The 115,343-nt window shown below is 61.3% G+C and carries 91 protein-coding genes, 2 tRNA genes and 4 pseudogenes (1 of these 97 running past the window's edge); 50 read left to right on the top strand and 47 right to left on the bottom strand.

Annotated elements, in window-relative coordinates; genetic code table 11:
- Nucleotides 1–135, top strand: partial view of a hypothetical protein gene (locus X730_RS156915; protein WP_023669318.1) — the 3' portion only. 108 nt of this gene lie to the left of the window's left edge; the window shows 135 of its 243 coding nt (coding positions 109–243); its start codon lies beyond the left edge, outside the window; its stop codon occupies nucleotides 133–135.
- A gap of 276 nt (nucleotides 136–411) precedes the next feature.
- Nucleotides 412–939, top strand: a complete 528-nt coding sequence (locus X730_RS156920; protein ID WP_023825873.1) for a response regulator — start codon at nucleotides 412–414, stop codon at nucleotides 937–939.
- 30 nt (nucleotides 940–969) lie between these two features.
- On the opposite strand, the gene X730_RS156925 is transcribed toward X730_RS156920, so the two are convergent.
- Nucleotides 970–1,671, bottom strand: coding sequence for an HAD family hydrolase (locus X730_RS156925; RefSeq protein ID WP_031196692.1), 702 nt, complete (start codon nucleotides 1,669–1,671; stop codon nucleotides 970–972).
- Between the two features lie 86 nt (nucleotides 1,672–1,757).
- Here X730_RS156925 and X730_RS156930 point away from each other — a divergent pair, with 86 nt between their 5' ends.
- The 5 genes from X730_RS156930 (at nucleotide 1,758) to X730_RS156945 (ending at nucleotide 7,611) form a co-directional block, all read left to right on the top strand.
- The gene (locus X730_RS156930; RefSeq protein ID WP_155922418.1) at nucleotides 1,758–2,573 is read left to right on the top strand and encodes a class I SAM-dependent methyltransferase; all 816 of its coding nucleotides are present in this window, start codon (nucleotides 1,758–1,760) and stop codon (nucleotides 2,571–2,573) included.
- A 2-nt stretch (nucleotides 2,574–2,575) separates the two neighbouring features.
- Nucleotides 2,576–3,544, top strand: a complete 969-nt coding sequence (locus tag X730_RS1000000165215) for an ATP-grasp fold amidoligase family protein (protein ID WP_050588078.1) — start codon at nucleotides 2,576–2,578, stop codon at nucleotides 3,542–3,544.
- A gap of 102 nt (nucleotides 3,545–3,646) precedes the next feature.
- Nucleotides 3,647–5,083 carry a glutamine synthetase family protein gene (locus X730_RS156935; RefSeq protein WP_023669313.1) on the top strand — a complete coding sequence of 479 codons (1,437 nt, stop codon included), beginning with the start codon at nucleotides 3,647–3,649 and terminating at the stop codon, nucleotides 5,081–5,083.
- A 120-nt stretch (nucleotides 5,084–5,203) separates the two neighbouring features.
- Nucleotides 5,204–6,490 (top strand): FAD-binding oxidoreductase, encoded by a 1,287-nt coding sequence (locus X730_RS156940; protein WP_023701812.1) that lies wholly within the window; start codon nucleotides 5,204–5,206, stop codon nucleotides 6,488–6,490.
- A gap of 275 nt (nucleotides 6,491–6,765) precedes the next feature.
- Nucleotides 6,766–7,611: an SH3 domain-containing protein gene (locus X730_RS156945; protein ID WP_023697306.1), complete on the top strand. Its 846-nt coding sequence runs from the start codon at nucleotides 6,766–6,768 to the stop codon at nucleotides 7,609–7,611.
- A gap of 22 nt (nucleotides 7,612–7,633) precedes the next feature.
- On the opposite strand, the gene X730_RS156950 is transcribed toward X730_RS156945, so the two are convergent.
- The 3 genes from X730_RS156950 to X730_RS156960 all read right to left on the bottom strand — a co-directional run bounded on the left by X730_RS156950 (nucleotide 7,634) and on the right by X730_RS156960 (nucleotide 11,237).
- Entirely contained in the window at nucleotides 7,634–8,929 is a 1,296-nt protein-coding gene (locus X730_RS156950) for a Mur ligase family protein (RefSeq protein ID WP_023701813.1), read from the bottom strand.
- 85 nt (nucleotides 8,930–9,014) lie between these two features.
- Entirely contained in the window at nucleotides 9,015–10,310 is a 1,296-nt protein-coding gene (locus X730_RS156955) for a Mur ligase family protein (RefSeq protein WP_023825872.1), read from the bottom strand.
- 180 nt (nucleotides 10,311–10,490) lie between these two features.
- Complete coding sequence (locus X730_RS156960; RefSeq protein ID WP_027049416.1) at nucleotides 10,491–11,237, bottom strand: SDR family oxidoreductase; 747 nt, start codon at nucleotides 11,235–11,237, stop codon at nucleotides 10,491–10,493.
- Between the two features lie 322 nt (nucleotides 11,238–11,559).
- On the opposite strand from X730_RS156960, the gene zwf reads away from it, so the two are divergent.
- The 3 genes from zwf (at nucleotide 11,560) to edd (ending at nucleotide 15,615) form a co-directional block, all read left to right on the top strand.
- Nucleotides 11,560–13,029 (top strand): glucose-6-phosphate dehydrogenase, encoded by a 1,470-nt coding sequence (gene zwf, locus X730_RS156965; RefSeq protein WP_023681884.1) that lies wholly within the window; start codon nucleotides 11,560–11,562, stop codon nucleotides 13,027–13,029.
- Nucleotides 13,011–13,727: a 6-phosphogluconolactonase gene (gene pgl, locus X730_RS156970; RefSeq protein WP_023697310.1), complete on the top strand. Its 717-nt coding sequence runs from the start codon at nucleotides 13,011–13,013 to the stop codon at nucleotides 13,725–13,727. The genes zwf and pgl overlap by 19 nt, the downstream gene beginning before the upstream one ends.
- A gap of 64 nt (nucleotides 13,728–13,791) precedes the next feature.
- A complete protein-coding gene (gene edd / locus X730_RS156975; protein ID WP_023711782.1) occupies nucleotides 13,792–15,615 on the top strand; it encodes a phosphogluconate dehydratase in 1,824 nt (607 codons plus the stop codon).
- Nucleotides 15,616–15,690: 75 nt separating this feature from the next.
- On the opposite strand, the gene X730_RS156980 is transcribed toward edd, so the two are convergent.
- The 4 genes from X730_RS156980 to X730_RS156995 form a co-directional block, all read right to left on the bottom strand.
- Nucleotides 15,691–17,349, bottom strand: a complete 1,659-nt coding sequence (locus X730_RS156980) for a VWA domain-containing protein (protein WP_023711783.1) — start codon at nucleotides 17,347–17,349, stop codon at nucleotides 15,691–15,693.
- 149 nt (nucleotides 17,350–17,498) lie between these two features.
- Nucleotides 17,499–18,491 (bottom strand): GlxA family transcriptional regulator, encoded by a 993-nt coding sequence (locus X730_RS156985; RefSeq protein ID WP_032905230.1) that lies wholly within the window; start codon nucleotides 18,489–18,491, stop codon nucleotides 17,499–17,501.
- 17 nt (nucleotides 18,492–18,508) lie between these two features.
- On the bottom strand, nucleotides 18,509–19,408 hold the full coding sequence (gene folD / locus X730_RS156990) for a bifunctional methylenetetrahydrofolate dehydrogenase/methenyltetrahydrofolate cyclohydrolase FolD (protein ID WP_023669302.1): 900 nt from the start codon (nucleotides 19,406–19,408) through the stop codon (nucleotides 18,509–18,511).
- A 355-nt stretch (nucleotides 19,409–19,763) separates the two neighbouring features.
- Nucleotides 19,764–22,052, bottom strand: coding sequence for a GumC family protein (locus X730_RS156995; protein ID WP_023692390.1), 2,289 nt, complete (start codon nucleotides 22,050–22,052; stop codon nucleotides 19,764–19,766).
- A 198-nt stretch (nucleotides 22,053–22,250) separates the two neighbouring features.
- On the opposite strand from X730_RS156995, the gene X730_RS157000 reads away from it, so the two are divergent.
- The gene (locus tag X730_RS157000; protein WP_023669300.1) at nucleotides 22,251–23,546 is read left to right on the top strand and encodes a lipopolysaccharide biosynthesis protein; all 1,296 of its coding nucleotides are present in this window, start codon (nucleotides 22,251–22,253) and stop codon (nucleotides 23,544–23,546) included.
- On the opposite strand, the gene X730_RS157005 is transcribed toward X730_RS157000, so the two are convergent.
- Genes X730_RS157005 through X730_RS157015 form a run of 3 tightly spaced genes read right to left on the bottom strand, consistent with a single transcriptional unit; the run spans nucleotide 23,543 to nucleotide 26,426 of the window.
- The gene (locus X730_RS157005) at nucleotides 23,543–24,466 is read right to left on the bottom strand and encodes a DUF6492 family protein (RefSeq protein ID WP_023825871.1); all 924 of its coding nucleotides are present in this window, start codon (nucleotides 24,464–24,466) and stop codon (nucleotides 23,543–23,545) included. The two genes, X730_RS157000 and X730_RS157005, sit on opposite strands and share 4 nt — an antisense overlap.
- Nucleotides 24,463–25,257 carry a WecB/TagA/CpsF family glycosyltransferase gene (locus tag X730_RS157010; protein ID WP_023715617.1) on the bottom strand — a complete coding sequence of 265 codons (795 nt, stop codon included), beginning with the start codon at nucleotides 25,255–25,257 and terminating at the stop codon, nucleotides 24,463–24,465. The genes X730_RS157005 and X730_RS157010 overlap by 4 nt, the downstream gene beginning before the upstream one ends.
- Entirely contained in the window at nucleotides 25,254–26,426 is a 1,173-nt protein-coding gene (locus tag X730_RS157015; RefSeq protein ID WP_023825870.1) for a glycosyltransferase family 4 protein, read from the bottom strand. The genes X730_RS157010 and X730_RS157015 overlap by 4 nt, the downstream gene beginning before the upstream one ends.
- 172 nt (nucleotides 26,427–26,598) lie before the next feature.
- Between X730_RS157015 and X730_RS157020 the strand changes: the two genes are divergently transcribed.
- The 3 genes from X730_RS157020 (at nucleotide 26,599) to proC (ending at nucleotide 29,788) form a co-directional block, all read left to right on the top strand.
- Nucleotides 26,599–27,597, top strand: coding sequence for a glycosyltransferase (locus X730_RS157020; RefSeq protein ID WP_023692395.1), 999 nt, complete (start codon nucleotides 26,599–26,601; stop codon nucleotides 27,595–27,597).
- Entirely contained in the window at nucleotides 27,566–28,885 is a 1,320-nt protein-coding gene (locus X730_RS157025) for an O-antigen ligase (protein WP_023825869.1), read from the top strand. The genes X730_RS157020 and X730_RS157025 overlap by 32 nt, the downstream gene beginning before the upstream one ends.
- A gap of 87 nt (nucleotides 28,886–28,972) precedes the next feature.
- The gene (gene proC / locus X730_RS157030; protein WP_023669294.1) at nucleotides 28,973–29,788 is read left to right on the top strand and encodes a pyrroline-5-carboxylate reductase; all 816 of its coding nucleotides are present in this window, start codon (nucleotides 28,973–28,975) and stop codon (nucleotides 29,786–29,788) included.
- Nucleotides 29,789–29,855: 67 nt separating this feature from the next.
- Here the strand turns inward: proC and X730_RS157035 are convergent, their stop codons facing one another.
- The 7 genes from X730_RS157035 to X730_RS157055 all read right to left on the bottom strand — a co-directional run bounded on the left by X730_RS157035 (nucleotide 29,856) and on the right by X730_RS157055 (nucleotide 39,096).
- A complete protein-coding gene (locus X730_RS157035) occupies nucleotides 29,856–30,755 on the bottom strand; it encodes an MBL fold metallo-hydrolase (protein WP_023825868.1) in 900 nt (299 codons plus the stop codon).
- Between the two features lie 483 nt (nucleotides 30,756–31,238).
- The gene (locus tag X730_RS1000000168525; RefSeq protein WP_245261319.1) at nucleotides 31,239–31,418 is read right to left on the bottom strand and encodes a type II toxin-antitoxin system VapC family toxin; all 180 of its coding nucleotides are present in this window, start codon (nucleotides 31,416–31,418) and stop codon (nucleotides 31,239–31,241) included.
- Complete coding sequence (locus tag X730_RS157040; RefSeq protein ID WP_023825867.1) at nucleotides 31,418–31,660, bottom strand: type II toxin-antitoxin system VapB family antitoxin; 243 nt, start codon at nucleotides 31,658–31,660, stop codon at nucleotides 31,418–31,420. The genes X730_RS1000000168525 and X730_RS157040 overlap by 1 nt, the downstream gene beginning before the upstream one ends.
- An 80-nt stretch (nucleotides 31,661–31,740) precedes the next feature.
- Nucleotides 31,741–33,054 (bottom strand): NAD(P)H-dependent oxidoreductase, encoded by a 1,314-nt coding sequence (locus tag X730_RS157045; RefSeq protein WP_023825866.1) that lies wholly within the window; start codon nucleotides 33,052–33,054, stop codon nucleotides 31,741–31,743.
- Between the two features lie 152 nt (nucleotides 33,055–33,206).
- On the bottom strand, nucleotides 33,207–34,601 hold the full coding sequence (locus tag X730_RS157050) for a multicopper oxidase family protein (protein WP_023825865.1): 1,395 nt from the start codon (nucleotides 34,599–34,601) through the stop codon (nucleotides 33,207–33,209).
- 182 nt (nucleotides 34,602–34,783) lie between these two features.
- A complete protein-coding gene (locus tag X730_RS1000000165210) occupies nucleotides 34,784–38,620 on the bottom strand; it encodes a caspase family protein (RefSeq protein WP_196814805.1) in 3,837 nt (1,278 codons plus the stop codon).
- A gap of 401 nt (nucleotides 38,621–39,021) precedes the next feature.
- Nucleotides 39,022–39,096, bottom strand: a tRNA-Thr gene (locus X730_RS157055).
- Nucleotides 39,097–39,246: 150 nt separating this feature from the next.
- Between X730_RS157055 and X730_RS157060 the strand changes: the two genes are divergently transcribed.
- The 11 genes from X730_RS157060 (at nucleotide 39,247) to X730_RS157115 (ending at nucleotide 47,029) form a co-directional block, all read left to right on the top strand.
- On the top strand, nucleotides 39,247–39,441 hold the full coding sequence (locus X730_RS157060; protein WP_023669287.1) for a hypothetical protein: 195 nt from the start codon (nucleotides 39,247–39,249) through the stop codon (nucleotides 39,439–39,441).
- A 142-nt stretch (nucleotides 39,442–39,583) separates the two neighbouring features.
- On the top strand, nucleotides 39,584–40,876 hold the full coding sequence (murA, locus tag X730_RS157065) for a UDP-N-acetylglucosamine 1-carboxyvinyltransferase (protein ID WP_023697319.1): 1,293 nt from the start codon (nucleotides 39,584–39,586) through the stop codon (nucleotides 40,874–40,876).
- A 167-nt stretch (nucleotides 40,877–41,043) separates the two neighbouring features.
- Complete coding sequence (locus X730_RS157070; protein WP_023692404.1) at nucleotides 41,044–41,478, top strand: DUF2948 family protein; 435 nt, start codon at nucleotides 41,044–41,046, stop codon at nucleotides 41,476–41,478.
- A 134-nt stretch (nucleotides 41,479–41,612) separates the two neighbouring features.
- Nucleotides 41,613–42,905 (top strand): histidinol dehydrogenase, encoded by a 1,293-nt coding sequence (hisD, locus tag X730_RS157075; protein ID WP_023825863.1) that lies wholly within the window; start codon nucleotides 41,613–41,615, stop codon nucleotides 42,903–42,905.
- Nucleotides 42,906–42,911: 6 nt separating this feature from the next.
- Nucleotides 42,912–43,397 (top strand): UPF0262 family protein, encoded by a 486-nt coding sequence (locus X730_RS157080; RefSeq protein ID WP_023669283.1) that lies wholly within the window; start codon nucleotides 42,912–42,914, stop codon nucleotides 43,395–43,397.
- Nucleotides 43,385–43,849, top strand: coding sequence for a low molecular weight phosphatase family protein (locus tag X730_RS157085; RefSeq protein WP_081725519.1), 465 nt, complete (start codon nucleotides 43,385–43,387; stop codon nucleotides 43,847–43,849). Before X730_RS157080 ends, X730_RS157085 begins: the two co-directional genes overlap by 13 nt.
- A gap of 185 nt (nucleotides 43,850–44,034) precedes the next feature.
- The gene (gene infA, locus X730_RS157090) at nucleotides 44,035–44,253 is read left to right on the top strand and encodes a translation initiation factor IF-1 (RefSeq protein ID WP_006200926.1); all 219 of its coding nucleotides are present in this window, start codon (nucleotides 44,035–44,037) and stop codon (nucleotides 44,251–44,253) included.
- Between the two features lie 19 nt (nucleotides 44,254–44,272).
- Nucleotides 44,273–44,899: a Maf-like protein gene (locus X730_RS157095; protein WP_023681911.1), complete on the top strand. Its 627-nt coding sequence runs from the start codon at nucleotides 44,273–44,275 to the stop codon at nucleotides 44,897–44,899.
- Nucleotides 44,896–45,087 (top strand): DNA gyrase inhibitor YacG, encoded by a 192-nt coding sequence (gene yacG, locus X730_RS157100; RefSeq protein WP_023669280.1) that lies wholly within the window; start codon nucleotides 44,896–44,898, stop codon nucleotides 45,085–45,087. The genes X730_RS157095 and yacG overlap by 4 nt, the downstream gene beginning before the upstream one ends.
- A gap of 214 nt (nucleotides 45,088–45,301) precedes the next feature.
- Nucleotides 45,302–45,377: transfer RNA gene (locus X730_RS157105), tRNA-Phe, on the top strand.
- 341 nt (nucleotides 45,378–45,718) lie between these two features.
- The gene (locus X730_RS157115; protein WP_023825862.1) at nucleotides 45,719–47,029 is read left to right on the top strand and encodes an integrase arm-type DNA-binding domain-containing protein; all 1,311 of its coding nucleotides are present in this window, start codon (nucleotides 45,719–45,721) and stop codon (nucleotides 47,027–47,029) included.
- 394 nt (nucleotides 47,030–47,423) lie between these two features.
- On the opposite strand, the gene X730_RS157120 is transcribed toward X730_RS157115, so the two are convergent.
- The 3 genes from X730_RS157120 to X730_RS157130 form a co-directional block, all read right to left on the bottom strand.
- Nucleotides 47,424–49,031 (bottom strand): heparin lyase I family protein, encoded by a 1,608-nt coding sequence (locus X730_RS157120; RefSeq protein WP_031202526.1) that lies wholly within the window; start codon nucleotides 49,029–49,031, stop codon nucleotides 47,424–47,426.
- A gap of 257 nt (nucleotides 49,032–49,288) precedes the next feature.
- On the bottom strand, nucleotides 49,289–50,071 hold the full coding sequence (locus X730_RS157125; RefSeq protein WP_023692409.1) for a hypothetical protein: 783 nt from the start codon (nucleotides 50,069–50,071) through the stop codon (nucleotides 49,289–49,291).
- A 13-nt stretch (nucleotides 50,072–50,084) separates the two neighbouring features.
- Nucleotides 50,085–52,034: an adenylate/guanylate cyclase domain-containing protein gene (locus X730_RS157130; protein ID WP_023825861.1), complete on the bottom strand. Its 1,950-nt coding sequence runs from the start codon at nucleotides 52,032–52,034 to the stop codon at nucleotides 50,085–50,087.
- Between the two features lie 224 nt (nucleotides 52,035–52,258).
- Between X730_RS157130 and X730_RS1000000165205 the strand changes: the two genes are divergently transcribed.
- Nucleotides 52,259–53,929, top strand: coding sequence for a caspase domain-containing protein (locus X730_RS1000000165205; RefSeq protein WP_023692411.1), 1,671 nt, complete (start codon nucleotides 52,259–52,261; stop codon nucleotides 53,927–53,929).
- A gap of 634 nt (nucleotides 53,930–54,563) precedes the next feature.
- On the opposite strand, the gene X730_RS157140 is transcribed toward X730_RS1000000165205, so the two are convergent.
- A complete protein-coding gene (locus X730_RS157140; RefSeq protein WP_023825859.1) occupies nucleotides 54,564–56,195 on the bottom strand; it encodes a tetratricopeptide repeat protein in 1,632 nt (543 codons plus the stop codon).
- Nucleotides 56,196–56,866: 671 nt separating this feature from the next.
- Nucleotides 56,867–57,577 (bottom strand): annotated as a pseudogene (locus X730_RS157145) (helix-turn-helix domain-containing protein); the annotation flags it as partial.
- A 432-nt stretch (nucleotides 57,578–58,009) separates the two neighbouring features.
- Here X730_RS157145 and X730_RS157150 point away from each other — a divergent pair.
- Genes X730_RS157150 through X730_RS157165 form a run of 4 tightly spaced genes read left to right on the top strand, consistent with a single transcriptional unit; the run spans nucleotide 58,010 to nucleotide 61,737 of the window.
- Nucleotides 58,010–58,573, top strand: a complete 564-nt coding sequence (locus tag X730_RS157150; RefSeq protein WP_023825858.1) for a hypothetical protein — start codon at nucleotides 58,010–58,012, stop codon at nucleotides 58,571–58,573.
- A 21-nt stretch (nucleotides 58,574–58,594) separates the two neighbouring features.
- On the top strand, nucleotides 58,595–59,062 hold the full coding sequence (locus tag X730_RS157155; protein WP_023692415.1) for a hypothetical protein: 468 nt from the start codon (nucleotides 58,595–58,597) through the stop codon (nucleotides 59,060–59,062).
- Nucleotides 59,063–59,065: 3 nt separating this feature from the next.
- The gene (locus X730_RS157160; RefSeq protein ID WP_023711799.1) at nucleotides 59,066–60,682 is read left to right on the top strand and encodes a GMC family oxidoreductase; all 1,617 of its coding nucleotides are present in this window, start codon (nucleotides 59,066–59,068) and stop codon (nucleotides 60,680–60,682) included.
- Nucleotides 60,682–61,737 (top strand): ferritin-like protein, encoded by a 1,056-nt coding sequence (locus tag X730_RS157165; protein ID WP_031196685.1) that lies wholly within the window; start codon nucleotides 60,682–60,684, stop codon nucleotides 61,735–61,737. Before X730_RS157160 ends, X730_RS157165 begins: the two co-directional genes overlap by 1 nt.
- A gap of 142 nt (nucleotides 61,738–61,879) precedes the next feature.
- Here X730_RS157165 and X730_RS157170 read toward each other — a convergent pair whose 3' ends face one another.
- The 3 genes from X730_RS157170 to X730_RS1000000168100 form a co-directional block, all read right to left on the bottom strand.
- On the bottom strand, nucleotides 61,880–63,517 hold the full coding sequence (locus tag X730_RS157170; RefSeq protein ID WP_023825857.1) for an amidohydrolase family protein: 1,638 nt from the start codon (nucleotides 63,515–63,517) through the stop codon (nucleotides 61,880–61,882).
- Between the two features lie 18 nt (nucleotides 63,518–63,535).
- Nucleotides 63,536–64,315, bottom strand: coding sequence for a uracil-DNA glycosylase family protein (locus tag X730_RS1000000165200; RefSeq protein ID WP_196813806.1), 780 nt, complete (start codon nucleotides 64,313–64,315; stop codon nucleotides 63,536–63,538).
- A gap of 471 nt (nucleotides 64,316–64,786) precedes the next feature.
- Nucleotides 64,787–65,200 carry a hypothetical protein gene (locus X730_RS1000000168100; protein ID WP_196814804.1) on the bottom strand — a complete coding sequence of 138 codons (414 nt, stop codon included), beginning with the start codon at nucleotides 65,198–65,200 and terminating at the stop codon, nucleotides 64,787–64,789.
- On the opposite strand from X730_RS1000000168100, the gene X730_RS157175 reads away from it, so the two are divergent.
- Entirely contained in the window at nucleotides 65,201–66,577 is a 1,377-nt protein-coding gene (locus tag X730_RS157175; RefSeq protein WP_196814803.1) for a tyrosinase family protein, read from the top strand.
- Between the two features lie 32 nt (nucleotides 66,578–66,609).
- Here the strand turns inward: X730_RS157175 and X730_RS1000000169195 are convergent.
- Nucleotides 66,610–66,967: pseudogene (locus X730_RS1000000169195) on the bottom strand (hypothetical protein); the annotation flags it as partial.
- A 702-nt stretch (nucleotides 66,968–67,669) separates the two neighbouring features.
- Between X730_RS1000000169195 and X730_RS157185 the strand changes: the two are divergent.
- Nucleotides 67,670–67,858: a hypothetical protein gene (locus tag X730_RS157185; RefSeq protein WP_023692422.1), complete on the top strand. Its 189-nt coding sequence runs from the start codon at nucleotides 67,670–67,672 to the stop codon at nucleotides 67,856–67,858.
- Nucleotides 67,859–67,991: 133 nt separating this feature from the next.
- Nucleotides 67,992–68,237 carry a DUF982 domain-containing protein gene (locus X730_RS01000000164235; RefSeq protein WP_050588076.1) on the top strand — a complete coding sequence of 82 codons (246 nt, stop codon included), beginning with the start codon at nucleotides 67,992–67,994 and terminating at the stop codon, nucleotides 68,235–68,237.
- Nucleotides 68,238–68,788: 551 nt separating this feature from the next.
- Here X730_RS01000000164235 and X730_RS1000000165895 read toward each other — a convergent pair.
- Entirely contained in the window at nucleotides 68,789–69,235 is a 447-nt protein-coding gene (locus X730_RS1000000165895) for a helix-turn-helix domain-containing protein (RefSeq protein WP_081730871.1), read from the bottom strand.
- A 152-nt stretch (nucleotides 69,236–69,387) separates the two neighbouring features.
- Here X730_RS1000000165895 and X730_RS157195 point away from each other — a divergent pair, with 152 nt between their 5' ends.
- Nucleotides 69,388–69,666, top strand: coding sequence for a DUF1127 domain-containing protein (locus X730_RS157195; RefSeq protein WP_023825855.1), 279 nt, complete (start codon nucleotides 69,388–69,390; stop codon nucleotides 69,664–69,666).
- 676 nt (nucleotides 69,667–70,342) lie between these two features.
- On the top strand, nucleotides 70,343–71,233 hold the full coding sequence (locus X730_RS157200; protein WP_023692425.1) for a LysR substrate-binding domain-containing protein: 891 nt from the start codon (nucleotides 70,343–70,345) through the stop codon (nucleotides 71,231–71,233).
- A 129-nt stretch (nucleotides 71,234–71,362) separates the two neighbouring features.
- Here X730_RS157200 and X730_RS0133350 read toward each other — a convergent pair whose 3' ends face one another.
- A complete protein-coding gene (locus tag X730_RS0133350; protein WP_023829574.1) occupies nucleotides 71,363–71,875 on the bottom strand; it encodes a hypothetical protein in 513 nt (170 codons plus the stop codon).
- 214 nt (nucleotides 71,876–72,089) lie between these two features.
- On the opposite strand from X730_RS0133350, the pseudogene X730_RS1000000165890 reads away from it, so the two are divergent.
- Nucleotides 72,090–73,232: pseudogene (locus X730_RS1000000165890) on the top strand (IS30 family transposase).
- A gap of 62 nt (nucleotides 73,233–73,294) precedes the next feature.
- Here the strand turns inward: X730_RS1000000165890 and X730_RS01000000164230 are convergent.
- Nucleotides 73,295–73,925: pseudogene (locus tag X730_RS01000000164230) on the bottom strand (tyrosine-type recombinase/integrase).
- A gap of 736 nt (nucleotides 73,926–74,661) precedes the next feature.
- Between X730_RS01000000164230 and X730_RS157210 the strand changes: the two are divergent.
- Nucleotides 74,662–75,408 carry a hypothetical protein gene (locus X730_RS157210; protein WP_023692428.1) on the top strand — a complete coding sequence of 249 codons (747 nt, stop codon included), beginning with the start codon at nucleotides 74,662–74,664 and terminating at the stop codon, nucleotides 75,406–75,408.
- Between the two features lie 157 nt (nucleotides 75,409–75,565).
- On the opposite strand, the gene X730_RS157215 is transcribed toward X730_RS157210, so the two are convergent.
- Entirely contained in the window at nucleotides 75,566–76,363 is a 798-nt protein-coding gene (locus tag X730_RS157215) for a PAN domain-containing protein (RefSeq protein ID WP_023692429.1), read from the bottom strand.
- 496 nt (nucleotides 76,364–76,859) lie between these two features.
- Here X730_RS157215 and X730_RS1000000165195 point away from each other — a divergent pair, with 496 nt between their 5' ends.
- The 8 genes from X730_RS1000000165195 (at nucleotide 76,860) to X730_RS0133325 (ending at nucleotide 89,502) form a co-directional block, all read left to right on the top strand.
- Nucleotides 76,860–78,488: a serine protease gene (locus X730_RS1000000165195; protein WP_245261318.1), complete on the top strand. Its 1,629-nt coding sequence runs from the start codon at nucleotides 76,860–76,862 to the stop codon at nucleotides 78,486–78,488.
- Nucleotides 78,485–79,747: a hypothetical protein gene (locus X730_RS157220; protein ID WP_023692432.1), complete on the top strand. Its 1,263-nt coding sequence runs from the start codon at nucleotides 78,485–78,487 to the stop codon at nucleotides 79,745–79,747. The genes X730_RS1000000165195 and X730_RS157220 overlap by 4 nt, the downstream gene beginning before the upstream one ends.
- Before the next feature lie 37 nt (nucleotides 79,748–79,784).
- Entirely contained in the window at nucleotides 79,785–82,910 is a 3,126-nt protein-coding gene (locus tag X730_RS157225; RefSeq protein WP_023829579.1) for a virulence factor SrfB, read from the top strand.
- A complete protein-coding gene (locus X730_RS157230) occupies nucleotides 82,907–85,627 on the top strand; it encodes a virulence factor SrfC family protein (protein ID WP_245261317.1) in 2,721 nt (906 codons plus the stop codon). Before X730_RS157225 ends, X730_RS157230 begins: the two co-directional genes overlap by 4 nt.
- A complete protein-coding gene (locus X730_RS157235; protein WP_023692435.1) occupies nucleotides 85,624–86,577 on the top strand; it encodes a hypothetical protein in 954 nt (317 codons plus the stop codon). Before X730_RS157230 ends, X730_RS157235 begins: the two co-directional genes overlap by 4 nt.
- A 61-nt stretch (nucleotides 86,578–86,638) precedes the next feature.
- Nucleotides 86,639–87,382, top strand: coding sequence for a PAN domain-containing protein (locus tag X730_RS157240; RefSeq protein ID WP_023692436.1), 744 nt, complete (start codon nucleotides 86,639–86,641; stop codon nucleotides 87,380–87,382).
- Nucleotides 87,379–88,311, top strand: coding sequence for a PAN domain-containing protein (locus tag X730_RS1000000165885; protein ID WP_245261316.1), 933 nt, complete (start codon nucleotides 87,379–87,381; stop codon nucleotides 88,309–88,311). Before X730_RS157240 ends, X730_RS1000000165885 begins: the two co-directional genes overlap by 4 nt.
- 3 nt (nucleotides 88,312–88,314) lie before the next feature.
- Nucleotides 88,315–89,502, top strand: a complete 1,188-nt coding sequence (locus X730_RS0133325; RefSeq protein WP_023692438.1) for a glycoside hydrolase family 3 protein — start codon at nucleotides 88,315–88,317, stop codon at nucleotides 89,500–89,502.
- Nucleotides 89,503–91,485: 1,983 nt separating this feature from the next.
- Here the strand turns inward: X730_RS0133325 and X730_RS157245 are convergent.
- The 4 genes from X730_RS157245 to X730_RS157265 all read right to left on the bottom strand — a co-directional run bounded on the left by X730_RS157245 (nucleotide 91,486) and on the right by X730_RS157265 (nucleotide 99,324).
- Nucleotides 91,486–93,000 carry a hypothetical protein gene (locus tag X730_RS157245; RefSeq protein ID WP_023825854.1) on the bottom strand — a complete coding sequence of 505 codons (1,515 nt, stop codon included), beginning with the start codon at nucleotides 92,998–93,000 and terminating at the stop codon, nucleotides 91,486–91,488.
- Nucleotides 92,997–97,928, bottom strand: coding sequence for an AAA domain-containing protein (locus X730_RS157250; protein WP_023692441.1), 4,932 nt, complete (start codon nucleotides 97,926–97,928; stop codon nucleotides 92,997–92,999). The genes X730_RS157245 and X730_RS157250 overlap by 4 nt, the downstream gene beginning before the upstream one ends.
- A 296-nt stretch (nucleotides 97,929–98,224) precedes the next feature.
- Nucleotides 98,225–98,812, bottom strand: coding sequence for a hypothetical protein (locus X730_RS157255; protein ID WP_023692442.1), 588 nt, complete (start codon nucleotides 98,810–98,812; stop codon nucleotides 98,225–98,227).
- Between the two features lie 296 nt (nucleotides 98,813–99,108).
- The gene (locus X730_RS157265; RefSeq protein ID WP_023692444.1) at nucleotides 99,109–99,324 is read right to left on the bottom strand and encodes a hypothetical protein; all 216 of its coding nucleotides are present in this window, start codon (nucleotides 99,322–99,324) and stop codon (nucleotides 99,109–99,111) included.
- Nucleotides 99,325–99,446: 122 nt separating this feature from the next.
- Here X730_RS157265 and X730_RS157270 point away from each other — a divergent pair, with 122 nt between their 5' ends.
- The 5 genes from X730_RS157270 (at nucleotide 99,447) to X730_RS1000000165865 (ending at nucleotide 102,397) form a co-directional block, all read left to right on the top strand.
- Nucleotides 99,447–100,214, top strand: a complete 768-nt coding sequence (locus tag X730_RS157270) for a hypothetical protein (protein WP_023825853.1) — start codon at nucleotides 99,447–99,449, stop codon at nucleotides 100,212–100,214.
- Nucleotides 100,215–100,607: 393 nt separating this feature from the next.
- A complete protein-coding gene (locus X730_RS157275) occupies nucleotides 100,608–101,003 on the top strand; it encodes an avidin/streptavidin family protein (RefSeq protein ID WP_023692446.1) in 396 nt (131 codons plus the stop codon).
- Nucleotides 101,004–101,306: 303 nt separating this feature from the next.
- Nucleotides 101,307–101,522 (top strand): hypothetical protein, encoded by a 216-nt coding sequence (locus tag X730_RS157280; RefSeq protein WP_023692447.1) that lies wholly within the window; start codon nucleotides 101,307–101,309, stop codon nucleotides 101,520–101,522.
- 370 nt (nucleotides 101,523–101,892) lie between these two features.
- A complete protein-coding gene (locus X730_RS157285; protein ID WP_155922416.1) occupies nucleotides 101,893–102,198 on the top strand; it encodes a hypothetical protein in 306 nt (101 codons plus the stop codon).
- 115 nt (nucleotides 102,199–102,313) lie between these two features.
- Entirely contained in the window at nucleotides 102,314–102,397 is an 84-nt protein-coding gene (locus X730_RS1000000165865) for a MucR family transcriptional regulator (RefSeq protein ID WP_081731033.1), read from the top strand.
- A 170-nt stretch (nucleotides 102,398–102,567) separates the two neighbouring features.
- Here the strand turns inward: X730_RS1000000165865 and X730_RS157290 are convergent, their stop codons facing one another.
- From X730_RS157290 to X730_RS157345, 12 genes are all read right to left on the bottom strand, one after another.
- Nucleotides 102,568–102,846 (bottom strand): DUF2274 domain-containing protein, encoded by a 279-nt coding sequence (locus tag X730_RS157290; RefSeq protein ID WP_023692449.1) that lies wholly within the window; start codon nucleotides 102,844–102,846, stop codon nucleotides 102,568–102,570.
- A 13-nt stretch (nucleotides 102,847–102,859) separates the two neighbouring features.
- A complete protein-coding gene (locus X730_RS157295; RefSeq protein WP_023692450.1) occupies nucleotides 102,860–104,077 on the bottom strand; it encodes a TrbI/VirB10 family protein in 1,218 nt (405 codons plus the stop codon).
- Between the two features lie 10 nt (nucleotides 104,078–104,087).
- Complete coding sequence (gene trbG / locus X730_RS157300; RefSeq protein ID WP_031196679.1) at nucleotides 104,088–105,116, bottom strand: P-type conjugative transfer protein TrbG; 1,029 nt, start codon at nucleotides 105,114–105,116, stop codon at nucleotides 104,088–104,090.
- Nucleotides 105,106–105,837, bottom strand: a complete 732-nt coding sequence (gene trbF, locus X730_RS157305) for a conjugal transfer protein TrbF (protein ID WP_023724108.1) — start codon at nucleotides 105,835–105,837, stop codon at nucleotides 105,106–105,108. Before trbF ends, trbG begins: the two co-directional genes overlap by 11 nt.
- Nucleotides 105,838–107,160, bottom strand: a complete 1,323-nt coding sequence (gene trbL / locus X730_RS157310; RefSeq protein WP_023724109.1) for a P-type conjugative transfer protein TrbL — start codon at nucleotides 107,158–107,160, stop codon at nucleotides 105,838–105,840. It abuts the gene before it with no gap.
- A gap of 36 nt (nucleotides 107,161–107,196) precedes the next feature.
- Entirely contained in the window at nucleotides 107,197–107,922 is a 726-nt protein-coding gene (gene trbJ, locus X730_RS157315) for a P-type conjugative transfer protein TrbJ (protein WP_023825851.1), read from the bottom strand.
- On the bottom strand, nucleotides 107,919–110,369 hold the full coding sequence (trbE, locus tag X730_RS157320) for a conjugal transfer protein TrbE (RefSeq protein ID WP_023724110.1): 2,451 nt from the start codon (nucleotides 110,367–110,369) through the stop codon (nucleotides 107,919–107,921). The genes trbJ and trbE overlap by 4 nt, the downstream gene beginning before the upstream one ends.
- Nucleotides 110,363–110,635 (bottom strand): VirB3 family type IV secretion system protein, encoded by a 273-nt coding sequence (locus X730_RS157325; protein WP_023689361.1) that lies wholly within the window; start codon nucleotides 110,633–110,635, stop codon nucleotides 110,363–110,365. The genes trbE and X730_RS157325 overlap by 7 nt, the downstream gene beginning before the upstream one ends.
- Nucleotides 110,635–110,943 carry a TrbC/VirB2 family protein gene (locus X730_RS157330; RefSeq protein ID WP_023669260.1) on the bottom strand — a complete coding sequence of 103 codons (309 nt, stop codon included), beginning with the start codon at nucleotides 110,941–110,943 and terminating at the stop codon, nucleotides 110,635–110,637. Before X730_RS157330 ends, X730_RS157325 begins: the two co-directional genes overlap by 1 nt.
- A gap of 11 nt (nucleotides 110,944–110,954) precedes the next feature.
- Complete coding sequence (gene trbB, locus X730_RS157335; RefSeq protein WP_023669259.1) at nucleotides 110,955–111,923, bottom strand: P-type conjugative transfer ATPase TrbB; 969 nt, start codon at nucleotides 111,921–111,923, stop codon at nucleotides 110,955–110,957.
- Nucleotides 111,920–112,333: a CopG family transcriptional regulator gene (locus tag X730_RS157340; RefSeq protein ID WP_023724111.1), complete on the bottom strand. Its 414-nt coding sequence runs from the start codon at nucleotides 112,331–112,333 to the stop codon at nucleotides 111,920–111,922. The genes trbB and X730_RS157340 overlap by 4 nt, the downstream gene beginning before the upstream one ends.
- A 117-nt stretch (nucleotides 112,334–112,450) precedes the next feature.
- A complete protein-coding gene (locus X730_RS157345; RefSeq protein ID WP_023825850.1) occupies nucleotides 112,451–114,481 on the bottom strand; it encodes a conjugal transfer protein TraG in 2,031 nt (676 codons plus the stop codon).
- Nucleotides 114,482–115,343: the final 862 nt, after the last annotated feature.

Raw genomic sequence — 115,343 nt, 5'->3', positions numbered from 1 at the left:
AATCAATCGGTGATGAAGGCAGTCGAGGCCGGCGTCTCGGTGGAACTGGTGCGCTCGGCCCGGCATCATGGCGGCGACGGCAATTGGGGCGACCTGCTGATCCCGGTGATCGTCACGCAGAAGAGTCACGGCTGATCTTCCCTTACGGAAGCTTTGTGCTTGTGGAACCTATGGGCCCCGCCGCTCACTGGCCGATTTCAACGTCACCCGCGAGTTTTCAGCGCGGGTGACTTTCGCTTTTGAGCGTGAACTTAACTACAGTTCGAAAACAGAACTTGTCTCCGGGGTTTAATATTTCCGGCTATATTTCGCAGGTCCGTCATTTCAGCTTGACATGGCGGGCGATCTCACGCCAATTGGCTCTCGGATTTCAACCCTGCATTGAAGCAGCGCCGAGTGCCCGCCCCGCCCATGTGCCCTGTGAACCGCGAGACCGACACCGCCAAACATCTGAATTCGTCAAGCAGGGACGCGAACTCCGAGATATCAACGGATTTCTCCCACGTGCTGGTCGTTGGAAAATCGCCGATCAACCGGGTGGTGGTGTCGAAGATCGTCGAGAAGTCCGGACTGAAGCCGATCTCCGAGTCGCCCGAGATGGCGGCCAAGACATTGCGAACCCTCATTCCGGGCGCCGTCGTTCNGATCTCCGAGTCGCCCGAGATGGCGGCCAAGACATTGCGAACCCTCATTCCGGGCGCCGTCGTTCTCGATGGCGGCCCCGACAACGAGGACTGCCGCGCGCTGATGGCGGCCATCGACGCCTTGCGGCGGACATCTGGGCGGTCGCTCCCCAAGGTGATCCTGCTTTCAACCAAGACCGGCACGCCCGACAGCCTGGGTCTGTCGAGCGTGGTCGATGTGGTGGTAACCAAGCCGATCACCACCGAAAGGCTGCAGCCGGTGGTCGACCGGCTGATCAGTCTCGGGCGCGGCTGATCGCAATCCGCCCGAACGCGTGTGGGGCGGTCAGCCTTCCTTGCCGATGCTCTCGATCAAAGCCGGCAGTTCGCCAAGATCGACAAGCTGACGAAAACGCGGTGCCTCGACCGGCGGCTCGACGTGTTCGAGCACCCAGGTCAGCTCGTGCGGCACATACACACCCCAGCTGCCGGCCTCGATGGCCGGCACCACGTCCGACTTGAGCGAATTGCCGACCATCATGCTGGTCTGCGGGCTGCCGTGACGGCCAAAGATCCTGGCATAGGTGGCGGCGCTCTTGTCGCTGACGATCTCGACGGCATCGAACAGGTCGCCAAGGCCGGACGCCGCCAGCTTGCGCTCCTGGTCGAACAGATCGCCCTTGGTGATCAGCACCAGATGGTAGGCGCCGGCGAGCTTTTCGACTGTCTCGCGCGCATGCGGCAGCGCCTCGACAGGATGGCCGAGCATGTCGCGGCCGGCGGCAAGGATTTCGGCGATCGTCGAGGCCGGCACACGGCCCTCGGTCACTTCTATCGCCGTTTCGATCATCGACAAGGTAAAGCCCTTGATGCCGAAGCCGTAGACGGCAAGGTTGCGCTTCTCGGCCTCCAGCAGCCGTGCCGAAATGTGCTCGGCCTCGCCATGGTCGGCGAGCAGGGTTGCAAAATGCTTCTCGGTCAGGCGGAAGAACTGTTCGTTCTGCCATAGGGTATCGTCGGCGTCGAAGCCGATAGTGGTCAGGGGCATGGTCGACTGTCCCGTTCAAGTGAAGGCAATGATGTAGACGTTGTCGCCGCACACTGCTAGCTACGGCAAGGGAATGGTGGGAAGCAATGCCGGAATTGGGCGCCTGGAAGCGTGAACTGGAGCAAATTGTGGGCTCCTTGCCAGGGCGTACTCCGACTGAACTCATAAATGCCATCCGAGATCTTGGCATCGCCATGGGACACGATACCGGCGAGGCGTTGCTTGAAACCTACCCGGAGATCCTTTCGTACCGACCGGCGCTGACCGCCGCATTCGGCAAGATGGTGCAGGAGCAAGATACCGCCGAGATCAGGCACATGCTGGATCAGGATCTGAGCGGTCCGGCATCCTTCGGGCAGATCGCAGCGGGAAAAACAAGCATCGGCGTGCTGTCATCCAGGGATGCGTATAATCGCCTGAACGAAGTCTTCGATCAGGTCGATTTCGGCAGCTGCTGCCGCGCTGTCATGGTCGGCTGCGGAGGGCGTCCGTTTACGATGTTCCGCATACACGACCAGACTGTCGTCCCCGAAATCATCGGTCTCGATATTGTGCCTGAAGCGGTCGAAACGGCAAACAGGCTTGCGGCCAAGCTCGGCTATGTGCGGATGCGGGCCGAGCTTTGCGACGGCCGCGACTATGACTATGGCGAGGCGCAGGTCGTTTACGTCGCCAGCATGGTATCGCCCAAGGCAGCGGTGGTTTCTCGCATAGCCGATACCGCGCCTCAAGGTGTGCAGATCGTCTTGTGGGAGCCGGTCTCGCTTGGCAGGCTGTGGGCGGAAAGCGTAGAAAGAACGCTTGATCCCCGGCTTGCGGTTACCGGCCGCACGAGCATCCATCGAAATATGACGCGGGACGTGTTCGTTGCACGCGGGAGTGTTCCCAGGCCAGCAAGCTGATCATGCCAGGGCTGCGGATGAGCGACCGCGTGCTGCTTACCCTGGTACAGGCATGGTGCCTTGTCCGCCATCCGATGATTTGCGCCCGCACCTTCAATCATAGCGGCGTGCTGCCCGATCCGGCAAGGCCCGCTTCCTATGCAGACAAGTTCCTGTGGCGCAAGATTTTCGACCACAATCCCTTCTTCACCACGGCTTGCGACAAGCTCGCCTCGAAAGCCTACGCTCTGTCCACCTGTCCAGAACTCAAGACCGCTGCGGTTCTGTGGTCCGGATATGACGCGGCAGAACTTCCGGCGGAGCTGCTCACCGGCAATGTCATGGTGAAGGCCAATCATGGCTGCCGCTGGAACATGATGGTGCGCAACGGTGAGGTAGACAGAGCTAGGCTGCGCCGGCGTACGGCACGCTGGATGCGCCACCGCTACGGCAGGAAGCTCGGCGAATGGGGCTACAAGCACGCCAGCAGGCGCATCCTCGTGGAAGAGATGCTCCTCGAGGACGGTCAGCCCGTTGCTTTGGAGTACAAATTCCACGTGTCTAACGGGACGACGGCCTATGTCTATGCCGCGCGTCGGGATGAGCACGGCAACGAACAGAAATGTCATTTCGACCGTGACGGAACCTACGCGCCGCCACCGCCAGGCAGCGGCCCCCAGTGGGTCCGGATCGACCTGCCGGCATCCTTCCCGCGCATGCTTGCCATCGCCGAGCGGCTGACCGCGCCGTTCGATCACATGCGATGCGATTTCTACGAAATCGAAGGCGCGATCTTCTTTTCCGAATTCTCGGTCTATCCGCTATCCGGCAAAGGCATCATCAACACAAGGCTCAGGGATCTGTGCGCAGACAGCTGGAACCTCAGCCAATCCTGGTTCCTGACCGCGCCGCAAAGCGGATGGCGCAGGCGCTATGCCGGTGCCTTGCGCAGATGGCTGGGCGCAAATGCGCCGCCCGGCAAGGCCGTCTGACATAGGCCGTTCAGCCTCGTTGCCGCACCTATCGGGCCGGCTCCCCTTCCCTTCCATCACCGGCAACGGCTATACTCCCAAATCCGCAACCCAAACTGGTGAATGATGCCGCCTGCGAAAAAGGAAGTCCGTCCGTCGACCCGCGGAGGACGCGTCCGAACGCCTGCCTTCGTGAAAAATCAACGCGGCGTGAAGAACTGGAAGGAAGTCAGCGCCTGGCTGGAATGGCGCGGCATCGAAGACATAGAATGCATCACGCCTGATCAGGCTGGCGTCGCGCGCGGCAAGATGATGCCGTCGAAGAAATTCACTTCCAACACCTCGCTGGCGCTGCCATCGGCAGTGTTCATGACGACGATTTCGGGCGGCTATCCCGAGGACGGCAACGGTTTCCACTATCCGGAGGATGATGGCGACCTGAAGCTGATGCCGGATCTGTCGACGTTGACCGTCGTGCCCTGGGAAGAAGACCCGACGGCCGCCGTCATCTGCGACCTCGTCCATCAGGATGGCCGTTCGGTCGAGTTCACGCCGCGCAACGTCCTGAAGCGCGTGGTAGCAGCCTATGACAAGCGCGGGCTGAAGCCGGTGGTGGCGCCCGAGATCGAATTCTATCTGGTGCGCAAGAACCCCGACCCGGATTATCCGCTGACCCCACCCGTCGGGCGTTCCGGACGGGCAATCGGCGGCGGCGCCGGCTATTCGATCGCCGGCGTCAACGAGTTCGACGAACTGATCGACGACATCTACCATTTCTCCGAAAGCCAGGGCCTGGAGATCGACACGCTGATCCACGAGGAAGGCGCCGGCCAGCTCGAGATCAATCTGCGTCACGGCGATCCGGTCGAGCTCGCCGATCAGGTGTTCATGTTCAAACGCACCATTCGCGAGGCAGCGCTGAAGCATGAGATCTATGCCACCTTCATGGCCAAGCCGATCCAGGGCCAGCCAGGTTCTGCCATGCACATCCACCAGTCGATCATCGACAAGAAGACCGGGCTGAATATCTTTTCGGCGAAGGACGGCTCGGAAACCGACGACTTCTTCCATTTCATCGGCGGCATGCAGAAGCATGTGCCGAACGCACTGGTGATGTTTGCTCCCTACGTCAATTCCTACCGCCGGCTGACGCAGTCGGCCTCGGCGCCGGTCAACAACAAATGGGGCTATGACAACCGCACCACGGCGTTCCGCGTGCCGCGCTCGGATCCGGCGGCGCGGCGTGTCGAAAACCGCATCCCGTCTTCCGACGCCAACCCCTATCTGGCGCTGGCGGCCTCACTTGCCTGCGGGCTGATCGGCATCACCAACAAGATCAAGGCCGAGCCTCCGGTGCTGACCACCGCAAACGCCGATGAGATCGACCTGCCACGCGGCCTGCTCGAAGCCGTCGACCTTTTCGAAGGCGACGAGGAACTATGCGCTCTTCTGGGCAAGTCCTTCGCCGCAACCTATGCAGCGATCAAGCGGGCGGAGTTCGAGACCTTCATGGAAGTGATCAGCCCGTGGGAGCGGGAGTATCTGTTGCTCAACGTGTGAGCGGCGACTTCGTCGTGTGAATGGTGAATAGTGAATGGTGAGTAGTTTCATATTGGATGGATGAGCGCAGACGTCGTGCGTCTCGCAGCCATTCACCATTCACCATTGGCTGGTGTCCCCATGCCTTACCAATCACCTATCTCCCCCGGTCGCTCCTGGTACGAAGACACAGCCGGACCACGCCCTGAGTACCCTGCCCTGGACGGCGACCGCAGCTGCGACGTCGTCGTCGTCGGCGGTGGCTTCACCGGGCTGTCGGCGGCCGCTCATTTGGCGAAGGCGGGAGCCGACGTCGTTCTGATCGAAGCGCATCGCTTCGGCGACGGCGCTTCAGGGCGCAATGGCGGCCAGCTCGGCACGGGCCAGCGCGCCTGGGCCGAAGAGATGGAGGCCGAATACGGCTTCTCCCGCGCCAAGGCGCTGTTCGACCTTGCCGAAGAGGCGAAAGCGCACCTGCTCGAATTCGCCGCCGTCAACCAGATCGACATCGACTATATGCCGGGCCAGTTGTCCGTGGCGCACAAGCCGCGTTATCTCGACGACTACAAGGCACATGCCGAGATCATGGCCGGCCGCTTCAATTATCCGCACATCGCCTTCATGGATGCCAGGGAAACGGCCGAACGGCTGGGCTCCACACGCTACTTCGGCGGCACCCGCGACACCGGCACCGGACACATCCACCCGATGAAGCTGGTGATCGGCACGGCAAAGGTCGCGGCAGCGGCCGGCGCGCACCTGTTCGAGCAGACACTATCGACCGGTGTTACCTCCAGCGGCGGTAAGGTCAGGGTGACGACTTCGAGAGGAATCATCACCGCCCAGAAATGCCTGATCGGTGTAAATGCCTATGGCGGCACGCTCGAGCCGGTGAGTGCCGCGCACATCATGCCCATCGGTTCGTTCATCGGCGCGACGGTGCCGCTGGGCGTCGATTCGAAAGTGCTGCCGGGCGGCGAGGCGGTCGACGATTCGCGTTTCGTCGTGCGTTATTTCCGCAAATCCAGGGATGGAAGGCTGCTGTTCGGCGGGCGCGAGGTCTATGGCGTCAACGATCCGAAGGACATCCATGTCCATATCCGCCGGCAGATAGCCGAGCTTTATCCGGAACTGAGCGATGTCGAGATCACCCATGGCTGGGGCGGCTATGTCGGCATCACCATGCCCAGGAAACCGTTCGTGCGCGAGGTGATGCCCAATGTGATCTCGGCCGGAGGCTATTCCGGCCACGGCGTGATGCTGTCGAACTTCTTCGGCAAGCTCTATGCCCAGACCGTCGCCGGCAACCGCGACAGACTGAAGCTGATCGAGGACCTGAACATCCCGGCTTTTCCCGGCGGCCGGCGATTTAGAACGCCATTATTGTTCTTGGCACTGAACTGGTTTGCCCTGAGGGACCGAATATAGAGAAAGTATCTCATATCGGCCGTGGCTGGTACTGAGCTGATTCTATTGAGCTGTTGGTTGCCGCAGCGAGACGTTGCAGAATCCTTAACAAGAGCGCACAATTCCCCTGAGGGCGCACTGATGCCACAATCAAGGGCAAAGGATGCCGGTTCTGGGCGATTGAACGGGGATTTCTGCGGGCCTGCCCGCTTTGTTGTTGGGACCGATGCCGATCGAATGCCGGGCTGCCGGCGCCGATCGAAAGAACACCGGCTCATCTTTTGGAGGTGGCAAGAGTGAACGAGCCCTTCAGTTTCGGCGCGCCGGAACGTCGGCGCTTCGCCATGCAATTCGGCTATGACATGCGGCCCTCCTTCTGGCAGGGGGTGCGCACGAATTCGCATCTGGTGATCGCCGCGGTCGGCACCGCAGCGCTGCTTGGCGTGGCGGGCATAGCGCTTTGGCTGGCGTTGCCGGCCAGCGACCGGCAAGCGATCGCCAGCACACAGCAGAACGTTCCGACTTTTCCGGTCAAGACGACCAAGATTGCCCCGGTCGCGGCCACGGCTGCCGCGGTAGCGGCGCCACAAGCCGCGCGCAAGGGCGATGCGGTTTCATCGACGGTCGCTGCCGGTGGGGCTGCCATGCCGCCGCTGTCGGCGAACGATCCGCGCTGGACTGCGGCGCAATCCAACAGCGACCCTGCCGCGACGCCATCCGATCAGGCGCCTGCCGAGCAGGCTGCCGCCAAACCGTCTGATGCCGCGGCATTCGAAGAACCGGCGGCGCAGAGCGACGCCACGACGCAGCTGTCAAAGGTCGCTGCTCCCGCCAATGACGACGACGCCGAGACCGCCGCCATACCGACGCCAAAACCGCAACTTCCAAACGAGCAATCTTCCGCCGCAACGGACGATACCCAGGCCAAGGCCAAGCCACAGAAGGTGGCTGCTGCCGCCGGCACCGGACGCATCCTCAGGGCGGTGACAATGCGCAGCGGTCCGCAGAAAAACGCCGCCGCCATGGGGACCGTGCCCGCCAAGTCGTCGGTGCAGGTGATGAGTTGCAAGAAATGGTGCCAGATCGTCTACAACGGCAAGCGCGGCTGGATCTACAAGAGCTACATCAAGACCGGGGATTGAGACGCAAGCCGCCAAATTCTGGTCAGCCGCCGAGCAGCCATCTGAAACGGTGTCTTCTGCGAGCAAGTTTGCGCTTCGCCAGGAAATCCCTCTGTTCCTCGAACGGCACCTCGTAGAGGCCGCACATTTGGCAGCTTTCCGACTTGCGGCATATCGGGACCCAGCATTTGACGTCGTGTGTCCAGGCGAGCGCGATCCTTTCCAGATGAAGGTTGGACGAACTTTTCAGCAGAATCAGTTCTCCTGGGACTGCCGTCCGTTTGATATGATCCGAAACTTCCTTGGCAGTGCGAAGCTCAATGAAACGGCCGCTGTCGCGGTCGGCCTGGCTGGCGCGCGAGCGATGCGCATTGTCGCCGGTATAAATGACCTCATCGGCGATTTCGCGCGCGATGTTGTAGGCGGCGCCGTATTTCCTCGACGAGCCGGCGTAGTCGGATATCTGCCCCAGCACAATGCGCTTGCGAGCACCCTTGGCCTTTGCAATCATCTCCAGAGCAATGTTGAGCGAATGCCAGGGCGCTTTGGCCGTATCGACCAGGAATTTCGGACCCGCGGATACCTCTTGCACCGTAGAGCGGTTGGGCAGTGGTGCAAACGATGCCGTTCTCGCTACGACTTGCTCTGGCGGGACGCCAAGTTCCAAGGCGGCGGCAACAGCCGCTGCAGTCGGCAGCCAGAATTGCTCGCCGGGAAAAGGCGCTTGAATATTCAGGCTGCCATCGCGCCAATGAAGGGTGAACCGCAGCAATTCCGGATACGCGGCATGCACGTCACTCACGCGGTAGTCTGCCTCGCCGGACTGGCCGAAGGTCGCAATCCGGCATTTCGCGCCAGACGCCATGCCGATCACCAGTGGGTCATCGCAATTGAGAACCGCAAGTCCATCAGGTTGGAGTGCCCCGACCAGCGCCCGCTTCTCTCCCGCCACAGCTTCCAGAGTCTTGAACTTGCCGAAATGCTCCAGACGGATCATCGTAACCACCGCCACACTCGGCTTCAGCATCTGCGCCATGGCGCTGATCGTGCCGAAGTCGGAAGCGCCGGCTTCGAAAACGACGTAATCGACTTTGCCGGCCTTCCTCAGGCGCTTGTAAAGCGTTCGGATGAGCGCAGGCATTGTATTGGCCTGGGCCTGTAGATGCACCTTGCCTTGGGCGGCCAGTATGTGTGCAAGCAGGCTGGTGGATGTGGATTTGCCGGAGCTGCCGGTGATGCCGATGAACGTCGCCTTGTTACGCGCCCGCACCCAGCGCGCCTGCAGCCGTCGCAGCGCCCAGCCCAAGTCCTTGCGAATTTTCAGCAATTCCAGTTTCACACCCCGCCAGCTTTTAGCCCAGCCTAATATGCGTCGTGCCAAGTTCCAGAGTCAAACGGGCGCTGGCGTGCTTCAGCCAAAGATTCTAGCGGCCGAGGAGCCGCAGCAGTCTGTGCTTGCGGCGCTTCGATTTTCTCTGCGCCACAAACTCACGGTGCTGCTCAAACGGCACTTCATAGAGGCCGCATTGCTCGCATCCCTCGGTCTTGCCGCATACCGAAACCCAGCACTGGACGTCGTGGGTCCAGGCAAGAGCGACACGCTCGAGGTGCAGATTGGACGAGCTCTTGAGCAGGATCAACTCGTCACGCTGCGCGGTTTGGGCGATGTAGTCCGACACTTCCCTGGCCGTGCGCAATTCGATGAAGCGGCCGCTGTCGCGATCTGCCTGGTTCGCCTTGGAGCGATGAGCATGATCGCCGGCATAAATCACCTGGTCTGCAATCTCGCGCGCGCTGCTGTAGGCTTGGGCATATCTGTTATTCGAGCCGGAAAAATCCGATAGCTGGCCAAGAACGATACGTTTTCGCCCGAATGTCGATCCGGCTACCATGTCGAAGGCAAGGCTCAGCGAATGCCAGGGCGCCTTTGCGGCATCCACGATGAAGTGGGGGCCGCCCGCGGGGACGAGCACCTGGCCGCGATTTTCCAGAGGCTGGAACGTCGCGGTTCTGTCCTTGACCATCTGCGCAGGCACGCCCAGTTCAAGAGCGGTTGCAACCGCCGCTGACGTCGGCAGCCAGAAATGCTGGCCGGGGAACGACGTCTCGATATCGAGCACACCGCCGCGCCAGTGGAGCGAGAACCGCAACGGCTTGGGATAGGCTGCCTCGATATCGCTGACGCGATAATCCGCCTGCTCCGATGTGCCGAATGTGACGGAACGGCAATAGCTCGCCGAGGCCATGCCCATCACAAGAGGGTCATCGGCATTGAGCATCGCGAAGCCGCCCGGCTCCAGCGCCGCGACTAGGGCGCTCTTTTCTCGAGCGACGTTTTCCACAGTCTTGAAACTGGCCCGATGCTCCAGCCGGACCATTGTGACAACAGCCACGTCGGGGCGAAGCAACTCGGCCATGGGCTTCATTGTATCCGGGCCGAATGCAGCAGCCTCGAAGACGACGTAGTCGGTTTTGCCGCCCTTTCCCATTCGCCTGGATAGGGTCGAGACCAACACCTTCATAGTGTTGGCCAGAACCTGTGTGTGGACCGAACCGTGGCCAGCCAGGATGTGTCCAAGCAGGCTTCCCGCCGTCGTCTTGCCGGAGCTTCCGGTAACGCCGATGAAAATTGCCTTGCTTCGCGCCCGCGCACGCGTGGCCAGGTAAAGCCGCAGCCGCCATCCCAGATCATAGCGACTTTTCTGCTGCCTGATCTTCATCACCCGCCAACACTATCCACGATCCCGTTATGCCTTTCGGGTGATCGAGAAGTCAAACTGGGGTCCGGCGTGACGACGTCAACTGTTCGTTCCTCGGCCGGCCGGCGCACCGATGCGAACTTTTGCCGACGTTGCTCTGTCTGCCGTGCATTGCGAACAGCGAGGTACTTCCCGAATTGCTCAAATGCAGCGGCCGCCGTCGACCTCCAGCGCCACGCCGGTGATGAAGGCGGCTTCGTCCGACGCAAGCCAAAGCGCAGCGTTGGCGATATCGAGCGGCGTCGACAGACGGCCGAGCGGTATCGAGGCACGGAATTTCTCGCGGATCTCGGGCGTGTCAGTGCCCATGAATTTCTCCAGCATGCCGGTCTCGCCGGCGACCGGGCAAAGGCAGTTCACGCGGATGTTCTTGGGCGCGAGTTCGACCGCCATCGACTTGGTCGCGGTGATCGCCCAGCCCTTCGAGGCATTGTACCAGGTGAGCCCCGGACGCGGCCGCAGACCGGCGGTCGAAGCCGTGGTCAGGATGACGCCGCCGCCCTGCCGCTCCATGATCGGCACCACGGCAAGTGCGGCGTGGTAGATCGCCTTCATGTTGACTGAAGTGATCAGGTCGAAGGTCGCCTCGTCGACGTCGAGCATGTCGCCATTGCGATGGGTGTAGCCGGCATTGTTGACCATGATATCGATGCGGCCGAAGGCGCTTTTTGCGGCATAGACCATCTCGTCGAATTCGGAACGCTGCGAAACGTCGGTCTGGGTCCAGATCGCGGCCTGGCCGATCTCTGCTGCAACGCGCTCCGCGCCCTTGGCGTTGAGGTCGGCGACGACGACCTTGGCGCCCTCTTCGGCAAAGCGCCTGGCCATCCCTTCGCCGAAACCTGACGCAGCACCCGTGATGACGGCAACCTTGTTTTCCAGACGCATGCTTTTTCCGCTCATTGAAGACCCACCTCGCAAGCGCATTTTTCCTTTTTGTTTGATGCGTGTCTGTCTCCCAGAACCGCTTCGCACTTCTGGGCGACACGCATTAGCTTTCGTCACATTCCCGCTTTATGTTGCAGGCGCGAAAGCCCCGGGACCATCGCTTGACGAAAGGCCTCCGGGTGGCAGCCAGTGTCAAGGCACATTTGGAGCGAATCAATATGCAGTGATTTGGCCTTGATGTGACACCATGGCACTGGATAATTTAAATCGATTAGATTATATCCAGCCGCGTCACAGCGAGCGGCGTCAAAGCGGACACACCATGACCAGCCAGATCATTCCCGTCGATCCTTTCGACTTCATCATTTTCGGCGGCACCGGCGACCTGTCGGAACGCAAGCTGCTCCCCTCGCTCTACCACCGCCAGCGCGACCATCAGTTTTCCGAGCCGACGCGCATCATCGGCACCTCGCGCTCGAAAATGAGCGACGAGGAATTCCAGGCTTTCGCCAAGCAGGCGATTTCCCAGCATGTTAAGCCGGCCGACATCGACGCCGAGGAACTCAAGACATTTCTTGCCCGGCTGTCCTACGTATCGGCCGACGCGACGACTGGTGCCGGCTTCGACAAGCTGAAAAAGGCGATCGGCGAAAGCGACCGCATCCGCGCTTTCTATCTGGCGGTGGCGCCGGCGCTGTTCGGCGACATCTCGCACCAGCTGAAAGCCCACAATCTCATCACGCCGAATTCACGCATCGTGCTGGAGAAGCCGATCGGCCGCGACCTCGATTCGGCGCGCAAGCTCAACGACGTGGTTGGAGACGACTTCCACGAAAGCCAGATCTTCCGCATCGACCACTATCTCGGAAAGGAGACGGTGCAGAACCTGATGGCGTTGCGCTTTGCCAACGCGCTCTATGAGCCGCTTTGGAATTCTGCCCATATCGACCATGTGCAGATCACGGTGGCCGAGACCGTCGGTCTTGAAGACCGCGTCACCTACTACGACAAGGCCGGCGCGCTGCGCGACATGGTGCAGAACCACATGCTGCAGCTGCTCTGCCTGGTTGCCATGGAGGCGCCATCGTCGATGGATGCCGATGCCGTGCGCGACGAGAAGCTGAAGGTGCTGCGGGCGCTGAAGCGCATCAACGGCAATGAGGCACCCAAGCACACCGTGCGCGGGCAGTACCGCGCCGGCGCCTCTGCAGGCGGCGCGGTGAAAGGCTATGTCGAGGAACTCGGCAAAGACAGCTCCACCGAGACCTTCGTCGCCATCAAGGCCGAGATCGGCAATTGGCGCTGGGCCGGCGTGCCGTTCTATCTCCGGACCGGCAAAAGGCTGGCGACCCGCGTTTCGGAAATCGTCATCGAGTTCAAGCCGATCCCGCATTCGATCTTCGGCGACAGCGCCGGGCCGATCTCAGCCAACCAACTGGTGATCCGGCTGCAGCCCGACGAAGGCGTCAAGCAGTTCATCATGATCAAGGATCCAGGCCCGGGCGGCATGCGGCTGCGCCAGATTCCGCTCGACATGAGCTTTGCAACATCTTTCGACGGTCGCGCGCCGGACGCCTATGAACGGCTGATCATGGATGTTATCCGCGGCAACCAGACGCTGTTCATGCGCCGCGACGAGGTCGAGGCGGCATGGAAGTGGATCGACCCGATCCAGAACGCCTGGGAAAGCGCCAGGCAGGAGGCGCAAGGCTATACGGCCGGCACATGGGGTCCCTCGGCCTCGATTGCGCTGATCGAACGCGACGGGCGGACATGGCACGAAAGCAATTGAGCGAGCCCGTCTACAACTGGAACGGCTTTGCCGGGCGCCAGGATCTGGCGGCAACCCTTGCCGGCAATGTCGCGGCGCGCCTGACCAAGGCCATCGACGAGCGCGGCACGGCCCTGCTTGCCGTTTCCGGCGGCACCACGCCGGCAAAGTTCTTTGCAGCACTTTCGGCCATTCCGATCGCCTGGAACAAGGTGACGGTGACGCTGGTCGACGAACGGTTCGTGCCGGCCTCCTCGCCGCGCTCGAATGCGGGGCTGGTCGCGGCCAACCTGCTGCAGAACAAGGCGGCTGCCGCGCACTTCGTGCCGCTCTACCATGAGGCGGCAAGGATCGAGACCGCCGCGGCGGCCGACGATGCGGCGCTGAAGGCTCTGCCCTGGCCCCTCGATGTCGTCGTGCTCGGCATGGGCGGCGACGGCCACACCGCCTCGTTCTTTCCCGACGCCGAGAATCTACCCGCCTTGCTCGATCCAGCTTCGCGCAGGATCGTGCTGCCGGTGCATGCACCAAGCGGCGGCGAGCCGCGGCTGACTCTATCGATGGCGCGCATCGTCGCCGCCGGCTTCATCGCGCTGCATATCGAAGGCGAGGACAAGCGCACCGCTTTCGAGGATGCGATGGGACCGGGTGCGAAAAAGCCCATCCGCAAAGTCCTCGAAGCGGCACCCACCCCGGTAGAGGTGTTCTGGGCACCCTGATTTCACGCAAAGCAGTCCCGGCAGACGGTGGAGGACGTTCTTCCGGGGCTCGAAAGGACCGACCATGACAGCCAGACGCGACATCGAAGTCATCACGGAACGCATCCGCCAACGCTCGAAAGCCGGCCGCGAGCGCTATCTCGGCCGCATCGCCGAGGCCTCCAGCCGCACCGCCAACCGGGGCGTCCTGTCTTGCGGCAACCTCGCGCATGGCTTTGCCGTCTGCAGCCCGTCTGAAAAGCTGGCGCTCGGCGCCGACAAGGTGCCGAACCTCGGCATCATCACCTCCTACAATGACATGCTGTCGGCGCATCAGCCCTTCGAAACCTTCCCGGCGCTGATCAAGGAAGCCGCGAAGGAAGTTGGCGGCATCGCGCAAGTGGCCGGCGGCGTGCCCGCCATGTGCGACGGCGTGACCCAGGGACAGCCCGGCATGGAGCTGTCGCTGTTTTCGCGCGACGTCATCGCCATGTCCGCGGCGATCGGCCTGTCGCACAACATGTTCGACGCCGCCGTCTATCTCGGCGTCTGCGACAAGATCGTGCCGGGGCTGGTGATCGCGGCTCTCACCTTCGGCCATCTGCCGGCGGTGTTCGTGCCGGCCGGGCCGATGACGACGGGCCTGCCCAACGACGAGAAGGCCAAGGTTCGCCAGCTCTATGCCGAGGGCAAGGCCGGACGCGCAGAACTGCTCGAAGCGGAGTCCAAATCCTATCACGGGCCGGGCACCTGCACGTTCTATGGCACCGCCAATTCCAACCAGATGCTGATGGAGATCATGGGCCTGCATACGCCCGGCGCGTCCTTCGTCAATCCAGGCACGCCGCTGCGCGACGCGCTGACGCGCGAGGCGACCAGGCGAGCCCTGGCGATCACCGCGCTCGGCAACGCCTACACGCCGGTCGGCCGCATGATCGACGAGCGCTCTTTCGTCAATGGCGTCGTCGGCCTGCACACCACCGGCGGCTCTACCAACCACACCATCCATCTCATCGCCATGGCCGCGGCGGCCGGCATCACGCTTACCTGGCAGGACATTTCCGACCTGTCGGAAGCGGTGCCGCTTCTCGCGCGCGTCTATCCGAACGGGCTTGCCGACGTGAACCATTTCCATGCCGCCGGCGGGCTCGGCTTCCTGATCCGCGAATTGCTCGACGAAGGCATCCTGCATGAGGATGTGCAGACGGTATGGGGCGAAGGCCTGAGGCCCTATGCGGTCGAGGCCCGGCTCGGCGAAGATGGCGGCGTCGTGCGTGAAGCCTCGCCGCTGCAGAGCGGCGACGAGAAGGTGCTGGCGCCGTTCAAGAAGGCCTTCCAGCCGACCGGCGGCCTGAAAGTGCTCGCCGGCAATCTCGGCCACGCCGTCATCAAGACGTCCGCCGTGAAGCCGGAACGCCGCGTCATCGAGGCGCCGGCCAAGGTGTTCGACAGCCAGCAGGGACTGAACGAAGCCTTCAAGGCCGGCACGCTGACCGGCGACTTCATCGCCGTCATCCGCTTCCAGGGCCCGAAGGCAAACGGCATGCCGGAACTGCACAAGCTGACCACCGTGCTCGGCGTCCTGCAGGATCGTGGCCAGCGCGTCGCGCTGGTCACGGACGGGCGCATGTCTGGCGCTTCCGGCAAGGTGCCGGCGGCGATCCATGTAACGCCGGAAGCGGTCGAGGAAGGGCCGATCGCCAGGATCCATGACGGCGACATCATCCGGCTCGACGCCGATGCCGGCACGCTGGAAGTGCTGGTGCCGGGGCCCGAGCTCGCGCTGCGCCGCACGGCCGACATCGATCTCATCGGCAACGAGTTCGGTTTCGGCCGCGAGCTGTTCGCCGGTTTCCGCCAGCTGGTCGGCCGCGCCGACCATGGCGCCAGTGCTTTCGGAGCAGCCTGACCAGATTGCCTATTTTGTAAAAAGGGCGGCTCGAGCTCGGTTTGAGGCCGCCCTTTGGTGAGGGATGGATGGCGATTACGGCTGAACCGTAATCTCGCTCCGTTCGCCGGCCTTGACCGTCACCGGCATTTCCTTGTCATGGCCTTGATCGGACATGTGGCGGAGGACGACATAGTCGCCGGCCGGGATAGTCTGCTGCCAGGTGTCGCCATAGTTCAGGCCGAGCGCCTTGCGGTTGCCCTGGATATCCTTCTTCGACGACAGCACCTCGATCGAATAGGCGCCCGGCGCCGACATCACCAGCACGCCGGCATCGAGCGTCACCTTGACGTCCTTGACGTCGCCAACCTTGACGCTGAAAGGCTGCTCGACGGTTGCGAGCTCAAGCGAGGTGACCGCGACATAGTCGTCCGGCGGCAGCCAGAACTTGCTGTCGGGCCCATAGGAGTGGGCGACATCGTCACGCGAGCCGTCGATCTTTTTCTTGGCCTTGACGATCTGGACGCTGATGCCCGAGGAGTCGGCCTTGTCGCCGCCTGCAGTGTAGTAGGCGTTGACGGCGGCATGGCCGACGCCGACGACTATGTCTTTTTCCACAGTCTGCCCGGCGGCGAGCTGGATGTTCTCGGTCACCGAGCCGCTGCCGATCGCAACCGTCACCTTCTGCTCACCAGCCGGCACGATGATCCTGGTGTCGCCATAGTGGGTGGTGCTGCCGCCCGGGAAGGCGAAATCGACATGGGCTTCGTCACTGATCTCGGCGCCCTGGCTTGGCTTCGGATGGATAAGCATGGTGCCGGCGTTCAAGGTGAAGAGCGGCTTGTAGACCTGGCCCACCTCGATCTTGACCTTCTGTTCCGCCCGAGCTTCGTCGGCGCGCGCGACGACGACATAGTCGCCCGGCTCGAGATTGGCCTCGTAGTTGTTGTACTGGGTGGTGACGGCCTCGCCGTGCGTGCCATCGGCCTTGGCCTTGTAGACCTCCCAGGCATTGCCGTCGGTGATCGGATCGCCGCCTTCGGCCATGACCACGCTCGGGATGAAATTGAATTCGGGCTTTGCCGGTTCAGGGGCAGGCGCCGGAGCGGGTTCGGGTGCCGGCGCCGGAGCCGGCGCGGCGACGGTTTCGACCAGTGCTTCCTGCAGCGCCTTCTCGTCCGAGGCCTGGATATATTTGCCGCCGGTGTTGTCGGCAAGGCAGGCGATCTGCTTGCCCTCGTCAGCGGTCAGGCCGAAGCCGACGACGTCGACGGTGAAATCGACGCCTGAGGCCTCCAGTTCCTTGCCCAGCGCGCACGGGTCACCTTCGCAGGTTTCAAGCCCATCGGTGATGAGAACCACGGTCGCCTTGTCCTCAGTGTATTTCAGAGCTTCGGCCGCCTGCTTGACGGCTGCGGTCAGCGGCGTCTTGCCGAGGAATTTCAGGCTGTCGGCAGCGGCCGAAATGGCGCTAGCCGAGCCGGCTTGCGGCGGCACGATCAGTTCGATGTCGTCGCAGCTGCCCTTTTCGCGGTGGCCATAGGCCATGAAGCCGATCTCGTCGTCGCCCGGGACCGACTGCAGCACGGTCCTCAGCGATTCGCGCGCGATCTCGAGCTTCGGCTTGCCGTCGATCTGGGCCCACATCGAGCCCGAAGCGTCAAGAATGATGATGACCTTGTTGGCGGCAAAGCCGAGCGAAGTCATCGACAAAAGGAGCAGCGCCGCAGCGATGCTCCGCAAAAGTCCCGCCATGGAAATCTCCTTGAGACCGCCCTCTGATCCGCGCCGGAAGCTATTTGACGGCGCGTCCGGGCACAAGCCCCGGAGCGGGTCACGAACGGTTGCCGTGTAACAGGATCGGCGCCGGCCGAGGCCTGTTCCGAGGCCGGCTCAGCACCGCGTCAGTACGTGGTGCGCCGCTCTTCGGAAGGCGGACGGCCGAACTGCAGCCGGTAGCTCTGGGCAAAATAGGAATGCGAGGTGAAGCCGGTGGCGATGGCCACGTCGAGGATCGGCATGTTGGTCTGGCGCAGCAGTTCGCGCGCCCGCTCAAGCCTGAGCCGCATGTAGTAACGACCGGGCGTGACGCTCAAATGGCGCAGGAACAAGCGCTCGACCTGGCGCACCGACAGGCCCGCCGATTTGGCAAGCTGCACGGCTGATAGCGGCTCGTCGAGATGGTCGGCCATCAGTTCGACGATGCGCCTTAGCTTCTCCGACTTGCCGGTCAGGTCGCGCTCCGGCCCGACGCGCTGGCGGTCGCCGGCGGAGCGGATGCGCTCATGCTGGAACTGGTTGGCAACGCCGTTGGCGAGGTTCGAGCCGAAGTCGCCACGCACGATCTCCAGCATCAGGTCGATCGAGGTCGTGCCACCGGCGCAGGTGTAGCGCTTGCGGTCGATCTCGAAGACGTTGCCGGTGCAGTTGATGTCGGGAAAGCGCTCGACGAAGCCGGCCCGGTTTTCCCAATGAATGGTGCAGCGATAGCCTTCGAGCTGGCCGGCTTCGGCCAGGAGGTAAGAGCCGACCGACAGCGCGCCGAGCGCATTGCCGCGCCGGCCCCAGCTGCGCAGCGCCGCCAGCACCTTGCTCTTGCCGGGGAACTCGACCGACAGGCCCACCGACACGAACAGGATATCGACCGGCGGCAAATCGGCGACGGCATAGTCGATCTTGAGCGGCAGGCCATTGGAGGCCATGACGGGATCGCCGTCGGCCGAGACCGTGGTCCAACCATAGAAATCGCGGCCGAGCAGGCGGTTGGCCGAGCGGAAGGTATCGATCGCCGCTGCCAACGAAAACATCGAAAACTTGTCGACCAGCAGGAACGCGAATTGCCGGCCCCCTTGAACGGGATCATCCGGCCGTTCAGAGGGTATAGTAAGGTTCGGCAAAGAAGCTGCTTTCTGGGTCAGAAGGAAGGCCGCTTCAAGCCGGCCGCAAGGTAGGCTGAGGCTAACGTATTGGCCATCAGCATGGCAATGGTCATCGGTCCGACACCGCCGGGCACGGGGGTGATGGCGCCGGCGGCCTTGGCGGCTTCGGCATAGGCTACATCGCCGACGAGGCGGGTTTTGCCTTCGCCCTTCTCGGGTGCGGCAATGCGGTTAATCCCGACATCGATCACGGTGGCGCCGGGCTTGACCCAGTCGCCCTTGATCATTTCGGGCCGGCCGACGGCGGCAACCAGAATGTCGGCTGTGCGGGCCAGCGCCGGCAGATCCTTGGTGCGGCTGTGGGCGATGGTGACGGTGCAGTTGGCGGCAAGCAACAGATTTGCCATCGGCTTGCCGACGATGTTGGAGCGGCCGACGACGACCGCGTTGAGGCCGGAAAGATCCTTGCCGCGCACGCGTTCGATCAAAAGCATGGAGCCGGCCGGCGTGCAGGGCACGAAGGCTGTTTCGAGTTCGCCGGTGCCGAGCTTGCCGACATTGATGAAATGAAAGCCGTCGACATCCTTTTGCGGTGCGATGGCCTGGATGATCTTGCCGGCATCGATATGGGCGGGAAGCGGCAGCTGCACCAGAATGCCGTTGATGGCCGGATCGGCGTTGAGTTCGCCGATGATCTTCAGCAGTGCCGCTTCGGACGTGTCGGCCGGCAGTGTGTGCTGCAGCGAATGAAAGCCGCATTCCTTGGCGGTGCGCGACTTCGACGCGACATAGACCTGGCTTGCCGGATCCTCGCCGACGATGACCACCGCCAAGCCGGGCTGGGCCTTTCCCTTGGCGACCAGGTCCTCGGTCAAGGCCTTGACCTTCTGAACCACGTCTGCGGCGACGATCTTTCCGTCAATCACTTCGGCCATGAACCATCCTCGACATCATTCCAGCCAAGGCGCGGCGCGCGCCTTGAACGTTGCTTCGTGCATGTCGTTGTTCCAAACGTTCCGCCCATTCGGGTAAAGCCCGACGGCAGCGTTTTTTGGGCGCCATGCTGCGCGGCATTGTCACGAAATTTGGCCTAAGCAATCCCGTCAAAGCGCCGTCACATGCCGTAAACTCGAAACCGGCAGCTTTTATTCTGTGCTGACGGGCTCAGAGCGACTCATCCTTTCACGGAAAGGCTGAACCGCTCTATTTCTTGTTTTGACGCAATTCCCAAGGGAAAGCGCGCTACGCGCTTTTCCCGGGAAAACCGTTTCACACTTTTCCTGGAATTGCTCAGAAATAGCGGCGGTGCGAACGGCTTTCGGTGAGTTCGCGCACCGCTTCGCGAAATTCGCGCAGGCTGGCGCGGATATCGTCGATTTGCGCCTGCTGGTCTTCCGGCGCCGCCCCAGCGGGCTGCGGAGAAGACCACGGCCCGGACGCCGCGGGCATCGGCTGAGCCTGCGAATAGGCATAGTCAGCCGGCTGACGAGGCTGCGCGTAGCCAGGCTGCTGCGCAGGGGAATTGGCGTGCGGAACCTCGTTCCGGAAGTCCGGCTGGCGATAGCCCACAGGCTCCTGCACCGGCCTTGTATATTCGGCGGCTGGTTGGGCGCGGTAGGTCTCGACGGGTTCGCCTGACGTCCCGCTACCCGGCGCGGCTTTGCGCATCGCCGAGAACAGTCCGTCGAACAGACCTGGGCTCCGGGCGGGAGCGGCCGCGGTCGGCAACACCGGAGGTGCTGCCGGTGGCGGCGCCACAGGCAGCGGCGCGCGATAGACCTTGTCCTCGACCGGAGGGGGGCGCTCGTCCATTCTGCCGCGCGAACGCGAATTGGCAGCGCCGCGCAGGCTGGCAAAGGCGCCGCGCATGGCGCCGACACCGATGCCCGAAGCAAGCCCGAGCAGCAGGCCGGCCATCGCTATTACAGCCCGCGACGGTCCGTTGGGTTCGAGCGGCGGTTGCGCGGGGGTCATCAGATTGATGTTGGTGGTGTTGATGTTTTGCTGTTCGCCGGTCTCCTTGGCGCGCAGAAGGTACTGTTCGTAGACGGAGCGTTTGGCCGTGGCGTCACGCTCCAGTTCGCGCAGGCTGACCAGATCGCTGTTGACGTCGCCGCTCTGGACCTTTGCCTGAGCCAGGCGGGAAGCGAGATCCTGCTCAAGCTGAACCGAGCGCTTCAAATCGACCTGCAGCGACGAGGCGATGCGGCGCAGTTCGCCTGCGATGCGCTCGCGCGAGCCGTCGAGCTGGGCGTTGAGCGCCTGGTATTCGGGATGACGCGGTCCCAGACGCACGGCGGCGCGGTCGGCCTCCTGCTTCAAAACTGCATATTGCGCGCGCAGTTCGCTCATCGTGTTGGAATTGATTTCTTCCGGCAAGGTGCCGTTGATGACCGAATTGACGTCCAGCGAACGCGCCGACGCGGCCCGGGCATTGAGTTCCAGCGTACGGGCCCGGGTGACTGAGAGCTGCTCGTTGAGCTTCAGCATCTGGTCGTCGCTGATCAGATGGCCCTGCGCGTCGACGAGATCATGCGTGGCCCTGAAATCCTCGACCTTGCGCTCCGCTGTCTCGACATTCTTGCGCAGGTCATCGAGCTTGGCCGTCAGCTGGTCCGTCGCGCGCCCGGCCATCCCGAACTGGTATTGGGCCGCCTCCTGCTGGAAAACGTCCCTGGTCGTATTGGCTATCTTCGCCGATTTGTCGGCGCTTTGAGTGGTGGCGCTGATGGAAACGACAAAGCTCTTGCCGCTGCGCTCAACCGACAGGCTCTTGGCCAGATTGCCGACCGCCAGCGCCTGGCGGCGCACTTCACCGCCGCCGCCAGGGCCATCCTGGCGCGACAGTATCGAGCGAATGAGCGACAGGACGCCAAGGCCGCCAGAGCCCTGTCCGTTGAATTCCGGATCGTCGACGAGATTGAGATCGGCCACGACCTTGTCGAGGACCTTGCCGGATGTCACCATCTTGATGCGGGTTTCGACAACAGCCAGCGCCGCATCGGGCTGCCCGACCGGTTGGGTGAGATCGTTGTCGGAAAGCTTCAGGTCGCCTGGCTCGATGACCATCTGTGTGGTGGCTTCGTATTTCTTCGGTGTCGAAACGGCGACGGCGACGCCGAGCACCGTGCCCAATATCGTAGTCGAGACGATCAGCAACTTGGAACGACTAATGCCGCGGACGACCTGGAGCGGATCGATCAGCGGCTTCCATTCCTGCCCGTCATCGTCGTCGCGGTCCGGTCGCTGCTCGTGGAAAGAGCGGAGCTCATAGGCGGCGTGCTGCTGACGCCGGCCGGAAACAGGCTCCTCACGCGCGCTGGCGGCCGAAACGGGTTCGCCGTCGGCCTGGAACTGCGGCGGCTCGGGCGGTGACGTTGGCGCCGGATTCGACCGCGCCTCGCGTTGCGAGCGGGCTATGCGGTGACGCGTGGCGGCGTCCTCGCGCCATGACGGATCCACCCGGTCACCGATCGAGACCGCCGACGCATCCGCCGCCTCATCGCCGCGCACGGCTTTGCCGAGCGCCAGGAGGGAGCGCTCGCGCCTCCAGTCTTCACGGTTTTCCCTGTCGACCATTGTCTCGAAACTTTACCTTCGACGGCGCAGGAGCGGCGGTCGGCCAATCGTTAAGTCACGCTAAACAGGCATGGGAAACAAAAGGTTAATTTCCGAAGTCTGCAAGTGAAAGTTTCTCGCTTCGCCACGCATTGCCGGGATCTGTAAAATGGCGTCAGAACCGCACGTTAAGCTTTGCGGCTTACGGCTTTCCTCGATATGACGCAGGCCAGCGACATACCGCAAAGGCGGACACTCGCCCGCATCGGCACCTTCCTCGCCGAAAGACGGGGGCTGGTTCGCGACTATCTTTCAGCCATCAGCGGCGCCGGCGGGCGGCTGGTGTTCTCGCTTGCCTATTTCATCGCACTTGCCAACACGCTGTCGATTGCCGAGTTCGGCATGTTCGCCACCGCCTCGGCGGCCGGCGTCATGCTGTCGCGCATCCTCGCTTTCGGCTTCATCTCGGCGCTTTACCGCACAGCCACCATCCGCCCCAATCTGATCGGCACCTTCACCGCCGGCTTCCTTTTGCTTGGCGCCGTGTCCTTACCACTGCTGGCGGCGGCCTCCTGGGGCGTCTACCTGATCTTCTTCGCCAGCACCGTTCCGCTGGCCGTCTTTGCCGCAATCGTCTTTGCAGAGGCGCTTTTGTGGCGGCCGGTCGAGGTGGTGCTGATCGTCAACAACGGGCTCGGCAAATTCGGCCGCGCCGCCGTGCTGTCGATCGTGGCCACGGCGTTCCGCGCGCTGGGCGCCGTGCTGTTCATGCTATCGGGCCAGCACAGCGTCTGGATCTGGTCGTTGTTCTACATCGGCGCCAACGCCGCCTCGCTGCTGCTGGCCTTCGGCTTCTATTATCCACGCCAGCGGCTGAGGCTGCGCACCGAGCTCTATCTCAGGCGGCTTGCCGATTCGATCTATGTTGCAGGAGCCGAAGTGCTGTTCTACCTCCAGTCGGAATTCGACAAGCTGCTCGTGCTGGCGATCGGCGGGCCGCATCTGGCCGGCATCTATGCCATCATCATGCGGCTGGTCGACCTGACGGCAATCCCGATCCGCACCTTCTCGATGATGCTGGTGCAGAGGATGATGCGGGCGCCGGAGCTGTTGTCGCGACTGCGGGTCAAGAGCGGTATCGAAGCCGGCGTGTTCCTGGTGTCGACATTGGCACTGGCCGCACTCGGCATCGTGCTGCATTTCTTCCCCAATGCACTTGGCCGGAATGTCGCCGAGGCGGCGCCCTTGGTGGCGTTGGCAATCGGCGTGCCGGGACTGCGCAACCTGGTCGAATACCAGGCCGAGCTGCTGTTCGCGCGCGGCCAGACCGCGCTCAGGGCGCTCAACCTCGGCCTGCTGGCGGGGCTGAAGGCGGTGCTGTTGACCTATGTGCTGACCACGATTGCCGACACGCCCAGGCTTGTCGTATCGCTCAATGTCGTCTTCCTGCTGCTCTATCTCGCCTCGGCGCTGCTGACCTATTCGGCGCTGCGCAAGCCCGCCAAGGCAATCTAAGCCAATCCGATCAGGCGGCGGATGCGGCCGATATCGGTGCCGATGAAGGATTGCATGCCGATCGCCACCTGCCCCGGTGACATAGCGGCGACGAAGCTGCGGAATTCGTCATCCGACAGCGCCTCCCCGGTCCAGTGCACGCGGCAGAATTCCTCCGAGCCGTGGAAATGGCCGGCGCCCCCCAGCACATCGTCGACATAGCGGCCATAGATCATGCATTCGGAGAACCGGCGCACTGAAGCGATGACCTCGACCCAGCCGCGCGCGTGCACCTTCTCGATCTCGGCGCACATCGCCGTCACGGTCTGACGGCGCCAGGCGATCAGCGTCGAAATATAGTCGTGGTTCGAAACCTCGGATGCATCGATACCAATCGCCGAGGCCGCATTGCGCGACCAGATGCGATGCTCGTCGTGACCGTCGCTCGACAGCACGCCGTCGCGCCGGAACAGCCGCACCTTGCCGTCGCGCCAGAAGGCGCTCAGATCGAATGGCTTGAGGAAGGCGACGTCGGAATCGCAGAAGACCAGCACGTCTTCTCCAGCATGCGCAGCGATGGCGATGCGGCGCAGCTGCTGCACATGCCAGCCGCGCAGCGGCTGGGTCTTGAGACTGAGCCAGATGCGACGGCGAAAGAGGCTCATCGGATCGTCGAACACACGCAGCCAGCGCGGCAGCAGGTCGCGCTCGTCGACAACGCTGCGGCGGTCGTTTTCCAACTGGCGAAACAGCGCCACGTCGCGGTGCTCGACCAGAATGTAATGATGCGCCAAGCCGGAGACATGGCGGTCGAGGGTCTCGCACAACAGGCGGCAGCGTTCGAAATCCGGCGCATAGCTGGCGGTCACCACCGCCGCCGTCGGCGTTTGCGGCAGGGCACCGGTCTCGGCTGCAGGGCTCGGCACGACGCGGCTGTTCACCGCAACTCTCCGGCGGGCTCGGGCCGACGCGAGAATTTCTGCCTGACGACACGCAGCAGGAACACCGGATTGCCGACGACGTAGCGGCGCCACAGCCGGCCGGGCTCGATGCACAGACGGAACAACCATTCGAGCCTCAGCTGGCGCATCCACAGAGGCGCCCGCGGCACCGTGCCGGAGAGAAAATCGAGCAGCGCGCCGACGGCGATCGGCAGCGTGCAGTGGCGGGCATCGATATGACGGGCGATCCACAATTCCTGGCGCGGCACGCCCATGGCCACAAGCAGCACGTCGGGCCGCAATGCCTCGATGCGATCGACGATCGCCTGCTCTTCGGCGGGGGAGAAATAGCCGTCATGGATGACGACGAATTCGTGCTGCACCGCCAGAGCGGCTAGCCTGACCGACGCCGCCTCGGCGTTGGCGCGGGTGGCGCCAAGCAACCCGACGGTCAGCGGCCTCGCCGATGCCTGCAGAAAGGCCGGAATGAGATCAGTGCCGTTGAGATTGTCCGGGAACGGCGCGCCGTAGAGCAGCTTTGCCGCCAGATCGACGCCAACGCCGTCAGGCAGGATGAGGAAATCGTCGAGCGCCTCGGCAAAGACCGGATCGGTAGAGGCGATGTTGGCGTTGTGAGCGTTGAGAAAACTGACCTTGGTGAAGCGCCGCTCGGCAATCAGACGAGTGAGCAGCGCGATCGCGTCATCCCAGCCGATGGCAAGGACCGAAATGCCAAGGATCGTCTTCAGCGTATCGAGCCCGAAGGCGGCGCGGGCGGTGTGCATGTTCATGCAAACACCTCCTCCCCCACCGGCCCGAGCTTTTCCAGGCCGAGCCTGATGGCGGCATCCAGTGCCTTGATCTGCCGGCGATGGAAGGCGCTGCCATCGACATCCCTGACATCGGCCGCCGCTGCCTCCAGCGCGCCGGCGAAGGCGGCCGGATCGTCGGTGACGAAACAATTTGCCGGGCGATGATCGATGCCGCGCAGCGAACGGCTGGTGGCGACCGACGGCAGGCCGAGTTCGAAGGTTTCGATGGTCTTGAGCTGAACGCCGCTGCCCGCGGTGCTGATCAGTGGGATGACGGCGGCGCCGCGCACGAAATTCTGGGCGTCGGACACGCGGCCGACAAATTCGACGCCGGGATGGGCAGAGGTGATATCCGACGGCATGTTGCCGGCGACCCTGATGCGAAAGCTCCGGCGAAGATGCGGCACGACTTTTTCCAGGAACCAGTCGAGGCCGATGCGGTTCGGCTGCCAGGTCCAAGTGCCGATCAGCGCCGCGTCGCAATCGATGCGGCGCGGCTTGACCGGCTTTGGCGCCGTGGCAGTGGTCACCAGCGGCAGCACCGCCGAGCGGTCGTCGCTGGCAACGCCGAGTGCGGCGCGGTCTTCCTCGGCCAGCGTGAAGACGAAGCGAGCCCGGCGGCAGAGCCGCTCCTCCATGGTCTTGAGCAGCCTGGCCTCGCGGGCAAACAGCAGGCGCTGGAAGCGACTGTTTGCTGCTGCCGCATTCTCTTTGGCCGAACCATGTTCGACATTGTGGGCGACGAAAATCGAGGGACGGTCGGCGAACAGTTTTTCAAAGGCGCCGGCGAACTGCACCGAATTCAGGACATAGCCGTCGAAGGGACCGGCGCGCTCGATCGCGGCACGGACTTCGCTGTCGGAAACCGCGCGCAGCTTCACGGAAGCGAAGGTGAGCCCTGACAGCACCGCCTTGCCAAGCCAGGCGAGCTTCTGCCGCGCGGAGGCGCTTTCCGTGCGCACGTCGACGGCGCCGAGCACGATGGTGTTTTCGGGGTCGCTGGGCGCCTTGCCCGGCCAGATGAAGCCGATGACGGTGACGCGCACGCCGGCGCGCCGCAAGGCGGCGATGATCGCAGCATTGGCGATCTCATAGCCCGAAGCGAGAGCGCCGTCGGGCACGATCGATGTGGCGAACAGCAGATGCATCTCACCTATCCAGGCGTCAGCCACTAGCAAAGCTGGGTGAACCCTTGATTAAATCACGCAACGCAACGGCTGAAAGGCGCGGACCGGCAGGCGCCGCTGCGAAAGGTGATTAACGAAACGTTATCGTCGCGGTGTTATCGAAAGCCAGATTCAAAACATGCGGCTGGAGCGGATGATCCCTTTGCCATCGGACGGTTCGGTGTCGATTGCGGGACGCTCTCCGGGGCTCGCCGCAGAGACGATGGAAGCCGTCGTCACGCTGCCGACCTTCAAGCGGCCGCAACTGCTGCTCGAAACGCTGGCGTCGCTCAAGGCACAGCAAACCAGCCGGCGCTTCGCCGTCATCGTCATCGAAAACGAGGCCGAGGCGCGTGAGGGCGCCCAGGCGGCCGTGCCGCTGTTCGAACGCGACGATATGAAGGGCATGGTCATCATCGCGCATGAGCGGGGCAATTGCAGTGCCTACAATGCCGGCTGGCAGACGGCGATCCTGCATTTTCCGGATTTCCGCCATTTGCTGGTCATCGACGATGACGAGATCGCCGACGCGGACTGGCTGGAGCGCATGTGCAGGACGGCGGAGACGCTTGGCGCCGACATTGTCGGTGGCCCGCAAGTGCCGGTGTTTACCGATCCTGCTCACGCCAAATGGGCCGAGCACCCGGTGTTTGCGCCGCCCTATCGCCAGACCGGGCGCGTGGCCGCACTCTATTCCTCGGGCAACCTTCTGGTCGGGCGCAATGTGCTCACCATCATGGGGCCACCCTTCCTCGACCTGCGGTTCAACTTCATGGGCGGCGGCGATTCCGACTTCCTCAGCCGCTCGGCGCAGAAAGGTTTCGTGCTTGGCTGGTGCGCCGAGGCAAAGGTGCGCGAAGGCGTTCCGGCCCGGCGCGTCGAGGCTGACTGGATCCGCGCCCGATCCTTACGCAACGGTGTAATCTCGACGCTGGTCGAAAAGAAGAAGCGCGCCGGCACGCCATTCGCCGGCGCCAAGGTGTTTGCAAAAAGCCTGGCGCTGCTGATAGCCTCGCCCGTGCGCGGCGCAATCAAATTGGCGCGGACAGGATCGCTGTCGACGGCGCTTTACCCCGTCTATGTCTCGCTCGGCCGCGTGCTTGCCGAATTCGGATACGCCAATGAGCAATACAGGCAGCCTGAGAAGAACTGACGAGCTGCTGCTGGGCGGCATCGTCACCCGCGACGGCGTGGCGACGGCGATTGCCGCGCTGTTGTTTGCCGTCGTCATCGTGTCGTTCCGGCCGTTTCAGCCGGCAGGCGCGGAACTGACCGGCGACGGCGGCGACATCGTCAACCAGCTCGGCTTCAGTTCGCTCGGCGCCATTTCGATCTTCTCACTGCTGACGTTCGCCGACCCCAAGATGGTGCGCTCGCTGCTCAGCCCGTCCTGGATCCTGATGCTCGGCTTTTTCATGCTTTCGGTCATCAACGCGACCGACCCGTCCTCGGCCATGCGCGCGGCCTTCTTCACGCTGCTTGGCGTTCTGACGATAGCGACGGTCCTGGTGCTGCCGCGCGACGGCGACAGTTTTTCGAAAGTCATCATATTCTGCGCGATCGTCGTTATCGGCCTGTCCTATATCGGCCTCATCGTCTTTCCGCATGAGGCCCTGCATACGGCCGATTCGCAGGAGCCCGAACATGCCGGCCTGTGGCGTGGTGTGTTCGCCCACAAGAACATTGCCGGACCAATCATGGCCTGCTTCAGCTTCGCCGGCCTCTATCTCTTCCGGCGCGGCCAGAAATTCTGGGGCGTGGCGATCTTCGGCGCGGCGATGATCTTCATGCTGCACACCGGATCCAAGACGACGGCCGGCCTGGTGCCGTTCTCGATCCTGATCGTCGTGCTGCCGGGCCTGATCGGCATGCGGTTCGGCACGCCGGTCCTGTTTGCACTGGCGATCATTGCGACGGCCATCGGCACCTTAGGCATCGTCTTCATCCCGCCGGTGAAGGAACTGGCGGCCATCTATTTCCCCGACCTCACCTATACCGGGCGCACGACGCTGTGGGAGTTCTCCGGCGAGATGCTGGCGAAGAAGCCCTGGACCGGCTACGGCTATGAAAGCTTCTGGGGCACGCCGCTGCTGCTGAGCCAGGACCAGCCCTTCGACCGGGCCTGGGACATCCGGACCATCGTGCATGGCCATGACGGCTATCTCGACATTGCGGTGCTGATGGGCATCCCGGCGCTGTGCGTTGCCGTCTACACTTTCCTGATCGCGCCGCTGCGCGACTACATGCGCATCCCGCCGCGCAAGGAGAACATCTATCTCGGTGACTTCTTCATGATGGTGGTGCTGTTCACGGCGCTGAACGCTTTCCTCGAAAGCTTCTTCTTCCACCGCGGCGACCCGGTCTGGCTGTTCTTCGTGCTCGGCGCGCTTGGCCTGCGGCAAGTGTCGCTGCGGCCGATCGCGGTGCGCCGGCGACCTTGACCGGCTGGCCTGATCCAGCACCCCTTGAGGGGCTTTCCCGTCTGCCCGCTAGCGTCTAAGGAGAACCCTTGTCTCGGAGGGCTCTCAATGACGATCAGGCTTGTTCTCGCCGGTTGCGGCAATATGGGTTACGCCATGCTTGCGGGCTGGCTGAAATCCGGCAAGCTTGCCCCGCAAGCCGTGTTCGTGGTCGAGCCCAATGCCGAATTGCGCAAGCGCGCCGAGCACCTCGGTTGCAGTGTCGCCGCGGACGCGAACGGGATCCCCGCCGACGCAGAGCCCGACCTCGTCGTCATCGCCGTCAAGCCGCAGGTGATCCGCGACGTCACCGCCGCCTATAAGCGCTTCGGCGACGGCAGGACCACCTTCGTCAGCATCGCCGCGGGCACGCCGGTCGCCACCTTCGAGCACATACTCGGCCATCTCGCGCCTGTTATCCGCTGCATGCCCAACACGCCGGCCGCGATCGGCAAGGGCATGATGGTGGTCTATTCCAACCCGCTGGTGACCGACGACATCAGGCGTTTCGTTGCCGAGCTGCTGTCGGCGAGCGGTGTGGTGACGACGATCGACGACGAAGGCCTGATGGACGCGGTGACGGCGGTTTCGGGGTCCGGTCCGGCCTACATCTTCCATTTCATCGAGGCGCTTACGGTTGCAGCCGAGAAGGCCGGGCTGCCGACCGAGACCGCCAGGCTGCTGGCCATGCAGACCGTCTATGGCGCTGCTGCACTCGCTGCCGAAAGCGGCGAGGAGCCCGGCGTCCTGCGCCAGCAGGTGACCAGCCCCAACGGAACCACGGCAGCCGCCCTTGCCGTGCTGATGGGCGAAGACCGGCTGACGAAGCTGCTGACCGAAGCAGTCGAAGCGGCACGGCTGCGGTCGGTGGAATTGGGGAAGTAAACCGTTCGCAATACGTCAGGGCTGTAGGTGGCCCGTGTGCTCCTGCCTTAGCCCCGGGCCAACCGTATCAGCCCCACTTCATTTCACCCTTGGCGACCTTTGCTCCCAGTTCCAGCGACGAGACGTCAATAATATCAGGATAGCGCCGCTTCATCGCCGCAATCAGTTCCACGCTGGATTTCGATTTCCCGGCTTCCTCGTTGAAGGCTTCGAGGTAGGCGCGGGTGAATTCCACGGCCGCAAGACCGTCCGGCGCGCCGGCTACCTGATGGGACGGCACCACGATTTTGGGCTTGCGCGCCGTGATTTCATCAAGCGCAGCAATCCATTTTTTACGGTCGTCTACGGTTGGCTCGTCGGCAACCCAGACATGCACGCCGGACGAGATCAGCACGCCGCCAAACACGGCTTCAAGGCTGGGCACCCAGAGATAGCGGCGGTCTTTCAGATCGGCGACGGTGACGATCTCGATCTTGTTTCCTTCGATTTCAAGTGAGGTAATATCGGAAGCCTCGGGAATGACGACATCCGCCAGGACCTTCGGTCCATTGTCCTTGAGCTGCGGGCTCCAGACATCGAGCTTGGCTTGAACATTGGCTTTGATCGCCGCCACCGTTGCGCCGGCTGCGATGATCTTGGCGCCGGGGAATTCATCCGCGACGGGACGCAGGCCGAAATAATAGTCAGGGTCGCTGCAGCTGACGTAGATCGTGGTCAGAGTCTTGCCCGTCGCCTTGATCGCATCCGCGACCGCACGGCCATCCGACAGCGTAAATCCGCCATCGAGGAGGATGGCTTCCTTCTCACCGGTCAGCAGCACCGGCGTGCGGCGGAAACCCTTCTCGTCAGCCTGAAAATAGGTCCATTCCAGCTTGGCGGCGGCCTTGGCTGCAAAAGCCAGAGGCTGAAGCATGGCAACCATGCCCGTTGCCAGAAGGGTTTTCATTGTTTCGCGTCTTGTCCAAATGGTTTGCAAGATTTCAACCTCAATGGGGTTCAACTGATCGTTCGGAGATTGGCATCTCGGCATCGTTTGAAAAACCCGGATCAAAAAGACAGACTATATGAATGGATCATACAATCGCATCCGATGGTCTGCGTCGTCAGCACGAGCGCAATGATCAGGCGTGTTGCGCGAGCAGGTCAACAGCCCCATGGCGCGACCGCGGCAGCATTTGGCCTGCTGGGCGGGAGCGGCTGACGAAGCTGCTGACCGAATCGTGGATCTGGGGGAGTAGGATCAGGCCAGATCGGTGTGGGAAAAGCCTTTCCCTTTATAGAGCGAGGGCATCCCACGGCTTTTTGCCGAGGCATATGACAGGCAGTCAGCGAGGTTGAGCTGAGCCGGGTGGCCGACCTTTGCCATAGTTCGAAAAAGCCTGGATCGCGAGCTTGGCATCACCTCTTTCGATCGGAACCACCTCGATCGCGGCTTCGCGCAGGAAGTCTCCTATTGCCCTTTCGGCGAGAGCGGCTCCACCACCAACTTCGACGAAAGCCGCATCGCCGCTTCGAGCACGACCAGCGGAGATGTTATCCGTATCGAGGCCTGCCCGATCCGGCGGCTCCAATCGGCGGCGTCTTCCTCTCCGGCGAGGACAGCGATCACCACCGAGGTGTCGATGAACATCAGGAATGTCCCCACATCTCGTCGATCTCATCCTTAGTCAAATCCCTGCCGCCGCTTCCCGCCTTGGCCTTCAGATCGTTCGATATGGCGGCCAGCCGCTCAGCCAGCGGAACTCGTTCACGTTCGCGCTGAAGCTCGGATTCGAGCGCCTCGATCACCGCCTCGGTCATTGAAATCTTTCGCTTTTCGGGAAGCTGCCGGGCGAGGTCACGGGCGCGCGGGTCTCTGATCTGGAGATTCATCCTGGAAGCCTCCGTTCGGTGCCACTACAACATAGGGAGTTGTCATGACAAGGCCAGCCCGACTGGCCTGTCATCCAATCTCAGCTCCCGTACAGCATCTCATCCTGCAGCTTGCGCAAAGCGAACAGCCTGGTCGTGCGGTCGGGTGTGGCGTTGTCGGTGGTGATGAGCTCGCCCTTCCTGACCGGCTTCAGCACCTTGCCGCCTTCGAGCAGGCCGACCGCGACGGCGCTGACGGCGCGGGCCTCTTCGACGGTCATTGTCCAGGAGCGGTAGCAGGTCTCACCGATGGCATCGAAGGTCTCGCCCATGGCGAGATCGCGCTTGGCGACCGCGCAGACCTCGGCCACCGGCTTCGGCAGCGGCACCATGTCGGGGCGGCCGTAGAGCATGATACGCGCTGCCGTCAGCGGCACTTCCAGCGAGGTCAGATGGTAGGGCCGGAAGAAGCTGTAATAGGGGCCGTGGCCGATATGCAGATCGTCCATGCGCTCGACGATGCGCGGATGCGTCGCCTCGACGATGACGAACACGCCCGGCGCCACACCCTTGCCGATCGTGTAGTCGACAACACCCTTCTTCGACAGGATGCCGCCATCGGCGCGCGGTATCAGCACCTTGGCCAGCTGGTCGCGGTCGGCCTTGGGCCCGTGCATGCCCGGCACATCGGGCACCAGCCCGGTGGCGTTGGCGATGGCGCACATCTCGACCATGGTTTTCGAGCCGTCTACGAACTCGACCAGCATGCGCGGGTTCATGTTGCGGCGAAGGGCTTCCTCGCGATAGTCATCCGGAACGGCATCGTGGTTGAGCGGGTTGTTCTTGCCCTTGCCAGCCGAGACGATGGTGTAGCCGAGCGCGGAGGCAAACTCGATCAGCTCCATGCAGCTCGACGGCTCGTCGCCGGCGCCGACCGAATAGACGACGCCGAGCCGGTCTGCCTGCTGCTTGAGGTAGCGGCCGATCGTGACGTCGGCCTCGACATTCATCATCACCAGGTGCTTGCCGTGCTCCATCGCCTTCAAGTCGAAATCGGCGGCGACACCAGGCTTGCCGGTGGCGTCGATCACGACGTCGATCAGCGGATTGGTGACCAGCATCTCGTTCGAGGTGATGGCGATTTTCCCGGCCTCGATCGCCGCGGTGACTTTCGAACCCATGTCGGCCTCGACCGCCATCGCCTCGTCGCCATAGGCGATGCGGATGGCGTCGCGCGCCGTGTGCGGACGCCGCGTCGAGATGGCGCAGATCTCGATACCGGGCATCAGCATGCCTTGCGTGACCAGGTCGGTGCCCATTTCGCCGGAGCCGATGACGCCGATGCGCACCGGGCGGCCCTCGGCGGCGCGCCTGGCGAGATCGCGGGCCAGTCCGGTCAGGGCGACATTGGTCATGCAAGCGTGTCCACGGCTTCTTGATTGCAGGCGGGAATAGCAGGGAACGGCCCCGCTTTGCCAACGAAACCAGCGGACGGCGGCAATTTCTCCGGCAACAGGCCCGGCAGGTGAGGCCAACCCCAGTAGAGGCTGATTGACCCGCCTCGGCGTCAAACCACCCTGATATAGCTCGTCATGCCGGTTTTCTGATGTTCGATGATGTGGCAGTGCAGCAGCCAGTCGCCGGGATTGTCCGCGACGAAACCGAGCTGAACCTTCTCGTTGGGCTGCATGAGATAGGTGTCGGAGATGACCGGCTGAACCTGGCGTGTCGACGACGACAGCACCTTGAAGCTCATGCCGTGCAGATGCATCGGATGCGATTGCGGCGTCAAATTCTCCATGTCGATGACATAGCTTTTGCCGAGCTTCAGCTCGGCCAAAGGCGCGGTCGGGTCCGGCGTGTCGCCCGGCCACGGTACCTTGTTGATGGCCCAGAAGGAGTAGCCTAGCGTGCCGCATATGCTGTCGCTCGGCACGTTTTCCGCCGTGGCGCTGAGCGAGAGCGCGATGTGTTTCGCGCTGGCGAGATCCACCTCCGGCACCGGGTTGGCTTCCAGCGGTGCGAGGTCGCGCAAATCGCGCTTGAGCGAGCTGCCGGTGGCGCGCAAGGTGGCGAGGACCTTGGGTTTGGTGCCCCTGATGTCGCCCAGGCTGACAATCGCGCCCTCCTGGTCAGGCATGCGGATGGCGAGCTCCATGCGCTGCCCCGGTCCGAGCAGCAAAGCATCGGGCGCAAAACGCTGCGGCACCGGATTGCCGTCCAGCGCGATGACCGCGGCCTCCCCACCCTCGACGCGAAAGGCGTAGATGCGGGTGACATCGGTGATGGCGACCCGCATCCGCACCAACCCGCCGGCCGGCGCGTCGAATTGCGGCTGGTCGAGCCAGTTGGCGGTGCGCACCGTGCCATAGGTTCCGGTTTTTGCGGCATCGCGCGGCCGGAATTGCTGGATGAACTGTGCGTCGTCGCCGAGGCGCCAGTCGCGCAGGTTGATGACGGCTTCGGCGTCGAATTTTGGATCGTTGGGGTTCTCGACCACGATCACGCCGGTGAGGCCATGGCCCATCTGCTCCAGCGTGTTGCAATGCGGGTGATACCAGAAGGTGCCGGCGTCGGGCGGGGTGAAGGCGTAGTCGAAATGATCGCCGGTGTAGACGTAGGGCTGAACCAGGAAGGGGACGCCGTCCATCTTGTTCGGAACGCGAATGCCGTGCCAGTGGATCGTCGTCGGATCGTCGATGCCGTTGACGAGACGCGCGGCAAAGGGCTCGCCTTTTTTCATCCGCAGTACAGGCGGCATGCCTGATTCACCATACGTCAGGACATCCCGGGTCTCGCCCGCATCCATGAACCTGGCCTGGATCTTTGCCGTCTTGAGCACCACCGGCTCAGGTGTGACAGCTGCCCAACCGCTGAGCTTGGTCATTGCTGCCAGCCCGACGCCGCCACCGCCGGCAACCGCAGCCGTTTTCAGAAGCCCGCGGCGGGTGAATAGGGTCATCTGGCGCTCCAACGGAATATGATTACCTGTCGTCCTGAATGACGGGTGGCGACCGGCGCACAAGCCGATACTGCCACATCGCATCTCTGTCATGCCATGGCGAGCCGGTGACATCTGCTTGCGCAACAGCGTGAACGCTGGCGTGCCCACCATTCGCCCGCATCCGGGAGCGCGGGCTCGGGTTAATGCAACTCGGCCAGCAACGCCTGTGCCTCGGCGAGGTTCTTTTCGGAACCGGCGGCGAGATCGTCCATCTTCTTGTCACGGAAGATGACGAGCGCGTCCTGGCATGCGGCGATCGCTTCCTGTGCCATCGCCTCGTCCTTGTGGGCGGCGCCCAGATCGACCAGCACGTCGCACAGGCTGTCCTGCGTGAAGGCGACAGCCGGCACCGAATTGATCTTCTTTTGCACCACGATCGCCTCGCGCAGGACCAACACCGCCTCCTCGAAATGCGCGACATTGTTTTCGGCGCGGCCGGCCATGGTCAAGGCATAGCCCATCTCGTTGCGCGCATTGGCCCAACGTTCGGGATCGCGGTCGCGACCGAGCTGCTCGGCAAGCGCCCGGTTGACGACAATCGCCTCCTCGTACAATTCAGCCGAAGGCTCGCGGGCCGCGATCATGCTCAGCGTCTGCGCGAGACTGGTCTGGTTGGTGATCCAGAGATCGGGATCGCGGGCGATCGTTCGCACCGTGGCGAGGTCGCGGTAGATCTGAGCGGCTCGTTTCAGCTTGCCGACATCGTTCGCCCAGTAACCAAGACTCGACAGCCCGCCAGCGAGATTGTTCTGATTGTTCTCCCAGACAGCCAGCGCATTCTCGCGCGTTACCACGCTGAGCGCTGCGTCATAGGCGGCAATCGCGCGGGTGAGCAACTCGACGTCCTTGCCGTCCGCGGCCATCAGCAAGGCATTGCCGATATCGCCCTTGGTGCGCGCCCATTGCATGCGGTCGGGAAAACCGTCGTAGATCCGCGCTGCCCTCTCGAAGCTCTCCACGGCCTTGGCGTAGAACGTGGCGTCGCCACCAATCCGGCCCTGGCTGTAGAGGGCAAAGCCGAGGTCGTAATTGATATTGGCCCACTCCTCCGGGTCGGCGTCCTTGGAGTAGGCGGGGAGCGCGGCTTCCAGCATGTCGGCTGCTTGCGCCAGCAAGTCCAGGTTGGATGTATTGTCGCCCAGGATCGACAGGGTCTGGCCGAGCACGCGCCGCGTCTGGCCGATCTCCGTGACATCACCGCCTTTCGTCTGCCCGTCGAGCGCCGCCCGCAGCGCGTCGACCGATTGCTGCAGCAGTAGATCGTCAGAGGCCAGCTTGCCTGACATCATCAATGCGCAGCCGAGGCGGAATTCCGTCTTGGCCCAATTGGCTGGGTCCTTGTCGCGGGTGCGAACCCGGAGCACCTGACCGTAGACATCGATCGCCTGCCGCAGGATCGAGATGTCCCCCGCGCGTTCGCCCCAGTTCGACAGCGTGCCTGCAAGGCTGTAGCCGATCGAAGCGAACTCGCCCGGCGCGGCGGTTGCGGTATAGACCTCCCATGCCTGACGATACGCGGTCACCGCCTGAATGTAGTAATCGGTTCCCGTATCGAGATCGCCGAGCGTGTCGTTGACCGATCCCAGATTCTGCTGCAGCGAAGCCCAGTCAAGCGGCAGTTTCTCACGCGGATATTCGGACAGAGCGGCCTGGTACGCGGTGGCTGCCTGCAGCAGCAGTTCCTTGTTCTTCTGCTTGGCGCCGAGGCGCTGCAAGGCGTTGCCGAGCGTCAGCTGGCCGTTGGCCCAGCTCGCCGCGGCGTGCTCGCGCGTCCAAACCGTAAGCGATGCCAGGGCGGCGTCGCGCGCCTGCTCAAGCGTGGCGACATCGCCGGTAATGGTTCCGATCGATTCCAGCGCCGTGCTCAGATTATTCTGGATTGTCGCCCATTGCGCCGGCGCACGTTCCCTGGTCATTTCGCCGGTCGCCGCCTGATAGGCAGCAACCGCCTGCTGCATGGTCGCGATATCCTTTTCGCGCTCACCGAGGCGGTAGAGCGCAGCACCCAGATTGACCTGGCTCAGCGCCCAGTCGAGCGGCACGCGCTCTCTGTTGTATTCCGTCAATGCCGCACGATGCGCCTCGATCGCCGCGCGGAAACTGTCCGATGTGGTCTGGCGGTCGCCGATTTCGGACAGCACGATGCCGAGATTGTTCTGCGTCGCCGCCCATTCAAGCGGCAGTTTTTTCGACGACTGTACCTCGAGCGCCGAGCAGAAGGCCCCGACCGCCCGCTCCAGCAGTGCGGTGCCGTTCTCGCGCTGGCCGAGCCGCCAGTAGACAGTGCCCAGATTGCCATAGGTCGAGGCCCAGTCGTCAGGATAGGCGTCATGGGTGTAGACGGTCAGCGCCTGCTCATAGGCGGCAACTGCCTTGTCGAGGTTTTCGCGGCCGGCTTCCCGCTCGCCCAAAGTGGCAAGCGTGGCGCCCATATTGTTGTGGGTCGCTGCCCAAAGCAGCGGCGATTTCTCGCGGGTTACATAGGTCAGGGCCAGTTCATAGGCGGTCAGGGCCTGGCTGAGGAACGCATTGTCGCCGGAGAAATCGCCTTGTTCGGACAGGGCGTTGGCCTCAGCCGCCTTGTAGAAAAAGGTGTCCTCGTCGCTCCATTTCGCAGCCTGCTCATAGGCCTTGGCGTAATCCTGCGCCGCCTCCTTGAAGTTGAAGGAGATTTCATAAGTCCTGGCACTGCTGGCGAAGACCTTTGCGAATTCCAGCCGCTTTGCCTTCAGCTCGGCCTCGGCCTGATCGACGGTCGTCGACAATTCGCCGACGCGCGCCTTGGCCTGCTCGTGGAATTTCTTGGCGGCCTCGAGCGCGCCTTCCTGCACCGCCTGTTCGGCGAGCTTCGACAGCCTGGCGATTTCAGGATCCGGGTTTATCAAGGTCGCCTGTTCGGCCAGCACCTGTTTCAGCCGCTCGGTCTGGCCGCGCAGCAATTTGTCGAGCTCGGTCGGGTCCTTGGGTATCTCGACGCCTAGCGTCTTCAGCATGGCATAGAGCGCATCCATCGGCACCTTGCCGTCACGCGATATGGTTTCGATCTGGCGGCGTTCCGGATCGGGCAGAGTCGAGATGGTCAGCAGCAGCTGGCGACGTTCTCGCAGGATTTCGCCCTCATCGCCTTTCGGCGCCTCGGAGGGGGTGCCGAAATAGAGCAGCCGGCGCAGGCTCTCATTGACCCAGGGCCGCTGCTGGCCGTTGGTCTTGAGATAGACCTCCTCGCCGATCATGCGCAGAACGGTGCCGAATTCCTCGCCGCCCACCATGTCGATGTGGCGCAGGATCGCTGCCGCATAGGGGCTGTTGCCATCGGCCGGACCGTCCAGCGCAACCTTGCCGGGCTCGGCGGCAAAGGCGATGACCTGGCCGAGGCTGTCGTCGACCGAGCCCTTGGCCTCGGCGCCGCCTTTCAGGGAAACCACGCCGCGCGTTTCGCCGAGACCGCCGGCGCCGATCGGCTTGCCTTCGTCGCCCGGCGCCAGCTTCAAGAGCGTGCCCGGCGGGAACGGATCGTTGCGGCAGGCGTCCAGCAGAACGATGGTGACCGGCACCTTGGCCTTCAGTTCGGCGACGATAGACGACAGCGGCACCAGCTTTTCGCCGGCATTGTCGAGCGCCGAGATATCGGCATCGACAGGGACCAGATAATTCTCGCCGCCGGCTTCGATGCCGTGGCCGGAATAGTAGATGATGGCGACATCGGCGCCCTCGGCATCGTCGACGAAGCCTTCGAGATCGCGCCGCAATTTGCGCGCGTCGCGGTTGGTGGCGACATTGGTCTCGAAGCCGAGCCTGTCGAACATCTCCTCGATGGCGCGGGCGTCGTTTTCCGGATTGGGCAGTTTGCCGACATGCTGGTAGTCGGACTGACCGATGATGAGCGCGACGCCTTTCAGCGCCTTCGGCTCTTCAGCCAAAGCGGGGCCAAACGCGCATAGGCACAGCGCCAGTGCCGCAGCAATTGCCGCGCACATGCGCCCTGTCGCACCTGCCGTTCGCCCAAAGAGCATTCTCTACCCCAAAACCCAACGCTATCTTCCGCAGGCGAGATGGCATCATGATGGCCGGCCGATGGCAAGTCCTTGGGCGAGCTGTGTTCTTGTCGTGGATATGCGTACGAGGCGGCTGGCTTTCAGCGTGCGAGCGGTAGTGTTCAGCATGCCGGATACGGCCAGTCCGGCCTGTTCATGAGTTGACAGGTCCGGACTTGTTGAGCAGTCGTCCGGCCCCGTAGAACCTCTTTCTCTCAATGTTTCCGGGCGAGGGGGCCACGGTTGGATGCGCGGGATTGGCACTTTTACGTCAGCCGGCTTTTTTGGTCCGCAACGAGACCCCGACTTCGCGACTGCATCTTTTAAAATCAAAGGGAATGAACTGGTGCTGCGAGAGAGGATTGAACTCTCGACCTCTCCCTTACCAAGGGAGTGCTCTACCACTGAGCTACCGCAGCCGCTGATGGCGGGGCTTCTGCCATATAGAACCGGCAAGCGCAAGGCGTCTGTGAAAGGCTTTGCCAGACAAGTTTCGCTGACATGGCGGCGCCACAATGCTAGCTATCCCTTGAACGGCAGGCCCTGCCAGTTGCGGGCGGGACGGAACGATGGACGAGAAGACAATTCCACCGAAAAAGGCTGATCCGGAAAAAAAGGACGGGACTGACCGCAAGGACCGTCTGGCCGAGCAGCTGCGCGCCAATCTCATGAAGCGCAAGACGCAAGCGCGCTCGCGGCGCACCGGTGATCCTGACCAGCGGCCCGAAGGACTGCCGGCTGCTGAAAAAATGCACAAGGACTGACCGATATCAGCCACACTGGCCGGTCACCTTGGCCAAAGGGGCTCAGAAATCCTATTTCTTGAACCAAGCCGGCCAATGGTCTAGACGGGCCGATACTCAAACTGACGAAAACCGGCCTTTCGGGCCGAGGGGACATTCTCTCATGGATCGCATCAGAATTGTCGGCGGCAACAAGCTCGCCGGAAGCATTCCGATTTCGGGCGCGAAAAACGCCGCTTTGCCGCTGATGATCGCCTCGCTGCTCACCGACGACACGCTGACGCTGGAAAACGTGCCGCATCTGGCCGATGTCGAGCAGCTGATCCGCATCCTCGGCAATCACGGCGTCGACTATTCGGTCAACGGCCGCCGCGAAAAGCAGAATGAGGGCTATTCGCGCACCATCAATTTCTCGGCCCGCAACATCGTCGACACCACCGCGCCTTACGAGCTGGTGTCGAAGATGCGGGCGTCGTTCTGGGTGATCGGCCCGCTGCTGGCCCGCATGGGCGAGGCGAAAGTGTCGCTTCCCGGCGGTTGCGCCATCGGCACGCGCCCGGTCGACCTGTTCCTCGAGGGCTTGCAGGCGCTGGGCGCCGACATCGATGTCGACACTGGTTATGTGCTGGCCAAGACCAGGAACGGCCGGCTCGTCGGCAATCGCTATGTATTCCCGAAAGTCTCCGTCGGCGCCACCCATGTGCTGATGATGGCGGCGGCGCTCGCCAAGGGCGAGACGGTGCTGGAAAACGCCGCCTGCGAGCCCGAAATCGTCAACCTCGCCGAATGCCTCAACGCCATGGGCGCAAAAATTTCCGGCGCCGGCACGCCTGTTATCACCATCGATGGCGTCGAGTCGCTGTCGGGCGCGCGCGTGCGCGTCATCCCCGACCGCATCGAGACCGGCACCTATGCCATGGCGGTGGCCATGACCGGCGGTGATGTCGTGCTCGAAGGCGCCCGCCCCGAGCTGCTGCAGACCGCGTTGGATGTGATTGCCCAGACCGGTACCGAGATCACGCCGACCAATTCCGGCATTCGCGTCCGGCGCAACGGCGCCGGCATTTCGCCGGTCGACGTAACGACGGCGCCGTTCCCGGCCTTCCCGACCGATCTGCAGGCGCAGTTCATGGGCCTGATGACCATGGCCAAAGGCAAGTCGCGCATCACCGAGACCATCTTTGAAAACCGCTTCATGCATGTGCAGGAACTGGCCCGGCTCGGCGCCCACATCACGCTGTCCGGCCAAACGGCGATCGTCGACGGCGTCTCCAAGCTGAAGGGCGCACCCGTGATGGCGACCGATCTGCGCGCCTCGGTGTCGCTGGTCATCGCCGGTCTGGCGGCCGAAGGCGAAACGACGGTCAACCGCGTCTACCACCTCGACCGCGGTTTTGAGCGGCTGGAAGAAAAGCTCTCCAATTGCGGCGCGGTGATCGAGCGGATTTCGGCTTGACCGCACGGCAGTTGCTTCAGACAGACAGGCGTCTGGTGCTACCTTCATTCGCTATCAACACTTCAAACCTGAGGCCCTAGCCTCGGGTTGGATTTGTGTCGCGGTTGCACGGACCGGAAAGACCGCCTAACAGAAGGCTGAAACCAACTTTCAGGTGTGCATTCGGCATGGCAGCCCTCAAACTCATTGCGCTCGACGATCAGGATCTGAGCATCGTCTCGGCTCACGTCCAGGACGCCGTGATGAAGGTCTCGGATCTCGAATACCTGCCTTCGGCCAAGCGTTTCATACTGACCATGAACCGCTTCGTCTGGGAGGCGAAGTCCGGGCTGTTCAGCCAGCACAATGAGCGGCGCCAGGCGGTGTTGCATTTCGACCGCGTGCTCGGCGCCAAGACCAGCGGCATTGCCCGCGATCGGCCGGCCGAGGTGCTGTCGCTGCTGGCAATCAGCTTTATCGAAATCAGCAAGCCGGCCGGCATCGTCGAGTTGGTCTTTTCCGGCGGCGGCGCGATCATGCTCGACGTCGAATGCATCGAGGCACGGCTTGCCGACATAGGCGGCGCCTGGGAAGCCACTTCGCGTCCGGTGCACAGGGTCTAGAGCATGATCCCAAAAAGTGGGTGCCGGTTTTTGTTGGACAAAACGGGAATCGTTTGTCCAGAGATCTTGCTCCAACAAAGGGTTAGATCGTGATGAGATTTCAACCAAGTCTCATCACGATCTAGACGCAGCCGATGGCCATTACGCTTATCCAGTCCGATGCCGGCTTCGAGCAGCGTTTCGCCGCCTTCCTGACCACCAAGCGGGAGGTATCGGAGGACGTCGACACTGCCGTGCGCGCCATCATTGCGCGGGTTCGTGCCGAGGGCGACGCTGCCCTGGTCGACTACACGCTGAAATTCGACAAGGCCGACCTCAATAGCCTCGGCATCGCCGTGTCGAAGGACGACATCGCGCAGGCCTACAAAGACGCCGATCCGCAGACGGTCGAAGCGCTCAAATTTGCCCGCGACCGCATCCGATCCCATCACGAGCGACAAATGCCCAAGGACGATCGCTATACCGATGCCGCCGGGGTCGAGTTGGGTTCGCGCTGGACGGCGATCGAGGCGGTCGGGCTCTATGTGCCGGGCGGCACGGCAAGCTATCCAAGCTCGGTGCTGATGAACGCCGTGCCGGCCAGGGTGGCGGGCGTCGAGCGCATCGTTATCGTCGTGCCGGCGCCGGGCGGCATCATCAATCCGCTGGTGCTGGTGGCCGCCGATATATCTGGCGTTTCAGAGATTTACCGCGTCGGCGGCGCGCAGGCGATTGCCGCCCTTGCCTATGGCACCGAAACGATCCGGCCGGTCGCCAAGATCGTCGGGCCCGGCAATGCCTATGTCGCCGCCGCCAAGCGCCAGGTCTTCGGCACTGTCGGCATCGACATGATCGCCGGACCGTCTGAAGTGCTGGCGGTGGCCGACGGCAGCAACGATCCCGACTGGATCGCCGCCGATCTTCTGGCGCAGGCCGAGCACGACGTGTCGGCGCAATCGATCCTGATCACCAACGATCCTGCGTTCGGAAAAGCAGTCGAACAGGCGGTCGAGCGCCAACTGCTGAGCCTGCCGCGCGCCGAGACGGCGGCTGCCAGCTGGCGCGATTTCGGCGCGGTGATCCTGGTGGAGACCATCGAAGCCGCGCTGCCGCTGGTCGACCGCATCGCCGCCGAACATGTGGAACTCGCCATCGACGATGCCGAGGGCTTCCTGGCCAGGATGCGCAATGCGGGCGCTGTGTTTCTGGGACGCCATACGCCCGAAGTCATCGGCGACTATGTCGGCGGCTCCAACCACGTGCTGCCGACGGCGCGTTCGGCGCGCTTCTCTTCGGGCCTGTCGGTGCTCGATTTCGTCAAGCGCACCTCGATCCTGAAGCTCGGGCCGGAGCAGCTGAGAGCACTTGCGCCGGCGGCGATTGCGCTGGCCAAGGCGGAAGGCCTCGACGCGCATGGCCGCTCCGTCGCCATCCGGCTGAACATGTAGGCGGCGATGGCGGACGGCGATCAAACCCGCGCAAGGCTGATCGATGTCGAGCTCGACGAGTCGATCGGCCGTTCGACGCCCGATGTCGAACATGAGCGCGCGGTGGCGATCTTCGACCTGATCGAAGAAAACAGCTTTCAGCCGGTCAATGATGACGGCGCCGGGCCTTACCGGCTGAAGCTGTCGCTGGCCGAATCCCGGCTGGTGTTTGCGGTCGCCCGCGAGGATGGCGCTGATGTCGTCACCCATATCCTGTCGCTGACGCCGCTCAGGCGCATCGTCAAGGACTACTACCTGATCTGCGAAAGCTATTACGACGCCATCCGCTCCTCGACGCCAAGCCATATCGAGGCGATCGACATGGGCCGGCGCGGCCTGCACAATGAAGGCTCGCAGACGTTGATGGACCGGCTGGCCGGCAAGATCGACATCGACTTCGACACGGCGCGGCGGCTGTTCACGCTGGTCTGCGTGCTGCACTGGCGGGGTTAGACCTGACTGGGGCGCCCCGCTCGATCCTGTTCTTGTGCGGCATGAACGCCGTGCGCTCACCGATGGCCGAGCAGCTGGCGCGGCGCATGCTGCCGCCGGCCACTTTCGTCGCCTCTGCCGGCGTGCACAGGGGCGAGCGCGATCCGTTCGTCGACGCGGTGCTGGCCGAAGAGGGCCTGACGCTGGGCGAGCGCCAGCCGCGCTCGATGGACGATCTCGAGGACGATTATTTCGACCTTATCGTCACCCTGGCGCCGGAAGCCCACCACGCCGCGCTCGAACTCACCCGCTCGCTTGCCGTCGACGTCGAATACTGGCCGATGCCGGATCCGACCGATGTCGGCGGCAGGCGCGAGCAGATCATGGCCAGCTATCGCGACGTGAGAGAACGGCTGAAAGCGCGCATCAGCCGACGTTTTCTGCTTCCGGAGGTAAAAAACGCGGCGGATTGATGCATGTCGCTCAAAAGCGGTCCCGGTTTTGAGACAACGACATGCATAAAACGAAACCTTGGAGCGCGTCGCATATGACGCGATCTAAGCGTGTTCACAAGCGCACGATTATCATATAGGTTCCGCCGAAATTCCGGCCTGGGCGCTCCAGGGCGCCGGAACTGCAATCCAAGCAAAGGTATCGAATGCCGAAGGAAGAAGTCCTCGAGTTTCCGGGTGTCGTGACGGAATTGTTGCCCAACGCGATGTTCCGGGTGAAGCTCGAAAACGAACACGAGATCATCGCCCATACGGCTGGCCGCATGCGCAAGAACCGCATCCGTGTGCTGACCGGCGACAAGGTCCTGGTCGAGATGACGCCCTATGACCTGACCAAGGGCCGCATCACCTACCGTTTCAAGTAACAGTCCGGCGCGAACCGCGATGAGCATCCTGCAGAAGCTCGTGCTTGCCTCTGGTTCGCCGCGCCGGATCGAACTGTTGCAACAGGCCGGCATCGAGCCGGACCGCGTGCTGCCAGCCGATGTCGACGAAACGCCGCTGCGCGCCGAACATCCGCGCTCGCTGGCCAAGCGGCTGTCGAAGGAAAAGGCCGAGAAGGCGCTGGCCTCGCTGAAAAGCGAGGAAGACTATGCGCCAAGTTTCGTGCTGGCCGCCGATACGGTGGTCGCGGTCGGACGCCGCATCCTGCCCAAGGCCGAGACGCTGGACGACGCCGCCAATTGCCTTGGACTGCTTTCGGGCCGTTCGCACCGGGTCTATTCCGGCATCTGCCTGATTACGCCGGGCGGCAAGCTGCGCCAAAGGCTGGTTGAATCCAGGGTACGCTTCAAGCGGCTTCCACGCGAGGAGATCGACGCCTATGTCGCCTCCGGCGAATGGCGCGGCAAGGCCGGCGGCTATGCCGTCCAGGGTCTCGCCGGTTCGTTCGTCGTCAAGCTGGTCGGCTCCTACACCAACATTGTCGGCCTGCCGCTCTACGAGACGGTGGCGCTGCTTTCGGGCGAAGGCTTCAAGGTCCACACCAGCTGGCATACCGCGCGGCCATGAGCCTGGACGATAAGGTCACACCACTGCGCCCGAAGCGCCCCTGCCCCGAATGCGGCAAGCCGTCGGCGCGCGAGACCTATCCGTTCTGCTCTAAGCGCTGCAAGGACATCGACCTCAACCGCTGGCTGAAGGGCGCCTATGTCATCACCGCGCGGGATGACGAGGACGAGAGCGACGAGCCGAAGTAGGGTTTGGGCGGTGCCGGCCGCGCAATTCCACTTCGCCGACCTTACGCAATTGCTGCTTTGCCGGCGTCGGTATTGTCTGCGACAATTGCCCCGGAAAATCAGCGCTTAGGCGCTGGACAGGCCGGATTCCCGTGCTATAACCCACGCGCTTTCAAGGGGTGCCCCACGGCGCTTTCCTGAAATCCGGTCAGGCGATGTCTCGTTTGCCGGCGAGGCCCAGATAGCTCAGTTGGTAGAGCAGCGGACTGAAAATCCGCGTGTCGGTGGTTCGAATCCGCCTCTGGGCACCAGTTTTCTCTGAACATCAAGGGCTTGACTTCCTGGCGCCGCACCGACGGATTCNCCCAGATAGCTCAGTTGGTAGAGCAGCGGACTGAAAATCCGCGTGTCGGTGGTTCGAATCCGCCTCTGGGCACCATGCCCCCTTCTCCCGGCACTCCCTTTCACCGAACCTTCTACGCTGCAGCTTCTGCAACCGCTTGGAATTGTTGGTCTTTTGCAGTCGCATTTGCGCGGTTAAGCGGGACACGGAGCGCTTCAGGAGCATTTGGTCCAACGAGGCGGGGGGATGGTATTTCCGTTGGTATTCGACATCCTGATGGTATCGAAACAGCCAAGGGAGACCTGACGAATGCCCCTCTCCGACGTGAAATGTCGAAATGCCCGCCCTGCTTCCAAGCTCGTGAAATTATCTGATGGGGGCGGGCTTCAGCTATGGGTACAGCCCACGGGCTCTCGCCTCTGGCGGCTCGCCTACCGCTTTGACGGCAAGCAGAAACTGCTCGCGCTGGGCAGCTATCCCCTTATCTCTCTCGCCGAGGCACGGGAGGCGCGCGATGACGCTAAAAGGCTTCTGCTAGCTGGCGTCGACCCTGGAAAGGAACGCAGCTTGCGGAAGGCCGATTCGGCAAAGGACTCCTTTCGCTCAATAGCGGACGAATATGTTGACAAACTAAAGAAGGAGGGACGTGCCGACCGGACGATCAGCAAGGTCAAATGGCTGCTCGACTTTGCCTATCCGATAATCGGCGACAAGTGCATTCGGGAGATCGACCCGGCCACCATCCTTACCGCCCTCCGCCGCGTGGAGGTTCGCGGTCGATACGAGTCGGCCAGGCGACTGCGCTCCACGATCGGCAGCGTGTTTCGATACGCAATCGCGACCGCACGCGCCGAGACAGATCCGACCTTCGCCCTCAGAGGCGCACTCATCAGTCCGACGGTAACGTCTCGCGCCGCGATTACCGATCCGAAGGCCTTGGGCGGTTTGCTGAGGGCGATCGATGCATTTGACGGACAGCCTACAACCCGGGCCGGTCTGATGCTGATGGCGCTGCTGTTTCCCCGCCCCGGGGAGCTTCGCGTCGCTGAATGGGAAGAGTTCGATTTTGAAAGCTCGGTGTGGACCATCCCTGAAGCACGCATGAAAATGCGACGGCCGCACCGCATATCCCTATCAAAGCAGGCGATCAGCGTCCTGACTTCACTCAGGGAAATTTCTGGTGGTGGATCGCTGCTGTTTCCTAGTGTTCGATCGGCTTCACGTCCGATTTCCGACAATACGCTAAACGCCGCACTACGTCGTATGGGTTACGGCAAGGAAGAAGCTACCGCGCACGGCTTTCGAGCAACGGCATCAACTTTGCTGAACGAATGCGGCGAGTGGCATCCGGACGCGATAGAGCGGCAGCTGGCCCACATTGAGAACAACGACGTTCGGCGCGCCTATGCCCGGGCAGAGCACTGGGAGGAGCGCATCAACATGATGCAGTGGTGGGCCGATTATCTGGATGAACTCAAGAGCAAAAACCCGCGGGTGAACTCAACCGAGGGACGCCGCAAGCCTGCTGTCCATACAATAACGCGACCATCCACTTTGAACCAAACAGCGGCCGTTCATCAAAGGCCGATACAAATCTCCAACCGCCGGAAATCATACTGACCGTCGAAAAACGCCGAAACTCGTCGCCAAGTCGTAGGCCCGGAGGGGTCAACTTTCTTTCCAGGACACTATTAAGGTTAGCGGATGATGACGGTTGGTTTGGGGCCGAAAGCAGATAGCCTGTTCTCAGGATAATGCAATCAAGAAGCGGGCATTGCGTCGCACATAGTCGAGGCAGCTATGTCGCGCTCTGCAGGCAGAGCCGCCAAGGCCGCGAACTGGGCCTGCGCGGTTTCGACGAGCGCTGCCTACCTGAGCCGCCGGCTAGGCTGGGTGCGTTTCTGCACATGGTCATGTTGGCTAGCAAGCTCTCTGTCTTATGATTTGCGAGGATCGACCTGGGAAGAGTCTCGGCGATGATCTTCCTCTTCGGATAGTGGAGTTTCTACGAAGGCTATCGGGCCGCGATCTTCAGTTCCCCGGTGGCGACCCTGCCGACAAGATTGCGCATCACGTCGAACGTCAGAAGGTTGACACTGCCATCGGTAACCATGCCTACCGCAACGTCCGAGAAGTGCTCGGCGACGAAGCGCACGACCGCAGCTTCCTTCTTGGGTAGCGCCGAGATCAGGCATGAAGCGTTGCTGACGATCCAGGTGTCGCCGGACTTGTCAAACCGGAAGGCGACATGATCGGTGCCGTCGGGATACTTAATACTGCCCATGGCGCAAGAAGCGATCTTGCCGGCTGATTTCGTGGGAGCGTTCAGGAACATCTCAAGGCTATCGATGTTCCCAGGGTTATAGGAATGAACTACGACAGCCAGGCCGAAATTCGGCGTTCCGCTGGATTTGTCGATCTTGACGTCGAGGTCGGTGACATAGGTCGAGTCGCTGCCTCCTTTTTGCGTCTGTCCCTCGTACGCGTGTACCTTGAACACGGGCACAAGCAGACCTGCCTGTGCCGCGGCATCGTTCGGTACGTTCGAGACGACCGCCACCTCGGTTGGCGGCTCGATGAATGTTCCCCTCTGCAAACCAGCGGTTGTCGGGTCCGAGTAGAGCGCGAGGAAGGACCGCACTGTCGCAACGCTTAGGTCCCGAGGTGCGACGGCTGCCGGCAATGTGCGGCAACTCAGCGCCATTTCGCGGGTGCGCTCGCTGGGACGCCCGTCCGGCTTGCCGACGTCACAGCCCAAAGCATTGAGGGTCACCTGCAGCGATTTGAGCGCGACGGCGTCGCCTAGCGTGTAGAGACCATCGCGAGTTGCGGCCCGTCTGACCGCCGCGAAGTATAGCGACGCGTCTCTGACCCGAGCGACCGCTTGGGTGCAACAAAGATAGATGCCAAACTTGGCGTAATTGGTGCTCTCAAGTCCGGGGGTGAAGGTCGGTCCACGCCACTCGGTCACTAATTTGCCATTGAGGTACACCTTAACCCGACCGGAGCTGTCCTTCGCCCACTTAATAAATAGCTCGAAGCGGCTCCACTTGCCGACAAGGTTCTTGAAATCGGCGACCTTGAGGCGCGGACCGGGCGTGCAGTTGTAGTTTCTGAGCGCGTTACTGAATGCAAGGTAGAGAGAGTCATCTTTGCCCGCGAAATTTGCGAGTGAAATGTGCTGGCATTGTTTGTTGTGAAAGTAGAATAGTTGCATGTAACCGTCAGCTTGCTTTATGCCGTATGGGAAGTCGTCAGGTAAGTAGACAGCGAACCCATACCAGCCCTGTTTCGGCTGCCCATTGCCGTTCTTTTTGGTCGCAAAGACGTTTTCACGAACTTGCGACCGTACCGACTGCTCGTCGCAGTCGTTAGCTGGAGCATGCGGCTCATAGCGCCGTGGATTGCAATAACCTGAGGGGATCCGAAAAGAATAAACCTTGGAGGTCGGCGCCTCGCCGGTTGGGTCATCGATGATCGCAACGGACTTGGGAGCACTCAACTCGTCGATTACGAGAGGATCGAAACCGGTTTCTTCGGCGGCCTCCAGCCGGCCCGTGGCATAACTCACAACCGCAGTCACAGCCAAGGCTATAATAACGTTGAAACGCGGATGGAGCATCGCACCCTCCTCTCGATTTTCCAGCGCGTCCGCGCTTGACATTCAATTAGACATCGGCTGATGACGCCCTTCGTTCGCCTGATACTGTGCCCTTGTGCAGAAATCGACGAGCTCGGATCATCGTTAGCGCACTTACAGTCCACCAAACCAAGGCCTTGCAGTTTACCTGATGCCTGGCGATGGCGACTCTGAGAATGGCGCCGCTACGCCGTTAGCCAGTCGCTCCATCATTCGCGGCGCGGCTGCTAGCCAATAACTCATTGCTGTTTTGTCACAAGCTGATGCACCAAGGCCAACGCTTGACGTTTGCAACCGCTGCTTACCATCCATCCAAGAACTTCCAGCGGATTTTCAAGAACGTTCTTTGGAAACATTTTAATTTCGATCGACGCCGATGTCTTGTTGGTCTCGACGACAACAGATTTCACCTCGGGAGGAATACGGTCTGGAAGAGAGTAAGTGAGCTTGCCTGCGCTCCAGACTATGCCGTTGAACGGCTCACCGTCGCCGATGCGGATTGAAAAAACCGCGCTCTGACCTATGCCCTCGCGCGCAAGAACCATAACACCATCGCGGATGCAGCCCGGGGCGGATTCTTCGATGGACACTGCCCAGGGGTCGTCGAGCCCGCTCGGCGTGGAATAGTCGCTAGTGGTGCGCGAACCGCCGATGGACTCCGTTCTCTTGCGCTCGTTCGCCAAGAGGACGGCTATCAGGTCAAGCTTTGAAGGGCCTTCCTGCGCTTTGGCAGTCCCCTGTAAACTGCCGGACGTCAATGCATCCTCAGTTACCACGAAGGAATCTGGACCCGAAAGCGCGTTCACGCTGCCGTCCTCGCCGAGCAAAGTGACGACCGTACCGGCTGGCACGTTGATGACGTCGCTTGGCATAAAGAGCTTGCCTGGCGGCAGTTCATCCACCGCCGGCTCAGCTGACAGGACCACATACTGGCTGCCGGCGACCGCGCGTTGCGCCGTCACAAGAACGGCCGCGGTGAGGGTCAGAGAGGCGATTTGCGAGATCGGACGCATGAGGCTCATGTCATTGATGACCCTATTTGTCGGCAAGATGAATGTCTGCTCGGAAGCGTCCGCTTGCAAGACGGCTATGATGAAAAGCGATCAGGGCGTCTTGTGGATAGTTTGTGACCAACAGCTCAAATGCCGCTGTCGCGAGCTTATCGTCGGTGCCAAGCAGGGCGTACGCCTTTGCGTATTCCTCGCAAAGTATCGTATTTTCTGACGTTCGGCTCATTGCCTCGAAAGCCTCGATGCCTTGGTTCTTGCCCTTAAGGTGCAGAACTCCCGCAGGCCGCAGCAAGAAGCGCGTTGCTTGTTTCGCGACTTCCGCGCTTATGCAATTTTTCGTGCCGATGTACTTGTTTGCGCCCTCCAGTCGGGCCGCAGTGTTTACCGTGTCTCCAATAGCTGTGTAGTTGAAGAACCGATTTCCCCCGAAGTTGCCGACGATTGCAGGCCCGCCATGAATACCTATGCGGGTGGATCCGAGTGAATGGCCCCGTCGTGCCGATTTCTCGCGCAGCCGCTGCGCGTGGTCCTGCACAGCAAGTGCCAGAGACACCGCCCGCTCCGCTTGGTCATTTTGTGCTGCCGGAGCCCCGAAGAAGCCGACCACCGCATCGCCGATGACCTTGTCGATGGTTGCACCATGCTCGACAAATAACTCGCAGAGCCCGTTCAGATATTCGTTCAATACATCTGCGAGCACCTCTGGCGCGAGTTGCTCGCTGAATGACGTAAATCCCTCGACATCCGTGAATACACAGGTGAGCTCACGCTTCTCGCCACCGAGATGGAGAGCGTTGGGTTCCTTGACAATCGCTGCAACAACGGCCGGACTGACATATTTCGAGAACGCGTTCAGAATGAACTGGCGAGCCTTGGCGTCCCGTCTCCAAGCCAGGAAGCCAACGAACGCCGACAGGCCGACCACAAGCAATGCAGGGGCGACCATCGGAACGAGGATTGCGAACCGCGCGAACGCCCACGCCTCACTGATCCATACCAGCAGCACCGTACAAGCGACCGCGACAGGTTTGAGGACCACCGGGATCGGCCGCGAAACGATCCATAAGCAGAACAGCCCGACAAGAAGCATCGGCGCATAGCCCACTGCAGGCCAAGGGGTCGTTATCCGATTCCCGGACACGAGCCTGGCTAACGAATGGGCGTGGATCGCGACGCCAGGGAGGACACCGATTTTCGCCCCGCTCAACAACGCGAACGGTGTCGGATGACGGTCTATTTGCTGTAGGTCTACACCGATAAGAACATATTTCCCCTCGAACCAGCTGAGCGGTGCCAGCGGAACGGCCTGTGCCGGATAGGTTGGAAAGCTGAAGGGCAGGCTGTTCCCCGTGCGGTAGTAGACCATCTCCTCCGGCGAGTGGCCGCCACCAACGCCGGTGGATGCTGCGATCACTGCAACAAAACTTGGCATCCAAGCGCCGCCGCCTTCTCGACCGGGGAAGGCCCCACGGACCACGCCGTCGAGATTGTCATGCAACAATGCTGCAAGGCCCCGCTTTGCCGACGGAGCGAACGCGTTTAGATAGTCGGATTGTCTTTGGGTAAGGCCGTCAGTCCGCGAAGCCGAGGCGATCACCACAGGCACACGGGCGGTTTCAATGGCAGTTTCGAGGCGGGCATCCTTTTCCGGCTCTGTTGCCTGGTCGAACAGTAGGTCGATGCCGATGGCGAGAGGGCGGGCGGACTCGATCCGGGCCACCATGTCGGCCAAGAAGCCACGGTCCAGTGGTGAGCGGTATGGAAAATTCGCCAGGGTCTGTTCTGTTATTGAGACCACGACGATGTTGGGTGGAGCATGGGTGAACGGCGAGATCGAGACCATCATCACGTCGCGCAGGATGTTCTCCAACGGCGGTGACACGAGAGCGGTCCAGAGGCCCAGCAGAACCAGATAGGCGAGCGATGCGGCGATGCCCCCTCGCCGCAGGCTGACGATCCGGCCAAGTGTCCGCACGCCGAAATACACCCCTTAAGTGGAAGCGCTACTCGCTGCCAGCATACCCGTTCAGGCGCATCAAGCAATTGTCGCCCGTTTGCATTGGAATGCACGACCCCAGCACCGAAACGGTGTCCGCCAATCCATCTCAGAGTCGCAGGCCACTCGTCCGCAGCCCGGGGCATAGCTCTTTTCGGTTGCATTAGCCTCTGCTACAAGTTCCCTTGGGGAGCCGTTTCGCCATGCGCAGCGCTTTCATTCTCTTGGTTTTATTGTTTGCCGCTGTTTCGGGACAGGCAGTCGCCGAGAAACGCGTTGCGTTGGTCATTGGCAATTCTGCCTATCAGCATGCCGTCCAACTAGCCAATCCGAAGAACGACTCCTCCGACATAGCTGCCAAACTTGAAAGCCTTGGGTTTCAGGTCGTGAGCGACCAGGACCTCGACTTGGCGGGAATGCGACGCACAGTACGCAACTTCTTGGAGAGGCTCGACGGTGCCGACATGGCGCTTTTTTTCTATGCCGGACACGGCCTGCAGGTGAATGGCAGCAACTATATGGTGCCGGTGGATGCACAGTTGTCCAGCTACAACGACCTCGACTTTGAGGCCCTGCCGATAGACCTCGTACTTTCGGCGATGGAACGCAGCACGAAGGTTAACCTCATCTTCCTCGATGCCTGCCGGGATAATCCGTTTGCGGAGAAGCTTTCCCGCTCCATGGGGACGCGCTCCGGTTCCCTAGGGCGTGGTCTTGCCAGACTTGGCAGCGGAGTCGGGTCGCTAATCGCGTTCGCAACGCAACCAGGTAACGTCGCGATAGACGGGGCGGGCCGGAACTCTCCGTTCACAACTGCACTGCTCTCGCACCTCGGCACGCCTGGGCAGGATATCATGCGCGACCTCGTCGATGTGCGCCGCGATGTGCTGGCCGCCACGGATGGGAAGCAGGTGCCGTGGGAAAATTCGTCGCTTACGGGAGAAGTCGTTTTGAAGCCTCTCGCGGCAACGGCCGAGCCGAAACAGGCGTCTGCTTCGCTTCCGCAGACTGCGTCGCCAGACAACGCGGTCGAGCTAGCCTATTGGGCGACCATCAAGGACTCAACCGACAAGAGCTTCTTCGAGGCGTATCTACAGCAGTTTCCGACGGGCGTCTTTGCGGCCCTTGCCAGGCTAAAGATCGACGGTATCGCCAAGCGTTTTGAAGCGGAACGGCAGGCTTCCACCAAACAGGTGGCGGGACAGCCAACGACGGAGCGCATCGCTAAGGCAACCGACAATACCAAGGCGATGGAAGTCGCCAGCCTTGAACAACCCAATCCGCTGCCGCAGTCACCGGCAGGCAACATAGACGCTGGCGAACTTACACGGGCCACTCAAGTGGAACTGGTTCGCCTGGGGTGCCTGGCCGGCCATGCCGACGGCAAATGGGGCTTGGGCAGCCGCAAAGCACTTCAAGACTATGCCGGCAGGCAAGGTGTCAAGCTTGCATCATTGGAACCGACAGCGGAACTTCTGGAAAGACTAAGGGCGGTCGGAGCTCGTATCTGCCCGCTTATTTGTGAAGACGGAATGAGGGTGCAGGGCGATCATTGTGTGCCCCAGACGAGCGGGCTAAGCGCCTTTAATGGCACATGGAAATTAGTCAGACGAGCCACCACGGACTGCGGCGATTGGCGAGAACTCTCAACACGCGTTTTCATAAGAGATGGCAGAGTATCGTCTGACTCCGGATTTACAGGAAGCATTTCCAGCAGCGGCGCCGTCAATATGAAAAGCACCTTTGTATATAAAGGAAGAACGGGCGGGAACACCCTGAGCGGGGTCATAAAGGGTGACAACGGAACCGGCAGATTTAAAGGGACCGGAGCTGGCAGCGGGTGTTCAGGAAAAGTTATTATGGAAAGAATGTAGAAAGGGCGGAGTCGGCCGTCGGCCGCACTTCTGTTGAAAGGCCGATGCTACGAGGCCAGCAACTGCAAGAGCTACATAGGAGTCAAGAGCCGATCTTAAACATGAACGGCGGTCGTATCGTCAAGCTCATGGAGTTCGCCAGCGGCGTCAATGTCGGCAACTGGTGCAAACGTGCGGCTGCGGATGTTCGCTCGGATGTCCGCTTTTGGGATGCGGTTAGGGTCTGCTCAACGACGGATATTGGGCGCATTGCGGACTGGCAGGTTTGGGGCCGGAACCCGTCGGTCCGCTATCGGGGCGAGCTCGGCGGATAGCCGCCATTCGGCAGACGACGTCTGAGCGGACGTTGAGGCGGGTTGCATGCATACGGATGACCCGGGGCTGCAGGGCAGACATGCCCTGCACGAAGTCCTTGTCGAACCGTGGCAGTGCAGGTCCGCGATCTCGAGCATCCGCTAGGCCAGATGCTGCTCCAGTGCCCCATGCGGGTAAGCTCTGCCTCGCTATCACCCCTTCACTGAGCCCCAGAGTGACGGCCGGATTCGCGCGCGCAATGGACGCGTGCGAGACGCTGTTCGATGCTGGCTCTTATGGCGCTGAGGAGGCTGCAACGTGGCGAGCGGATGCTTGCCACTTATTGCGATGCGCTCCGGCAGGCACATGATGCCATGATCGGCACCTCTGCATGCGCCAGAGCCTGATTCAACTGCTGTCGGACCTCGATGATTTCTACCGCGCCACCACGTCGGCTAAGGCATTCAAGCAGGCCGTGTAGGCTCCAGACGTTGCGTGGGTGTTGGCAAGGACGCGGCAACGTCGCATCAAGCCCAAGGTCCGCGCGATAGACAGCCTCAGCTTCGCCATATAGTCCGGCATCCATCAGCAATGCGCCAAGCGCGTGTCTCGTCGGCTGCATCCAACCCCATGGCTCATCATAGAGCAAATTGTCGTCGAGATCGACCGCACGCCGCAGGAAGTCCAGGCCTTCATGGACGCGACCGGACTTGTAGTGCAACTCCCCCAGCATCATCGCTTCGGCAACCTCGAGGATATCGGCGCATGGGTTGTTGAACAGCATGCGCTCGGGTTGCACTGCATCGCGCGCGGCCGCGAAAAGGCTAGCGCTTTCCTCTGCCTGGGGGATTTTACCGAGATTGGCCAGAGCTACGGTGCGGGCATAATGCAACAGGACGGTGCTGAACGAGTAGAGCTCAGCATCGTCAGGGAAGGCCTCTTCCAGGATGCAGGACCAGCGGCCAAAGCGGATAAGTACGTGCAACTTCATCGGCGCGAAGGCTTCAAACATCTCTGGCATGTAACGCACCACCGGCTCCGGCAGGTTTTCTGCCAGTGCCCTCGCGGCCTCGAAGGCATCCGAAGGGCGACCAAGAAACATGGCCCCGTAGATTTGAAAGTGAAGGTTGTGGATGCGGTAGACAGTGTAAAAGTTCTCACCGCCTGCATGAGCGAAATATGAACGATCCACCTGAGCCGCCTGCCGATTGCGCACCACGACTTTGTGGTAGTCGCCGCAAAGCACGTCAATATGCGTCGCCATATGCACAAGATGCCCAGAGTCTGGCACTAGGCGCACCAGCCGATCTGCATGCGGCAAGGCTTTTTCTGGCGTCGACGACATCTCCATCAGATGAATATAGAAATGCAACAACCCCGGATGTCCCCAGGCTGCTGGCTGGGTCGTGAAGGCGCGGTCCAAAGCCGCGCGCGCTTCCACCGTCGAGGTGCCAGCCGAAGGCTGCCCGGTCCGAGTATCCCACAGCGCCCAAGGCGTGCGGTTGATCATTGCCTCGACGAAGATCGCGGTCACATCCAGATCGTCAGGGAACCTCTCGTACACTGTGCGCATCGCATCAGCGAAATCGTCATTCCAAGGGCCATAATCCGCAATCTCTGGATCAGTAGGGAAGCGCGATGTCAGCGCATCAAGCAAGGCGCGCTCGACTTCGATTGCAGACAGATCGCACGCTTCCGCCAGCAATACATGCGCCCGCGTCAAAGCGACAATACGCTCTTCAGGCCCGAAGGAGGTCCATAGCTTGTTGTAGTTTGGACCCAGACAGTGGGCAATTCCCCACCGCGCCATGACGTTCGAAGGCGCCACCTCGAGCGCGCGCTCGTAACAGGCAATGGCCTCTTCGTGGTTAAATCCGTATTGCCAGATCAGTCCCCGGTCGAACCACATCTGCGCCTCGGAAAGCGTGTTGTCCAGCCGGCGGGAGAAGGTGCCTAGATCGAAGTACGTCATCGTATCCAACTCCATGGCTGTCGGCGACTAGCCGCCCAAACTACATCAAACCCCCGAAGGAAGGGAGTTCGACTTCAGGATGCCGCCCGATGTCACCGTGCGATCTTCATCAAGAGCCGCGATAGGTGCGCCCATCCCCGCCCCGACGCCGTTTTCGGACCGGACCGACAACGATTTCCCCTCAACGAGGAGCGATGTGGATGGACATCTCTGCATTCGCTTTGGGCGATAAGCCGGACTGAGACAGTTTACCCGATCAGCCTCAAGGGCTGACGCTTATCAATATGCGATGTGAAACACGGATCGTAGTCTGAACTGGGGCCGGAAGCGGGCCGTCAGCTTTCGGGGCAATCGCGTCGGCAAGCCGCCGTTCCACTGCCGACCCTTTTCAGACGTTCGTGAGCTAAGCAGAACGAGCCGGAGACTGAGGTTCTCGTTCCAGCGACGCTATGCGAACGGATCCACGTTCCCTGGAAAGCTTGCGAAGCCTTCCATCCAACTGGAAGGCAAATGGGTTTGCCCCAGGATCATCGACCCACTTAGGATCCGCGATCTGATCAAATTGTCCAGGGAGCTCGGTATGGTCCACCGGCTCCGCTTTGGCCAACATATCGGCGACAAACACTTCCAGTTGGACGCGAAGGCGGCGTACAAGAGCTTCCACGAATGTGCTGCGGGCAGCCCGGCTTGATGCGCTTGATGTCGATGTCCAGGCGCAGCCACCAGACCGACAGCCTACTGAGGTTGAACAGCGCGTTGGGGCTTGCGAAGGGAACGCCATTGTCGGTGCGGATCGCGCTGGGCAGGCCGAATTCTTTGAGAAGGCTTTCGAACACTGTGAAGGCATAGGCTTCCTTGGTGGTCGACAGCGCCTCACTGGCGATGAGATAGCGGCTGGCGAAGTCGGTGATCGTCAGCGGATAGCAATAGCGCCGGTCGGCGAGCATGAACTCGCCCTTGTAGTCGGCGCAACACAGCGCGTTGGGGCGACAGCCGCTTGAAAGCGCTGTCCCGGTCGCCCTGTTGCGCCGCCGCTTGCGGTGCTCGACCATGCCGTGCCGATCCAGAACCGCATGCACCGTCGAGATCGCGGGCCTGTGCACATCGGGGTACAGCCGCGCCAGCCGCTCGCGTATCTTCGGCGCAACCCATGTCGGCTTGTCTTGCTTGAGGCGCACAATCAGCTTCTCGATTTGAAACGAAAGCTGATTGGCCTGGCGATAGGGCCGGCGCGATCGATCCGTCAGCCCCTCCAGGCCACTATCGTTGTAGCGCGCGAGGATCTTGTAACCGGTCTTGCGCGAGATATCGAACTCCCGGCAAAGCACCGCCATCTTCTCGCCGTCCAGCAGCCGGGCGACGAACTTCAGCCGCTCTTCCATGACGTTACACTCCTTCCAAGGCACCTTGTCTCCTTGCAAAGGGCCAAAAGTGTAACCCATGTCTCCGGAATGAACTGTCACCCATCTCTCGGGAAGGCACAATAAAATCAATATATTACGGAGATAGATTGCATGCGCCATTCCCAAGGTGGCGAGGATTGCAACCATATTGCCACCATTCGGGGACGACTGTAGCGTCCATCCTCGGACAAACGGCGATAGGCCTTTCCTAAGATGCCAACAGGTGATCCGCTTTTGGCGGTCGGTGGCGGTTTTGGACGCCGCGCCCTTTGCTGTCTCCCTAAGAAGGACTACTCCTATTCATTCTGGTCCCTTTGATTGGGAGTGTTGATGATAGGGGTGTGGTACCGACTATGGCGGTGGCTTCTGGATTTGGTCGGGGTTCAGCCTTCGAACGGCATTGAGACGCAGATGAAGATCGCTTGCTTGGGTTGGGGGTCGTTGGTTTGGGATCCAAGAAACTTGCCATTGTCTGGCGAGTGGGAAAAGGACGGCCCGATACTACCAATTGAGTTTGCGCGTGAATCAGGCCGAAAGCGCATAACTCTCGTGATCGCCAACATTCCGGAGACGGTGACATCCTTGTGGGCGCTGATGAAGGTCGATAGTCAGGCCGCCGCAATAGATGCTCTGGCCACGCGCGAGGACATAAAAGAAGAGAACATTCAGTATTCAATTGGTTGGTGGCGGAAAGCAGATGGAGCGTCAAATGGGCGAGGTGCACAAACCATTGCGGCATGGGCCCTGGCCCACAACCTTGATGCAGTGGTGTGGACGAACCTGAAACCCGGACTGAAAGGTAGTCCCAACGTCGTGCCGCAATACACTGCTGTGCTCAGGCACTTCAGAGACCTGATTGAAAGTGGTGATCACGCTGACGCCGAAGCATATGTACGCAAGACACCTTCACAGGTTATGACGCCGTACCGGCGCCGGCTGCAGGACGATCTTCGCTGGACACCCATTCCAACATAAACTCTTAGATGGGACATCCAAATGTATCAACGTCGCGCGATGCACCCATTAAGCAGATCCCTGAAGCCGCTCGCACGGGAAACAATAGAGACATTGTGGACGATTTTCGTCGCGATCGGTGAGCATTGGTCCCTTGAGGACCAGCCCACCGGCTATCGACTTCGTTTTGAAACGTTCCTTGAGAACAGGACAAACTTGAATCCCGTGTATGAGGGTTACTACGTCGACGGTGCGGCATATTTTGAAAGCTTGACCGCAGACATTGGACCGGCGGCAGCTCTCGAACGCCTCTTTGCCCAGAAGCCGCGAGTGGTCCAATCGGGGATCCCAGCCACGCGACTTGAGGCGGTACAGCGGTTCGTGGTGAATGAATTCATCTCTCTCCGACTGGCTCTCGGAGGATTCAAGTCCTTCGGCGCGATCAATTATCGGGGCTATTTTGGCGGCGCGAATATCGATGGGGAGCCAACCCCATATCGGGAGCGATAAACGATGAAAGTCGGTACTGTCATCGTCGGCTCCGGTGTGGCTGCAACCGCCGTCGCTCAGAGGCTTCTTGCAGATAACCCGCAAGCGTCGGTGCTCATTCTTGAGGCCGGCGTCCGGGTCAAGACCAAGGATTTTGGCTTGTGGGAGCAATACATGCTGACCCGCCAGACGCCGTACGAGCAGTACACTGATCTGCCATATCCACAGCGCGATTTTCCAGGTGAAAACACTAGTGCGGGTGGCACGGACATGCCGCTCAATGGTGCCAGAGTCTTCGCGTACGGAGGATCGACCCTGCATTGGGGTGGCTGGGCGTTCCGGCTGAAGCCTGAAGACTTCCATTTGAGGTCGAATACCGGCGAAGGCATCGACTGGCCCTTCGACTACGATGAGCTTGAACCATTCTACTGCCGTGCCGAACACCATTTGGCAGTATCGGGGGATTCTCGCGATCCTCTGCTCAAGCGCAGTCGCGACTACCCGTTTCGCGAGTTTCCTTTCACGTTGATGGATCGCCCGATCGCGGATGGACTCAAGAAGCTTGATTTCGATTTTGGCCATTTGCCGATAGCCAGGCGCGGCGTATCGGGTGAACCGTCGAGGCATGCTCCGTGCCAAACAACCGGAACCTGCAAATATTGTCCTTTCGGTGCGCGCTACGCTGCTTGCAACTACCTCGATGATTTCATCGAGTGGAACGATTGGCCTGGCCTGTCGGTGCGGCTCGGCGCCATCGTCGATCGCATCATCACAGACGGAAAGCGTAGGGTCAAAGGTGTAACATTTTGGGATCGCGAGACCGGAGCCTCTCAAGATGTTGAGGCCGATCGGGTGATTGTCGCCGCCGGCACCATCGAGTCTGCCAAGCTGCTCCAGCGCTCTGTTTCAGATGATTGGCGAAATGGGCTTGGCAATAACCATGATCTGGTGGGTCGGTATCTCGTTACGCATCCTTACTTTACTTTCGAAGGGCTGTTGCCTGCCAATCCGCTTCGTCTCCAGGCCGAGATGGATTTTCCAACCCTCGTGTCGCGGCACTTTGACAGCGAACCCCAGCAAGCTGCCGGAAAATACGTGCTCGTCTCACCCCCAGACGCCGTCGGATTTCGACTTGCCGATAGCCTTCAGAAGGGTCAATCTCGCGCCGAGATCGACGCGGCGCTCACAGGTCGAAATGGCGTTCAAATCCACGGAATGATCGAGGTCTTTGGACGCCACTATAATCGGGTAACTGTCGCCAAGGAAGCGAACGGCAAGGTCAAGTACAACCGGGTCGGGATACCAATGACCCAAGTAGAGTACACCAAAGACCCTGACTTTGACCAACGAATGAAGGATGTCGAAGCGCAGGTCGGCGAAATACTAAAAGCTATGGATGCACCCCCCACGGGGACGAAATCATTGTCATGGCGCGCAGATCACGCTGCCTCCGTCTGTAGGATGAGTTCGAGGGAGCAAGATGGCGTGGTCGATGCCGATCTGAGAGTTCATGGGATCGACAATCTATATGTGATCTCGAATGCTGTATTCCCAAACATCGGCGCAATAAATCCGACCCTGACGCTCACGGCTCTGGCTATCAGGCTCGGGGATCATTTGAACGCGGGAGGCGGCGTCTAGTGAACGAAGCTGAAAGAGAGGAGAAGCACCGAACGCTGCTGGCTCGACTGCAACTGGCCTTGGAACTGGAGTGGGCAACCCTGCCCCCATACCTCGTGGCCCTTCTCAGCATTAAACGAAGTTCTAACCGGGTAGCGGCGGACCTCATCCGTGGTGTCGCGATGGAAGAGATGCTTCATTTGGCCCTGGTCGCAAATGTCATGAATGCTGTCGGCGGTCGTCCGTTCGTCGGAAAGTCGAACTGTCCGAGATACCCTCTAACGATGACGTTTGAGGGCCGACCCTTCGCTGACCGGACGTTTCCAATCAACCTGGAGCGATTTTCCAAGGCATCGATGGTTACTTTCATGAAGATCGAGCAGCCACAGCAACCTGTTACCAAGACGGCATGGTTGCACGACGTGATAGATGTCCCCGCACCCACCATTGGGGAGTTCTATGGTGAGATCGTCTCTCTGTTGGAGGAACTCGATGCCGCGCTTCCAGGCAAGCTGTTTAGCGGCGATCCCAGCCACCAACTCGAGAGCGATTTTTTCTGGGGAGGTGGTGGAACAATAAGGATTGTGACCGACCTTGAAAGCGCAAAGGCCGCCCTGAGGACGGTGGTGGACCAAGGTGAAGGCGCGTGGCCTTGGACCCAGGATAGGCTCGCGGCCAGCGTCGACCACCCGCTCGATATGGGTCACTACTACCGCTTCAGCGAAATCTTCTTCGAACGGCACTTTTCAAAGACTGACAACCCCGGCAAACCGCCGACAGGCATCGCGATGCCTGTCGACTATACTGCGGTGTATCCGATAAAACAGAATGCCCGGACAACGGATTATCCCAAGGGTTCCAGAATAGCGGCGCTGAACGACGCCTTCAACAACCGATACACCATGATGCTGCGGCAACTCGGCGAAGCGATCAACGGCACGCCCAATGCGCTCTACACCGCGATCATGAACGGTATGCACGAAATGACGTCGATCGCACGCGATCTCATGGAGGCTCCGATCGCCGACTCGACTAGTGGGGAGACGGCCTGCCCGACGTTCGAGTGGATTGACTAAAACTGAGCCGCGAAGAAAAAGACAGAGATTGGGATACAGGACCGCTACGTTTGCAAGGCGGACGCTCGGAGACCCTAGCCGGACCGAAGAGCCCCTTATTCAATAAACGGCCTGAAATTTCAGTTCTCCCCTCGTCCCCACTTTAAGGCTGTAACCCGTCCTTGATCGCCTGAGGAATGTTGCGCTGGCCCGCAAGCGCTGGATAATAGCCGGGATCGCCCGTGACGGTCAGTTCATCGAGTTCCAGCGGCTTCAAAACCGCTGGCGCCTTTGTGGCCGTCGGCATCGCGGACATCCGGATCGTTCCGGGCAGCGGCGCCTCGCTGTCGAAGCGTGGGCGCAAGTTCTCGTCCGGCGGCTCGTCTTGGTCCAGAACGAGAGTCCAGTCGGCCCGCGGGGTCGGACCCTGTCCGAACACCCTCCGTCGCGCGCCGTCCATTGCCATCGTCATCAGTGGCGACGGTGGCAACTTGGCCTGCTTCTTTGCCAACGTCGGCAAGTTCTTCATCGCATTACTCAACCTCTTGGTGGCGACCTTCAGCGACAGTCCCGCGACGATCTCGTCGGCGTTGGCATCGTCGAGATTGAGATAACGCGTCTCACCCGCAAAACTGATCACCTCCCCTGTTCCTGAAAACCCCGCCGTCAGTTTCTTGATCGCATAGCGAGGCAAGCCGTCGATCACGACGAGGTCGATTCTGGTCTCGTCCGCCTTCAGCAGATGCTCATAGGCATCGCCGGCCTTGCCCCTAACCAACACCAGATCGGCATATTTCCCGGCTTCGATCGAGCCGAGATAGCGGTCCCACCGCAATAGGCCCGCCGCCACAATGGTCGCCATCGCGACGATATCGCGATCGGAAAACCCGAGCGCCTGTACCGAGTTAACCACCCGTACCACCTTCAACTCGTGTAGCAAATTCTTGCTACCGCTCGGCGACCAATCCGAGCCAAGCCCGATCCGCACGCCCGCCGCGCGCGCTGACTTAATGTCGGCCGTCTGGCCATAGAGCATGAAGTTTGACAGCGGCGACCACACCATACCTGCGCGCACTGCGGCCAACCGGTCGAAATCCTTCCGCGTCAGCGCGTTGCAATGAATTCCGGTCAGCGACGCCGCGATCGCCCACACATTGGGACTAATCTCTAGGTCGAGGAAATGCTTGCGCGCGCTCGCATCGATCCCTTCGCTGAGATGCATCAAGAGGCATGGAAAATCCTTCAGGTAGCCGAGGAAATTGTCTTTGTCTTTGGCGGCATAGTCCGGGATGCGCGCCTTGGCATCGGGCAGTGTGCTGTCGAGACTCTCCTCGACGTTCCGAACTATTCCTCTGTACTGTCGCATCAGTCCCGGCGCGCTGAACAGGGTGATGCCCTGTGACGTAGTCGTCCCGCCCATTAGGCATTTGGCCTCCGTGTAGCGGGCAATCGCCGGTGCCACGCCAGGCGTCTTGCCCAGCACGCCCATTGGTCCGCTCACGCCGGCCTGGTAGGGAGGCGAGCCTTGCCACTGGCCGCGATTGCAATAGAGCTTAGGGACATCCCAAAGCTTCAATATGTCGTAGCCCAGGTGGTTGTGGAGCTCGATCAGCCCCGGATAGAATGTTCCGCCGGTGTTGATGGGCGTCATGTGCTCGAACCCCTGCGGTGGCGTCGCCGCGGCGTCGAGCACCGCCTTGATCCGGTTGCCTTCGATCCAGATCACCGCGTCCTTGAGCACACTGAACGCCGCGTCCATCTGCACCACACGCCCGCGATAGGCCCGCTTGCTCGCCTGCATTGTCGCCCCTCCTTTGGTTCAGACCGTCTTCGGCGCCGTCCAGATCAATGTATGCCGGTCGTCCGGCCGCGGCCTGCTGACGCTCGCAAACTTTGCCGGAGTCTGCGCCCTGAGCCACGCATCGTCGCCGACGAATGCCGGCAAACCATAGGGGAGGTCGCGCTTCGGGATGGGCCGGTAGTCGGCTTCCGCCACCTGCGCCTCGTAATTGGGAAGGGTAGTATCCCCATCGGCGTCCGGCGTGACCAGTGCGCGCAATTGCGTGATCGCCACGCGCCAGCCATCGGCCAGTGCCGCCGGGTCACGGCTGCTCGGATGCGGCAGCTTGAACACCGGAGTCGTGCCTTTGCCCGGCCATTTGGTTACCGCCTGCTGCGCCTGCACTCCAAACCCGATGATCGCCTGCACCCTGGCCGTCTTCGCCATGTCGTAGAGCGCGTTCCGCCATGCCTTGTGGTCAGGCGCATCGAGCACATCGTCGCCGCCAGCGGCTTGGCTCGGTATCAGCGCCAGCGCATAGGCATTGAGACAGAGATAGGATCTAGTGAGACCGAGTTTGGCGAGGAATCCCTGAACGCGCTGTCCGGCGTCGCCGACCAGCGTCCGTCCGACCAGCCTCTCGGTCGCACCCGGATCAGACGCGATGCACAGCACCCGTGCCGACCCATCGAGCCGGCCGCGGTAGAACACCGGCCCCCAATCGTACCAGAAGAATTGCTTGAAGGGCGCGTAGTCCGGCATCGCTGCAAAGTGTTGCGCAAATGGATCAGGTGGTCCGTGATCGAATTCTACACTCAAGCGACGCCTCGCATAGTTGGATACTGCGCAATAGAAATAGTGCCATCTGGTCCACAGGCGCAAGCTCAGATCAGGCTCCCTAATGCGCCAGAGCACGTCCGCGGAAATCGTCCGCCACCTATATGCTCTCATCTGTCCCGATCGCGACAGCCAACTGGCAGGCGGACTGCAAGAATATCGGCAATGTACCGAATAAAGACAACCCTGAGCCACTGCCGGGAATCGCGGACCATTGCCCGTTGATCGTAACATTTGGCATCTAAGACGCGATCTCGGAACAGCCGAGCGGCGTGCCCTTCCGCTCGGGCTGGTTCACAGCAGCAGGGCTACCAGAGACGTTATTCGGAAGGACTCCACCGAAGCGGACGTTGCCCCATGGCCACATCTTACCCGAGGTGGATGCCCCCTTTGGCGGTGTTTATCCTCCCATGCGTCTCCACGACAGCAGACGCCAATTATGTAAAATACAGTTTAACCATCTATACTTAACAAGGCTATTGCAAATCCTTGTAAGTCGTGCAAAATAACGCAGGAGGGATTGTTTGTATTTCTTTTTAATTGAGAGGCGACCGTGATGCGTGAGGTTCGCACCACGGCTGCGTTTGCGGCTTTGATTTGGCTTTGTGCCTCATGCGTTGCTAGCGCAAGTGGCCCTGGAGGGCAATATCCAGCAATCGGCAGCCTAGAAGCCTGTCCTGCGGAATCCAATGCTGCCAAAATCGACAAGGCAGTTGCATCGGACAGTGTCAATCCGCGGGCTGGCCGCTTGATTGTGAGTTCTAAAATGGGGGATGCACTATGCCGGACAGTGAGGACAAAGTTGTCGACAATCCAACTTTCCTGGAACACATCAAATTTTTCTTTGAAGCCATAGATGTGGATCATATGGCGCCGCGTGGCGTCGATCTCGCTACCTACGACGGGGTAAAGGCAAACGCCACCTCAATCTACTCCCAGACCAAATCCGGATCGATGCCTCCGGAACCGGAAAGGCGTTGGTCGCAGAACCGCGTTAAAACGTTCAAGAACTGGATCAGTGGCGGATTTCCGATGGGAAACGCGCCAGCGAAGGTCCTGAAGACAATGTCCAGTTTGGCGGCAACCGCCCGCGGGGCGTTCCGACGCGATGCCGAGAACATGTCGAAGGAAGAAGTTGAAAGACTCGCACTAGCCTTTCGGACGATCATGGAGCGTTCGCCAGACCATCCGCAGAGCTATTTTGCGCTCGCTGATATTCATTGGTTTCCGACACCGGTAAACTGCCTTCATCATGAAGAGCGATACAATCCCTGGCACCGCATTTTCATCGACCGCTTCGAGGCGGGTCTCCAGTCGGTTCCAAAGTGCGAGGATATCAAGCTGCCCTATTGGAACGTCGTCCGTCAGCCGCCAGCGTGGATGTTTCAGCCGCCGTTCGACAGCTACACTTTGCAACGCGACGCTGCGCCACAGTACCCCGCCGGCACGGCGACAAAACGGCACTCCGCCAAGAAAATCCATGCCGAGATGGTCGATCGCGATGTCGAGGGGACCATAAAGGGCGCGCTAGATTCCCCGACGTTTGAAAGCTTTACCCAGCAGATCGAGCAAGCGCACGACGACGGGCACGTGTCGTGCGGTCCTGCGATGCAAACACCCGATATTGCGGCCTTCGATCCGATTTTCTGGCTCTTCCATTGCAACTGGGAGCGCATGTGGTGGGCATGGCAGCAGCGCCACCAAGCCGTGTCGCTTGAAGACTTTCGCAAGACGCTCAGCATCCCGGACATGGATTGGCTGGATGTAGCTCCCTTTAACGAACTGAAACCGTTCACGGAAACAGCCGCTCAGGCGATCGACGCGTCGCAGTACGCCTATGAGGATCCGGCGGCGTCGCTGTTCAGCGCCTTGGCCAGGGTTGCGCGAGGCAATATCTCGGCCGATCAGTCGTTCAGCATCCCGCGCAAGGCCAGGCTCTCCATTCGCGTGAAAAACATAGCACGCCTGGCCATATCCGGCAGTTTTGAAGTCCAACTCCTTGCGGACGGCAAGAGAGTTGCGCGGCACGCCTTTTTTCAAGGGACCGAACCCAAAAAATGCCCAAGCTGTGTGAAACGCGAGACCGTTAACGTCGATCTGAGGGCCAATCGTTCGGACGTGGCCGGCAAGAAGCTCGAGGTACGCATCGAGGTGCTTGGCGCGAAAGGCAAGGACCGTGTGCTGGCCCTAAGCGAAGTCGGAAATCCAACGATCAATATCCGGGAATTGCTCGTCGCCGAGTAGGAAGGGCCTCCAACGAAACTTGGAATTCCTGATTATGAAGGCGTCAATCTTTTGGACATTGCCGGCCCGTTCGAAATGTTGGGGCGACCGAGCGCGATTGTGCGGTCGGCCATCGCGTCGGACCATACCCGACGTGTGGCTATGGGTTTGGGGCTTTCATGCCGCCGTCTCCGTGCTGACAGGCCACGCCGGCCTTTGCTCGGCGCGGCTTCGGCAGCCTCCGGCGCGGGCACGATGATTGCCGGCGCGTTGGACGTCACAATCGATCGGCGACGGGACCGGGTCGTCTTCGTTGTGGATGTAGCGCATGAACATCGCGACGGTCTTATCGGCGGTCGGAGCCATGCCGACCTTCAACGGCACACCGGAATTGGCGATGTCCGTCGCCGCGGGTGACTAGGCTGGAGCAGATTGAGGGGAAATCCGGAGTGGGTGGCGCCCAAGGCAAAGCCATGCCGTAAGCCCTTGGGGCTCGCTGATCCCTCGATGCTCTCCTGTGCCACTGCCCGTTTGACATTGCGCCACGCCGTCGTTCGGCTGAGCGGACAAGCTGAGCTTGGCCTGAAAGGCCACCCAAGGCCCGCTTTGGGCCAAACCCGGAGATCATGTCGCCCAAGCCGAACGTCTCCTTTGAGGAAACGGCGAGCCTGATCTTAACGGCCGACGTTGGGCGCATTGCTGACCTTCAAAGCGTTGGTGCAGGCCTCTGCGCCTAGCAATAAACGACATGAACCGGGAATCTTCCTGGGAGGAGCGGGGAACTCGATGCGTGACTCTTGGGGAGATGCTCGGGATGGACCTCGAGAAGCGTGATTTTGATCTGCGGCTTACACCTGTTGCAGTCGAAATTGAGCTTCAAGGGATCCACGCCGCCGCCATTAGACCATCATCAGGTCCGCGGACCGGCAGTAGCGGACGTTGCCGCAGCTGCACTCGGCTTTCACAAGCATGTTGTGCCGGGTCGCCTTCCCAGAGTGTCGATCGGATCGTGCGCCATAGTGAACAAAAATGAGGAACATATTCCTGTCCAGTCAAGAGGGATTGACTACCGTGTTCCTATTTTGTTCACTGCGGGCAAATTGGAGACAAACCATGAAACCGACGATTGCGACTGAATCCGAACAGCCCGAAATCTACGCCACGATAAGGCGCGAGCTGCCGGCCATACATCGCGCTGTCAGCAAGATGGGAAAGCAGATGCGCGGCCTCTCACCTCTCAGCCAAAAGGCGGCCATCGCTGAATTAACCGCCATATGGTGCCTGGCGAACTATCCCGCATGACCTTGATCGTGCATTGTCTTTGGCAGAGGCCATACATGACAGGGCCACTCCGCGACGACAACGCGTCGACAATCATGCATGTGAACATGCCGGCTGCGGCAAGGATGGAGGCTTCGGATTTGCAAAGCCGCGCATGGCATCGCACTGGTTCTGCATGGAAGACCGGAAATCAATGACGGTTTCCTCTATCTGTGAGGCCGAGGAAGCGCTCCTGGGGCAGTGGCCAAATAAAGAAGCGGCGGCCTATAGGAATGCGTGCCGATTAATTGCGGAGGCCAAGGATGGAAGCTGCAGTCCGGCCGTAGCATTTGCGGCGTTCAAGGCCGCCGCTATCGACCAGCNGCGGAGGCCAAGGATGGAAGCTGCAGTCCGGCCGTAGCATTTGCGGCGTTCAAGGCCGCCGCTATCGACCAGCGCTTGCTGCAGCCGGCCAAGACGGAGTCCGGCGCTCGGCATGTCGGACAAGTGCCATAAACCATCGTGATGATGAACCGCCGTCTCCTAGGCGCGTCGCTCGCTGATTTCGTCAAGTTGCTTGCTTCGGGGGAGCTTCCAATCCTAGACGAGAAGACTGATCGCCAGCGAAAGCGACGGCATCTGCTTCATATTCGAATGCTCGGGAATACGTTTCACCGTTCCTCCCTATGATGCGAACAACCCACTCGCCCAACGAATGGCGGATCTCTAGGAAGAGGGAAGACGAAGACGGCGGCCGGTACGTGACGCTGTCCAATGCCCTCGGGAGGCTTGTCCCGCCAAAATCGGCTCCATCATCGGAGGAATGAACTTCACGCATGCACTGACTCCCGAGACCGCGAGTCAATTAGCGCGTGCTTAATTAGTTCCGGAGCGTTTTAACGAATCGTTGACCGCGCTGTCCCAGAATAGGACGGCGCGGTCAAACCCCAACCTTGGCTGCGCAGGCGGCTNTTAACGAATCGTTGACCGCGCTGTCCCAGAATAGGACGGCGCGGTCAAACCCCAACCTTGGCTGCGCAGGCGGCTTCGGCATTGAGTTCCACCCCGAACTGTCGGAGCCGCCACCCACCCCACACTTATACCAGCAATGGTTGAATCAACCGTTACTGCACGTGCTTTCCATGGCGCTTCCCTGAGGTTTATCGACTTCTGGGTACGGAAATAGCAGATGGCGCCCGTCGCCCCGTCCTCGACGCGCTCGACCAGGCCCAACGCTTCCATGTCCTTGAGCCGCCTCGACAAGAGGGCGGACGAGACGTTGCCCACCCCCTTGCGAATGTCATTGAAGCGGGTCGAGCCGTTCCAGAGTTCGGTCAGGATTTGGATCGTCCAGCGGGGCTCCAGGAACTCGCAGGCGTGCGAGATCGGGCAGACCAGTCCGTAAGGCCGTCGCGTCATGGCTGACCGCTCCTTTGCCGCAGGTTAGGCCTTGCGGAGCTCTAAGGCCAGTTCACAGTCTGAAGCGGAGTGCTTCCGAAGGTGCGCTGGCCCCTTCCCGTCCTCTGCCATGATGGTGGTCGTCATTCGTGCATCCCCCAACGGAGGCTACCATGACCTGGCGTAACATTACGCAAACGACACTAGGCGAGACCGCACTGCGCGTGCCGCGCACTTTTTTTGATCCTCCGCTCGAACGGCTGCTGGCCCTTGTCTGTGAGTGGCGGACCCGCCGCAACATAAAGCGTGGGCTTGGTCACCTGTCCAACTTCCTTCTGCGCGACGTTGGCTTAACCAAAGCAGACGTCGAGGCGGCCTGCGCCGACAGTTTCGATACATCCGCCTCTCTCGCGCTTAAGAGTGCAGCGCAGAACCAGACGGGAATTTGGTGAGAAGGGAAAGCCCCGCGGGCTGAGCCCGCTTGAGGGCGGCAATTGATCAGCCGAATTAGGGCCATTCTTTAACAACGATTTTGAGGCGCAACCGCGGCGTCCGGCGTGGTCGCCGGCGATGTCTCCATTCGGGCCGCTGCAAAATTGAACTCTCTGGTCGAGTTAAGGCGCATTGCTGACCGGTAGATTTTTTGAGCCGGTAGCTGACCGGCAGCTTCGGTCTGCGAATCTTCAAGGCCGGACATTCAGGGTTGGCGTGGGCGCGTCGTGACTTGACCTGAGGGGGAGCTTAGCGCACTCGACAAAGGGTTCCAGCTTTCAAGTGGTCGGCCTAGTCAGGATCCGATCATCGCCAGAATGGCTTTGCAAGTTCAGACTCCACTTCGTCCTCCGTCAATCCAATATCGTCGATCATGTGCGGCGCTACCCCCGATAGTCGCGCTAGGTCACGGCGGTAGAAATGCCGTTGCCGCCATCTTGAGACATAGCGAGCTATTCTGATTGCTCGAACCTCATGGGACAAGTCCTGAAACGTCGATGCAAGAAGATTGTTGCTCACCGTCAGGCCTCCGTGCCAACCTCGCGCTTGCAGATGACAGCGTAGGCAGACAGCGTACCGGCTACAAACCAGTCTTTCTCTGGGATAGGCTCAGAATTCCTGAGGTAGTGACAGTCGATGCGTCTCCCTTCACTCAATGCGCTTCGGGCCTTTGAAGCAGCCGCGCGCCACGAAAGCTTTGCGCGCGCGGCTGAGGAGCTATGCGTGACCGAAGGAGCGATCAGCAGGCACGTCAAGCTGTTGGAAACAGCATTGCAAGTGGAATTGTTTCGACGATTGCCGCGCCGGTTGGTTTTGACCGATGCGGGGCGCAATTTTCAACCGATCCTGGCGGCCGCGTTCGAAAGCATTGCCGCGGGAGCTCAAGACGTGCAACGCCAGCCTCGGCATCTGAAGGTTATCTGCCCGCCCACCTTCTCCATTCGGTGGCTGCTCCCGCGGCTTGACCGTTTCAAGCAGCAATGGCCTGCAATCGGTATTCGGGTAACGACCGCTCCTTTTGACTGGGAAATTTTCTTCGGAGGTGAGTTCGATCTCGCCTTTGACTGCGGTTATCCAAATCGGCCGAAAGATATCGAGGCGGTGTTGGTGTTGCAATCGTTCGGCACCCCAGTTTGCTCTCCAAAGCTACTGGAGAGGGGCGTGCCAATAACGTTTCCTGCCGACCTGGTTCACCATAACCTGCTGCACGAGACGCCTGATCGGCACGATTGGAAAGTTTGGGCTGGGCGATTTGCGCCGAACCTTCTTGACGTGAACTCGGGTGAGGTTTTTCCCAGTGCCGATATGGCCTATCGTGCCGCGGCCATGGGCCAGGGCGTCGCGATCGGAGACCTCTCTGTGCTTCACGACGAGATTGCCAAGGGAGAACTGGTGCTGCCGTTCAAAGATATGCAGATCTCTGACGACACGGAGGCCTATCATTTGTGTTGCAGAAAAGATTGCTGGACCGACCCTCGTATCGCCGCGTTCCATAAGTGGGTTTCGGACGAGGCCACGTGGTCCTGAAGCCCGGGACGGTCAGGCCGCTGCCCGCCTCGTTGCGGTCGTTAGCCCTTCCGGCAAGGAAAGCTCCGGTCCCAAAGCTACCGCTCGAAACAATCAAGGCCGCATCGGGGCCTCCGATCCTGACTACATTCAGGATGGCCAAAGCGGCTTCACCCGCTCAATCCGATACCTCTTCTCGAACTCACGGAGCACCATTTCGAGCGTTGCCTCAAAAGCACTCTGATCGAACATCATCGATTTCTTTGCCTCGTGAAGATAGCGCCAGTCGGTGAAGGCATCTTGGTGTTGATACAGAATGTGACGAATGCTGTACTCGATGTAGAAACCATTGGGATGATACGGGACCACTGACCTTTTGAACTCCGCGTCGAGTTTCTCTTGGCTTTCGGGCTTTAGGCGATCAAACAGCCTTATCAGGTTGTGCGATTTGACGACTTTTGGATTTTCGTGGTCGAAGACGAACCACGCTTTGAGTGCCAGCTCCATAGAAAGCGCCAAAAGCATCGGTTCAACACCGACGTGTTCGCGTTCGCTCAGGTCTGCATGCTTTCCGAATTCTCGGCTTGGAAAGCTCTGAGTTTTTCGGAAGATCGCCTTTGCGGCTTCCCCGATCCTAATGGCCGTCGATAAGCGCGCACTCATTAGGGGTCCATTAGATTGATCTAAATTAACGCCGGAGCTGAGCTGAGATATTGCAAGAACGCAATCGCTTAGGCCAGGAGGCACGGAACACAACTTACTGACGACAAGTTAGAGTTGAGTTCACCGCCGGCGACCCGTTTTCGGAAGGTGGGCGAACGACCGGAATGAGGCGGCGGGTTCAACCGGTCGTCGCAACCCGCTTTAATCTGAGAGGATGAAGAGGTGTTGCATGGTGACGTCACGGATCTGGTTTACGTCAGCGCAGAAGGTCGAGCTTTGGGAGCGATGGAACCGAGGTCAGAGCACTTGACCGCCGGAACAAGACCGGCGTTCAGCGGATCGTATCCTTACGCAGCGGCATTGCTCCGTCAGCTAGGCGTAGAGGGGCCTTGGCGCTCGGGCTGGCGGAACGCGAAGAGATCTCTCGCGGGATCGCGGCGGGTCTTGCGATCCGCGCTATTGCACGAAGTCTCGGGCGATCCCCATCGACAATATGTCGCGTTATCTCGCGCAATGGCGGTGCACAAGCGTATCGTGCAACCCGGGCCGACAAGCATGCTTGGGTGCGAGCGCTGCGCCCGAAGCAGTGTCGCCTGGCAAGCTCTGGGCGGCTACGATGGCAGGTGGCGCAAAAGCTAGCGCTGCAATGGTCCCCGGAGCAGATAGCGGGCTGGCTGAGGCGAGAGTACCCAGGCGATCCAAGCATGCGGATATCTCATGAAGCGATCTATCGCAGTCGATTCATCCAGTCGCGAGGGGCGCTCAAGAAGGAACTATCAGCGCACCTGTGTACCAAACGACAGATGCGGCTCGCAAAAGGCGCACAGAGCCGGACGGGGCAAGGACAAATACTCGATATGATCTCCATCCGCGAGCGCCCCGCCGAGGCTGAGGATCGCGCCATCCCAGGCCATTGGGAGGGTGATCTGCTCACCGGCGCGAACGACACGCACATCGCCACCCTTGTCGAGCGACACAGCCGGTTCACGATGCTTGTAAAGGTGGCGAGGAGGGACTCGGCCACCGTCGTGGCGGCCCTTGCCCAGACGATCGGCACATTGCCCGAAGAGTTACGACGCTCGCTAACGTGGGACCAGGGCAAGGAGATGGCTCGGCACATGAGCTTCACCGTTGCAACCGATCTACAGGTCTACTTCTGCGATCCGCGAAGTCCCTGTCAGCGCGGCAGCAATGAAAATACCAACGGTCTGCTCAGGCAGTACTTCCCGAGAGAAACCAACCTCTCCCATGTCTCGCAGGCCCAACTCAACGCCGTCGCCCTGCAGCTCAATCAGCGACCCCGAAAACCCTGGACTTCGAAACGCCGGCCGATAGGCTACAGAAGGTGTTACGATGACCGGTTGAACCCACCGGCGCAAATTGGTCACGGCTCCACTCGTGAAGTGGAGCCGCACCTGATCAAACCTCAGTTGCCTCGGAAAGTTCGAGAGCATCCTCAACATCGACTCCCAGATAGCGGACCGTGTTCTCGATCTTAGTATGACCGAGCAAAATCTGGATGGCTCGCAGATTTTCCGTCGCTTTGTAGATAATCGAGGCCTTGGTGCGACGCAGGGAATGGGTTCCGTATTCCTCTGGTCTATGCCCGATCGCCTCGACCCATTCGTCGACGAGGCGTGCATACTGCCTTGTACTCATGTGAGCCCTTGGATTGATCCTGCTCGGAACGCTAATCATCGACTGTTCCGCCGCGTCGCTCCAGCCATGCGAGAAGGCTGGAGCGTACGTCGCTCATCAACTCGAACTGAACAGGTCGGCCAGTTTTCTGTTGGATGACCATCGCGCGAGTTCGGACTTCCGGCCCTACCACGAGGTTGCCGATTTTGATCTTGACGAGATCGCAGCCGCGCAACTTGCTGTCGATCGCCAAATCGAAGAGCGCTCTGTCTCGCAGACGCAGCTCTCGATCGAGAAAGAAGCGTATCGCCCATATCTGTCGAGGTTTCAGAGGTCGTTTCGTCCCGACCTTCTTCCCGGCATTCCATGCCCGGCGGTCGGAGTCGGTGAGGTCGTAGCACGAGTGTCCCATTTCGCTTCTCCTGCAGCCATGATTGGCCACCAGAGAAACGCCGCTAGACTGTTGCGGGGCCGGCAGCTGACTGGCAGCTTTTGGGCTGAAGTCGTGAATAGGCGGACGTTTCGCTGCCGTCCCATTGACGACGTTCGTGTCTGGTCATGGGAGCGGGCGAAGCTCCTCCCGTCGTCGGCCATCACTTCAGATCATCAATTTGCGCGTTGCGGTTCCACTCTGTCGTCCGGGATGCCTAGCAGGTGACATTGCGACGAAAGCTGACATACCGAGTCGCAAGCAATCGAGGCCTGCTTTCCCCTGATCTAAGGTAATCTTAACTGGTATGCGTTGAACGATGTGGGTGAAATTGCCGGCCGAGTTGTCTGCCGGTAGGAGTGCAAACTGTGCCCCGCTGGCTGGCGACAAGCTCTCAATGCGTCCCTCCCGGGGACGGCTCGACTGATACTGCAATCCTGCCGCCAATGCACAACGCGGCAATCTGTGTCTCCTTGAAAATTGGCCACGACCTACGCTCCGAGGAACGACGGCGACCAACAGAGTGCCTGCGCGCACATGCTGCCCGACTCTTGCCTGACGTTCGCCGACCCAGCCGTCACGCGGCGAGGTTATGATGCGCATCGAGCATTTGGCGACGATCTTGCAAAGAACGAGGGTTAAAAACACTCGGTCATGTATCGGTTGAACGACGCCATGAATGAATGCCATATGGCATTGGCTTTGTGGGGAGCGAACTATGAAATATCTTGGGGCAACCGCATTGGTTTTCTACGGTGTCGTTGCGGTCAGCGGAGCGCAGGCCGCCTGCTACGACATCTCAAAAGGGCAGCCATCGCAGCTGAGCGGCCAACTCGATCGTCGGATACTTCCCGGGCCGCCGAACTACAAAGACGTGCAGGCAGGAGATCAGCCCGAGCCGACTTACCTACTGGAACTGGATGCCGACATCTGCCTTGAGGGCGCGGACTTTGCTGATCCCGCATCCAGTTTCCGCGAGGTTCACGTCGTGCCGGTGGGCGGTATGGAAAGCGCCATGGCATCGTTGATCGGACGCCGCGTGACTGTCGGCGTCGTTGATCGATGGGCTGCAAATAACGCAAATCACCGAGCCCCGCTCATGGCCGTTGTCGGGAGCATCGCGCCTGAAGAGGACATCACTGAACAATATGGCACTGCCGCGACTGTCGTGCGGGCGTTTTATCTGGCCCTCGGCACTGGGGACGGCAAGGAGGCGGCGCGGTTTGTAGTTCCAGAAAAGAGCACCAAGGGTCCTCTCTCAGCAGCCGCCCTGAGTGGCTTCTACGGAGGGATGCAGGCGCCCCTTAAGCTTCTCGGCATACAAGCGAAGGCAGAAGACTTGTTCTTCGTCAGCTATGCGTTCAGGAAGGGTGCGACGACATGCACTGGCCGCGCCGAAGTGAGGACAGTGAATGAGGGCGGCAAGGACTACATCGAAGGCATAAAGGCACTCGATGGCTGCTGATAGGATCGAGCCGTTGAAGTGTCCATTCGGTGGGGCTTACCTTCGCATATTAGCGTCGAAGGGTCTTGGGACATCCCGATCACGATTTTTTCGGTTATCCCAACGGCATCGGTTCGGATTTCGCCGCGCTGCCGGTCCCGCAGTGAAGCCGAGGCATTCACTCGTGACTAAGCCATATATCGATGCGGTAGCGGTCAGAACCTTGCATGGGCAATAGACCGTCCGCGCGCGTTCCCACTCCTGCAGCACGAAGGATCGGACGCATCTCCTCCAGCACCGCTCCAATTCTCCATTCCTCGGCGCTCGGCGAGGCATAGCCAACGGCCTTGGGCACCAGCGCACATTGCGGTGTGGTGTTCCTGTCAAACTGTTCAATTCTGCCCGGAATGACGCGCAACGATTCAAAAACATATCCGTTGATCGAACTGCGAATTGAGGCCGCATCGACCGGGGCTCCGCTGCAGACATTGATATAGACCCAGCCTATCGGCCTCGGGTCGCCAGGAATCGATCGATAACTCACCTTGCGGCCACTGATGTCTGGCGGCTCCGAGCGCACAACTGCGGGTTTCGGCTGGACGGCGGAAGGCGCCTCGGGTGGATTTGAGGGAGGACGATAGCCGGCGACCAGGTTCCGCGTGGCTGCCGTCGAAAGCCGATTTTGGCTGGCGGAGCCTACGCTCGCCAAAAGCCGACAAACGCCGCCCTCGGTCGAGTGGTCAAACCCAACGCAGCCCGAACGCGAGGTGCAAAGGGAACGACACGCCTCCAAGGGTGCGATGACCTGCGCGCTGACGAACCCGTTCAGTGAGGTCCCGGGATAGTCGAAGAACACTGCCGTGGTTTGCGCGCCGATCGGTTGAATGCCGACTAGAAGGACGAGAGTTGCCAGAGACGACCCGGCGACTCCGAGCACGAACTCTTGGAATCCGCAGCGAAAAAGATGCGCAAACATGTTTCCCCCGGCCGCTGTTATTCTGTTTCAAGTGGACTTGATCGCCAAGTCAGCGAAGTTCGCCGGCTTGATGTCATGACTGGCGACGTGAAGGGTCGAACTAGACGGCCAGCCAGGATTCTCATGACAGGTCGCGATCTTTCCTGTTGCCTCATTTTTCTTTGCCGTAGGCAATGCCCCTTTAGGGCTCGGCAATACCAGCCCGGCGCCACCGTAATTCTCCAGAATTTGCATTTCCAGCTATAAATGGGGGATGAGCACCGCGAAATTGGGTTCAAGATAGAAACGGTCGCCAGGACGTGAAATAGGCTGCGAGCCCGCTACAGGTTAAGCATCTGAGTCGAATCTACTTGAGGGCTCGTTGACACTGCGTTTTTTACGTCGAAATATGAGGCCGGGGACGCCGCATGGTCAACGATTTATTGCGGCAAGGGGAAGGTGCCTAATGGCTCGGGGGGGCAATGTCCACTTCGTTCGTTCAACGTCCGCGCGTGCCGTGGACGTGTTGGCTGTCGCAGGGAAACCGCTGTGGCGCGACTGCGAAACGGCATTCGCCCGCATAGATGAACTGTGCGGGGACAACACCTCGCGGCTGTTCGCGGAACCGAACGCCAAGGAGCAGGAGGGCGGCCGCCTGGTCGTGGCGTGGTTCAGCAGCTTCGACGAGGAGCCGAAGCAACTGGGCGAACTCGATCGGGGAAAACGGTCGCGGATCGAGTCGAACTTGGCCGCGCGGATCGAGGCGCTTCGACCAGCCCTGGCGGACCGGGAAATCGGCGGGACCGTTGGGGCGATGCTCAATGTCGCGGACGAAGCCTCTATCGTCGCCGTCGGCGAGAACGCCGTCCTCACGAATTGGGGAGTGCTGCCGGAGGAAGCCCGCTCCTCCCGCGCCGCATTCGTGCGGCACAGCGAGCAGACAATTGGCCCCTACCTTCCAAGCGGCATGTCCCCCCGGGTGCCTGGTCAGGCGTGGGCTGCCCTGGGAGGTTTCGCCACTGCCGGACTGTCTCCCCCGCGGCGCGTGATTGCACCCGAGGCCACCGCAGCATCCACGCAAGAGGCTCAATCAACGGCGCCAGCTCGACACAAACAGTCTTGGCTTTGGCCCATAGCTGCCCTTTCGTTGGTGTTCGCCGCCTGCCTGATCTACGCGGCCTCGCCGGGCAACCTCGTTTATCCGGAAGCGCTCCCGCCGCCACCGACAGCTCCACTCGTGAACAACGAGGAGGTCAACCGGAGCCTTGAAGAGCGAATCGGCAAAATGAAAAGGGAGCTCGCAAAGGCTGCATGCGAGGCAGATTCATCTGTTCTCGGTCCGCCGCTCCATGAGTCCGGCGGTGGAACAGAAAACGGCGCGTCAGGAGCCGCCCGCGGGCAGGCGCCTGCCCCCGGCTCACCGCATTCGCTTCTCGCCGCCCTAGACTCGGCGACGGTCCTCGTGCTCGCACCCTCGGCGGACTCCCTCAGCACTGGAAGCGGGTTCTTTGTGAGCCAGAGGGAAATCCTCACCAACAACCACGTTGTCGAGGGCGCCGGGGGGACGGTATTCGTCGCCAGCAAGGCACTCGGGCGTGCGGTTCCCGCCCGTGTCGTTGCAAGATCCGCAAGCAGCGAGACTGGAAATCCGGACTTTGCCCTCCTTCGGGTGGATGATGCCCCCAGCACTGTGAGGCCCCTGCACCTTTCTACGGAAATCGCCAGGCTGGACAGCGTCATCGCGGGGGGCTTTCCGTCATTCGTGATGTCGATGGACAGCACTTATCGAGCGATCCTCAATGGCGACACCACGGGGCTTGCCAATCTTGAGATGGTCGTCACGCAGGGCAACGTCATGGCCATGCCTCAGGGCGGGGCGGCAAAGGTCATTACCCATTCCGCGAACATTTCCCCCGGCAACAGCGGAGGTCCCCTTTCGGACGCCTGCGGCCGGGCCGTCGGAGTCAACACCTTCATAGTCCTCGACGGGGGGAACGTTCAGAAGCTGAACTTCTCCCTCGGCGCGAGCGACGCCATCCGGTTCCTGTCAGCCAACGGCGTGACGGTGGCCGGCGCCGATCAGCCGTGTAATCCGGCCACGGGAATAGCCGCGGCCGCAGGGCCAACGGAAGGCCCTGTCAAATGAGCCAGTTCGTCGCGACCACGACCCTCAGCCTGATGCGTTCCCTCGGGTCGACCGCGGAGCGCTCGGTCCATAGGCTTCAAGCCGTGCTCGGACGGGAATTCCCCGGGGGCATAGGGCTCGAGCTGGCCGAACCGGTGCCGCGAAAGGACGGCTCTGGGATCGACTGGTATACCGAGCGCGACGAGCCTCTTGTCCGGCTGACGGACCTCCCGCCCGAAACGGCGTCCGTCTACAAGGCGCGGCTCGACCAATCCGTCCGCGCAGTTCTTCGTGCGGCCGCCGCGCATGAGGCTCGCACCGACCCGGCAGCCCGCTCGACGGCTACTGCGCTGCGCAACGCGGTGACATTCCCCGACGACGAGAACGTATGGGTTTCCGGCGGCTCCGACGGGAGCGACGGAGTGCTCGTGCTTACGGCATGGGGTTACGAAAAACATGACGCGGAAACCAGCGGCAAGGGACAGATTGCTGAAGCCGCCCGGGACCGCCCGCCGACGGCTTCTGTTGCGGACACAGCAACGGAGCGGCCCGTGCGATCTGCTGGACCTGCCTGGTGGCAGTCGGTCGCCCGCAGGCTTCTTTGGCTTGTTCCCGTAGCACTCGCGGGGGCGACCGCGTGGCTGCTGCTCCCGGCTTGCGGCTTGGTCCTTCCGTTCGGAGTCACCGCATTTGGAAAGGGCGGAGGCGCTTACTGCGCCCTTGCGGCGCCGCAGCCGACTGTCGACCATAGTAGCTTGCGCACGCGGGAACTCATGTCGGAAGAAGCTGTCATCGAGGAGCAGCTGCGGCGGCATCTGAACTCGTGCCAGCCCCCCGCTCCGGCGCCAAGGGCCGAGCAGACTGACCCAGCGCAGGAAGCAGACAATCGCGTCGAAAGCGCAGGCGGTGCGGAAGGCCAGACGCAGGTGACGCTCATCTGGAACAACCGGACCGACCTGGACCTCTTCGTGAAGTGCCCGGACGGCGGAATGGTGCTTCTGGACGGACAGCCGAAATGCGGGGGCGTGCACGACATCGACATGAATCTCAATGGAGAGAGCACCAAGCCGGTCGAACACATAACGTGGGCGAGCAAGCCACCGCCCGGACACTACGAGGTCTACCTGAGAATGTTCAACAAGCGCGGAGATCCTGCCCGGCGGACGGATTTCAACGTCATCCTCAAGAAGGGTGACGCCACTCAAAGCTACCCGGGCAGCGTGACTGAAGAGTCTCACGACGCGACGCAGATGAAAGTCATGGAGTTCAATGTTCCATGACTGCAGCAAGCCGCCACCAGCCTGACAGGACGAATCGATGCTGACCAACCTCGCCGATTTCAGCGACGGCTTCACGCTGGTGCCGGACAGCGGCCTCCAGTTCGTCGAGTTCGGGTTTGACTTCGACGCTTCGCCGCGTCTTACGAGGTCGTTCATCGAGCGTGTGTCGCCGGGCGAAACGGGGTCGGATGGAAAGACGCTGATCCGCCTGCTTCCGAACTGGAACGATGACGACCCCGACTCTGACCAGCCGCCGTATCCCCCGAGTGGCGACGACGTGGTATACGACATCGCGAAGTCGAGGGCGCTCGAGACCTTCCTCGACCGCTGGGTTCCGGTGCCGTTCTTCAAGATCGAACCCGGAAAGGACTCGCTGGGCAACGAAATTTACGCACAGGGCCCGACCGACTGGGTCCGGGTAAGGGTTACGGAAACCAGGAACGCCCATGGCGACCGGAAGGGAACGCACAGGGCAATCTTCGCATTCGACAGCTCGCTTGCGCCCCGCAAGACGAACCGTCCCTATCTCGCGCCCTGTCCGGAAGACGCGATGCGGACAGAATCGTTCCGGTTCGTCAGCCAGCTTCCAGACGTCATCTCGTTCCTGTCCCATAAGGTCGACGTTCCCGGACAAGGGCCCGTGGACGCCCAGAAATGGCTGGACGATTGGCTGAGGGACATCCTCCACTCCTTCAAGAAGCTTCAGAGGAAGGGCAAGGAGCTGAGGCCCGATGACTTTCCTTTCCAGTTCGAGCACCTCGCCCGCTACATAACCTTCGTCCAGTTTCTCGCCAGCGTGATCAAGCCCGTTCGCGTCACCCTCATCGACACGGTCAGCGACAACAGGAACGTCCATCCAGTCGACGTCGACCTGGTGCTCGACATCGGGAACTCGCGGTCGTGCGGACTTCTGATCCAGTCGTTCCCGGACGACGTGAACGTCGACCTCAACAACTCCGTCGTGCTGGAATTGCGCGACCTTTCCAAGCCCGAACTCGTCTATCGCGATCCGTTCGAAAGCCAGTGCGAACTGGTGGCCGGGGAATTCGGAGCGGAAGACATCGCCAGGCGGTCAGGCCGACCGCGGGCATTCTTTTGGCCAAGCCTGCTCCGCATCGGCCCCGAGGCCTCCCGCCTGCGCGGGGAGTCGGAAGGCACCGAGGCGGCCACGGGGCTTTCTTCGCCGAAGCGGTACCTGTGGAGTTCCGATCCGGTTCTCCAGGAGTGGAAGTTCCGCTCGGCCTCGGCGGGCCATGCGGGAACCGAGCCGCTGATCGAGCGCTCCATGTACCGCTTCATAAACGACCGCGGCGACGTCCTCGAACAGCTCGAGAGCGACAGGCGCCAGTTCAGGTTGAAAGTCAAAGAGAGCGAACTGCAGACGGCGAGCCGCTTCTGCTTCTCGAGGTCGTCCTTCTTCACGTTCATGCTTGTCGAAATCATTGCGCAGGCGATGTCGATGATGAACAACCCCGGCACCCGCCGGGAGAGAAGACTCAAAGATTCTCCGCGACGCCTGCGCAGGATCATCCTGACGATCCCGTCAGCGACCCCGATCCAGGAGCAGCGCATCCTGCGGTCGCGCGCAGAAGCCGCGGTCAAGCTTCTCTGGTCCCTGTCGGGATGGGGCGACAGCGACAGCGGCATAAACAGCCAGCGTCCGGAAATCCACTGCTCCTGGGACGAGGCGAGTTCAGTTCATCTGGTCTATCTCTACGGCGAGGCCGTGCACAAGCTGGGCGGGTCGATCAGGACGCTGTTCGACATGCTCGGCAAGGACAGGGAGAGGCCGAAGGCGCTCCCGGCGTCCAAGGCCAAGGAGAAGCTCGAACGGTCCCTGCGCGTCGCCAGCGTCGACGTGGGCGGCGGCACCACCGACCTCATGGTTACGACCTATTTTCAAACCGACAATGTCGCCCTTTTCCCCGACCAGAACTTTCGGGAGGGATTCCGTATCGCGGGGGACGACCTCCTCAAGGTGGTTATCGAGCGGCTTGTCATACCCAGGCTCGAGGAAGGCCTGGCTCAAGCGGGCCTCCCGAACGCGCGGAACTATCTCAAGGACCGCTTCGCAGGCGACAACCCGAACATGTCCGAGCAGGAAAAGCACCTGCGACGCCAGTTCGTTCTGCAGGTTCTGCAGCCAATCGCCATCGCGGTTCTGTCCGAATGCGAAGCGATGCCTGCGACGAGCCGCAAGACGGAAATCCGGAAGGCAGGCAGTTTCTTCGAGACCGGGGGACGAACGACGGCCGGAGGCGACATTCCGGTTGACGCGCGCATCCTCGGATATCTCAAGGACAGCATAGGGGCTCTGGGAGCCGGAGAGTTCACGGTCTCCGACTGCGACATAGCAGTCGACCCGCTGGCGGTCGAAGAGTGCGTCCTGTCGATCTTCGACGGCGTGTTCGACAACATCGCGGAAGCGATCAACCATCTGGACGCTGACGTGGTGCTGCTGACCGGGCGGCCGATGCGCCTGCCACAGATGATAAGCCTGTTCATGAACAAGATGTCGGTCCGGCCTGACCGCGTCATTCCGATCAAGGACTATCGCGTCGGCACGTGGTATCCCTTCCGGGGCGTCAGCAACACGCACATCGACGATCCAAAGACGACCGCGGTCGTGGGCGCAATGCTGTGCGCGCTCGCGGAACGGCAGATCACCAACTTCACCCTCTATTCCCAGTACCTCAGGATGAAGTCGACGGCCCGGTACATCGGTCGGCTTCAGGGCAGCTCCGTGCTGCCGGACGAAACCCTGCTTTTCTCGGACATCGACCTCGATGCCGCAACGGCGGAAGCCGAGGCGGAATTCGACTACCACAGCCCGCTTCGCATTGGCTTCAGGCAGCTTCCACTGGAGCGCTGGGTGGCGACTCCGCTCTACAAGCTGACCACCGCGCAGACGCGATCGGCGCGGAGCGTGCGAAAGCCGGTCCGCGTCACGATCGCGCGCAATGTGCAGGTGCCGGAAGACGACGAGGCGAACGAGATCGCGCTTCTTACGAGCGAGGCGACCCGCGAGGAGTTCGTGGTTCAGGACGCGGAGGACGCCGACGGCTCTCCGGTCAAGCGCATCATGGAGCTGAAGCTGGACACGCTCGCGGTCGAGGCGGGCGACGGCTACTGGCTCGATACCGGAATTATCTCCATCCAGTGAAAGCTGAAGGCATGCGTAAAGAGTTGAAGAAGACCTGCGACACGGCGCTGAAATCGGCGCAGGAGGGCCTTGTCTGGATCGGAGCCTCAGCAAACGCGGAGCGGGTCGGCAGCACGCGCTCGGGCGCCGAGCAGCAGCTCAAGAAGTCGATCGTTGCCACCCGGAAGGCGATGCTGGCCATAGACCGCCCCATGTGCGTCGGGGTGTTCGGCCCCAGCCAGGCTGGCAAGTCTTATCTTGTGTCCGTCCTGGCCCGCAATGGAAGCGCGCCCTTGATGGCTCGCTTCGGCGATCTCGGGCGGGAGGTCGATTTCATCCGGGAGATCAACCCCGGTGGCGATCGGGAGTCGACCGGGCTTGTCACCCGCTTTTCGGTTCGAGAAGAGCCAAGTCCGCCCGGCGCGCCCGTTGTGCTGAGGATGCTGAGCGAAACGGACGTGGCCAAGGTCCTGGGCAACAGCTTCTTCCTTGACGGAGACGCGAAGAAACGCGCGCCGCTGACTTCCGACAGCGTCCTGTCCACCCTGGAAAGGGCGAAGAGCCGGGCTATGCCGCAGGCAGCGACGGATGGCCTGGCCGAGGAGGACGTGTGGGACCTCCAGGAGTATTTCGAGAAGCAGTTCGCCGGGTTGCCGAACATCGAGACGCTAGGGGCCTACTGGGAGGAAGCGGCCTTCCTTGGCTCCCGGCTTTCCATTGCCGACCGCGGCGACCTTTTTTCCGTGCTATGGGGCGGTCTGCAGAAATTTACCGATCTCTTCGTCGAACTCGTCACCGCCCTTGAGAGCCTTGGGTTCGCCAAGGATGCCTACTGCCCTGTCGAGGCGCTGGTTCCCCGGGAAAGCAGCATCATAGACGTCGAGACGCTGCGGGGGCTCGGAAAATCCGGCCAGGACGAGTTGCTGATCCGGCCAATGAAAGGATCGACGGTTTCGTTGCCGAGACCCGTTATCGCCGCATTGGTGGCTGAACTCCGGATTGCGATATCGGAACAGCCATGGCCGTTCTTCGAGCACACAGACCTCCTGGACTTCCCGGGCGCTCGCAGCAGGCAGAAGGTGGACCTTCAGGCCTTCATCGAGGGCAACCCCGACGCGCTCAAGGAACTCTTCGTCCGGGGCAAGGTTGCCTACCTCTTCGACCGCTACGTTGCAGAGCAGGAGCTTTCGAGCATGCTGCTGTGCATCAAGCCCTCGAACCAGGACGTCGCGACCCTTCCCGACATGATCGACGACTGGATCAGAACCTCGCACGGGGAAAGCCCGCTCGATCGGGCCCGGACCGAGACTGCGCTGTTCCTGGTGCTGACGATGTTCGACATGCACTTCAGCGAAAAGGCGGGCGAGGAAGGACAGAGCCTGGCGGATCGTTTCAGCGCGCGCCTGGGCGCCTCGCTAACGCGCTTTTTCGGCAAGGCCCACAAGTGGCCGTTCGAATGGATGCCGGACAGGCCTTTCAACAACTCTTACTGGCTGCGCAACCCGAACTTCAAGGCAGAGTCCCTGATCAAGTACAAAGGCGGCGTGGAGACCGAGATATTGCCCGACAAGGTCGCGAAGGTCGCCGCGCTGCGCGAGGCGTATCTTCAGGTCAGTGAAGTTCAGCAGCACTTCCGCGAGCCGGCCAAGGCCTTCGACGAGGCCCTCAGGCTGAACGATGGCGGCGTAAGCTATCTGGCGGAGAACCTCGCGGCCATCTGTCGTCCCGACATCAAGTATTCACAGATACGAGGCCGCGTCGGGGACATAGCCCACGATATCCGCCGTGTGCTCGCTCCGTATTTCATCGAAAGCGACATCAACAAGCGGATAGCCGAGCGTCGGGAAGTCTCGGACCAGATTCTCGCAAACTTCACCGAGGTTTGGGAGCGGGACCAGTTCGGGACCGCCATGAAGATGCTGCAGATATCGCAGAACGGAATCTCCGAACACCTTCACATCGAGTACGGCAACCGCCTCAAGCGGCAGAACGCGCCGGAGGAAGGTTCCGAAGGACGGACAGACGCCGCGGCGAAGAAGCGACCTGCGCCTCCGCGGCCCGGCGCCCCTCCATTGCCCGGCAGCAAGAAGAAGGTGGCCGCGGCCGTGGTTTCCTCCGGGGAGTCGGTTTCGCAGAAAGCGCTGCCGCGCGAAGCCTATCTCGCCCGGTCAGCCATCAGGCATTGGACGGACGGCCTTTTCGCACTCGCGAGAAACGACAATGCGTTGCAGGCCATTGGCCTCGGGCAAGAGTCCGCAAGCGAGTTGGTCGCCGAGCTTACATCTGCCGCGCGGCGATCGGGGCTCGAAGAGCGCATAGCCAGGGACCTTGCCAAGCTCTCGGGAAGTTCAGTCGAAAGGTCCGACATCCTGCTCGAGAAGGCTGGCTTTCTTGCCACGAGCCACATCAACCGTTTCGTCAGCACGCTTGGCTTCGACGCGATGCCCGAGAACAAGCGGCCTCTGGCTCCTGACGGCACTGAGAACGGTGAAGTTAGGGTTTTTGCCCGCCGTCCGAGCGTTTCAGACTGCGACGGGCTTGGGGTGGAGCGGCGGAACTTCTCCTACCTCGCGCTCTCGGAGTGGATGTACGCCTTCCACCAAGTGGTTACTGACAACGTCCTCTCGGGCGAAGGGATCATTATAAACGTCGAGGAGAACGAGCGCCTGAGGGCCATACTGGACGCGCTCGATGAGTCCGCGCCGCTGCTTGGTGCGCCCGTTGGGACTGCTCGATGAACAAGGTTGCGGTCAAAGTCAGCGAGGACGAGACGCGCCTGTTCGGGCATGCCCTGATCACGTTCCCGCAGGAACTAGGCAGCTCTCCGGGGTTGCGACTGTCGATCATGCGCAAGTCCAAGGACGCTCCCTATCTTGGCGCCGCCGGATGGCAGGCGCGTCCCGCAACCGTAGAGGCAGCGGTCGTCAGCCGCGGCGCGAATTCGGCCACGCTGGTCGTCGGACCCGAGGTCTGCGACCAGATCCCGGTCGACCTGCAGGTGAAGATCGAAGTCGAAGGCCATGACATTGAGGGGAGCGCCTTCTGGCCGCCGATCCCACCTAGCCCGGGAGCTTGGTCCCAGGAACTGACCCCTTTCAAGATGTCCATTCCTCAGGCTATAGAACGGGAGCTTGAAGAGGCCCTCGAACAGGTTGTTGAGCTGCCACGGGTGGTGGAGCCGAAACCCCAGCCTTTGGCCCAGCCGCCAAAGAAGAGGCGGTTCTTGTACCTACTGATCCCGTTGGCGCTGCTTCTGGCAGGGGGAGGATACTACATTGCCGACAGCAGGGGTTGGTTCAACAACCCCGAGCCTTTGCTCGCGCGTTTCGAGAGGCTGAAGCTGACGGACACTAACGGCGTTGAGCTGTTCGCCCTAAGCGGCGAGGCATACCGGGAAGGCGCCCGCGGAATCGGCTTGCAGGCGATCAATCTTGCGATGGAGCGGGGCAACAAGGACGCGAAACTCGAGATTGCGCGCTGGTACGATCCAAGCTCCTTCGAGCCCAGCAGAGCAGATCGACCGGATGCGAACAGGGCGGCGAGGGCCTATTTCGAACTGTCGGTAGAAGGCGAGACAGCGGCCAGGGAAATGCTCCGCTCCCTCTGCGCGAAGAGCGCGAGTTCTCCTCAAGACCTTGGGTTCAATGGGTTCCTGAAGGACACTTATTGCGAGGGGACGCTGGAATAATGATTGAAAATCACAAGGTCCGGCAATTCGCCGCCTATGGAACCGTCAGAGGGACAATGGCATGCTGAAGAGCAGCTTCGACAAGTATTTCCTCCACTTCAGGGGGTACATGGCGGCCATGGCTGCTGCAATCTTGCTGGGCATGACCCTGTCAGCGGGAGCACAGGAAAATTCCGCGGCGAACGAGCTTTTCAACTACCCGGACACTCTGCTGAACGGGATCGTCAGCGCCCAGTTTTCCAAGCCGATAGAAGAATGCCGGAAACTCTGCGAGGCGCGTTCGGGATGTCAGGGGTTTGACCATTCTCAAAAGGACGAGTGCCGCCTGTTCGCGAGCGTGGGCGCCGGACGCGTGAACGTGGGTTCGACCGCTGCGACGCGCAGCCTGCTTTCGAATTACACCGACCCGACAAATCCTCCGCTTGCAGCCAGGCTGGCGAAGCTCAAGGAAACCGACACTGACGGCCATGAACTCTTCGCGCTAAGCGAGGAGGCTTTCAAGCGCGGAGACCGGAGCGTCGGGCTGCAGGCGATCAATCTCGCAATGCAGAGAGGCAACCAGGACGCGAAGCTCGAAATGGCGAAATGGTATGATCCAAGGACCTTCGCGCCGGACCGCGTGGACGCGATCGACTCCAATAAGGCGGCGCGTTCGTATTTCGAACTCGCGCTAGAGGGCAATGCGCAAGCCAACAACCTGCTGAGCTCGCTTTGCGTCGACGCTAGCGACACGGGCTCGAACCACGCCAACGCATACGAGAATTTCCTTCGCACCACCTACTGCGAAGGGTCGATCAGTCCTTGACCCAACCGCTCTTACATATCGGTTTCATGGGTTGGGCCAAGGGAAGCGGAATGCAGCGGAGGCGGCATTGGTTGCGCGTGGTCGGAACAGCGTCGGCGGCGTTTCTGCTGACATTTTCGCTTGCGATGCCTGGAATTGCTACGCAGGCATTGGCGCAGGCGTCAGGAGGCGAACTTCTCGAATATCCAGAGACCGCATTGAGGGGAACCCCCAGTGCCGAGTTCCGGCGACCTTTGGACGACTGCCGGAAAATCTGCCTGGAGCGTTCGGGCTGCGCCGGGTTCGATCACTCCTCTTCAACCAACCTCTGCCGTTTGTTTCCAGCGGTCGCCTCAGCACAACCTGACCCGCTCTCGACCGGCGGCACCCGCCAGCGGATTCCAGGCTATCACGATCCCGCCAATGCCGAGTCCTGGTACTATGCGTCCTTCAGCGGGGTTGACCTTTGGGGGGGCGATCTCGTGTCAAAAGGCATCGATGCGCCCAACGCCGAAAGCTGCTCGGCTCTGTGTGACAGCCGAACCTCCTGCCGGGCGTTCACCTACAATCAGGAGGTGAATCGATGCTTTTTAAAATCGGGCTTCGATTTCGTGCAATCCTACCCTTTGGGACGGTCCGGCCTCTATTTCAAGGCTAGACCATCGGCCCCTCCTCCGACCTTGACTGCCGACTGGGAGCTTTTCACCCTGAGCGGCTTCATTGGAAACGGCATGGAATCGCCTGCGATCTCCTATCAGGAATGCATGGGGCAATGTCACTCGGACGGTGGATGCGGTGGGTTTACGTGGGTGACCGTGAGACCCAACCGATGTTTCCTGGTCCAGGGAACCAACCTGTACCCGGTGCGGCGAAAAGGCATGACGTCGGCGCGAAAAAACAGCCGGACGGTCACTCCCGACTTTGTACATCCCGTCGCTCCGAGGGATTAAAACATGCCGCCGCGGATCGCATTTCTCACCGCTGTTGCCTGCGCCTTTTTTGGCCTTTCCTCACCGCTGAAGGCTGACCCCCCAGTGCCGAGAGCCCGCATCCCAAACGTCGACCTGCATCGCATAATCGAAGACGCCAGGCTGCGTCAGATGATCGGGCAGATGGTGCTGGTTGGCTTTGTCGGCAGCGAGCCCGGTGCCGAGGGATACGCGAGAGTCGTCAGGCAAGCGGAGGAAGGAAAGATCACGGGCGTCATTTATCTGGGGCGCAATATCGACGGCCTGAAGCAAGTGCGGCAACTGAACGAGGGCCTGCAGCGTTTCGCGGCAAGCCCGCTGCTCATCGCTGTCGACCAGGAGGGCGGCCGTATCCAGAGGTTCACTGGAGCCATGGGGTTCAACGAGACGCCGAGCGAGGCGACTGTGGCTAAGTCCATGAGTCCAGACGAGGCCAGCGTGATTTACCAGGACCTCGCTTCCGCTCTCTCGGATCTGGGATTCAACCTCAACTTGGCTCCCGTCGTCGATGTCAACGTCAACCCGGCAAATCCCATCATTGGCAAGCTTGGCAGGAGCTTTTCCGCCGATCCGCAGACGGTCGAGGCATACGCGAAGGCTTTCGTCGAAGCGCATCGGGCGAAGGGAGTGCTAACGGTCTTGAAACACTTCCCTGGGCACGGTTCCAGCACCAAGGACAGCCACAAGGGCATGGCCGACGTTTCCAAGACATGGAGCGATAAGGAACTTCTCCCCTACAAGAACCTGATCGCGTCGGGAGATGTCGACATGGTCATGTCCGCCCATGTGATAAATAACAAGCTTTCCTTTTCGGCCCAAATCCCCTCCTCGCTTTCCCGCGCGACGTTAACCGGGCTGCTGCGGGACAAGATGCACTTCAAGGGCGTGGTTATCAGCGACGACATGCAGATGCAGGCCATTACCGACACCATCACCTTTGAGGACTCGGTGCGCCGAGCCGTTTTGGCAGGGAACGACATCCTGATATTTGCCAACGACAAACATCCAGACCCCCTGGTCCCGGAAAAAGTTGCCGCCCTCCTGTCCGAGGAAGCGCGCAAGGACCCGGAAATGCTTGAGCGGATACAGAAATCCTACGAGAACATCATGCGCCTGAAAAGGAAGCTCGCACCGGCCGTTTCCGAGGACACGACCATTTTACAGGAACGGTAGCGCGAGGCTGAGCAGGCGAGGAGGAAACATGCTGGCAGGTGGTCTTCGTCGCGGGATGGCGGGACTTCTTTTGGGACTTGCGGGCGCGCTTGCTGCTGTCGTGCCGCCAACGGGGATTCTGCCAGCGAACGCGCAGTCGACAGGAGAGTTCTTCAATTATCCACAAACCCTCCTGAATGGTACCGTCAGCGCGACGGTCAGCGTGCCGCTGAAGTCGTGCAGAAACCTCTGCTTCGCGCGTTCGGGATGCATCGGCTTCGACTACTCGTCGTCCGACGGTTTCTGTCGGCTGTTCGCGAACGTGGCTGGCGCGGTGAGAGCCCGCCACACATCGCCGGAACACGCAGTCTCGTCATGGGCTACCGTCCGCCAGCCAATCCGCCAGTCGCAGCTCAACCGACATCGCAGCCGAGCCAGGGTGCGTCGGAAGCGGAAGCGACGAAGCAGAAAAGCGCCACATCGCAAAAGACTGGCAAGCCTGCGGCGATCGTCCGAGCGAAACCAAGACGTAAAAAACAACGAGAGGCGACAAGTCAGCGGCCGGCAGCAAAGTCAAAAGCGGCCTCACCAGATCCGACCTCCTCGGCGTCGAGGGCACGTCCGTCTAAGTTCCGCATCTGCAACAACCATTTTGGGACCTTCTCGGTTCTCGCATCCCGGAAATGTCCGCTGAGCGGTCCCGGAAGCTTTTGAGGCTCTCTTCGGAAAGCGGCGGAGAAAGGCAACCAATGTCACAGATGAACAATCCGCAGGTGCTCCAAGTGTCCGAGCCACCATCGGACATGCATCCTGCGTGCCCGCGGAGGTTTGCTGATCGCATTCGGCAATTAAGCGGCAGAACCGTTGGACTACTGATAGGGTTTGTGGTCGCATTTGCGGCTGCTGTTGTTCCGCCGGCCGGAGGTCGGCCCGCAAACGCGCAATCGGCCCAGGAGCTCTTCCGCTACCCGCAGACCTTCCTGAACGGGGCGGTCAGCGCCACGGTCAGCGTGCCGCTTGAGGCCTGCAGCAAGCTTTGTTCCGCGCGCTCGGGGTGCGCGGGCTTTGATCATTCGTCGCATGGCGGCGTCTGCAGGCTGTTCTCGAGCGTAGCAGGCGCGCAGGAAAGCCAAGGACACACGGCCGGCACTCGCAGTCTGGTCACTGGCTATCATCCACCAGTCAATCCNGGAGGCGGTGGCCGTCGCGCCACCATCCGGATCTTTCAGGCGTTTCCTCAACAGGGATATAAAGAGTAAGGCCGCAGAGACCCGTCAAGCTGACAACGTGGAACAGTGTGAATCCATGTGCCGAGCTTCGGAGAGCTGGTGCAGGGCTTTCACTTACGACGCGTGGAACAGAAAGTGCTTTCTCAAGGAGCGACAAGGCCAACTTTTGATGAACGCCCGCGCTACTAGCGGCGTTATCTCGGGAGATGACATGCCGCCGGCGTCGAGTGCGGCTCCCTATTTCGAGTATTTCAACGGCAAGGCTTTTTCAGGCAACGGGTTCCGGGTGCTGAGCGCCCGCTCTCGCAACGAGTGCGAACGGGGCTGCTCGGCACTGGACCAATGCATCGCCTTCGGATTCACCCAATCTCAGCAGCGCTGCGTCCTTTTCGACCAACCGGGCGAATATTCAAGCAGTCGGGGAACTGACAGCGGAGCAATACGCCAAGACTAATCAGAATGTGAGCTAGGGATCCATGGCCAAGTCGGCGAACGGCAGCTCCCGGAATCGAGATCCGGCGATCGAATGACTGAGATTGGGCGCATTGCGGTCCGGCAGCCTTGGGGCCGCATGCGGTCTGACCGCTTATAGAATTTTTGGGGATAGATGCCGTTTCGACGACGCTCAAAATTATGCTTCGTTCGATCACGTTGCGCATTGACCCCTTTCGACACCGCGAGTTGTCAACAACGTGCGACGCGAAGCTGCTGCTGTCTCCGAGGTCGCGAACCGCAACTTTTCTGGATCATGTTCGCCGTTCGAGGGGTGCGGCGGCTATTTTGAGGCGGGCACGGCCCCTCCTGCACTGTCCTCCGTCTTGTCCGTTGCGGGCGGCGCGATAAGGTTTCGTCTGAGCACGTCACCGAGTTTGAACGCTTCGGCGTTCGCGTCGAGCAACTCGCCCGCACGCGCCAACACGTGCGAGTCGAAACTCGCAAAGCCCAAAGGGACCGGCAAGCCCGATTGTTGGCCGATCGGCGCGTGGACCGTTGCGGCGACGAAGGCACCCGGGACGAGCAGCATTTCGAACCCGCCGGGAAATACACGGGCGTTCGACTCGTACCCGCGGGTGAAGGCTTCCTTCACCCAGCGCTCGGGGCGCTGTGCGGTCAACGAAATCGTCTCTACGTTCTGCCGCACACTGAGATCCTCGTTCAAGCGATTGATCTGTTCGCGGAACTGTTCGACGATTTCGGCCATGATCGAGGTGCTTCCCCAAAGTGGGGCCTGGGGCACCACCCAATAGATCGCAGCTGCGGCGTGGCGCGTTTTGCGCAGGCCGTAGCTTGCGACATCGAACAGCCTACGCGCATTTTCCTTGGTGAATAGGCTGCCGATGATCGGCACGGTCGGACGGTCAGCACGGACGTCGCCGTGGCTCGTGAAGGCGTGTCGATAGAAGCGCTGCACGCTTAACCCATCGCGGCGCGTCCATTCCTTAAGATAGTCTTGGGCAAGTTGGATCAGGAGCTGGTATGCCTCGCCATCGTCTTCCCGCCGCGCAACAGCCATGCGCTCGAGCATCTCGGCGACCGCAAGCCCCACTGCCTCACGATCTGACAACTCGTAGTCTGACTTCCACTCGGAAAGGTCGATGTCGGGTAAGGTTGGCTTGAGCCCCGATGACATCAACCGGACGCGCACGAGCGTCGAAAAGCGCTCCTCAGCCGCCACCCCGTCGATGGAATAGAGCGTGCGTCGCGGGGTCGAGATTGGATCGATCTTCAGCGCGAACTCGCGAAAGAACCGACGGAACGACGACGGCACCCTTTCCGTTGCCGAGCTGACTTGCTCAACGTCGGCCAGCGGCAGTTCGGGAAGGTTCCGCTCGAAGTAGCTCAGAAATTTCTTTTCGGCGGGCGCCAGCGAGATGAGGTCGAAGCCGACGCGTGCGATCTTGCGCTCGACCTCGTAGATAAGTGGTTCTTCGACACCAGGGCGGAAGAGCGAAAGCCCCGTCTGTGTCAGCGTGATGCGTCCCTCGCTCCGACGGATGTAGTCGGCGTCCTCGACCTCGTGGAAAACGTAGGCCATCTCGCGCCGGCTATATCCGAAGAAGGACTGGACCGCTTCCTCTGTGCAGCTTCCCATTGCGCGGACGAAGCGAATTAGAAACTCGGCTGTCACGGAGACCTTGCCAACATCAGCGACTTTGTGCTCGACGACGAACCGACGACAGGGCAGCGTTAGGTCGATCGTCGCCAACTGGAGCGGGCCGTCCTCCGATTCTTCGACGAGCCCCTCGCGCACGGGGCCGAGCGTCAGCTTACTGCGGGGCTGGACGGTCATTGTGCCTTCTCCAAGGCGCCATCAATGGGCGCGGCGTTGAGCCGATTCTCCAGTAAAGCCATTGCATCTACTTCCCTTGCGTGCCCGTATTCAACGTTACTGGCAAAGGCCCGCGCGATCCGGTCCATCGGCCCGGCCTCCTCCCATCGCTTCAAGCTACCCACGATAACAAGGCGGTCCATCGCGCGGCTGATCGCGACGTTGATGCGGTTGGGCCTTGCGAGGAATCCAGGCCGAATTGTCTTGAAGCCGCCCTGCACGGGCCCGTCCCAATTATTGCGAACAAGCGACACGATCACGATGGGGTTTTCCTTGCCCTGGTAGCTGTCGATCGTGTCCACCTTCATCGCGGCTCGCAGCGAGGGATGGATCGGTGCCAAGGCGATTTTGCGCCTCACGAGGTCACGTTGGGCCGAATAGGCGCAAATGATCCCGATGCCATGGGCATGCGTTGCTTGTTGGGCAAGCCAGTCGAGGAACAGCTGGCATTCGCTCCATCGCTTAAGAAGGCTTACGATCACGTCTGCCTCAACCGTATTGGTCAGGCTCTTGCGATGATTGGGATCGGCTTGCTTGGCGCGCTCGCCAAACGGCGCCGTGTCGAACCACGTGACAGGCGCGCTGAGGTCGGCAGGTAGCGCTTCTGCGTCGATGATCGGCGTCACGCGACCATGCTCAAGGCGCTTGCCATAGAATGACCGCGAGACAATCTCACCGATCGGGGGGAGCATACGATATTGCCGTCGCAGCGTGTGACCCGCGGCAATCCCATAGGGTGTCTCGAAGATGCGCTCGAAGTCGCTCCTCGCAACCTCCGCCACGCCCACGCCGAGGCGCTCGGCGACTTCGTCGACCACTGACTCCGGATGCTGTGGCTCAAGCTGTTTATGGTCGCCGACGAGTACGATCCATGCGCCCGCCTGGATCGGCACCGCGAGCTCGCTGGCGGTGCAGCGCGCCGCTTCGTCGACGATCACGAGGTCAAAGGGTGTTGAGGTCAAGCCAAGCGCCGATCTGCCGAGCCCCACACAGGTCCCAGCGACGATCTGGCGCGTTCCGGCGAGGAAAGTTTCGAGGCTCCGTTGCTCGGTCGAGACTGTTCCCACGAAGTCGCGTGCTAGCCCTGCGACTGCCTGGAACCTAGCAACACGGTCAGCGCTCGGGCGCTCGCCCTGCGGCATGGCCTGGAGGCAGGCGTCGACAATCGTCGTGACAATCTTCTCGGCCGCCAGGTCGGCGGGCAGCGTGTCGTCTATGCCAAGCGGCAAGACCTGCTGGCTGATTGTCTCGCGAAGCGCTGTTACTCGTTGCGCCGAACTTTCCTCGTCCTGCAAGCTGGCCAGCCGGGCCGCGACGGGCCTTATCGCAATCTCGACATGGGTCAGCGCGTCGGTCAGCGCCTCTGGAATGCCCAGTCCCTGGGCGGCGACGGCCAAGCGCTCGCGCATCTCGGCACGGAACCTATCCTTCTGGAGCTGCTCGACTCGCTCGACGTGGAATGGCAGCAGGCGGTCTGAGACAACACCCTCGTTGCCGACGCGAAGGATGCTCGGTATCTCACCCGCCCGAGCGAAGAGCTTAAGCACGGCCTCGGCGGCATTGTTGACCGCTTCATGCGCTTGGCTTGCGAGCAGGACATTGCGCGCCAGCCCCAAGGTGAGAGCGGCATGCACCAACGCCGCAATGAAGACCGTCTTGCCTGTTCCCGGCGGCCCCTGCACGAGGGCGAGCGGGCGTGTGGCGAGCACAGCTGACAAGGCCTCGGCCTGCTGGTCATTGAGCTCGTACTGCTCCTTCAACTTTTCGACCGGCTGGCGATCGGGCAACGACTGCGGTGTTGCCGCGGTGCGCGGATCGAGGATTCCGATCAGGTTGCGCGTACGCGAGGTGCGCCCGACGATCCGCCTGACCGCAGCCTGGCGACGGTCGAGGCTGGTCTCCTCCATGCGGCTCCGGAAGCGAAGCTCGTCGCCCTCCTCCACTAGCGGCGGTCCGTTTCGCTGCTCCGGCCGCATGCTTTCCAGATAGAGCGTGTCAGGCTTGGATCGCTGGAGGTCGAGTTGGCCGACGGGCCGCCAATTGCCTCGGCGGTCCTCGCGCTCGACCATGACACGGTCACGCCGATTGTAGTCAAACGACCCACTCAGCAGGTCAAACTGGACCTTGTGCCGGTTGATGCTTATGTCGAAGACGCTGTCCTCGGCAACCTGCCCATAGGTGACCAACTCCCGCTCGGCATCGACGAGGATCCCCCACAGCATCGCCACGTCTACCTGACCGTTCGGCGGTGGCTCAGCAGCGATCGCCTCGATCAGGTCGTCCTCGGGCGACTCGCCTGAAACGATGTCGCGTTGTTCGGCGGGCTGCTCGCCCTCCGCGCTCACCTCGGCGTCCGTCGCCCTGGGCTGCGTCGGACCCAGGGCCGCAGTGACATCCTCGCGTTCGAGCAGCGGAGTGAGGTCTTCCAGATTGGTAACTGGACCGTCCTCGACGATGATGGCAGCTTCGAGTGACGCGAACTCGAACCTCTGGAAAAGCCTGATCCTTGACTGCTCCAGAGCGCGCCGGTTGAGCCGGTAGGGCTTTCCGTCAGCCCCGATGCTGACCTCAAGCTCCTCGCAGGCCCCGCGGATAATGAGCGTACGTCCCCAGGGGGCGCGGCGCAGGAAATAATGGCCCTCGTCCGGTAGCAAAGGGCCTGCCCCTACGTGTGGGCTAGCGAGCCGGATCGTCGCCAAGTCCGCGTCGTGCGGCTCGCCGGCCGCCAGCACATCGATCAAGGGAAGCAACGTCGCGTTCGCCGGGTCGTCGGTTCGCACCTTCGCGATTGCCTCGCGAAGGCGGCCGGATATTCTCGAATCGCTTCCGGCGAGGAGCTCCTCGCCGATGACTGTGACCGCGAAGCAATCGCGTTCGAAGCGACCGCCGCTCTCGGGGGCATAGCGCGCAGTTACAGTGTCGCCTTCGGTGGCCGTCGTAAAGTCACTCAGGTCGACGATAACCGGGTCGCTCGGTGCTGCGGGATCGACGAGGATGTTGGCAGGTTTGAGGTCGCCATGCGCCAGGCGAAGGGTGTGCAACTCCTCGACCCGCCGGGCAAGAGCGTCGATTAATTGAAGCCGCGCTTCCTCGCCAAATTGCTCCGGGTGCTCCGCCATCAACAGCGCGAGGTCGGGGCGATCGATCCACTCCTGGATCATGACGATCGCATCGCCCAGCCACATCGCACCCAGAATTTTCGCGCATCCCTCGGGCTCGACTGCCGAGAGCTCGGCGAGCTGATCTAGGAAATCAAGGATGCGCGATCCTTCCTTCTTCTGGTCGCCCCACGAAGCACGCTTCCAGACCTTTACCAGCACCTCGCGACCGTCCTTGCAGGAGCGCCACAAGGCGCGCGTCTCGTCGTCTCGCAGGATCTCGGCAGGCGGATAGGCCTGGAAGAGAGCCATCTGACTCTTGATCGCGCCGCGATGCCGCTCAAGCCCTGCTATGACTTCCGCAGGCGTGGGCCGGATGGCGACTGCAGCGTTGAAGGCCGTCAGCGCGTCTCCCGCGTCCTTGAACCGGTGCATTGGGTCGGGCGCGAGCGCGGACGCCAGCCAGCCGTAAAGTTCGACGTAGTCGGATGCCTTGTCGCACTCGCTGTCCCACTCGGGAATTCCGCTCGAGGTTGCAGGGCCCGTGCCCAGGAGGATGCGGTGAATGGCGGAAGCGGCGAGGAACACGTCGCGACGTTTAGGGGTTGTTTCGACTCCGAAGATGTCCTCTGGCAGCTTGCCTGTTGACAGAAACTGGAAGCGCGACTCGCCGAGCGAGCGAACATCGGGGTAGCTTGCCGCCATCAGGTGCGAGAGCCGAACGGTTGACGGTCGCTGCACCCAGACGCTGTGCTGTCCGAGGTCGAGGTGCGCTGCCTCCGCGAGGTGAAGCGCGTCGAGGGATGAGAGCAATTGGCGAGCCAGTTCGATTCGATCGACCCGGCTAAGGTCAGCTAGCTCGGAGCTGCCAAAATCTGTCAGACGGTGAAGCCGGCGCCGGCGGTCATAGACCTCCCAGTATCGTACGCCGAAGGTCGGGTCGCGCGTCTTGCCGCCGACAATCACGCTGTCGCACTGTTCGCTTCGGTCCTGCAGGTAGGCGATGACCTCCTGCTCGCGACCGGCGATCTCGCTACGTCCTTCTTCGGTCTGGAAGCGAGTTTCCGCCTTGGAGAAATCCCATAGCCGCAGGACTCCGAGGGTTGGCGACTGCCGTTCGTCGCTCGCCTCGAACTCCGCGAAGATTCCCTCGGGGTGCTCGAACACCGGTGCGGCGGACGTGGCATAGAAGCCACCATAGGTCCGTCGGCCAGGTACGAAGACGCCCTTGCTCATATTGAAGAACTTCGAGAGCTGGTCCTTCCACTCCGCCGAGGTCAGGATGCCAGCGGGTGGCCCTTTGCCGAACACCTCGATCCGCTTGGGAACCGACTTGAGCGAAGAAGTGAACGCCGCGACGGGCATTACCGCCCGCCGCTCGGTCTCCGAAATGCCGCTGAGGTCTGTGGCCTTGGTCAGGACCACAAGGCCCTGTACCCTAGGGACGATCGGCTTTGCGCCCTTGGCGTGGCGCTTGAGGTGGGCCTCGAGCTGAATGAAGACGTGGCGCGCGTTGGCAGATATCTTCGCGACCGGCGACGGGCCATGGTCCCGCCCGGCGTTGTACCAATGCCCATCGCGGCTCTCGATCGGGCCGAACCAATCCTTGAGATCGACGACCAGTATGCGGTCGTCCGCCACGATGATGACGTCGATCTCGCGGCTTGAGCCGGGCGCGGTAGCAAGGTCGAGGTTCGTATAAGCGAACCAGTGCGAAGGCAATGAAGCTAAGGTCTCGATGCCCTTCACCTCGCGCACATGTAGGCCGTTCCCGCAGTTGATGATCTTCAAGCGAATTCCCCCGAGCCGCTACCGCGGCCACTCCAGATGTTAGCTTTCGTTTTTGCGCTGGCAACTTCCTTTGAGCAGGATACGCGCCTTGGCGGAAGGGGGTAGATCATAGCGAACAATGTTGTCCAGAAGATCGCGGGCCACTGGCGCGGGTCGACCGACTACGTCGCAGTCCTCGACCGAACGGCGGCTTCGGGGCTCTGCCGTGGACTATCAAGATGGCGATCGGAATGTCTGCTTCCAGGCGAAGGCAAAGTTTGCCTCACCGTCCGAAATTGGGCGCGAAGCAGCCTTGGTCAAGTGAGGCTCTCAGCAGTGCAGCCTCCAGTGATCCACAACACAGCCCAACTAAGCCAACTGTGCACCGTGCGGCATTCATCGCCGCCGCAGCGCGATACCGCCCTGTTGCCGACCTTCACAAGCACACCTTCCTTGGCCTCGATGTCGGCAAGTTCCCCCCTCGCCGCCAACAACATCGCGCATTGGCCGGCATCAATCATCTCCTGTGCGGCGCGGCACAGCCGACAGGTCTTGCCTTGTCCGGAACCGAAAGTGGGGCTTCGATCGACGCCGGCACGCCCCGCACATCCAATGGTCCGATCATATCTCGCCACCTGCAGGGCGTCTCGATTTGACGAAGAATCCACGGTATGCGCCGCGCCAAGGTCAGCCGCGCAGGATGAGATCGACCGCTTGAAGCAGGGCGTTTGCGAAAAGCGACACGCCGACCCCGTGCCTAAGCCGAGGAGCTGCGCCACAAACGCCTTGCGCTTGACGGAGATCTCCTCGCGCTCATCGACGAGTTCGGCCAGCATAGCATCGATCTCATCGGTGATTGCTGCCTCCGACCAGCCCGCCACTATGAGGGTCGCCAGAAACGCCACACTTCAGGAGCGTCCAAGGTCTCGACGATGTGGCTGAACACCTTCCGGTGATATTCTTTCCGTCCGCCAGCGAAAGCGCAGCTCTAAGGTATCGAGATCCGCTGGACCTTTGCCATTTCGATGCGCGTTGCCGATTGACTCGACGAACTTTGCGAACGCATCCGTCCCATCGAGATTGTGATGAACCGGAATTCGGTTGGCTGTGCACCATTGCCCGCGGCCTCAAACAGATCTGGCAGCACCTCTTCAACGATCGTGCGCGAAGTCCAAGGCGCCATTCCCCGGCGGATCTTGATTTAGTCGACCCTGCGGACCACAGGTTGGAGCGTCTGGGCATCGCCGCCTCTCGCGCGCTCGACGACGATGCGGACGCTGGCACCGTCGCGGTTGGCTACCACTTCTTCGATCATTGCGGTGAGGCCGGCCTTCAACGTTGCAAGCAACTGGTAGAGGACACCGGAAAAGTTCCATTTCCCGACCGTCAATGCGCCGCCATCGCGCTGGTTCGCCATGCAAACGTCATATCCGCGACGCCCTCGAACCCAATCCCTAAGCCGAATTATACCGGCGCGATCGATTGAAATGGCGACTGACGCGTATGGCTTTTTGAACGCCGTCGAGTACAACTCTCGCTATGGGGATCTCGCTCTATCGACAGTTCCGGAAAACCTTAAAGGGGACGCCGCTCACCGGGCGCTATATGCCCTACAATTGGTCGAACTTGCCCAATCCGATTGGCGTCCAATGGATGGCGTATTCGTGGATGCTCGACGAATTTGGGCGTGAGCTCGCCAATACCATCAATAGATTTACCAACGACGTCCATAGCCTGACAGCTTGGTCAAGGGTGATCCAGTCGCTAACGCAGAAGAAACAATTTGACGCGACCCATGAATTCATCGACACACTCGCCACCAACGCCTTGAACTCTCCCTATGTAGTCAAGGGGCGCTTCGGCTTCGCCGCCGCCCATCTGTGCCATCAGGCGAATATGCTCAAGCGGCCAGCCACCTGGAGCGACGACCTGCCGCTCGACTACGACATCTATCCCCACGTGGCTGACAAGTATGGCAAGTCTTGGCGAGGCTACAAAGGACTTAAGCGCGCGCTTGACGCCATTGGCGCAAGTGCCTTCCGCGGTGGCACCGACGATTTCCGCAATGCCTACAATCATCGTTTCTCGCCGCGGTTTGTGGTTGGAATGACGCAACTCGTAACGCGGATCGTCAACGAGAAGACGGGCCAGGTCCGTTACGGGTTCGGCGGACGTGAGCCGCTCGACCTTGCCAAGATTGTGACCTTGCTGGAGCGAGAACAGATGCTGTTCTACGTCGCGTTCGCTAGCTTCCAAGAACTCGTACGCGAACACGAAGCGGCAATCCGAGAACAAGCCCAATGCTAGTCAGCGAATGTTCAGTGGCGCAGGGGGAGTGCGCCGATCTGAGGGGTGCATTCAATATCTGCGTCTAGAAACTGCCGTCCGGTGCGGGCAACAATTCTGTCTGAAATCAGATCCTGGACAGAGTCGTTCTTCTATTGCCGGCAACAAAGCGCAATGCGGGACAGAAAGATTGGTTGGAATGATGGATTGGCTCCGGAGGGGCGGCGGTCTCTTGTCGCCGTCGTCAGCGCATTGGATTCATCGGCCATGACGAGTGGTGAATCTAGGCTGGCTGGTTTTCTGTCTTGCTTGCTTATCACCCCTTTTTCTCCCACAACTGACGGAACGTGCCTTGCTTCGTCAAGCTCCCTTTGGATATAAGCCACACAAGGTCGACCTTGGGAGGAATGTAACGTGCGAAAAGTTGAGACGGCGCTCAAGCTGCTTTCGATGACTTCAGGCAACGGTCCCGACTTTGCCGGACATTGGAAAAACGAGCTTGGTTCGAAGATGTTTCTTGCCGTTGTGGGGAACAAAGTGTCCGGTTCATATACGACCGCGAAAAGCGGGAGCGGGAAGTCCTTGACCGGAGACGTGGCCGGATTTGTAAATGGCGATCTAATCTCGTTTGTCGTCGCCTGGCCGGTAGCAGCGATAACTGCTTGGGTAGGGCAACTGACTACCGCTGCAGATGGTTCAGACGTTCTCGACACTCTTTGGCAGATGACGCAAAACGTTGCCGATGCCGAGGAACCCGACGATATGTGGGCTTCAATCAACGCAGGTGCGGATCAATTCGTTCGGGAATAGCCGCTGCCAGGTTTCGGCTGTTGCTCTCGCTCGAAGGTTCGGCGATGGTGGACCTGTGATCTGACGAAGGCTAGAATAGCCGGTCTTACCTGTCCCGGATGTATAAGTTCGTCAGACCATTTGGCGCACCGATTTTGACCGCAGCTTGCCAATTGCGAGGATTTCCGCAACTTGGCAACAAGGACGGCGTCTGGCTGACCTTGTTCCTCGACCACCTGGCCCGATCCGGATCTAGCCGCCGAATTGGCAGCGGTGCCCTGGGCGCGCCTGGGTATCAGGACGGTGATTTCAGCGGAGAATCGTATGACGAGGCTGCTGCATCAGACGACCGAGGGGCTGAGCGAAGTGGCCGTGCCTGACTTCACCTTGGCGCAAGTGCGTGAACATCTCCGCCGGTCCGGCCGCGATCCTAAGTTCCTCCCTGACGACGTGCTGCTGTCGCTTACACGTCCCACATTGGCGGCGATCTATTGCCGAATTCCCGGAAGCGAGCGCTGGGCCGGCTGTCAGCGAATATGAGCTAATCGATCGATATTGGCGAAGGGCGACGATAGAGAACCGCACCCAGGCGCGTTCCATGCCAGCGACGGATATGCTTTGCTCCGTCTCGCTGGCACGCTACTTGATGGGAGTGCGATCTATCCGTGGACGGCCAGCGTTGCTGCCAGACTGGCCGTTGCAGACGCGACTCGCGATCGGCTCATCACCGCCGGCGTGCTGCGTCCCGCGCAGAGTCGGCCGCCTACCTGTTGTTGGAGCTCATGCCGAAAGGGCAGCGGACGTCGTGCTGGGCGACCACGCCGCAGCGCCGGTTCCCGTTCGCCATCAAATTAGGCGCTTGCTGTGCCGTGCCGCACCACGGCGACGCTTGGTCGAGACGATCACTCGCATGAGCGAGTGCACAGACAGTTCAGACCGTCTGATGGTCGCCGAACTTGCGGGATGGATGCCGATCGAGGAGTCTGTGGAGTTTCTCGAAGGCTTGGTCGACGGCGAGTCAGAAGCGGTTGAAAAGGCGGCTCTGGTCGCGTTGCGACAGCAACAGGCCGACGCCGAGACCGCAGAGCGCATCGCCGCTTTGCCGGACCAACCGCAACCGCGGCAGTGGGCTTGGCTACATGCCCTAATTCGGCGTGGCGACCCCGCTCACCTCGCAGACCCCAAGCCATCCGCGTTCGATCCATGCTTTGCTTGACCATCTTGGGGAATATTTCCGGGAGGAAGCGAATTCGCTGCTCAAGAAATGATCGAAGGAACTAGCGGACGCGGCCGAAAGGCTCGAGAAAAACTCCCACCGGTAGATCGCACGCATGCACGGCCCCGATACATACCAGGCGAGGTGGGGACTGGCGAAGGACTATCCCGTGGTCGCCCTGAACTATTCGGCCGCCTGATAAGCGCTGGCAAAATCGTTAGGTTTGGGAAGGAAGGCTGCTCCGGCCAAGAAAACCTACCTCAACGCGTAAAGCGAAAGCCTGATCTCAATTTTGCGAAGCGCTCGCTGGGACCGGCCGCAACGCGGTCAGGATCAAGAACCTAGCGTGCGACCAAACGACACCAAGCGCTACCCGTTGTCCAGCGTGGAAGATGATTGCCTTCGTGGTTTCTCCGACGCGCCAGCGCCCAGTAAACCTTCCTTTCTGGCCTTGGCAAATGCCCGGTCACCTTCCAGAAATCCGACCAGCATAAAGGGGATCAGTTCAGCCACGGTTTCGGACTCGCCATAGGTCTGACGGTAAAGTGCGGCATAGTCATTAAGTGCTTGGCTCAAGTCGGCGCCAACGGTGATGGTGATCTTCGAAGGTGTCCGGTCCGGAAGTTTTCCGAGTTTCAAATTAGCCATCAAGTCCTCCTGTTCACCCCGTATATGGCCGCAACACGAGGTCCTTGTGCACGACGACGCGCAACGGCCAACCAGGGCGGACAGTGATCGTGGGTTGGACGTTCAGGTTCTTTTCCGTGATCCGTTGGCCGGCTTGACTGACGTTCTGCTGGGCGGATTCACGAATTGCCTTGACCAAGTCGCTTTCATTTTCCCCAAAGCTCAACTCGGTACCAACCCCCAGCAATGTGGCCACCGCGACGCCTTTGATCAGCTGCCAAGTATGGAAATCCACTTTGTCCTCGAGCCCGGCATAGCCGGCCGCGTCGGTCACGGGCAGATTGTCGATTTCGGTAGAGGAGCCGTCCGGCATCACGATGCGTTGCCACACCAACAGAGCGCGCCTTTGCCCAAAGGCTACAACGCTGTCGTAGGTGCCGATCAGCCGTGAGCCCTGCGGGATGAGCAGGATGCTGCCGGTGACGCTGTCGTGCACATTCTCGGTGATCTGGGCGACGACAAGGCCGGGCAGATCGGAATTGATGCCGGTGATCAGGCTTGCAGCGATCACGCTACCGGCCATGATCTGATAGGGCGAAGCCGGCGTCTGCAGTGCATGCGGGTTGTAGATCCCGCCGGTGTTCCGTTGATCGATGAAATCGAGCTTGCGCTGTTGATTGTTCTGGTCGCCCTCGGCCGGCGCGACGGAAGCTCGCTGGCCTTCGGTATCTGGCTGCGGAGACGCCGTCTCGAAAGGCGAACGTCCGCCCTGCCCATTGCCAAAAGCTTCCGTCTGCTGGGGCCGGTTTTCGATGCGGAAGAGGACTTGCGACTCGCGCGCCTCAATCGCTTGTTGTGCAAGCCGCTGCGCCTCGGCGGAAACGTCTTGCCCAGGTGCGATGCCAAGCTGGCGCTGGTGCTCGAGAATAGGACGGCCGAGATCCCCGGGCAGCGGCGGTCCAAGCACCGGAGCCTTCGGCTTGCTCCCGGAATAGTCCTTGGGCAGCGATTCAAGTCCCTCGGCGGTCGGGTTGCGGTCGGTGCTGTAAAGCTCTTCAGCCTGCTGCTTCAGGCGCAGTGCCGGCCCCTGCAGCGCCATCATCGTGACGCCAAAGATGGTGGCGGAGCCAACAGCTGCGATCGCGACGATTATGCCGCGCTTGAAGCGCACGGCCCGGCGCGGTGAGGCCCGCAGCTGCAGCTGTTCGGGATCGAGTTTGGGCGGAACATTGGGGCGGGACGTGTCGGTCATGAGCCTCCCCTCACCTGCCAAACCGCGAAAAGAGCGATATCCGCCGCGGCAGTTGCCGTCCGTCGGTCCTGGTGATGCGCACCACCTGCTGCTGCTTGGCGCCGAGACGGAGTTCAGCCGCGGCAAAGAGGCGCTCGACGATGTAGTAGTTGCCGTGCATCCGATAGTTGACGAGCTGGTTGTCCCCGTCAGCACCGACGATGAAGAGCGGTGGCGCCTCGCCCTGATCAATGCGCTTCGGGAACTCTATGTAGACCTTGCTGCCATCATCGAAGGCGCGCGTCGGTCTCCACGGCGGCGTGTCGCCGGTGATCGAATAGCGGAAGCGGATGTTTTCGAGTGCTACGTTCGAGGCCGCGGGCATTTCAGCCTCTGCCTGAGCGTTGCGCCGCCGAAGCGCCACGAGTTGGTCTTCGCTGTAAATCCAGGAGAGCGCCGCCATGGCAGTTTTCTCAGTGCTTTGAAGCTGCAGGTGATAGGATCGCCTGTCCGTCGTGATGACCAGATTGGTGGCAAGCCCCGGCGCGAATGGCTTCACCAGCACATGAGTGCGCTGGTCATCGCCTGAGCCACTAACGGTGTCACCGATCACCCAACGGACCGTATCGCCGGCTGAGACCGAGGCCAGCTTCTCGCCCCGCTGCAATGAGATATCGGTGACGCGCTCCGGCGCGGCGTAGAGCTGGTAGAGCGCGCCGTCGGCAAAGGGGTAAACCTGCACCGCATTGACATAGCCAAACTTGGTGGGTTGTTGCGTCGCCGCCTTGTTGGCATCGGCGACCTGTTCTTCCGGCGAGCGCTTATCTGGGGCGGGCTTGCCGGGTGCGGGCATCAACTGACCAGGCAACGGTAACGGTTTCGGCACTTCCACGACCTTGACCGGCTTCTCCGGCGCCTTCTCGATCGCGGCTGGTTTGAAGTCCTCGTGGTCATAGGAAATCTGAGGCGGCGGCACTGGCTTCGAGGCACAGGACGAAAGAACCGCAGCAGACGCCGACAGGATCAAGGCAGCACGAAGCAATGGGGCTCTATTTGTCATTGGCGGGCTCCTTAGGGGAAACGGGGGTTGGCGCGGCGCTGTCGAGCTCGCGCGACCAGTCGATGGCGTTGATGAAGACGCCGAGCGGGTTCTTGCGCAGCTGCTCGGTTGTCCTAGGCGGGCGGATGAGGATGGTGAGGATCCCGATCCAGCGCGTCGTGCTGGCGAGGCTGCCGCGCTCGAACACCTGCTCGGTCCATTTGACCTGGAACGAGCTGTCGGAAGCCCTGACCACGCTGGTCACCTGCACTGACACGCTGCGCGTGCCGATTTGGCCGAAAGGGTCGTTCGCCTTGGCATATTCGTTGAGGAAGAGCGCCGCTCGGTCGGTGGCAAAGTCGTAGGCCGACAGCCAATTCTGCCGCACCAGAACCGCATCGGTGGAAACCGAACGGACATTCTGGATGAAGCGGCTGAGATGCCAGGCGATCTGGGCATCGTCGGGCTGGTAGTTTTGGACTGCCGGCGCGACCGCGTGCGCCTCGCCAAAGCGGTCGACCTCGACGACATAAGGCACGACGCGGCCCTGCATCGACTGCCACAGAAGCCCACCGGAAAGCCCCGTCGTCAGAGCCAGGCAGCCAAAGGCCATGAAGCGCCAGTTCTTGGCCTGGACGCGCGCCGTGCCGATGCGCTCATCCCAGAGTTGGCTGGCCTTCTGGTAGGGTGTTACGGGTTCGGGCGTCTTTCCATAACGCTGAACGGGTCGCTTGAAGAGCATCTAGTCTTCCTTGTCATTGAGGGAGGGATTGGCGCCGCTTCCGCCCCGATCTCCATCGCGCACCGCCTGCGTGGCAGCATTGCGATGGGCGCGTGCGGTCTGTTCGGAACGCAGACGCCTTGCCCAGACCGGCGCGGGGTCAGAGGCTGCAGCGGGCGAGGTTCCTGTCTTTGACTCGGTCGGCATGCCGCCGGTCGCGGTCCAGCCGGCATCGCGACCGGCGTCGGCACTACGGCGGAATGGTTCTGCTGCGGATCGCATTCCCCGCATCGCGGCGCCGCTAGCGGCACTCGCAACCCCATGCAGCCCAGCAGCTACCCCGGACAGCCCGGACTCGGGCGATGTCGCGCGCCCCGTTTGCCAAGCGACGGTGGCAGCGGACCCCATGGCGGCGCCGGCACGGACTGCGGCGAGGCCGCCGCCTGTTGCCATGCGCGCGCCGGCAAACGCAGCGCCTCCGGCAACGAGCGTTGATCCAGCTGCGGCCGCCGTTGTTCCAAGTGCCGCGCCGGCGCCAAGCTGCGGCGCGCCGGAAACAAGACCCGAGGCAATCCCGGGGCCGAAAATGCCGAGCCCAAGCAGCGCCAGCGCACCCAGCACCTGAGACATGGCCGCCGCCAGGTCCGGCTCCTGGCCCTGCAGGGCGGAAGCGAACTCGCCAAAGAGCGTGGAGCCGATGCCGACGATGACGGCAAGCACCATCACCTTGATGCCCGACGAAATCACATTGCCGAGCACGCGCTCGGCCAGGAACGCCGAACGGTTCCAGAGCGCGAAGGGCACCAGGACGAAGCCGGCCAGCGTGGTGAGCTTGAACTCGAGGATGGTGATGAAGAGCTGGATGGAAAGAATGAAGAAGGCGATGAGGACCAGGAACCAGGCCAGAAGCAGCACGAAGATGGTGAGCGCGTTACCGAAGATCTCGGGGAAGCCTACTAGCTGGCTCGCTTGATTGAGGAGCGGCCAGGCGCCCTCGAAGCCGGCCGCGGCAATGCGGCCTGGCCGCAGGAGACTGTCGGCGGACAGGTTGCCGGCCGATGCGTTGATGCCGAGACCGGCAAAGGAGCGGTAAATTATGTCGGCGAGGTTCTTGAAATTGTTCAGGACGAAGGCGAAGGCGCCGACATAGAGCACTTTGCGAACAAGCCGGCCGAGAATGTTGGGCTCGCCGCCGAACGCCCAGACCAAGCCCGCGAGCGTGATGTCAATGCCGATCAGAATGGTGGTGAGAAAGGCGACGTCGCCCGAAAGCAGACCGAACCCACTGTCAATGTAGCGGGTAAAGGTCTCCATGAAGCGATCGATGACTCCGAGGTCGTTCATGTCGCCGCCTTCCTCGTTGTCTTGAAGAACTGCCGCTCAATTGCCGGGATAAGCCGTGCCGGTGCCCAGGAAACGCTTCGTCGTCTCGCGAGCGGCTTCCTCAGACTGCGCCTTGCGCGCCGCATCCTCGGCTTCGGCCCGGAACTGGGTCGCAAGCAGCGTCTGGATCTGCATCTGCTGCTTGGTCGAAAGCGCGATCAGCTGATTGGAAGCCTGGCTTGCCTCGAGGGCACCTGCCGCGCCCTGACTGCGATTGACGAGATCGGTAAGCAGGTCGCCATCGGCCTGCACGTTCTCGACGATCTGCGACTGCGCGCTCATGGTCTGGCGGAACGCCTGCATGGCGCTCTGCCAGCGCTCGCGCGCGGCGCTCGCGACATCGCTGACCTTGATGGTGGCGTCGTAGCTTTCCGGATATTGCTGGCGCCACTGGTCCTGCAGCTTGTCGAGATCGAAGCTCAGGCCGCTCGCCTGGGTCATCAGACCGTCAATCCGTTGGAGCGAGCCGGTAAGCTGGCCCACGGAAGAGAAATCCAGGCGCTGAAGGTTGCGCGCCATGTTCTGCAGCATGGTCGCCTGGTTCTGAAGCGACTGGATTTGGTTGTTGATCTGCTCCAATGCGCGTGCTGCCGACAGCACATTCTGCGTATAGTTGGACGGGTCAAACACGATGAGCGCATAGGCCGGCTGGACGTAGTCAGCCATCGGTTTGGCAATCAGGGAAACGGTGACTAGGCTAGTAAAAAGGCGGCGTCCGATCATGACGATTGCTCCTTGTTAGGTTGAGGAAATTGCTGGAGAAGCTCGGCAGCCCAATCCAGGCCGCGCGCACTGAAGAAACGGGCGGCAAAGCTGCCCTGCCCTTCTTCGGAAAGAATATTGTCGATCAGGGTCTGCGCGGCCGGGTCGGAGGCGCCGCAAAGCGCAAGAGCAATCGGGCCTAGCCCGAGCTCGAAGAGGCGATTGCCGCGGCGCGACTGCAGATAGTAGTGGCGCTTCGGCGTGGCGCGGGCGACCAATTCGATCTGTCGCTCATTAAGACCGAAGCGCTCATAGGCTGCCCGTGCCTGCGGCTCCACCGCACGATCATTGGGGAGAAAAATGCGCTGCGGGCAGCTCTCGATGATTGCGGGTGCGATAGAAGAGCCGGCGATGTCGGCAAGCGACTGCGTCGCGAAGATGACGGAGACGTTTTTCTTACGCAGCACCTTAAGCCATTCGCGGATGCGGGCGGCAAAGAGCGGGTTGTCGAGATAGACCCAGGCCTCGTCGAGCATGAGCAGCGTCGGCCGCCCGTCAAACCGGTCCTCAAGACGATGGAACAGATAGGTGAGCACAGGCAGCACAGCGCCTTGGCTGTGCATCAGCTCCTGGGTTTCGAAACACTGCACATCCGAGATGGCCAGCCGGTCGTCATCGGCATCGAGAAGGCGGCCGAATGGTCCGTCGAGCGTGTAGGGCATCAATGCCGATTTGAGCGCATTGGACTGAAGCAGGACCGACAGGCCAGTCAGCGTGCGTTCCTGCGCCGGCGCGGTGGCGAGGCTGGTGAGCGCCGACCAGATTGCCTCCTTCACCTCCGGGGTGACGGTGACATTCTCGTGGGCAATGAGGCCGGCGATCCATTCGGCCGCCCAGCTCTGTGTGGCCGGGTCGTCGATGTGGCGCAGCGGCTGGAAACCAAGCGCACCATTCGCACCCAACGCATGGTGGTCGCCGCCCATGGCAAGCGCGGCGGCGCGGGCCGAATTGCCTTTGTCGAAGACATAGATTTGCGCGCCAGCGTAGCGCCGGAACTGCAAAGCGATCAGGGCAAGCAGAACCGACTTGCCGGCACCGGTCGGCCCGACAATCAGCATGTGGCCGACATCGCCGATATGGGTCGAAAGCCGAAACGGCGTCGAGCCGCTGGTTTCGGCGAAAAGAAGCGGCGGAGCGTAATCGCCGGTGACCTCGGCAAGGTGCTCGTTCTCCGCTGGACCTGCCCACACGGACGACAGCGGCACGAGATGGGCAAGGTTAAGCGTGTGAACGAGCGGCTGGCGAACGTTGGCGTAGACATGACCCGGCAATGAACCAAGCCACGCTTCGACGGCATTGATGCTTTCGCGAATGGTGGTGAAGCCGAGCCCGTTGACGATCCGCTCGACGGCGCGAAGCTTTTCCGCGGCGGCTTTACGGTTCTGATCCCACACCGTCACCGTTGTGGTGAGATAGCCGAAGCCGACATGATCGCCGCCCAATGCCTGCAGTGCTGCATCGGCATCGAGCGCCTTGTTGTCGGCGTCGCTGTCGACGAGAGGCACCGGTTCGTTGGTCACCACCTCGCGCAGAATAGCCGCGATCGATTTGCGCTTGGCAAACCACTGCCGCCGGAGCCGAGTCAGCGTCTTCGTGGCTTCCGCCTTGTCGAGTGGAATGAAGCGCGTCACCCAGCGATAGGCGAAATCCTGGTTATTGAGCACATCAAGGATTCCTGGCCGGGTGACGTTCGGAAAGCCGAGAACTGTGAGCGTGCGCAGATGCTGCTCGCCCAGCATCGGCTCTAGGCCGCCGGTCAGCGGCGCGTCAACCAGGACGCCGTCGAGATACATTGGCGTTTCCGGCACGGCGACCGGATGACGGCGTGTCGAGATCGTGCCGTGCAGGTACGTCAGGGTCTCGGCATCGTCGAGCGCGCGCACCTCGGGCACGAAGCCCGAAAGAAGATCAAGAACGCGGTCAGTCTCGTCTCGGAACCGGGCAAGCTCCTGGCGCCAGTCTCTTTCCCCTCCCAAGTCATGCGAGTCGACGAGAGCACTTTCCGCGCGCGCTTGGCCATCGGGCCCAGGCATGAAGACCAAGGTCAGATGATAGATGCTCTCGAAATGCGCGACCTTGCCCTCGAAGGCCGCGCGCCGTTCCTCATCGATCAGCCATGAGGCAGCATCGGGAAGGGCCGAGCTCGCATAGCCCAGCGCTTCGATGCGCTCGGCCTCGAAGAATAATGCCCAGCCAGAGCCGAGCCTTCTCAGCGCATTGTTTGCCCGCGCGCATATGCCGATGAGTTCGGCCTCCGTCGCGCTTTCAAGGTCGGGGCCACGAAACCGCAATGTCCGTTGGAAGCTGCCATCCTTATTGAGCACGATGCCGGGCGCGACGAGTGCTGCCCAGGGCAGATGGTCGGCAAGCCGGTCGGCTTTGCCGCGGTATTCGGAAAGCTTCAGCATGCAAGCCAGCCCTTTTGACGAAGATGACGGACAAGCACGCTGGCAAAATCCGGATCACGCCGTGCGGCAAAGACCGCGAGCGTGTGGCCGGCGATCCAGAGGATCAGACCGGCAATCCACTGCTGCAGGCCTAGGCCGATGGCCGCGGCCACCGTGCCATTGAGGATCGCCACCGCCCGCGGCGCGCCGCCGAGCAGGATCGGCTCGGTGAGCGCCCGATGGACCAGAACCTCGAAGCCTTCGATATGCTGCTCTCCGGTGCTCATCAGACGACTGCCCCGCCGCCAAAGGAGAAGAAGGAAAGAAAGAAGCTCGAGGCCGCGAAGGCGATCGACAGGCCGAAGACGATCTGGATCAGCCGGCGGAAACCGCCCGCCGTGTCGCCGAAGGCAAGGGTCAGACCGGTGGTGATGATGATGATCACCGCGAGGATCTTGGCGACCGGCCCCTGCACCGATTCCAGAATCTGCTGCAGCGGCTGTTCCCACGGCATGCCGGAGCCGGCAGCGTGGGCCTGGGCCGTGAGAAGAAGCGCGACGGCGGCGAACGAAAGAAAGCGAAGCTTCTTGCGCATGAGGTGACCTTTCAGAGCTGCTGGAGTTGCGGAAGTGTGAGCGGGGTGACGGCGTAATCGCCGCTGCCGTCGAGACCCGTGACCTCGGCGATCGCGTCAACGCGGCGCGCGGGTCCTCTTCCGGCAATAAAGATGACCAAGTCGACGGCATCGGCGATCAGCCGGCGGGGAACGGTGACAACGGCTTCCTGGGCGAGCTGCTCAATACGATAGAGTGCGGAGCGTGCCGAATTGGCGTGAACCGTGGCAATGCCGCCGGGATGTCCGGTGTTCCATGCCTTCAGCATATCGAGCGCTTCCGCGCCTCTGACTTCGCCGACGATGATGCGGTCGGGCCTCAGCCGTAAGGTCGAGCGTACGAGATCGGCGAGTGTGATGGAGCCCCGCCTCGTCCTCATGGCAACGCAGTCCTTGGCCGCGCATTGCAGCTCGCGGGTGTCCTCAATCAGGATCACCCGCTCATCGCATTCGGCGACTTCTGCCAGTAGAGCATTGGTAAGTGTCGTTTTGCCCGACGATGTGCCGCCGGCGACCAGGATGTTGCGCCGCTCGCGCACTGCCTTCCTCAGGGCATCAGCCTGCAGCGGGAGCATGACGCGATCGGCGACGTAGTTGGCCAGCGTGTAGAGTTTTGCCGCCGGTTTGCGGATGGCGAAGCATGGCGCCAGCACGACCGGCGGTAGCAGACCCTCGAAGCGCTCGCCTGATGGCAATTCGGCACTGACAATCGGACTATCTGCATGCGCCTCGGCGCGTACATGGGAGGCGACGAGCCGGATGATGCGTTCCGCCTCGGCAGGATGCATATGCACGCCTGTATCGACCCGGCCTTCTCCCAACCGGTCGAGCCTCAGCGCGCCGTCGGGGTTGACCATCACCTCGATAACGGTCGGATCGGCAAGGGCCTCGGTGATCGCGGCGCCCATGGCTGTGCGCAGCATGGCTCGGCGGCGGTGGTCCGCTGCGGGATGAGAGTTCATCCTTCGCCTCCGTTGCCATTGCCGTGACCAAGCGAGCGCTTCCCGGAGGCTATCTGGCGACCGACCTGCTCGACGAATTTGTCAAAGCGCTCTTGGGCGATCGCCTGTGTCGCCCGATCCGGAATTGGCGTGTGCGCATGAAGCGTGATTGAAAAGCGGATTAAGAGCGCCAGGCTCTCCAGAGTTATTTCGGCGTCGCGCCTGACATGGTCGAGATCGCGGGAAAGACGGTCCAGCCGCTTGCCGTAGCGCTGGTCGAGCTCGTTTTCACCACGCCGTTCGATGAAGGCCTCGACCGCTTTCGCGACGATTGCCGATTTCGTGGTCGACGGGTTGCGGCTGAGGGTTTCCAGCTTCTCGCTCAATTCGGGTTCGAGCAGAAACTGGTGGCGAATGCGATGGGGCTTCATACGTCTCGTTCCGACTGGCCGGCGCTGATGCGCCGGTGCGAACGAACATCGCCGAGATCCGCAAAATCGCTTATGGGCGTTATCTACGCCGAGATACGCCTCAGTTGCGGAAAGCGTTCAGAAGCCGGGGATGATGTCCTTGTCGTCGCCCCTTCCCTCGCTGAGGCCGTAGGCGCTCGCCGCGGTAGAAACCCGGTCCATGACGCGCTTGTCTGCGAGTGCCTCGGCGTCATCGTCCGACAGATTGAAGAGGTCATCCTGATCAGGCTCCCGAGAGACGACGACGTGGTCTTCAGGCAGGCCGGGATGACGATGCTGTTGCACGCCGCTCCCTTCTTCGATTGCCGCGCCGGCGTGTTCGTCATCGGCAGCGAGACGGCGGTCAACACTGCGGACTTGTCCGCTCCAATCGTCGGGGCGCGACGCAGGACAGTCCGCGTACAGACCGTCGCGCAACACCGGCGCCGGCAGCACCCGTTCGGTGAAATTCGGATCCTGGTAATAGCGCAACTTCTGGGCGCGGATCGGCGGCAACCCCGAAACGAGGATTAATTCGTCAGCTTGCGGCAACTGCATCACTTCGCCAGGCGTCAGCAGCGGGCGAGCAGTCTCCTGGCGACTGACCATGACGTGCGAAAGCCAGGGAGCCAGCCGGTGGCCGGCGTAGTTGCGCATGGACCTGAGTTCCGTCGCTGTACCGAGCGCATCCGATATGCGTTTGGCCGTGCGCTCGTCGTTGGAGGAAAAGGCAATGCGCACATGGCAATTGTCGAGAATGGCGTTGTTCTCGCCATAGGCTTTGGAGATCTGGTTCAAGGATTGCGCGATCAGATAGGCGCGGATGCCGTAACCCGCCATGAAGGCGAGCGCGGTCTCGAAGAAGTCGAGGCGACCAAGAGCCGGAAATTCGTCCAGCATCATGAGCAGTTGGTACTTGCGGCTTTTCTTCGGGTCACCTTCCAGCCGCTCCGTCAGTCGCCTGCCGATCTGATTGAGCACCAGTCGCACCAGTGGCTTGGTGCGCGAAATATCCGATGGCGGCACCACTAGATAGAGCGACATCGGTCGTTCCGCATCCATGAGGTCGGCAATGCGCCAGTCGCAGGCCGATGTTGCCGAGGCAACCGTCGGATCACGATAGAGCCCGAGAAACGACATTGCGGTCGAGAGAACGCCAGAACGCTCGTTCTCTGACTTGTTCAGCACCTCGCGAGCCGCCGAGGCCACGACGGGATGGACCCGAGGTGTGTCCGCCGTGCCGAGGTGGTTGGTGGTCATCATCCGCAGCAGTGTCGCGGCAAACGAGCGTTGCGGATCCGACAGGAAAGTGGCGACGCGCGCGAGCGTCTTTTCTTCTTCCGCGTAGAGCACGTGCAAGATGGCCCCGACCAAGAGTGAATGACTAGTCTTCTCCCAATGATTCCGCCGCTCCAGCGCGCCTTCCGGATCGACGAGAATGTCCGCGATGTTCTGAACGTCGCGGACCTCATCTGAACCCCTGCGCACTTCCAGCAGCGGGTTATAGCGCGCCGATCTCGAGTCGGTCGGATTGAACAGGAGGCAGAAAGAGAACTTCGACCGCCAGCCGGAAGTCAGCTGCCAGTTCTCGCCTTTGATGTCGTGAATGACGGCCGAGCCGGTCCAGGAAAGAAGCGTTGGAACGACCAATCCCACGCCCTTGCCCGAACGTGTCGGCGCAAAGGCCATGACATGTTCCGGCCCGTCATGTCGCAGATAGTGATCCTTCAGTTTGCCAAGGAAAACGCCGGCCGGCTCAAACAGGCCTGCCTTCTCGATTTCCCGAGCCGCGGCCCATCGTGAGGAACCGTAGGTGGTGACCAACCCCCTCTGCCGCGCGCGCCAGAGGGAGCCAGCTATTGCGGCCGCACACCCCAAGAATCCGCTGGCTCCGGCAAGCATGCCGGCCTTGTCGAAGACCTCAGGCGCATAGGCGTCGAAGTGAAACCACCATTCGAACAGTTTCCACGGCTTGTAGATCGGCCGGGCCGCCGCGGCAAACCATGGCGCGCCAAGCTGCGGCTGAAAGTCCAGCATGTGGGCGCACCATTGCGTTGCCGCCCATACGCCAACGACGACGATGGCGAACACAACTACGATCTGGCCGACAAGGAGCTTCGTCGGTGTCACGGGCACAGCCTCCACTGTTTGGTAGTAGATGGAAGCAGCATGACGTGACGTTTCAGAAAATCGAAGATACCCAATATACGCGCCCGTGCGATGCAGTGAACGTTGCAGGCTTGGAAGATTGGGCGCCAAGAAGTGTCATCGCGAAGGCGACGAGCGAATGACTTGTTTGGGGCCGGTGGCAGACGGTACGCTATCGGGAAGGTCCAGCGAGAAGCGGACATGCTAACGACGAAAGAACAGGTCCGGAATTGGCCCTAAGCTGACATCATCAGCTTTCCAAGCTTACGACAAGGGTTCGATTCCGTTCACCCGCTCGAGCACTTAGTTGATCTCGTGCGCTGGCAAGAACTTGGCACGAGAGTCCGACCACGCGCTCTTTTCGCCAGGCGCGCATTGAACTGCGTTAGGGCTGGGGTTGGGAGGCGTAGGTGGTGCGCTCACAACGCCTATCCGTTACAATTGCATGCTCCTCGGAAAGATTACCGGCGGTGATGACGGCCCGCAGTACAGCTCTACCACTACTGCTGGTGGTGTATCCGTGTTCGGTGGCTCGGGCGGCGCCGGAAATGCGATACTAGGAACACAGCCTAGTGGCTGGCGGGGCGGGCGGCTATGGCAAGAGCGGGCGGTGCGGTGGTCAGGCCAATGCCGCGTCATGACACTATAGACGCCCTTTATGCCTGACTGTCCGGGGTAGTGTGCTGAGAGTTCAGCAAATTCGCTGAGAGGGGGCGGTCATGGCAGGCTGGTGATTGTTCACGTCACCTGATTCCCGCGAAGGAACGCCGCCATGACCAAGACTGAAGTTAAGACCGCCAGCGCTGCCGTCAAAGACATTTTGCTTTCGAACCCGGATGGATTG

The organism is Mesorhizobium sp. L103C131B0 (genome assembly GCF_000502275.1).
In the GTDB taxonomy this organism is placed as follows: domain Bacteria; phylum Pseudomonadota; class Alphaproteobacteria; order Rhizobiales; family Rhizobiaceae; genus Mesorhizobium.
The sequence above is the reverse complement of the archived record's forward strand: the minus strand, read 5'-3'. Positions and strand labels throughout refer to the sequence as shown.

Excerpts from the sequence above, each read along its gene's own strand:
- X730_RS157020 (WP_023692395.1), top strand. The coding sequence starts at position 26,599 with ATGATCCCTTTGCCATCGGACGGTTCGGTGTCGATTGCGGGACGCTCT.
- zwf (WP_023681884.1), top strand. The coding sequence starts at position 11,560 with ATGACCAGCCAGATCATTCCCGTCGATCCTTTCGACTTCATCATTTTC.
- X730_RS156940 (WP_023701812.1), top strand. The coding sequence starts at position 5,204 with ATGCCTTACCAATCACCTATCTCCCCCGGTCGCTCCTGGTACGAAGAC.
- X730_RS157095 (WP_023681911.1), top strand. The coding sequence starts at position 44,273 with ATGAGCATCCTGCAGAAGCTCGTGCTTGCCTCTGGTTCGCCGCGCCGG.
- X730_RS157340 (WP_023724111.1), bottom strand. The coding sequence starts at position 112,333 with ATGAAGCCCCATCGCATTCGCCACCAGTTTCTGCTCGAACCCGAATTG.
- X730_RS157280 (WP_023692447.1), top strand. The coding sequence starts at position 101,307 with ATGACGAGGCTGCTGCATCAGACGACCGAGGGGCTGAGCGAAGTGGCC.
- X730_RS157155 (WP_023692415.1), top strand. The coding sequence starts at position 58,595 with ATGTATCAACGTCGCGCGATGCACCCATTAAGCAGATCCCTGAAGCCG.
- X730_RS1000000168100 (WP_196814804.1), bottom strand. The coding sequence starts at position 65,200 with ATGATCCACATCTATGGCTTCAAAGAAAAATTTGATGTGTTCCAGGAA.
- trbF (WP_023724108.1), bottom strand. The coding sequence starts at position 105,837 with ATGCTCTTCAAGCGACCCGTTCAGCGTTATGGAAAGACGCCCGAACCC.
- X730_RS157170 (WP_023825857.1), bottom strand. The coding sequence starts at position 63,517 with ATGCAGGCGAGCAAGCGGGCCTATCGCGGGCGTGTGGTGCAGATGGAC.
- X730_RS157225 (WP_023829579.1), top strand. The coding sequence starts at position 79,785 with ATGCTGACCAACCTCGCCGATTTCAGCGACGGCTTCACGCTGGTGCCG.
- X730_RS157245 (WP_023825854.1), bottom strand. The coding sequence starts at position 93,000 with ATGACCGTCCAGCCCCGCAGTAAGCTGACGCTCGGCCCCGTGCGCGAG.
- trbL (WP_023724109.1), bottom strand. The coding sequence starts at position 107,160 with ATGAACGACCTCGGAGTCATCGATCGCTTCATGGAGACCTTTACCCGC.
- X730_RS157295 (WP_023692450.1), bottom strand. The coding sequence starts at position 104,077 with ATGACCGACACGTCCCGCCCCAATGTTCCGCCCAAACTCGATCCCGAA.
- X730_RS1000000165210 (WP_196814805.1), bottom strand. The coding sequence starts at position 38,620 with ATGTGCGCGGCAATTGCTGCGGCACTGGCGCTGTGCCTATGCGCGTTT.
- X730_RS157070 (WP_023692404.1), top strand. The coding sequence starts at position 41,044 with ATGGCAGCCCTCAAACTCATTGCGCTCGACGATCAGGATCTGAGCATC.
- X730_RS157160 (WP_023711799.1), top strand. The coding sequence starts at position 59,066 with ATGAAAGTCGGTACTGTCATCGTCGGCTCCGGTGTGGCTGCAACCGCC.
- infA (WP_006200926.1), top strand. The coding sequence starts at position 44,035 with ATGCCGAAGGAAGAAGTCCTCGAGTTTCCGGGTGTCGTGACGGAATTG.
- X730_RS1000000165895 (WP_081730871.1), bottom strand. The coding sequence starts at position 69,235 with ATGACGCGACGGCCTTACGGACTGGTCTGCCCGATCTCGCACGCCTGC.
- X730_RS157080 (WP_023669283.1), top strand. The coding sequence starts at position 42,912 with ATGGCGGACGGCGATCAAACCCGCGCAAGGCTGATCGATGTCGAGCTC.
- edd (WP_023711782.1), top strand. The coding sequence starts at position 13,792 with ATGACAGCCAGACGCGACATCGAAGTCATCACGGAACGCATCCGCCAA.
- X730_RS156935 (WP_023669313.1), top strand. The coding sequence starts at position 3,647 with ATGATGCCGCCTGCGAAAAAGGAAGTCCGTCCGTCGACCCGCGGAGGA.
- X730_RS1000000165205 (WP_023692411.1), top strand. The coding sequence starts at position 52,259 with ATGCGCAGCGCTTTCATTCTCTTGGTTTTATTGTTTGCCGCTGTTTCG.
- X730_RS157240 (WP_023692436.1), top strand. The coding sequence starts at position 86,639 with ATGCTGAAGAGCAGCTTCGACAAGTATTTCCTCCACTTCAGGGGGTAC.
- X730_RS156925 (WP_031196692.1), bottom strand. The coding sequence starts at position 1,671 with ATGCCCCTGACCACTATCGGCTTCGACGCCGACGATACCCTATGGCAG.
- X730_RS157040 (WP_023825867.1), bottom strand. The coding sequence starts at position 31,660 with ATGAATCTCCAGATCAGAGACCCGCGCGCCCGTGACCTCGCCCGGCAG.
- X730_RS0133325 (WP_023692438.1), top strand. The coding sequence starts at position 88,315 with ATGCCGCCGCGGATCGCATTTCTCACCGCTGTTGCCTGCGCCTTTTTT.
- X730_RS157000 (WP_023669300.1), top strand. The coding sequence starts at position 22,251 with ATGACGCAGGCCAGCGACATACCGCAAAGGCGGACACTCGCCCGCATC.
- pgl (WP_023697310.1), top strand. The coding sequence starts at position 13,011 with ATGGCACGAAAGCAATTGAGCGAGCCCGTCTACAACTGGAACGGCTTT.
- X730_RS157270 (WP_023825853.1), top strand. The coding sequence starts at position 99,447 with ATGGGGATCTCGCTCTATCGACAGTTCCGGAAAACCTTAAAGGGGACG.
- X730_RS157195 (WP_023825855.1), top strand. The coding sequence starts at position 69,388 with ATGACCTGGCGTAACATTACGCAAACGACACTAGGCGAGACCGCACTG.
- X730_RS157210 (WP_023692428.1), top strand. The coding sequence starts at position 74,662 with ATGAAATATCTTGGGGCAACCGCATTGGTTTTCTACGGTGTCGTTGCG.
- X730_RS157175 (WP_196814803.1), top strand. The coding sequence starts at position 65,201 with ATGGCGCCGCGTGGCGTCGATCTCGCTACCTACGACGGGGTAAAGGCA.
- X730_RS157150 (WP_023825858.1), top strand. The coding sequence starts at position 58,010 with ATGAAGATCGCTTGCTTGGGTTGGGGGTCGTTGGTTTGGGATCCAAGA.
- trbB (WP_023669259.1), bottom strand. The coding sequence starts at position 111,923 with ATGAACTCTCATCCCGCAGCGGACCACCGCCGCCGAGCCATGCTGCGC.
- X730_RS0133350 (WP_023829574.1), bottom strand. The coding sequence starts at position 71,875 with ATGAGTGCGCGCTTATCGACGGCCATTAGGATCGGGGAAGCCGCAAAG.
- X730_RS157235 (WP_023692435.1), top strand. The coding sequence starts at position 85,624 with ATGAACAAGGTTGCGGTCAAAGTCAGCGAGGACGAGACGCGCCTGTTC.
- folD (WP_023669302.1), bottom strand. The coding sequence starts at position 19,408 with ATGGCCGAAGTGATTGACGGAAAGATCGTCGCCGCAGACGTGGTTCAG.
- X730_RS157325 (WP_023689361.1), bottom strand. The coding sequence starts at position 110,635 with ATGAGCACCGGAGAGCAGCATATCGAAGGCTTCGAGGTTCTGGTCCAT.
- X730_RS157050 (WP_023825865.1), bottom strand. The coding sequence starts at position 34,601 with ATGACCCTATTCACCCGCCGCGGGCTTCTGAAAACGGCTGCGGTTGCC.
- yacG (WP_023669280.1), top strand. The coding sequence starts at position 44,896 with ATGAGCCTGGACGATAAGGTCACACCACTGCGCCCGAAGCGCCCCTGC.
- X730_RS156980 (WP_023711783.1), bottom strand. The coding sequence starts at position 17,349 with ATGGCGGGACTTTTGCGGAGCATCGCTGCGGCGCTGCTCCTTTTGTCG.
- X730_RS157265 (WP_023692444.1), bottom strand. The coding sequence starts at position 99,324 with ATGGCGAACCAGCGCGATGGCGGCGCATTGACGGTCGGGAAATGGAAC.
- X730_RS1000000165865 (WP_081731033.1), top strand. The coding sequence starts at position 102,314 with ATGCACGGCCCCGATACATACCAGGCGAGGTGGGGACTGGCGAAGGAC.
- X730_RS156960 (WP_027049416.1), bottom strand. The coding sequence starts at position 11,237 with ATGCGTCTGGAAAACAAGGTTGCCGTCATCACGGGTGCTGCGTCAGGT.
- hisD (WP_023825863.1), top strand. The coding sequence starts at position 41,613 with ATGGCCATTACGCTTATCCAGTCCGATGCCGGCTTCGAGCAGCGTTTC.
- X730_RS157025 (WP_023825869.1), top strand. The coding sequence starts at position 27,566 with ATGAGCAATACAGGCAGCCTGAGAAGAACTGACGAGCTGCTGCTGGGC.
- X730_RS157060 (WP_023669287.1), top strand. The coding sequence starts at position 39,247 with ATGGACGAGAAGACAATTCCACCGAAAAAGGCTGATCCGGAAAAAAAG.
- X730_RS157010 (WP_023715617.1), bottom strand. The coding sequence starts at position 25,257 with ATGAACATGCACACCGCCCGCGCCGCCTTCGGGCTCGATACGCTGAAG.
- X730_RS156995 (WP_023692390.1), bottom strand. The coding sequence starts at position 22,052 with ATGGTCGACAGGGAAAACCGTGAAGACTGGAGGCGCGAGCGCTCCCTC.
- X730_RS157185 (WP_023692422.1), top strand. The coding sequence starts at position 67,670 with ATGAAACCGACGATTGCGACTGAATCCGAACAGCCCGAAATCTACGCC.
- trbG (WP_031196679.1), bottom strand. The coding sequence starts at position 105,116 with ATGACAAATAGAGCCCCATTGCTTCGTGCTGCCTTGATCCTGTCGGCG.
- proC (WP_023669294.1), top strand. The coding sequence starts at position 28,973 with ATGACGATCAGGCTTGTTCTCGCCGGTTGCGGCAATATGGGTTACGCC.
- X730_RS157220 (WP_023692432.1), top strand. The coding sequence starts at position 78,485 with ATGAGCCAGTTCGTCGCGACCACGACCCTCAGCCTGATGCGTTCCCTC.
- X730_RS157120 (WP_031202526.1), bottom strand. The coding sequence starts at position 49,031 with ATGCTCCATCCGCGTTTCAACGTTATTATAGCCTTGGCTGTGACTGCG.
- X730_RS156930 (WP_155922418.1), top strand. The coding sequence starts at position 1,758 with ATGCCGGAATTGGGCGCCTGGAAGCGTGAACTGGAGCAAATTGTGGGC.
- trbE (WP_023724110.1), bottom strand. The coding sequence starts at position 110,369 with ATGCTGAAGCTTTCCGAATACCGCGGCAAAGCCGACCGGCTTGCCGAC.
- X730_RS156955 (WP_023825872.1), bottom strand. The coding sequence starts at position 10,310 with ATGAAGATCAGGCAGCAGAAAAGTCGCTATGATCTGGGATGGCGGCTG.
- X730_RS157290 (WP_023692449.1), bottom strand. The coding sequence starts at position 102,846 with ATGGCTAATTTGAAACTCGGAAAACTTCCGGACCGGACACCTTCGAAG.
- murA (WP_023697319.1), top strand. The coding sequence starts at position 39,584 with ATGGATCGCATCAGAATTGTCGGCGGCAACAAGCTCGCCGGAAGCATT.
- X730_RS1000000165215 (WP_050588078.1), top strand. The coding sequence starts at position 2,576 with ATGCCAGGGCTGCGGATGAGCGACCGCGTGCTGCTTACCCTGGTACAG.
- X730_RS157215 (WP_023692429.1), bottom strand. The coding sequence starts at position 76,363 with ATGTTTGCGCATCTTTTTCGCTGCGGATTCCAAGAGTTCGTGCTCGGA.
- X730_RS157140 (WP_023825859.1), bottom strand. The coding sequence starts at position 56,195 with ATGACGTACTTCGATCTAGGCACCTTCTCCCGCCGGCTGGACAACACG.
- X730_RS157200 (WP_023692425.1), top strand. The coding sequence starts at position 70,343 with ATGCGTCTCCCTTCACTCAATGCGCTTCGGGCCTTTGAAGCAGCCGCG.
- X730_RS157125 (WP_023692409.1), bottom strand. The coding sequence starts at position 50,071 with ATGAGCCTCATGCGTCCGATCTCGCAAATCGCCTCTCTGACCCTCACC.
- X730_RS157285 (WP_155922416.1), top strand. The coding sequence starts at position 101,893 with ATGAGCGAGTGCACAGACAGTTCAGACCGTCTGATGGTCGCCGAACTT.
- X730_RS157330 (WP_023669260.1), bottom strand. The coding sequence starts at position 110,943 with ATGCGCAAGAAGCTTCGCTTTCTTTCGTTCGCCGCCGTCGCGCTTCTT.
- X730_RS157115 (WP_023825862.1), top strand. The coding sequence starts at position 45,719 with ATGCCCCTCTCCGACGTGAAATGTCGAAATGCCCGCCCTGCTTCCAAG.
- X730_RS157015 (WP_023825870.1), bottom strand. The coding sequence starts at position 26,426 with ATGCATCTGCTGTTCGCCACATCGATCGTGCCCGACGGCGCTCTCGCT.
- trbJ (WP_023825851.1), bottom strand. The coding sequence starts at position 107,922 with ATGATCGGACGCCGCCTTTTTACTAGCCTAGTCACCGTTTCCCTGATT.
- X730_RS1000000168525 (WP_245261319.1), bottom strand. The coding sequence starts at position 31,418 with ATGTTCATCGACACCTCGGTGGTGATCGCTGTCCTCGCCGGAGAGGAA.
- X730_RS157045 (WP_023825866.1), bottom strand. The coding sequence starts at position 33,054 with ATGACCAATGTCGCCCTGACCGGACTGGCCCGCGATCTCGCCAGGCGC.